The 108,454-nt window shown below is 64.6% G+C and carries 94 protein-coding genes, 2 tRNA genes and 1 pseudogene (1 of these 97 running past the window's edge); 44 read left to right on the plus strand and 53 right to left on the minus strand.

Annotation, left to right across the window (positions count from 1 at the left end; translation table 11 throughout):
* Positions 1-126, plus strand: the 3' portion of a protein-coding gene (locus J1C56_RS26745) for an SPW repeat domain-containing protein (RefSeq protein WP_246591983.1). Its footprint begins 249 nt before the window's first position; 126 of the gene's 375 nt are visible here — the last part of the coding sequence; the start codon falls outside the window, past its left edge; the stop codon is at positions 124-126.
* 100 nt (positions 127-226) lie between these two features.
* Here the strand turns inward: J1C56_RS26745 and J1C56_RS26750 are convergent, their stop codons facing one another.
* From J1C56_RS26750 to J1C56_RS26810, 13 genes are all read right to left on the minus strand, one after another.
* The gene (locus tag J1C56_RS26750; protein WP_214393041.1) at positions 227-1,870 is read right to left on the minus strand and encodes an FkbM family methyltransferase; all 1,644 of its coding nucleotides are present in this window, start codon (positions 1,868-1,870) and stop codon (positions 227-229) included.
* Positions 1,871-2,083: 213 nt separating this feature from the next.
* Positions 2,084-2,995 (minus strand): outer membrane beta-barrel protein, encoded by a 912-nt coding sequence (locus tag J1C56_RS26755; RefSeq protein WP_214393042.1) that lies wholly within the window; start codon positions 2,993-2,995, stop codon positions 2,084-2,086.
* A 313-nt stretch (positions 2,996-3,308) separates the two neighbouring features.
* The gene (locus J1C56_RS26760) at positions 3,309-3,800 is read right to left on the minus strand and encodes a YbjN domain-containing protein (protein WP_214393043.1); all 492 of its coding nucleotides are present in this window, start codon (positions 3,798-3,800) and stop codon (positions 3,309-3,311) included.
* A gap of 299 nt (positions 3,801-4,099) precedes the next feature.
* Positions 4,100-4,184 (minus strand) — tRNA-Leu (locus J1C56_RS26765).
* 229 nt (positions 4,185-4,413) lie between these two features.
* Positions 4,414-5,031: a 2,3-bisphosphoglycerate-dependent phosphoglycerate mutase gene (locus tag J1C56_RS26770; protein ID WP_214393044.1), complete on the minus strand. Its 618-nt coding sequence runs from the start codon at positions 5,029-5,031 to the stop codon at positions 4,414-4,416.
* Between the two features lie 45 nt (positions 5,032-5,076).
* Entirely contained in the window at positions 5,077-5,886 is an 810-nt protein-coding gene (gene dapB, locus J1C56_RS26775) for a 4-hydroxy-tetrahydrodipicolinate reductase (protein ID WP_214393045.1), read from the minus strand.
* Positions 5,887-5,918: 32 nt separating this feature from the next.
* Entirely contained in the window at positions 5,919-7,781 is a 1,863-nt protein-coding gene (locus J1C56_RS26780) for an ABC transporter ATP-binding protein (protein ID WP_214393046.1), read from the minus strand.
* Positions 7,782-7,832: 51 nt separating this feature from the next.
* A complete protein-coding gene (locus J1C56_RS26785; protein WP_214393047.1) occupies positions 7,833-8,855 on the minus strand; it encodes a glucokinase in 1,023 nt (340 codons plus the stop codon).
* Positions 8,856-8,881: 26 nt separating this feature from the next.
* Positions 8,882-9,265, minus strand: coding sequence for a methylglyoxal synthase (locus tag J1C56_RS26790; protein ID WP_214393048.1), 384 nt, complete (start codon positions 9,263-9,265; stop codon positions 8,882-8,884).
* A gap of 89 nt (positions 9,266-9,354) precedes the next feature.
* Positions 9,355-10,449 carry a penicillin-insensitive murein endopeptidase gene (gene mepA / locus J1C56_RS26795; RefSeq protein WP_214393049.1) on the minus strand — a complete coding sequence of 365 codons (1,095 nt, stop codon included), beginning with the start codon at positions 10,447-10,449 and terminating at the stop codon, positions 9,355-9,357.
* 95 nt (positions 10,450-10,544) lie between these two features.
* Positions 10,545-11,459: an SDR family oxidoreductase gene (locus tag J1C56_RS26800; RefSeq protein WP_214393050.1), complete on the minus strand. Its 915-nt coding sequence runs from the start codon at positions 11,457-11,459 to the stop codon at positions 10,545-10,547.
* Positions 11,456-12,613: a tRNA epoxyqueuosine(34) reductase QueG gene (queG, locus tag J1C56_RS26805; protein WP_214393051.1), complete on the minus strand. Its 1,158-nt coding sequence runs from the start codon at positions 12,611-12,613 to the stop codon at positions 11,456-11,458. Before queG ends, J1C56_RS26800 begins: the two co-directional genes overlap by 4 nt.
* Positions 12,594-13,286, minus strand: coding sequence for a glutathione S-transferase family protein (locus J1C56_RS26810; protein WP_214393052.1), 693 nt, complete (start codon positions 13,284-13,286; stop codon positions 12,594-12,596). The genes queG and J1C56_RS26810 overlap by 20 nt, the downstream gene beginning before the upstream one ends.
* Before the next feature lie 160 nt (positions 13,287-13,446).
* Here J1C56_RS26810 and J1C56_RS26815 point away from each other — a divergent pair, with 160 nt between their 5' ends.
* Positions 13,447-14,253, plus strand: a complete 807-nt coding sequence (locus J1C56_RS26815; protein WP_214393053.1) for an undecaprenyl-diphosphate phosphatase — start codon at positions 13,447-13,449, stop codon at positions 14,251-14,253.
* A gap of 173 nt (positions 14,254-14,426) precedes the next feature.
* Here J1C56_RS26815 and J1C56_RS26820 read toward each other — a convergent pair whose 3' ends face one another.
* From J1C56_RS26820 to J1C56_RS26830, 3 genes are all read right to left on the minus strand, one after another.
* Positions 14,427-15,194: a sulfite exporter TauE/SafE family protein gene (locus J1C56_RS26820; protein ID WP_214393054.1), complete on the minus strand. Its 768-nt coding sequence runs from the start codon at positions 15,192-15,194 to the stop codon at positions 14,427-14,429.
* A 14-nt stretch (positions 15,195-15,208) separates the two neighbouring features.
* Positions 15,209-16,183: a complex I NDUFA9 subunit family protein gene (locus J1C56_RS26825; RefSeq protein WP_214393055.1), complete on the minus strand. Its 975-nt coding sequence runs from the start codon at positions 16,181-16,183 to the stop codon at positions 15,209-15,211.
* Between the two features lie 190 nt (positions 16,184-16,373).
* The gene (locus J1C56_RS26830) at positions 16,374-16,832 is read right to left on the minus strand and encodes a DoxX family protein (RefSeq protein WP_214393056.1); all 459 of its coding nucleotides are present in this window, start codon (positions 16,830-16,832) and stop codon (positions 16,374-16,376) included.
* 204 nt (positions 16,833-17,036) lie between these two features.
* Between J1C56_RS26830 and J1C56_RS26835 the strand changes: the two genes are divergently transcribed.
* Entirely contained in the window at positions 17,037-17,234 is a 198-nt protein-coding gene (locus J1C56_RS26835; protein WP_184768501.1) for a CsbD family protein, read from the plus strand.
* A 226-nt stretch (positions 17,235-17,460) separates the two neighbouring features.
* Here J1C56_RS26835 and J1C56_RS26840 read toward each other — a convergent pair whose 3' ends face one another.
* From J1C56_RS26840 to J1C56_RS26865, 6 genes are all read right to left on the minus strand, one after another.
* On the minus strand, positions 17,461-17,847 hold the full coding sequence (locus J1C56_RS26840) for a hypothetical protein (protein WP_214393057.1): 387 nt from the start codon (positions 17,845-17,847) through the stop codon (positions 17,461-17,463).
* 327 nt (positions 17,848-18,174) lie between these two features.
* Positions 18,175-19,200 carry an Ldh family oxidoreductase gene (locus J1C56_RS26845; protein ID WP_214393058.1) on the minus strand — a complete coding sequence of 342 codons (1,026 nt, stop codon included), beginning with the start codon at positions 19,198-19,200 and terminating at the stop codon, positions 18,175-18,177.
* A gap of 5 nt (positions 19,201-19,205) precedes the next feature.
* Complete coding sequence (locus J1C56_RS26850) at positions 19,206-20,012, minus strand: ABC transporter permease (RefSeq protein ID WP_214393059.1); 807 nt, start codon at positions 20,010-20,012, stop codon at positions 19,206-19,208.
* Positions 20,009-20,716 (minus strand): ABC transporter permease, encoded by a 708-nt coding sequence (locus tag J1C56_RS26855; RefSeq protein ID WP_338001509.1) that lies wholly within the window; start codon positions 20,714-20,716, stop codon positions 20,009-20,011. Before J1C56_RS26855 ends, J1C56_RS26850 begins: the two co-directional genes overlap by 4 nt.
* Before the next feature lie 241 nt (positions 20,717-20,957).
* Positions 20,958-21,737 carry a transporter substrate-binding domain-containing protein gene (locus J1C56_RS26860; protein ID WP_214393060.1) on the minus strand — a complete coding sequence of 260 codons (780 nt, stop codon included), beginning with the start codon at positions 21,735-21,737 and terminating at the stop codon, positions 20,958-20,960.
* Positions 21,738-21,807: 70 nt separating this feature from the next.
* Positions 21,808-22,620 carry an ABC transporter ATP-binding protein gene (locus J1C56_RS26865; RefSeq protein ID WP_214393061.1) on the minus strand — a complete coding sequence of 271 codons (813 nt, stop codon included), beginning with the start codon at positions 22,618-22,620 and terminating at the stop codon, positions 21,808-21,810.
* A 232-nt stretch (positions 22,621-22,852) separates the two neighbouring features.
* On the opposite strand from J1C56_RS26865, the gene J1C56_RS26870 reads away from it, so the two are divergent.
* From J1C56_RS26870 to J1C56_RS26880, 3 genes are read left to right on the plus strand one after another with little or no spacing between them, the layout of a single operon-like run.
* Complete coding sequence (locus J1C56_RS26870) at positions 22,853-23,500, plus strand: TetR family transcriptional regulator C-terminal domain-containing protein (RefSeq protein ID WP_214393062.1); 648 nt, start codon at positions 22,853-22,855, stop codon at positions 23,498-23,500.
* Positions 23,497-25,074 (plus strand): 5-guanidino-2-oxopentanoate decarboxylase, encoded by a 1,578-nt coding sequence (locus J1C56_RS26875; RefSeq protein WP_214393063.1) that lies wholly within the window; start codon positions 23,497-23,499, stop codon positions 25,072-25,074. The genes J1C56_RS26870 and J1C56_RS26875 overlap by 4 nt, the downstream gene beginning before the upstream one ends.
* Before the next feature lie 32 nt (positions 25,075-25,106).
* Positions 25,107-25,814, plus strand: coding sequence for an SDR family NAD(P)-dependent oxidoreductase (locus J1C56_RS26880; RefSeq protein ID WP_214393064.1), 708 nt, complete (start codon positions 25,107-25,109; stop codon positions 25,812-25,814).
* Positions 25,815-25,864: 50 nt separating this feature from the next.
* Here J1C56_RS26880 and J1C56_RS26885 read toward each other — a convergent pair whose 3' ends face one another.
* From J1C56_RS26885 to aroA, 6 genes are all read right to left on the minus strand, one after another.
* Positions 25,865-27,007: an alpha/beta hydrolase gene (locus tag J1C56_RS26885; RefSeq protein WP_214393065.1), complete on the minus strand. Its 1,143-nt coding sequence runs from the start codon at positions 27,005-27,007 to the stop codon at positions 25,865-25,867.
* A gap of 218 nt (positions 27,008-27,225) precedes the next feature.
* Positions 27,226-28,923: a 30S ribosomal protein S1 gene (rpsA, locus tag J1C56_RS26890; RefSeq protein WP_214393066.1), complete on the minus strand. Its 1,698-nt coding sequence runs from the start codon at positions 28,921-28,923 to the stop codon at positions 27,226-27,228.
* Positions 28,924-29,094: 171 nt separating this feature from the next.
* The gene (gene cmk / locus J1C56_RS26895; RefSeq protein WP_214393067.1) at positions 29,095-29,733 is read right to left on the minus strand and encodes a (d)CMP kinase; all 639 of its coding nucleotides are present in this window, start codon (positions 29,731-29,733) and stop codon (positions 29,095-29,097) included.
* Positions 29,734-29,753: 20 nt separating this feature from the next.
* Entirely contained in the window at positions 29,754-30,455 is a 702-nt protein-coding gene (locus J1C56_RS26900) for an SDR family oxidoreductase (RefSeq protein ID WP_214393068.1), read from the minus strand.
* A gap of 17 nt (positions 30,456-30,472) precedes the next feature.
* Positions 30,473-31,504, minus strand: coding sequence for a RhuM family protein (rhuM, locus tag J1C56_RS26905; protein WP_214393069.1), 1,032 nt, complete (start codon positions 31,502-31,504; stop codon positions 30,473-30,475).
* An 87-nt stretch (positions 31,505-31,591) separates the two neighbouring features.
* Entirely contained in the window at positions 31,592-32,932 is a 1,341-nt protein-coding gene (aroA, locus tag J1C56_RS26910) for a 3-phosphoshikimate 1-carboxyvinyltransferase (protein ID WP_214393070.1), read from the minus strand.
* 174 nt (positions 32,933-33,106) lie between these two features.
* Between aroA and J1C56_RS26915 the strand changes: the two genes are divergently transcribed.
* Both J1C56_RS26915 and J1C56_RS26920 read left to right on the plus strand, forming a co-directional pair.
* Entirely contained in the window at positions 33,107-33,493 is a 387-nt protein-coding gene (locus J1C56_RS26915; protein WP_214393071.1) for a TIGR02300 family protein, read from the plus strand.
* A 146-nt stretch (positions 33,494-33,639) separates the two neighbouring features.
* A tRNA-Ala gene (locus J1C56_RS26920) sits at positions 33,640-33,715 on the plus strand.
* A gap of 111 nt (positions 33,716-33,826) precedes the next feature.
* Here J1C56_RS26920 and J1C56_RS26925 read toward each other — a convergent pair.
* Together J1C56_RS26925 and J1C56_RS26930 are read right to left on the minus strand one after the other, a co-directional pair.
* On the minus strand, positions 33,827-34,174 hold the full coding sequence (locus J1C56_RS26925) for a hypothetical protein (RefSeq protein WP_246591987.1): 348 nt from the start codon (positions 34,172-34,174) through the stop codon (positions 33,827-33,829).
* 28 nt (positions 34,175-34,202) lie between these two features.
* Positions 34,203-34,535: a hypothetical protein gene (locus J1C56_RS26930; RefSeq protein ID WP_214393072.1), complete on the minus strand. Its 333-nt coding sequence runs from the start codon at positions 34,533-34,535 to the stop codon at positions 34,203-34,205.
* Between the two features lie 21 nt (positions 34,536-34,556).
* Between J1C56_RS26930 and J1C56_RS26935 the strand changes: the two genes are divergently transcribed.
* Entirely contained in the window at positions 34,557-35,627 is a 1,071-nt protein-coding gene (locus J1C56_RS26935) for a siderophore-interacting protein (RefSeq protein ID WP_214393073.1), read from the plus strand.
* 42 nt (positions 35,628-35,669) lie between these two features.
* Here the strand turns inward: J1C56_RS26935 and J1C56_RS26940 are convergent, their stop codons facing one another.
* The 4 genes and pseudogenes from J1C56_RS26940 to J1C56_RS26960 form a co-directional block, all read right to left on the minus strand.
* Positions 35,670-36,011 (minus strand): hypothetical protein, encoded by a 342-nt coding sequence (locus tag J1C56_RS26940; protein WP_214393074.1) that lies wholly within the window; start codon positions 36,009-36,011, stop codon positions 35,670-35,672.
* Between the two features lie 150 nt (positions 36,012-36,161).
* Complete coding sequence (locus J1C56_RS26945) at positions 36,162-37,385, minus strand: alanine racemase (protein WP_214393075.1); 1,224 nt, start codon at positions 37,383-37,385, stop codon at positions 36,162-36,164.
* A gap of 48 nt (positions 37,386-37,433) precedes the next feature.
* Positions 37,434-39,310, minus strand: a pseudogene (locus J1C56_RS33745) (ABC transporter ATP-binding protein).
* Between the two features lie 274 nt (positions 39,311-39,584).
* Positions 39,585-40,538, minus strand: a complete 954-nt coding sequence (locus J1C56_RS26960; protein WP_214393077.1) for a LysR family transcriptional regulator — start codon at positions 40,536-40,538, stop codon at positions 39,585-39,587.
* Between the two features lie 167 nt (positions 40,539-40,705).
* Between J1C56_RS26960 and J1C56_RS26965 the strand changes: the two genes are divergently transcribed.
* From J1C56_RS26965 to J1C56_RS26990, 6 genes are all read left to right on the plus strand, one after another.
* Positions 40,706-42,592, plus strand: a complete 1,887-nt coding sequence (locus J1C56_RS26965) for an ABC transporter substrate-binding protein (protein ID WP_338001511.1) — start codon at positions 40,706-40,708, stop codon at positions 42,590-42,592.
* A 109-nt stretch (positions 42,593-42,701) separates the two neighbouring features.
* On the plus strand, positions 42,702-43,712 hold the full coding sequence (locus J1C56_RS26970; RefSeq protein WP_246591988.1) for an ABC transporter permease: 1,011 nt from the start codon (positions 42,702-42,704) through the stop codon (positions 43,710-43,712).
* Positions 43,709-44,581: an ABC transporter permease gene (locus J1C56_RS26975; RefSeq protein ID WP_214393078.1), complete on the plus strand. Its 873-nt coding sequence runs from the start codon at positions 43,709-43,711 to the stop codon at positions 44,579-44,581. The genes J1C56_RS26970 and J1C56_RS26975 overlap by 4 nt, the downstream gene beginning before the upstream one ends.
* Before the next feature lie 37 nt (positions 44,582-44,618).
* Positions 44,619-46,295, plus strand: coding sequence for a serine hydrolase domain-containing protein (locus J1C56_RS26980; protein WP_214393079.1), 1,677 nt, complete (start codon positions 44,619-44,621; stop codon positions 46,293-46,295).
* Positions 46,296-46,303: 8 nt separating this feature from the next.
* The gene (locus J1C56_RS26985) at positions 46,304-47,395 is read left to right on the plus strand and encodes an aminotransferase class I/II-fold pyridoxal phosphate-dependent enzyme (protein ID WP_214393080.1); all 1,092 of its coding nucleotides are present in this window, start codon (positions 46,304-46,306) and stop codon (positions 47,393-47,395) included.
* Between the two features lie 18 nt (positions 47,396-47,413).
* On the plus strand, positions 47,414-48,211 hold the full coding sequence (locus J1C56_RS26990; RefSeq protein WP_214393081.1) for a M55 family metallopeptidase: 798 nt from the start codon (positions 47,414-47,416) through the stop codon (positions 48,209-48,211).
* Positions 48,212-48,231: 20 nt separating this feature from the next.
* Here J1C56_RS26990 and J1C56_RS26995 read toward each other — a convergent pair whose 3' ends face one another.
* Positions 48,232-49,314 (minus strand): glycosyltransferase, encoded by a 1,083-nt coding sequence (locus J1C56_RS26995; RefSeq protein ID WP_214393082.1) that lies wholly within the window; start codon positions 49,312-49,314, stop codon positions 48,232-48,234.
* Positions 49,315-49,548: 234 nt separating this feature from the next.
* Between J1C56_RS26995 and J1C56_RS27000 the strand changes: the two genes are divergently transcribed.
* From J1C56_RS27000 to J1C56_RS27025, 6 genes are all read left to right on the plus strand, one after another.
* Positions 49,549-50,589, plus strand: a complete 1,041-nt coding sequence (locus tag J1C56_RS27000; RefSeq protein ID WP_214393083.1) for an ABC transporter substrate-binding protein — start codon at positions 49,549-49,551, stop codon at positions 50,587-50,589.
* A 194-nt stretch (positions 50,590-50,783) separates the two neighbouring features.
* The gene (locus tag J1C56_RS27005) at positions 50,784-51,608 is read left to right on the plus strand and encodes an ABC transporter permease (protein ID WP_214393139.1); all 825 of its coding nucleotides are present in this window, start codon (positions 50,784-50,786) and stop codon (positions 51,606-51,608) included.
* On the plus strand, positions 51,605-52,396 hold the full coding sequence (locus J1C56_RS27010; protein ID WP_214393084.1) for an ABC transporter permease: 792 nt from the start codon (positions 51,605-51,607) through the stop codon (positions 52,394-52,396). The genes J1C56_RS27005 and J1C56_RS27010 overlap by 4 nt, the downstream gene beginning before the upstream one ends.
* Positions 52,397-52,402: 6 nt before the next feature.
* A complete protein-coding gene (locus J1C56_RS27015) occupies positions 52,403-53,464 on the plus strand; it encodes an ABC transporter ATP-binding protein (RefSeq protein ID WP_214393085.1) in 1,062 nt (353 codons plus the stop codon).
* A 178-nt stretch (positions 53,465-53,642) separates the two neighbouring features.
* Positions 53,643-54,965, plus strand: a complete 1,323-nt coding sequence (locus J1C56_RS27020) for an amidohydrolase family protein (protein WP_214393086.1) — start codon at positions 53,643-53,645, stop codon at positions 54,963-54,965.
* Between the two features lie 74 nt (positions 54,966-55,039).
* Complete coding sequence (locus tag J1C56_RS27025; protein WP_214393087.1) at positions 55,040-56,449, plus strand: M20/M25/M40 family metallo-hydrolase; 1,410 nt, start codon at positions 55,040-55,042, stop codon at positions 56,447-56,449.
* A gap of 370 nt (positions 56,450-56,819) precedes the next feature.
* Here J1C56_RS27025 and J1C56_RS27030 read toward each other — a convergent pair whose 3' ends face one another.
* Positions 56,820-58,694, minus strand: a complete 1,875-nt coding sequence (locus tag J1C56_RS27030; RefSeq protein ID WP_214393088.1) for an adenine deaminase — start codon at positions 58,692-58,694, stop codon at positions 56,820-56,822.
* 157 nt (positions 58,695-58,851) lie between these two features.
* On the opposite strand from J1C56_RS27030, the gene J1C56_RS27035 reads away from it, so the two are divergent.
* Positions 58,852-59,775 (plus strand): nucleoside hydrolase, encoded by a 924-nt coding sequence (locus J1C56_RS27035; protein WP_246591989.1) that lies wholly within the window; start codon positions 58,852-58,854, stop codon positions 59,773-59,775.
* 197 nt (positions 59,776-59,972) lie between these two features.
* Here the strand turns inward: J1C56_RS27035 and J1C56_RS27040 are convergent, their stop codons facing one another.
* Complete coding sequence (locus tag J1C56_RS27040; RefSeq protein ID WP_214393090.1) at positions 59,973-61,151, minus strand: M20 aminoacylase family protein; 1,179 nt, start codon at positions 61,149-61,151, stop codon at positions 59,973-59,975.
* 90 nt (positions 61,152-61,241) lie between these two features.
* On the opposite strand from J1C56_RS27040, the gene J1C56_RS27045 reads away from it, so the two are divergent.
* Complete coding sequence (locus J1C56_RS27045; RefSeq protein ID WP_338001512.1) at positions 61,242-61,943, plus strand: phosphoribosyltransferase; 702 nt, start codon at positions 61,242-61,244, stop codon at positions 61,941-61,943.
* 81 nt (positions 61,944-62,024) lie between these two features.
* On the opposite strand, the gene msrA is transcribed toward J1C56_RS27045, so the two are convergent.
* On the minus strand, positions 62,025-62,759 hold the full coding sequence (msrA, locus tag J1C56_RS27050; protein ID WP_214393092.1) for a peptide-methionine (S)-S-oxide reductase MsrA: 735 nt from the start codon (positions 62,757-62,759) through the stop codon (positions 62,025-62,027).
* Between the two features lie 332 nt (positions 62,760-63,091).
* Between msrA and J1C56_RS27055 the strand changes: the two genes are divergently transcribed.
* From J1C56_RS27055 to J1C56_RS27080, 6 genes are read left to right on the plus strand one after another with little or no spacing between them, the layout of a single operon-like run.
* The gene (locus J1C56_RS27055) at positions 63,092-63,508 is read left to right on the plus strand and encodes a Rid family hydrolase (RefSeq protein ID WP_214393093.1); all 417 of its coding nucleotides are present in this window, start codon (positions 63,092-63,094) and stop codon (positions 63,506-63,508) included.
* Entirely contained in the window at positions 63,505-64,725 is a 1,221-nt protein-coding gene (locus J1C56_RS27060) for a pyridoxal phosphate-dependent aminotransferase (protein ID WP_214393094.1), read from the plus strand. The genes J1C56_RS27055 and J1C56_RS27060 overlap by 4 nt, the downstream gene beginning before the upstream one ends.
* Positions 64,722-65,513, plus strand: a complete 792-nt coding sequence (locus tag J1C56_RS27065) for an ABC transporter ATP-binding protein (RefSeq protein WP_214393095.1) — start codon at positions 64,722-64,724, stop codon at positions 65,511-65,513. The genes J1C56_RS27060 and J1C56_RS27065 overlap by 4 nt, the downstream gene beginning before the upstream one ends.
* A complete protein-coding gene (locus J1C56_RS27070) occupies positions 65,510-66,238 on the plus strand; it encodes an ABC transporter ATP-binding protein (RefSeq protein ID WP_214393096.1) in 729 nt (242 codons plus the stop codon). The genes J1C56_RS27065 and J1C56_RS27070 overlap by 4 nt, the downstream gene beginning before the upstream one ends.
* Positions 66,235-67,137 carry a branched-chain amino acid ABC transporter permease gene (locus J1C56_RS27075; RefSeq protein ID WP_214393097.1) on the plus strand — a complete coding sequence of 301 codons (903 nt, stop codon included), beginning with the start codon at positions 66,235-66,237 and terminating at the stop codon, positions 67,135-67,137. Before J1C56_RS27070 ends, J1C56_RS27075 begins: the two co-directional genes overlap by 4 nt.
* Positions 67,138-67,144: 7 nt before the next feature.
* On the plus strand, positions 67,145-68,089 hold the full coding sequence (locus J1C56_RS27080) for a branched-chain amino acid ABC transporter permease (RefSeq protein ID WP_214393098.1): 945 nt from the start codon (positions 67,145-67,147) through the stop codon (positions 68,087-68,089).
* Positions 68,090-68,126: 37 nt separating this feature from the next.
* Here the strand turns inward: J1C56_RS27080 and J1C56_RS27085 are convergent, their stop codons facing one another.
* The 5 genes from J1C56_RS27085 to J1C56_RS27105 form a co-directional block, all read right to left on the minus strand.
* The gene (locus tag J1C56_RS27085) at positions 68,127-68,825 is read right to left on the minus strand and encodes a GntR family transcriptional regulator (protein WP_214393099.1); all 699 of its coding nucleotides are present in this window, start codon (positions 68,823-68,825) and stop codon (positions 68,127-68,129) included.
* Positions 68,826-68,930: 105 nt separating this feature from the next.
* Complete coding sequence (locus J1C56_RS27090; RefSeq protein ID WP_214393100.1) at positions 68,931-69,896, minus strand: ornithine cyclodeaminase family protein; 966 nt, start codon at positions 69,894-69,896, stop codon at positions 68,931-68,933.
* Between the two features lie 51 nt (positions 69,897-69,947).
* On the minus strand, positions 69,948-71,252 hold the full coding sequence (locus tag J1C56_RS27095) for an NAD(P)/FAD-dependent oxidoreductase (RefSeq protein ID WP_214393101.1): 1,305 nt from the start codon (positions 71,250-71,252) through the stop codon (positions 69,948-69,950).
* Positions 71,249-73,546, minus strand: coding sequence for a molybdopterin guanine dinucleotide-containing S/N-oxide reductase (locus J1C56_RS27100; protein WP_214393102.1), 2,298 nt, complete (start codon positions 73,544-73,546; stop codon positions 71,249-71,251). The genes J1C56_RS27095 and J1C56_RS27100 overlap by 4 nt, the downstream gene beginning before the upstream one ends.
* Positions 73,547-73,572: 26 nt before the next feature.
* Positions 73,573-74,847 (minus strand): ABC transporter substrate-binding protein, encoded by a 1,275-nt coding sequence (locus tag J1C56_RS27105; RefSeq protein ID WP_214393103.1) that lies wholly within the window; start codon positions 74,845-74,847, stop codon positions 73,573-73,575.
* A gap of 568 nt (positions 74,848-75,415) precedes the next feature.
* Between J1C56_RS27105 and J1C56_RS27110 the strand changes: the two genes are divergently transcribed.
* A complete protein-coding gene (locus J1C56_RS27110) occupies positions 75,416-76,207 on the plus strand; it encodes a cyclase family protein (RefSeq protein WP_214393104.1) in 792 nt (263 codons plus the stop codon).
* A gap of 195 nt (positions 76,208-76,402) precedes the next feature.
* On the plus strand, positions 76,403-76,954 hold the full coding sequence (locus J1C56_RS27115; RefSeq protein ID WP_214393105.1) for a MarR family winged helix-turn-helix transcriptional regulator: 552 nt from the start codon (positions 76,403-76,405) through the stop codon (positions 76,952-76,954).
* A gap of 5 nt (positions 76,955-76,959) precedes the next feature.
* Here the strand turns inward: J1C56_RS27115 and J1C56_RS27120 are convergent, their stop codons facing one another.
* From J1C56_RS27120 to J1C56_RS27135, 4 genes are all read right to left on the minus strand, one after another.
* Positions 76,960-78,492 (minus strand): indolepyruvate oxidoreductase subunit beta family protein, encoded by a 1,533-nt coding sequence (locus tag J1C56_RS27120; protein WP_246591990.1) that lies wholly within the window; start codon positions 78,490-78,492, stop codon positions 76,960-76,962.
* A 17-nt stretch (positions 78,493-78,509) separates the two neighbouring features.
* The gene (locus J1C56_RS27125; RefSeq protein ID WP_214393107.1) at positions 78,510-80,663 is read right to left on the minus strand and encodes an indolepyruvate ferredoxin oxidoreductase subunit alpha; all 2,154 of its coding nucleotides are present in this window, start codon (positions 80,661-80,663) and stop codon (positions 78,510-78,512) included.
* A gap of 277 nt (positions 80,664-80,940) precedes the next feature.
* Positions 80,941-81,744 (minus strand): arginine deiminase family protein, encoded by an 804-nt coding sequence (locus J1C56_RS27130; RefSeq protein ID WP_214393108.1) that lies wholly within the window; start codon positions 81,742-81,744, stop codon positions 80,941-80,943.
* Between the two features lie 112 nt (positions 81,745-81,856).
* The gene (locus tag J1C56_RS27135) at positions 81,857-82,687 is read right to left on the minus strand and encodes a helix-turn-helix transcriptional regulator (protein WP_214393109.1); all 831 of its coding nucleotides are present in this window, start codon (positions 82,685-82,687) and stop codon (positions 81,857-81,859) included.
* A 174-nt stretch (positions 82,688-82,861) separates the two neighbouring features.
* Here J1C56_RS27135 and J1C56_RS27140 point away from each other — a divergent pair, with 174 nt between their 5' ends.
* The 3 genes from J1C56_RS27140 to J1C56_RS27150 are packed head-to-tail and all read left to right on the plus strand — an operon-like array spanning position 82,862 to position 85,467.
* A complete protein-coding gene (locus J1C56_RS27140; RefSeq protein WP_214393110.1) occupies positions 82,862-84,118 on the plus strand; it encodes a cytochrome P450 in 1,257 nt (418 codons plus the stop codon).
* Positions 84,119-84,132: 14 nt separating this feature from the next.
* The gene (locus J1C56_RS27145; RefSeq protein WP_214393111.1) at positions 84,133-84,453 is read left to right on the plus strand and encodes a 2Fe-2S iron-sulfur cluster-binding protein; all 321 of its coding nucleotides are present in this window, start codon (positions 84,133-84,135) and stop codon (positions 84,451-84,453) included.
* Between the two features lie 60 nt (positions 84,454-84,513).
* On the plus strand, positions 84,514-85,467 hold the full coding sequence (locus tag J1C56_RS27150) for a ring-cleaving dioxygenase (RefSeq protein WP_214393112.1): 954 nt from the start codon (positions 84,514-84,516) through the stop codon (positions 85,465-85,467).
* On the opposite strand, the gene J1C56_RS27155 is transcribed toward J1C56_RS27150, so the two are convergent.
* A complete protein-coding gene (locus J1C56_RS27155) occupies positions 85,451-87,016 on the minus strand; it encodes a VOC family protein (protein ID WP_214393113.1) in 1,566 nt (521 codons plus the stop codon). The two genes, J1C56_RS27150 and J1C56_RS27155, sit on opposite strands and share 17 nt — an antisense overlap.
* A gap of 127 nt (positions 87,017-87,143) precedes the next feature.
* Positions 87,144-89,321 (minus strand): malate synthase G, encoded by a 2,178-nt coding sequence (locus tag J1C56_RS27160; RefSeq protein WP_214393114.1) that lies wholly within the window; start codon positions 89,319-89,321, stop codon positions 87,144-87,146.
* 183 nt (positions 89,322-89,504) lie between these two features.
* Here J1C56_RS27160 and J1C56_RS27165 point away from each other — a divergent pair, with 183 nt between their 5' ends.
* Positions 89,505-90,437: a sugar phosphate isomerase/epimerase family protein gene (locus J1C56_RS27165; RefSeq protein WP_214393115.1), complete on the plus strand. Its 933-nt coding sequence runs from the start codon at positions 89,505-89,507 to the stop codon at positions 90,435-90,437.
* A gap of 132 nt (positions 90,438-90,569) precedes the next feature.
* Positions 90,570-91,976 (plus strand): allantoinase PuuE, encoded by a 1,407-nt coding sequence (gene puuE, locus J1C56_RS27170; RefSeq protein WP_214393116.1) that lies wholly within the window; start codon positions 90,570-90,572, stop codon positions 91,974-91,976.
* A gap of 251 nt (positions 91,977-92,227) precedes the next feature.
* Here the strand turns inward: puuE and J1C56_RS27175 are convergent, their stop codons facing one another.
* Together J1C56_RS27175 and J1C56_RS27180 are read right to left on the minus strand one after the other, a co-directional pair.
* Complete coding sequence (locus tag J1C56_RS27175; protein WP_214393117.1) at positions 92,228-92,938, minus strand: GntR family transcriptional regulator; 711 nt, start codon at positions 92,936-92,938, stop codon at positions 92,228-92,230.
* Between the two features lie 303 nt (positions 92,939-93,241).
* On the minus strand, positions 93,242-94,006 hold the full coding sequence (locus tag J1C56_RS27180) for an aspartate/glutamate racemase family protein (protein WP_214393118.1): 765 nt from the start codon (positions 94,004-94,006) through the stop codon (positions 93,242-93,244).
* 485 nt (positions 94,007-94,491) lie between these two features.
* Here J1C56_RS27180 and J1C56_RS27185 point away from each other — a divergent pair, with 485 nt between their 5' ends.
* The 6 genes from J1C56_RS27185 to J1C56_RS27210 are packed head-to-tail and all read left to right on the plus strand — an operon-like array spanning position 94,492 to position 100,927.
* Positions 94,492-96,069 carry an ABC transporter substrate-binding protein gene (locus J1C56_RS27185; RefSeq protein WP_214393119.1) on the plus strand — a complete coding sequence of 526 codons (1,578 nt, stop codon included), beginning with the start codon at positions 94,492-94,494 and terminating at the stop codon, positions 96,067-96,069.
* A 12-nt stretch (positions 96,070-96,081) separates the two neighbouring features.
* On the plus strand, positions 96,082-97,125 hold the full coding sequence (locus tag J1C56_RS27190; protein WP_214393120.1) for an ABC transporter permease: 1,044 nt from the start codon (positions 96,082-96,084) through the stop codon (positions 97,123-97,125).
* Positions 97,122-97,979 carry an ABC transporter permease gene (locus tag J1C56_RS27195; RefSeq protein WP_214393121.1) on the plus strand — a complete coding sequence of 286 codons (858 nt, stop codon included), beginning with the start codon at positions 97,122-97,124 and terminating at the stop codon, positions 97,977-97,979. The genes J1C56_RS27190 and J1C56_RS27195 overlap by 4 nt, the downstream gene beginning before the upstream one ends.
* A gap of 19 nt (positions 97,980-97,998) precedes the next feature.
* On the plus strand, positions 97,999-98,997 hold the full coding sequence (locus J1C56_RS27200) for an ABC transporter ATP-binding protein (protein WP_214393122.1): 999 nt from the start codon (positions 97,999-98,001) through the stop codon (positions 98,995-98,997).
* A gap of 2 nt (positions 98,998-98,999) precedes the next feature.
* Positions 99,000-99,818, plus strand: a complete 819-nt coding sequence (locus J1C56_RS27205) for an ATP-binding cassette domain-containing protein (RefSeq protein ID WP_214393123.1) — start codon at positions 99,000-99,002, stop codon at positions 99,816-99,818.
* Positions 99,819-99,838: 20 nt separating this feature from the next.
* Complete coding sequence (locus tag J1C56_RS27210; RefSeq protein WP_214393124.1) at positions 99,839-100,927, plus strand: sugar phosphate isomerase/epimerase family protein; 1,089 nt, start codon at positions 99,839-99,841, stop codon at positions 100,925-100,927.
* A gap of 294 nt (positions 100,928-101,221) precedes the next feature.
* On the opposite strand, the gene tdh is transcribed toward J1C56_RS27210, so the two are convergent.
* Positions 101,222-102,244, minus strand: coding sequence for an L-threonine 3-dehydrogenase (gene tdh / locus J1C56_RS27215; RefSeq protein ID WP_214393125.1), 1,023 nt, complete (start codon positions 102,242-102,244; stop codon positions 101,222-101,224).
* Positions 102,245-102,261: 17 nt separating this feature from the next.
* Entirely contained in the window at positions 102,262-103,464 is a 1,203-nt protein-coding gene (locus tag J1C56_RS27220; protein ID WP_214393126.1) for a glycine C-acetyltransferase, read from the minus strand.
* 150 nt (positions 103,465-103,614) lie between these two features.
* Here J1C56_RS27220 and J1C56_RS27225 point away from each other — a divergent pair, with 150 nt between their 5' ends.
* Both J1C56_RS27225 and J1C56_RS27230 read left to right on the plus strand, forming a co-directional pair.
* Positions 103,615-104,196 carry a helix-turn-helix domain-containing protein gene (locus J1C56_RS27225; RefSeq protein ID WP_214393127.1) on the plus strand — a complete coding sequence of 194 codons (582 nt, stop codon included), beginning with the start codon at positions 103,615-103,617 and terminating at the stop codon, positions 104,194-104,196.
* Between the two features lie 121 nt (positions 104,197-104,317).
* Positions 104,318-108,094, plus strand: a complete 3,777-nt coding sequence (locus J1C56_RS27230) for a hydantoinase B/oxoprolinase family protein (RefSeq protein ID WP_214393128.1) — start codon at positions 104,318-104,320, stop codon at positions 108,092-108,094.
* Positions 108,095-108,454: the final 360 nt, after the last annotated feature.

Raw genomic sequence — 108,454 nt, forward strand, 5'->3', positions numbered from 1 at the left:
GTGCAGCCGTTCGTCTTCGAATATGGCGGCGCGCTGCGCAACTGGCACATCGGCCTCGGCATCGCCGTTGCCGTGCTGGCAGCCCTCGAACTCTGGCAGGACCGCAACCGCAGCCTTGAGGCATAGCAGCCACGAGACATAGGAGAGGGGGATTTTTTCAGGACTGTTGTAGGCTCGGACCGACACCAGCTTTGTGATCAGCCGGACACGCCCGCCGGAGGCCGATCTATACGCGGCGACGCAAGACGGCATCCTGCGCATGGTAGCGTCCGGAACCCAGCATTTCCCCCAATTGCCGCGGCGAAGCCGTCACGAGCCCGCCGCCCGGCTCCATATCGAGCAGCGATATGTCGAAGTGGCCAGTCAGCCAGACGAGGTCGACCGGTGGGACGTGCAGGATCTCAACCAGGGCCGCGAAGTCGCCGAGGCTTGGCAGCATGCCGAGCGCGCCACGCAGTACGGCCGCCTCGTGGCCTTCAACGTCCACTTTCGCCAGAACGCGCATTGTCGAAGGATCGGCGTCGAAGTCGCGGAGGAGGACATCCAGCGTGGTTGTTCGCACTGGCAGGGTCTTGCTGTGGCCCGGTTTGAGGCGGACCGTGCCCGACCATTGTGGATCGACATGAAGCGCGGCTTCACCCGACTTGTCGGACAGCGCAGCGTCGACAACAGTCGCGGACAGTCCTGACTCGCGCAAAGTGCGTTCGAGATAGGGACGTATGGCCGGATTGGGCTCGACCGCGACGATGCTTGCTCCAGAAGGCAGGCCACCATTGACGAGCATCTCGCCATAGTTGGCGCCGACATCGATGACATGTGTCCAGGGCCGTTCCTGCAACAGCAGGTGCCAGGCAGCCAGGGTAGGCGGATTGAAGTTGCCGCCAGACTTGATCAAGTGCTGGCCGCGGCGGTCCAGAGGATCGACATGTATCCACGCGCCGCTCGGGACACGGACACGATCCGGCAGCGTGGCAACTTCCGGCTTTCGCCCGACAGCCAGCCGGCTGGGCAAGCGGAGTATCTTCTTGCCCAGCCGCCGCAAGCGGTTCTGGGGGCGGCGCGCTTCGGCTTTCGCGTTAAGCCTTGCGATCTCCGCGCGAAAAGCATGCTCCTGGGTGTTCCATTCGGCCTCCTTCTGCTCCATGTGCCGCACGCGGGCAGCCACAGGCATCAGGCTGACCGCGGGATTGCGGGGGCCCAGATGGCGATCCCGCGCCACCGTATGTGGCCAGAGATGCAGGTCGGACTCCCTGTTGTCCATGGCCCATGCCGTCGGGCGGAAATTGGCGAACCGAAACGCCATGTTCATCGAAAGCTGGTCCCGGCGCGAGTAGCGCATGACGTGCGAAGCCCAGGCCTCCAGCATCGCACGCACGCGCGCCGAGTGATGGTCTCTGACTAGGATGCCTGTCCACCACGGGCGCTCTTCCAGCACTTCGGGACAGCTCAGCGTGTAGTGGTTGAGCTGCTCGAAAATGCGGGTGGGATCGTCAAGACCCTGTCTCGCCACTTCCAGGAACTCATCCAGTACCGTCTCCCTGAAAGAGTGAGATGGGACGAGGAAGCCGACCTCGGGCTCGAACAGCTCCAGCAACCGTTCAGGCGGCTCCTTCAGGATCACCGAATTGTCGATGTAGACGGAGCAGTCGTAACCCGGCAGGTGGAGATACGGGCGGATCTTCAGGTCGCGCTGGCTGCGTATCGGGTCCTGCGGAAACAATGGCTCGACCACGCGGCAGTTCCAACTCTCGCTTCGCAGCGTGGGATCGTCGGTCAGGCAGATGAAGGGCAGGTTGGAACGGGAGGCGGCCGGCTGTTCGTTGAGGTCTTCGTAGCCCCCAAGCAGCACGGTGTAGACGCAACATTTCATTCCGTACGCCTCAACTGTTTCAAGCGGGCATCTGCGGCCCATGTCCTTTCGGCCGCCTGTCCATTGACCTGGAATGGCTGAACCCCGCGTTTCAGTCTGCGGGCAGTTCGGGCAACTCGCAAGGTGTCCGCGTAAGGCTGCGGAGTGTGAAACATCGCCGCAAAGAAAAAGGGCGCCTTGTGGCGCTCTTTTACATTCAACTGCGCCGAGCCACTACTCGACTTCGTTGGCGTTGAAGGCGACCCATTTGCCGAAGGACGGCAAATCAAGGGAGCCAGGTGCACGGTCGGCTTCGCGCAGGGTCGCGCCGGAGCGGAATTTCAGTCCGACCATCAAGGTATGGAAGTTCTCGCCGTAGCGGTATTGGTCGCTATCAAGCGCATGGTAGGAAATCTGGGTGAATTCATAGCGGGCGAACAAAGAGACCGGCCAGGTTTCCGGGCGGATTTCGCTCTCCACGTTGAAGTCGAAGATCCGGTTGGGAAGATCGTCCGTCCACTTCTTGCCGCCGGCATAGGCGCCGTCCAGCTTCACCGACCAGTTGTCGTTGAGGAAGTAGTTGATGCCAAGCCGGGCGAATGGCGCCTCGCGCGTGCCTTCGTCGTACCTGTCGTATGAATCGAGGTAACCCGCCTGGGCGAATACCGAGCCCCAGCCGGTCAGCAGCTTGCCTTCGGCGCCGGCGAACCAGTAGTTCATCTCGCGGTTGGAATCGCCGCGGTCGTCGTGAATGCCAAGGCCGCCCAGGGCACCGACGAGAAAGCTGTCCGTGCGATGGTAGAGGTGGACGGCGCCGTGGCCATAAGCGTTGGTCCTGTCGCCGTCGGCGACGTCGGGCCGGCCTAGCGCCGCCGCCTGCAGGTCGCCCTGGATGCCCCAATTGGCGGCAAAATCGTAGCCCAGCGTTCCATCAAACATCACGGTTGGGCGGGTGTCGGCAACTTTCACGCCGCCAGATGATTCTATCCCCAGTCCACCAAGCGTGTTGTGGACGCCGGCGAAGGCGAGGCCGATGCGATAGCCGATGGCCTGCTGGTCGGAAGACTGTTCGCCGGAGATTGCCGCGGACGACATGCAAAGGAGAGCCATGGCGCTGGCTGCGCCAAGATAATTTAGAGATTTCATGATGCCAACCCGGCCTGCAATTTCAAATATTATGGTTCAAGTAATTTTCAACTGAGTAATTGACGAAGAGACTATAGCAATAGGTCAGCGCGTGGACTCGCGACAATTTACGAAGTTCTTTAGGTGTGTGGCATATTTATCGCAACTTGTTTACGACACTGCAATGCACGTAAAATGACAATTCCTGGGATTGATACAACCATCAGATGTGGTTCGAGCGCGCGTCATGCGGTCCGACATTCGATTTGTCGCATTGCCCCTCCTTTCACTGGGCTCCCGTTGAAGAGCCTCCGCGCCTGCGGGGCAAGCGGGCTTAGCGCCAGCCTATATAGGTGGTGAACTCGGCCATCAGCGTGTCGAAGCGCTCGAGGTTCTGCGAAAGGTTGGCGGCCGAAACGCCGCCGCCGCAATCGATCAGGTAGTCGAAATAGGTGTTTTCCTTGTCGTTGGAGGCGCGGCCGGCGACCTTCTTGTTGTTCCATTCGAGCGCCTTGTCCTGCATCGCCTTGTCGGTCTTGAAGCTGCTCTGAAACTGCACGCGCCGGCACTTCTGCGGCTCGGCGCCCTCGCAATTGTAGAGATAGACCCAGAAGTTCATGCCGGAGGCCTTGGAATCGATGACCGGCAGATTTTCGCTGTCGACGCCCACCTTGGCCTGATACCCGGCCTTGATCATGATGTCGCCGAACTCCGCGACGGTTACGCCTTCGACGACGGCCGGCGTGGCCTGAGGCTTGTCTTCCGCCCTGGCTGCCGTGCCGGCAGCGAGGGCCAGTGCAGCGGCAAGAAGGGCAAAGCGCAGCATCGGCGTGCTCCTCAACAAGGTTGTGCATTAATATTAGCGCAACCTGATATTAGCATCGAGCATGGGCCAGCGGGAAGCTGACCATTTGGGCGATGACCGAGGGTGCAGGCGGCGGCGATGGTGAGGGTCGGGCGGCTGACGCTTGTGGCGCCAACCTCGGGCGGATGCCGGTTCAGACCGCGACGCCAGGCCGCTGGCGGCGGCGCCGGACAATGCGCAAATCAAGGCAATAAAAAAGCCCGGCGAACCGGGCTTTTTTGAATGCTTCGCGACAGTTGAAACTGTCCGAAGCAGGAAACTGGTGCCCAGAAGAGGACTCGAACCTCCACGCCTCGCGGCACACGGACCTGAACCGTGCGCGTCTACCAATTCCGCCATCTGGGCTGGTGGCGGTGATGTAAGCGGGCGAAGCGACTGTGTCAACGCGCTTTTTCAGCTTTTGCCGACGAATGCTGCGGCTGGCCGCAAATGTCGCAATCAGGCACAAAGCCTGACGTAGGGGCCGACAGGGCTTTCGAAGCCGGCGAAGGGTGGAAGCCGCGCATGCACGGCTCCCAAACGTATCTGGAATGCTCCAGCATCCCTTTGCGCGTCCAGCTGGACGCGCGGTGGCTCAGGCCAGCACGTCCTTGGAAGCGACGGTCGAATCGGCGTTGAGCTTGTAGACGATCGGAACGCCCGTTCCGAGTTCGAGCTTGACGATGTCTGGGCCCGAAATGCCTTCGAGCGCCATGATCAGCGCGCGCAGCGAATTGCCGTGCGCCGCCACCAGCACGGTGCCGCCGGAGAGCACGTGCGGCTGCATGTCGTGCATGTAGTAGGGCCAGACGCGCGCGCCGGTATCCTTCAGGCTTTCGCCGCCGGGCGGCGGGGTGTCGTAGGAACGGCGCCAGATGTGGACTTGCTCCTCGCCCCACTTGGCGCGGGCGTCGTCCTTGTTGAGGCCGTTGAGGTCGCCATAGTCACGCTCGTTGAGGGCCGCATTGCGAATGGTCTCGAGATCGCTCTGGCCGAGCGCGTCGAGGATGTGTTGGCAGGTCGTCTGCGCGCGCGACAGCGCCGAGGTGAAGGCGATGTCGAACTTCAGGCCGCGCGCCTTGAGCTTCTCGCCGGCGGACTTGGCCTCGGCATGGCCCTGCTCGGTCAGGCCGGGGTCGCGCCAGCCGGTGAACAGGTTCTTGAGGTTCCATTCGCTCTGGCCGTGACGGACGAGCACGAGAGTACCGGACATTTTTGCTCCCTTGGGTGAGGACTAGTTGGCAGGATTGGTTTGGTTCTAAAGCCCGAGCACGTCGCGCATCGAATAGAGGCCGGGCTTGCGGCCATGCGCCCACAAGGCTGCCTTGACGGCACCTCTGGCGAAGATCGTGCGATCCTCGGCCAGGTGCGACATGACGATGCGTTCGCCGGTGCCGGCGAGAATGACCGAATGCTCGCCGACGACCGAGCCGCCGCGCAGCGCGGCAAAGCCGATGGTGCCCGTCTCGCGCACGCCGGTGTGGCCGTCGCGGACGCGCACGCTCTTCTCGGCCAGCGCGATCTTGCGGCCTTCGGCGGCGGCCTCGCCAAGCAGAAGTGCGGTGCCCGACGGCGCGTCGACCTTGTGGCGGTGGTGCATCTCGACGATCTCGATGTCGAAATCGTCGGGACCGAGCGCCTGGGCGGCCTTTTCGACCAGCACCGACAGCAGGTTGACGCCGAGGCTCATATTGCCCGACTTGACGATGGTGGCGTGACGCGCGGCAGCGGCGATCCTGGCGTCGTCGTCAGGCGAACAGCCGGTCGTCCCGATGACATGGGCGATGCGGGCCTGGGCGGCATAGCCGGCGAACTCGACGGTTGCGGCCGGAACGGTGAAATCGAGCACGCCGTCGGCCTTGGCGAAGGCTGCCAGCGGGTCGTCGCTGATGGCGACATTGATGATGCCGATGCCGGCGAGTTCGCCCGCGTCCTTGCCGAGATGCGGCGAGCCGGAACGTTCGATGGCGCCGACGACGCGGACGCCTTCCATCGTGTGCACGGTGCGCAACAGCACCTGTCCCATCCGGCCGGCGGCGCCGACAACCACAAGACCCATCTCGCTCATATCAGGCTCCCTGAAGCGGCATGCGCTTGCCGCTACGCTACTATTGCAGTCTCGACGGTATCGTCCACCAGTCCAAGTGCTGCCTCATCGTGCAGATTGTGGAAGCGGGCGTAGATGCTGTTCTGGTCGGCCATGAGGCCGGCATGCGTGCCTTGTTCCACTAGGCGTCCTTGCTCCAGCACCACGATATGGTCGGCATTGATGACCGTCGAGAGGCGATGGGCGATGACGATGGTGGTGCGGCCCTTGGTGGCGCCGGCAAGGGCTGCCTGAACCCGCGCCTCGGATTCGTTGTCGAGCGCCGATGTCGCCTCGTCGAGCAGAAGGATCGGCGCGTTGCGCACCAGCGCGCGGGCAATGGAGACACGCTGGCGCTGGCCGCCGGAAAGGGTCGAGCCGCTTTCGCCGACTGGGGTGTCGTAACCCTCGGGCTGGTCCAGAATGAAGTCGTCGGCGAAGGCTTGCCTGGCTGCCTCGCGGATATCCTCGTCGGTTGCGTCAGGACGGCCGTAGCGGATGTTGTCGGCGATGGTGCCTTCGAACAAATAGGGGTGCTGCGAGACATAGGCGATGGACTGGCGCAGCGAGCGCTTGGTGACTGTCGAGATGTCCTGGCCGTCGATGACGATGCGGCCGCCGTCGAGGTCGTAGAAGCGCTGCAAAAGTGCAATCAGCGTCGACTTGCCGGCGCCCGAAGCGCCGACGATGGCAGTGGTCTTGCCGCCGGCTGCGGTGAAGCTGAGCTCGCGCAGGACCGGGATGTCGTCGCCATAGCCGAAGGAGACGTTGTCGAAGCGGATTTCGCCTTTGCCAACAGCGATCGCCCTGGCGTCCTCGCTGTCTTCCTGGCGCGGCGGCGTGTCGAGGATCTCGTAGAGCATGCGGGCGTTGACCAGCGCGGCCTCTAGCCCGACCTGGGTGCGGGCAAGGCGGCGCGCCGGATCATAGGCGAGGATGAACGAGAAGATGAACGAGATGATGTTGCCGGGCGGCTGCATGTCGACGGCCGAGCGGTAGCCGGCGTAGCCGATGATGCCGGCAAAGATCGCGCCGCCGAGCATCTCGGTGATCGGCGAAAGGCGCTCCGACACCCGTGCGATCTTGTTCGACCGCGCCTCGACGTCGCCGATCAGCCCGTCCATGCGCCTGGCGAGCTGATCCTCCATGGTGAATGCCTTGACGATGGCCATGCCCTGGACGGTTTCCTGCATCGAGCCGAACAGGCGGGCGCCGACGAGGACGGCATCGCGGTTGAGGCGGCGCAGCCGGCGCATCAGGTAGTTGACGGCAAAGACCAGCGGCGGACCGATCAGCAGGACCAGCAGCGACAGCATTGGGTCCTGGTAGATCATGACGCCAACGAGGACGATGAGCGAGACGGCATCGCGGGCGATCGAGGTGACCAGGATGTTGAGCAGGTCGCGCACGCCGGCGACATTCTGGTTGACCTGGGCGATCAGCTGGGCCGAGCGCTGCGACGAGAAGAAGTCCATGCCGAGGCTCATCAGGTGGTCGAAGATGCGGCGCTGATAGCGGGCGATGAGATTGTTGCCGACCTTGGCGAGGACGACCGCCTGGCCATAGGTGGACAGGCCACGAATGACGAAGGCAGCGAAGATCGACAGGCTGATCAGCAGGATCAGGTCGGCGCGCCGTTCGTAGAACACGAGGTTGACGACGTCGCGCATGACCCAGGCGAGAAAGCCCGTCGTGCCCGAGATGGTAAGCAGGAAAATCGCCGCGAAGGTGTAGTTCCAGACGTAGTCGCGGCCATTCTCGGCGACGATGCGCTTGATGACGCCCGCAATCTCGCTGCGCGGGGAATTGGGCGTCTGGTTCGGGTCGATGGTCAAACAGGCAGTCCTGTCGCTACTTGCGAAAACTGCGCCTCTCATAAAGCATGACGCCGCGAGGGGAAACCGCCATTTGCCGCAGTGCGGTAGTGGTTAGACGCGCCAGCGCCGGTCGCCGGTCTCGATGCCGAAGAGATCAGGATTGCGGGCATAGGCGGCAAGCCCGGCAAGGGCGGCCAGCGGGTGGGTGATGACATAGACCGGCATCGAGGCCATCAGCTCGCGATGCGGGGCCTTGTCTTCGAAGGCCTCGCGGAAATTGCCCTGTTTCAGCGCCGGCACGATCTTCTGGGCGATGCCGCCTGTCAGGAAGACGCCGCCCTTGCTCTTGAACACCAGAGCGAGATCGCCGGCGGTACGGCCAAGGCAGGTGACGAACAGCGACAGCGCTTCGACGGCCACCGGATCGCTGCCGTCAAGGGCGGCTGCGGTGACCTGTGCCGGCTGGGTGAGGGTAGGCGTCTTGCCGTCGGCCTTGGCCACGGCGCGGTAGGTGTTGACCAGCCCACGGCCACACAGGATCTGCTCGCCCGAAATGCGGCCCTCGAGCTTTTCGATATGGGGAAATACTTCGAAATCGCGCTGAGAACGCGGGCCGATGTCCATGTGGCCGCCTTCGCCGGGAACAGGGATCCAGCGTCCGAGCGCGTGGATCAGCCCGGCGACGCCAAGGCCCGTGCCGGGCCCGAGCACGACGCGGCCGGCACCCTGTTCGGGTTCGCCGCCGCCGATCTTTTCCATATGCTCGTCGCCAAGTGCCACCACGGCGAGCGCCTGGGCCTCGAAGTCGTTGAGGACGAGGATGTCGACGAGGCCGAGCGTCGCAAACATCTGCCGGGGGCGCACAACCCAGGGGCAATTGGTAAGCGCGATCTCTTCGCCCTCGACCGGGCCGGCGACTGCGAGCACCGCCGAGCGCGGACGCACCGGCGCGCCGTCGAGCACGGCCAGGATGGCGTCGTCGATGGTGGCGTAGCTGGCGGTCTGGACGATGCGCGGCTCGCCGGCATCCTTGTCGGCGCTTTCGACGATTGCGAAGCGCGCATTGGTACCGCCGATGTCGCCGATCAGGATCGGGAATGGGAGGGCCTGCGCCTGCTCGCTCTGATGTGACATGCCCGGTCTCGTCCCCACGTCGGCGTTCAGCCGTTCTCTTGGTTTTCCAGCATGATCTCGGCCGTCGCCCGATTCAACGCCATGGGAATGTCGTAGACGATGGCGAGCCGCATCAATGCCTTCACATCGACGTCATGCGGCATCGGCGTCAGCGGATCAACGAAGAAAATCAAAAGGTCGATCTTGCCCTCGCTGATCAGTGCGCCGATCTGCTGGTCGCCGCCGAGCGGACCGCTTTTCAGCCGCGTCAGGTTGAGGTCGGGGCAGGCCGCCAGGATGCGCTGGCCGGTGGTGCCGGTGGCGACGATGTGGCAGGTCATGAGGAACTCGACGTGATCCCCGGCGAAGGCGACAAGATCGTCCTTCTTCTCGTCATGGGCGATCAGGGCGAGGCGCAATGCAGGGGTCAATGGAGGGCTGCCATTACTATCTAAATCGTTTGAAATCCATAGACCGATTTCCGGCGATTTGGAAGCACCGTGGCGCACCCTCCAGTGCGTCACTTGTTGGCTGGGCGCGGACGCGGCAGCGGGATGTCGACCGAAGGCCGCGGCGCGAAGGCGTTTGCCTCAGCTGGCACGCCGGGATCGGTGATCACGGGCGTCTCAGCCACTGCCGGAGCCTGGGGTGCTGGCGTCGCCGCATATTCGCTGCCACCGGGGCCGTGGTAGGTGACGGCGGCTTCCGAAGTCGGCGAGGGCGCATCGAGCACGGCGCGGCACGCCTTGGGCAGGCTCGACATCGTCATGATGTCACGCGCCCTCGGCTTGGCCGGGCCAGTGGCCGGGCGCCAGGGTTCCTCGGTGAACCACCAGGCCAGCGACTTGTCGCAGCCGTCGCCGCGTGGCGTCGGATCCTGCTCCTTGCAGCCCACCGAACCGGCCTGGCAGCCGATGCGGACGTGGAAATGATAGTCGTGGCCCCAGAACGGGCGGACCTTGCGCAGCCACGAGCGGTCGCCGGTGACGGTGTCGCAGAGTTTCTTCTTGATGCCCGGATTGACCAGTATGCGCTCGACTTCGGGATAGCTCGCGGCGCGCTCGAGCAGGCGCGTATGCGCCGGCGTCCAGCGTTTTTCGATGACGCGATGGGTCTTTTCGTTGACCATCGACACCGCGCTCATGTTCTCGCGCTCGGTCGGCGATAGCCGGTGGTCAGGCATCGGCGTCAGCCAGATGTCGGCGTCGAGGCCGATCTGGTGCGAAGCGTGGCCGGTCAGCATCGGGCCGCCGCGCGGCTGCGAGATGTCGCCGACAAGCAGGCCGGGCCAGCCGTCGGCGGTGGCTTCGCGCGACAGCTTCTCGATCAGCGCGATCATCTTCGGATGACCCCATCGCCGGTTGCGTGACAGCCGCATCGCCTGCCACGTCGGGCCGTCGGTGGCGATCGCGACGCCGCCGGAAAAACAGCCCTTGGAATAGAAACCGTAGGAAGCAGGCGCGATGGCGGCAGGCAGCCTCTTGCCGCCGAACAGGTCCTTGGCAAGCTCAGAGGCGCTAGCTGCGTGAATGTCAGTGCCAACAAGGCCAAGTGTCGCGGCCGCCATCAGGAGCCGCCCTGCCTTGCCAAGAAATCCGCTGGAAAATGCCGTCATGGAACCCGATCCTCTCAGCCAGCTTGGGCTGCCACGGTTACCGAAAGGTAAATTTCAGCACCCGCACCCCGGTCATTTCGTCGCGCAGCCGGCGCTCAACCTTGCCTGATCGGACTGCGCCGGTCGCCTTGTCCTTCGCCGCGCCAGCTGCCGTCGGCCCACATGCTGTCCAGCGCCTTGCGATAGTCGGGCATGCCGAACTTGTAGCCGAGCGCCTTGACCGCGGTGTTGGCGACACGCTTGTTTTCGCCATAGAAGGATCGCGCCATGGGCGAAAGTTGGGCAGTCTCGAAAGGAATTTCAGGCGGCGGTGCCACGCCCATCTTTTCGGCCGCATAAGCGACCACGTCCTGCGGCGGCGCGGGCTCGTCGTCGGTGACGTTGAAGACGCCGCCATAGTCGCCCTCGGCGAGGAACCACAGCGCGCCAGCGATGTCGTCGACATGGATGCGGTTGAACACCTGGTCCTTCTTGACCAGCCGCTTGGCGGTGCCGTTTTCAAGGTTGACGAAGGCGTTGCGGCCCGGCCCATATATGCCCGACAGGCGCAGGATCGCCACCGGCCGTGCGACCGCTTCACCAAGCTCATGCCAGGCCTGCTCGGCGTCGAGCCGCATCGCGGAACGGCCCGGTTTCGGGCGGCATGTGGCGGTCTCGTCGATCCAGGCGCCACCATGGTCGCCATAGACGCCGACGGTCGAGAGATAGCCGATCCAGCGCAGCAGCGGCATGCCATGGATGATCGCTTCACGGGCGGTATTGAGCACCGGGTCGCCGTCATCTCCGGGTGCCGCGGAGACGACGAGATGCGTGGTCTTGGCCAGTTGCGCCCTGATTTCCGGGGTGAGGTGCCCATCAAAGACGAAGGGCTCGATGCCGGCGGCTTCGAGGCCTGCGACCTTGTCCGCTGACCGGGTCGTGCCCACTATGTTCACGCCTTGCGGGCGTATGCGTGCAAAGGCCTTGCCGGAATAGCCGGCGCCGAAGATGAAGAAGTTCTGCTCGGTCATGCCTGCGTCCGTGCCGGTTCGACTTGCGTGAGCTGCCATTCGGCGATCACGTCCTGTTCGGTTTCGACCTTCAGCGCCTGTTCTGCAAGAGCCGAAAACGTCGCGTCGGGCAGCAGCCGCGACAGCGCCCACACGGCGGCGCCGCGCACCAAGGGCGAGGGATCGGCAAGCAAAGCCTGGCAAGGCTCGACCAGCGCCATGTCGGCCGAGTTGCCCGATGCAATCAGGACGTTGCGGACGAAGCGGTCGCGGCCGATGCGCTTGACCGGCGAGCCTGAGAAGAAGGTACGGAAGCTCGCGTCGTCGAGCAAAAGCAACTCGGAGAGGCGCGGTTCGCGCAGGTCGTCGCGGGCGGCGAGCTTCTGCTCCGATGCGGCCTGGGCGAACTTGTTCCACGGGCAGGCGGCGAGACAGTCGTCGCAGCCGTAGATGCGGTTGCCGATCTTGTCGCGGAATTCGAGCGGGATCGGGCCTTTGTTCTCGATAGTCAGGTAGGAGATGCAGCGTCGGGCATCGAGCCTGTAGGGTGCGGGAAAGGCGTCGGTCGGGCAGGCATCGAGGCAGGCGCGGCAGGACCCGCAATGGTCGATCTCTGCTTCGTCAGGCTGAAGCTCGGCAGTGGTGAAGATGGTGCCCAAAAACAGCCAGGAGCCGAACTCGCGGCTGACCAGATTGGTGTGCTTGCCCTGCCAGCCGAGCCCGGCGGCTTCGGCCAGCGGCTTTTCCATGACGGGTGCTGTGTCGACGAACACCTTCACGTCGCCGCCGGCGCGGGCGACGATCTTGCCGGCGATCTCCTTCAGCCGGCCCTTCATGACGTCGTGATAGTCGCGGTTGCGGGCATAGACCGAGATCGCGGCGCGGTCGGGCCGGCCCTGGAGCGCGCGCGGATCGCTGTCGGGGCCATAGTTCATGGCGAGCACGACGATCGAACGCACCTCGGGCCACAGGGCGGAGGGTTCGCTGCGCCGCTCCAGCGTCTCGGCCATCCAGGCCATGGAGCCGTGCAGGCCTTCATCGACGAATTGGGCGAGGCGGGCAGGGGCCAGCGGAATGGCGTCGGGGCGTGTGACGGCGATAGCTGCGAAGCCGGCGCGTTTGGCTTCGCGCTCGATCAGCTGGCGCAGGGCCGTATCAGAAATCGAGGTCCGCATAATGCGATGCCGGGGTCAGCCCGCGCACCCTGTCGGTGAGCAGGGGCCGGAAGGACGGGCGCGACTTGACGCGTGTGTACCATTCGCGCGCCGAGGAATATTCGCGCCAGTCGATCTCGCCGAGATAGTCGAGCACCGAAAGCGACGCTGCCGCGGCAAGGTCGGCATAGGTGATGCGCGTGCCGGCGAGCCAGTGACGCGTGCCGGCGAGCCAGTTGGTGTATTTCATGTGCTGGCGAATGTTGGCGCGCGCCGCGCGGATGGCCGCCGAATCGGGCGAGCCGCCGCCGGCCGATTCCGGCATCAGCGGCTTGAGCACGCGTTCGCGCACCAGATGCCGCGTCACTTCGCTTTCGGTCTTGGTCAGGTACCAGTCGGTGAGGCGGCGGATTTCGGCGCGCTCCATCGGGTCTTCGGCAAACAGGCGCCGCTCGCGCTTCAGCACGCCGCGGGTCTCGTCGATGTATTCGGAAATGATCATCGCGCCGACGATCGGCACGTCGCCCTCGGCCAGAAGCACCGGCAAGGTACCCGCCGGGTTGAGCGACAGGAATTCCTTGCGCCGTGTCCAGGGCTTCTCCTCGATCAGCGCCAGCTCCTCGCCATATTCGCCGAACGCCAGACGGACGAAACGGCATGTGGCAAACATCGGGTGGTGGAAAAGCGTCAGCATGGTCCTGCGAAATTCGTGATCGATGGCGCTCTGGCGAATCGCCTGATGCGTCGCTAGAGCTTCTGGGCCCGGCTCGCCGGGCTTCTCGGGCGACCCGACCTATAGGGTGAGTTCCGCCCCATGACAAGCAATCGCGCATGAACGCCTCGCGGGGATGGGAATGGATAGCCAGACAATCATCAATGCACTGCTGCTCGGCCTGCTCGAGGGCCTGACAGAGTTCATCCCTGTGTCCTCGACCGGCCACATCCTGCTCGCCGGGCATTTCCTGGGTTTCCACTCGACCGGCAAGACCTTCGAGATCCTGATCCAGCTCGGCGCGATCCTTGCGATCCTGTCGGTCTACGCTACCAAGCTGTGGCGGATGCTGATCGACCTGCCCCGCGACCCTCAGACGCAGCGTTTCGTCGCGGGCATCCTGATCGCCTTCCTGCCGGCGGCGATCATCGGGGCACTTGCGCACGACTTCATCAAGACGGTGCTGTTCGAATCGCCGCGGCTGATCTGCGTCATGCTGATCCTGGGCGGTATCGTGCTGCTGTTCCTCGACAAGCTCGACCTCAAGCCGCGCTACGGCGACGTCACCAACTTCCCGCTCTCGGTCTATCTCAAGATCGGCCTGTTCCAGTGCCTGGCGATGATCCCCGGCACCTCGCGCTCGGGCGCCACCATCGTAGGTTCGCTGCTGATGGGCGTGGAAAAGCGCGCGGCGGCGGAATTCTCGTTCTTCCTCGCCATGCCGACAATGGCCGGCGCCTTTGCCTACGACCTCTACAAGAACCGCGACATTCTTTCAGCGGCGGACCTGCCGGTAATCGGCATCGGCTTCCTCGCCGCCTTCATCACCGCGCTGCTTGTCGTGCGGCACCTGCTCGACTACGTCTCGCGCAACGGCTACGCGCTGTTTGGCTGGTGGCGCCTGCTGGTCGGCGGCGTGGGATTGATCGCGCTGATGGTCTGGGGCTGAGAGCCCACTGCCAACTCTACTCTGCCGGCCATCTGACGCGGTTTTCTGCGCTTCCGGTGCTCACGTACTTCAGTACGCTCCGCTCCGGTTCTCGAAGAACCGCGCCATATGTCTCGGCAGAGCGAGTTATCAAGCGGGCTCTCGCGTCGAGCTGGCCACCCCGGACAGGCGCCTCAACCCAGTCCCATCAATCCCCTGCGCAGCAGGTCCAGCGCCAGCACGGTGATGGCGATCTTGAACCATTTGCGGAAGCTTTTTTCCGGCATGCGTTCGAGCAGCTTGGTGCCATAGACGGTGCCGAGATAGCCCGAGACGATCATCGCGCCGATCAGCGGCAGCCAGTCCCAGAAGGCGAAGCCGGCGAGGCCGAAGACGATGATCTTGAGCCCGTGCTGGGCGACCATGCCTGCGGCATGAGTGGCGACGAGCGCCTTGCGGTCATTGGCGAAGAATTGCGCGAACAGCACCGACACCAGCGGCCCGGTGGCGCCGACAAGCATGCCGATCAGCGCGACGACGACGCTGCCGATGGCAAGCCCGGTGCGGGTCAGCTTGTCGATGCCGGGGATCTTGGCCCAGGTGATGGCGATGACGAAGGCGCCGAGCACCAGCTTGAGCAGGGCATCGGGCAGCTGGATGACGACAAAGGCGCCGATGATCGCGCCGACGACGCTGCCAGCGATGAAGGGTGCCGCCACGTCCATGCGCACATTGGCGCGCTGGTGCCAGGCGCGGCCGGTGTTGGAGCCGAGCTGAACGGCGCCATGGACGGGGATGAGGGCGGCGACAGGCACGAACAGGCCCATCAGCGTCAGCATGGCGATGCCGCCGCCGACGCCGAAAGCCGCGGTCAGCGCCGAGGTGAAGGCGCTGGCGACGATGAGGATGACGGCAATGAGCGGGTCGAGCCCCTGCGGCAGGAGCGTGGCGAGGGCGTCCATGCGCCCTCAGCCGGTCAGGCTTCGGTCCGGCGGGTGAACTGGCCGGCGGCGCGGTAGCGCCAGAGGTAGCTCGGCAGGATCGATGCGGTCGACTTCGGCGCGATGCCGACGGTTGCGATGGTGCGGCCTTCATCGAGGGCCGCCTTCGACACGACATTGTCCGAACGCAGCAGCAGGACCTGGTCCTTGGTCAAAAGCGGATTGGGCAGCATGCCGAGAATCGAGGCCTGCAGTTTGGCGATCGACCACGGCACCGTCACCAGCGTGCGCTTGCGGTCGATGACCTCGAGGATCTCTTCCATGCACTGCTTGAAGCTCAGCACCTGCGGGCCGCCGAGCTCATAGATCGTGCCGCCCTTGACCTTGCCGTCGACGGCGCGCGCGACCGCCTCGGCGACGTCGCCGACATAGATCGGCTGGAACCGGGTCTCGCCGCCGCCGATCAGCGGCAGCACGGGGGAGAAACGCGCCATGTTGGCGAAGCGGTTGAAGAACTGGTCCTCGGGGCCGAAGACGATCGACGGGCGATAGATCACCGCGTCCGGCAGCGTGTCCATAACGGCCTTTTCGCCGCGCGCCTTGGTCTGGGCATAGGCCGATGGCGAGTTGGCGTCGGCACCGAGGGCCGAGACATGGGTCAGCGAGGCGCCAACGGCACGGGCCGCCTCGGCGACGGCACGGGCGCCGAATTCCTGCACCGTCGAGAAGCGCTGGCGTCCGCCTTCATGCAGGATGCCGACGAGGTTGACGACGTGCGAAGCGCCCTGGACGGCGCGGTCGACCGACCAGCGCACGCGCAGATTGGCCTGCACCGGCTGGATCTGCCCGACATTGCCGAGCGGCTGCAGGTGGAAGGCGAGGTCGGGCCGGCGGCAGGCGACGCGCACGAGATACCCGCGCTTGGCCAGCGCCCGCACGACATGGCGGCCCAGGAAGCCGGACCCGCCGAAAACGGTCACGAGTTGCGGGGTCTGCAGAATTTCAGTCATCGCTGGCTCCGGTCGCCAAAAGGGGCAGAAGATGTAGCGTTTCTTAGCCCGTTTCGCGAAAAAGGCAATCATCGAGCGACTGCACGGAGCGGCCCGCGCCGATCTGGCGCGGGCATGCGGCTTGCCTTGGGAGGCAGGGTTCAAAGCATGATTGAAATCCGGTTCCCGGAAACGATCATGCGGTCACAAACTAGAACTCGCGGCCGAGGCGCGCGTCGACAGAGTGGCGGTTGCCGCCGCGGATGACGAAGAACAGGAAGATCGCCGCCCAGATGATCGACTTCTCGGCGCCCTGGTAGCCCTGGCTCATGGTGACCCAGTGGAACCAGACGGTGACCAGCAGCACGAACATGGCGGCGAAGGCGGCCGGGCGCGTGAACAGGCCGATGGCGATCAGGATGCCGCCGAAGAACTCGGTGCAGGACAACAGCAGCGACCAGAAGGCGCCGGGGTAGAAGCCGAGGCCTTCGACCATTTCGGCGGCGCCGAAGGGGTCGGAGATCTTGCCGAGGCCGTGGATGACAAGGGCGCCGCCGGCGACGAGGCGCAGGATCGTTTCGGCGGAATCGTGGAAGTTCGAATAAAGGCCGCGAAGCGCGGGAATGAAAAGTCGGCGGCCGGAATTTTCGGTCGTCAGGGTCAAGGACATGTCTCCGTTTGCGGGGCTATGCACGGTTGAAATATTGCAATGCACCAACGCCGCGAAGCCAGGGTCACGGTCAAGTCAACAAGGATTGATATAAAGATGATTAACAAAGTCAACTTTTAAAAAAGTCGGAACCCGAGCGGCGTGGAGGCGTTCATCCCCCAGTGCGGCGCTCCTGTCGTGCCAATCCCCGAAAGGAGAAAAGCAATGAATTGGAACCAGATCGAAGGCAATTGGGAGCAGTTCAAGGGCAAGGTGCAGGCCCAGTGGGGCAAGCTGACCGACGACGATCTCGACGTCATCAAAGGCAAGCGCACCGAACTCGCGGGCCGGCTCCAGGCCCGTTACGGCAAGGCGCAGGAAGAGGCCGAGAAGGATATCGACGGCTGGCTTTCGCGCCACTGAACCGTCTGCCACTGAACCGTCTCTTGCAACGCGCCGCGGGCTGATCGCCCGCGCAAAGCCCCGCCAGCGTGCGGGGCTTTTCGTTGCCCATGCAGATCGCGCCAATGCAGAAAACCCCGCGCGAGGCGGGGTTTTCCGGATAGCAGCGATGCGGGCGACCGACGCCCAGCGAGGCCGTCGCCTTCGCGAGGGGCATGATCAGAAAGCCGGTTCCAGACTTTCGGGATCATGCCCGAGGCATCAGGAGGGTTCCCGGCAGGTCTTGCCACCCCAACCCTGCTGGCCCGACATGTTGCCACCTGCAGTCCTGGATGAACTTGGTGTTGCAATCCGGGAACTTGCTCGAGCCGTTCTTGCAGTACTTGTCTTCGGTCGCGCCGCCATTGCCCGACGAAGCCTTGCCGCTCGGGCCGGATGGCTTGTCGTTGTCAGGCGCATCGGAGATGTCGCCGGGGCCCGAAGGGCCGTTGCCGCCCGGTGCGTCGGAGATATCGCTTGGACCCGACGGACGGTCGCCGCCGCCCGGGCCAGCCGAGAAGCTGGCGGCATTGGCGCTGCCGATGGCACCGGCAAGCAGCAGGACGGCGGTCAGGATGGTGATCTTGGTCTTCATGGTCTCATTCCCTTTTCGAGGTTGTGTTTCGGGGCCGCGGAAACGCTCTGGTTTCCACGTCGGAACGATCTTTCGGTTTGGGTTCCCCCCGGTTGATCGGGCGAGCTCACCTCGCCCCGGACATGACTGGGTCGCAGCGTCAGCGGGAAAGGTTCAAAGGGGGTTCGAATTATTTTCGCGGGGGTTCGTGTGGGGGTGGGCCGTTGGACCTTGGTTCTGAAGTCACGGCATGAACACAGTTGCCATGCCGTGACGGTGAAATCGCTGATGCGGTCCAGGCTTGCTGCCTCGTTGGGCGGCGTCTCAAAGCGGAGCCGAAAGCCCGGATCAGTCTGCCTGCCGCGCCGAAAACTCGCTGATGCGGATGTGCAGGGCCATGGGGATCGTGATGCCCTCCACCTCCGACCGAGCCCGGGCAGCGGCTTTTGCCGGGCCGGGGATGTGGACGTGATACTGATCCGACAACCGGTCGAGCTGTTCGCGCATGCGGGTTTCAAAGCCGGGATCGAACAATTTCGGGTCGAGGGCGACAATGAAGAGCCCGGTGCCCGGCGTCTCGTGTCCTTGCGATATCGACGGCGCGTCGACCGACCAGTTGGCGCCTGAGACGCCGGCGGCCAGCACCTCGACCATCAGCGCGACATTCGCGCCGCGCGCGCCGCCAAAGGCGAGCAGCACGCCTTTCATCGCCTTCTTGGCGTCGGTGGTCGGCTTGCCCTTGGCGTCAAGCGCCCAGCCCTCGGGGATCGCCTCGCCTGTTTCGGCGGCCTTGCGGACATTGACGTAGGCGGTGGCGCTCGACGACTGGTCGATGACCAGAGGCGGGCCTCCGGCTGAGGGGGCCGCGAGCGAGATCGGGTTGGTGCAGAACACCGGCTTGGTCGAACCGGAGCCGGCGACAAGCGCGGGACCGTTGGTGGCGGCGAGCGCGACGAGGCCGGCTTCGGCGAGGCGGCCGGTAAAGTAGCCGAGCGCACCGCAGGTGTAGGCGTTCCTTTGCGAGAATACGGTAACGCCGAACAGCCGCGCTGCCTTGGCGATCTCCTCGAAGCTGCGGTCGAAGCCGGTGTGGGCGGCACCACCCTGGCCGTCCGAGAGGTAGATCGCCAGCGCCGGCCGGGTGACCACGGGCTCGACCTTGCCGTCGATGCGCCCGGCTTCGAGCGCTTCGAGGTAGTCGACATAATGCGACAGCCCGACGCTCGACTGGCCATCGGCTTCCGCAGCGACTGCGGCGAGAGCGATCGAGGTCGCTGTTTCCTCGGCAGCACCCGCGCCGACGGCGGCTGATATGCACAGCGCGCGTGCCTCGTCGAGGCTCAGCGTGACCGTTTCTGTCCTTGTCTGCGGCATGGGCTTCATCCCAGTCTGGACGGAATCTTCGCCTCCAGCTTGCGGAAGCCGAAGACGAGGATGCCGGTGATGATCAGATAGATGAGGGCGAGCAGCAACAGCGGCTCGTAGACGATGAAGGTGTCCTGGCGGACGCGCGAGGCCACCGCGTAGATGTCGATGACGGTGATGGTGGCGACGAGCGGCGTCGCCTTGAGCTGCAGCACGGTTTCGCCTGCGAGCGTCGGCAAGGCACGGTGGATCGCCTGCGGCAGCCAGATGCGACGGAAGCGTTTCCACGGACTCATGCCGAAGGCGCGGGCGGCTTCGAGCTGCCCCCTCGGCACGCCGGCGAAGGCGCCGCGCATCACCTCGCCTTCGTAGGCGGCGTAGGAGAGCGTCAGCGCCACCACGGCATAGGGCCAGGCTTGCCTCAGGATCGGCCACAGCTCGGACTGCCTGATCCACGGAAATTGCGGGAACAGCGAGCCGAGGCCGTAATAGAGCAGCCACAGCTGCAGCAGCAGCGGGGTGCCACGGATGACGGTGCAGAAGGCTTTCGCCGGCCATGCGAGCCAGAACGGACCGGCCGCCTGGGCAAGGCCGAGCGGTACGGCGAGCATGAAGCCGAGCGTCACCGTGACGACGAGGATCCAGATGGTGCGCCAGATGCCGAGCAGCGCCAGGTCGTAATATCTGGGCAGCCACTCCCAGCGCATGAACAGGGCGGCCGATAGCACGAGTGCCGCAGCGATGGCGATCAAGACGATGCGGTGCGGCTGCAGCCACTCCGAGCGGGCGGGGGCCGGCTGGGTCGAGGCGGCGGTGCTCATCGGCCGGTCTCAGCGATCGGCGGCATGCCGCGCCGTGCCCAGCGCTCGATGCGGCCGATGATGACGTTCGAGAACAGCGTCAGCAGCAGGTAGAGCACGCCGGCGGCGACGAAGAAGGTGAAGTAGGCCTTGGTGGTGGCGCCAGCCTGGCGTGTCTCCTGGGTCAGCTCGTTGAAGCCGACGACGGCAAGCAGGGCGGTGTCCTTGGTGGCGATGAGCCAGAGGTTGGCGAGGCCGGGAATGGCGAAGGGCAGCATCGCCGGCAGGGTGATGCGGCGCAGCATCTTGCCCGGCGGCATGCCGTAGGCACGCGCCGCCTCGATCTGGCCCTGCGGTATGGCCAGGATGGCACCGCGGATGACTTCGGTGGCGTAGGCGCCCTGGACGATGCCGAGCACGCCGATACCCGCGACGAGGCCTGAAATGTCGACCGGTGCGTAGCCGAGGCCGTCGAGTGCCCGGTTGATGAGGTCGGTGCCGGCGTAATAGAGCAGCAGGATCAGCACCAGCTCGGGCACGGCGCGCACGACGGTGGTGTAGACCTCCATCAGGTCGCGCACGATCGGGCTGCCATAAAGCTTGCCCCAGGCGCCAGCGATGCCGATGGCGAGGCCGAGCCCGAAGGCACCGACGGCGATCTGGATGGAGTTGGCGAGCCCGCGCAGCAGGTTGGCGCCCCAGCCGGGCGGGGAGATCGCCAGCAATTCGACGGCGCTTGTCTGCAGCAGCGGGGTCAGCAGGTGCTCGATATCAGTGGTCCTTTGGAGAGCTGCGCGTTGCGCATTTCCCCTCCCCCCTGTGGGGAGGGGTCAGGGTGGGGGGATGGCGCGCAGCCGGTGCCCGAAGGACCCCCACCCTTTATCCCTCCCCACAAGGGGGAGGGAGGGCGTTGGCGTCGCGACTGATCCGGTGCTGGCGCAAGGCCGGATCTGCTCGCTCAGCCCCTCACTTGCCGTAGATGTCGAAGTCGAAATACTTCTTGGCGATCTCGGCATATTTGCCGCTGTCGCGCAGCGACTTGATGGCGGCGTTGAACTTGTCCTTCAGCTCGGTGTCGCCCTGGCGCAGGCCGATGCCGACGCCCGGACCGAGAATCTCGACGTCCTCGGCGACGTCGCCCTTCATGTCGCAGCAGGCTTTGCCGGCATCGGTGCCGAGGAAGGTCGCCAGCGACAGCGAATCCGCCTGCACCGCGTCGACGCGGCCGGCGGCGAGGTCGGCCTGGGCCTCATCCTGGGTCTGGTAGATCTTGATCTCGGAGGCCACGTCGGCGAAGTGCTTCTTGGCGTAGGCCTCATGCACCGTCGAAACCTGGACGCCGATGATCTTGCCCTTCAGCCCTTCAGGGGTGGCTTCGAACTTGGCATCCTTGGCACCGATGATGCCGGCCGGTGTGTTGTAGTATTTGTCGGAGAAGTCGATCGACTTCTTGCGCTCGTCGGTGATCGACATCGAGTTGATGATGGCGTCGATCTTCTTGGAATTGAGCGCCGGGATCAGGCCGTCCCACGCGGTCATGGTGACCTCGCATTGAAGCTTGGCCTCGGCGCAGAGTGCTTCGATCATGTCCATTTCCCAGCCGCTCCATTTGCCGGAGGCGTCGGGCGAGGCGAAGGGCGGATAAGGCTCCGGCGCCATGCCGACCTTGATCGCCTGGGCGCTGGCGTTTCCGGCGCTCAAGCCAAGCACCAGGGCCAGGGCTGCGGTTGCAAGCAGTGCTTTCATGCTGTCTCTCCCGTTTTCGTTGTCTTGTCGTTCCCGTGACTTCGTCCGCTGATGTTGTTTTCGGATTGCGCTAGCCGATGCTGCGGATGAATTGCTTGAGGCGTTCCGACTTCGGCGCGCCGAATATCTGTTCGGGCGGGCCTTCCTCCTCGACCACGCCGTTCCAGAGATAGATCACATGCGTCGCCACCTCGCGGGCGAACTTCATCTCATGCGTCACCAGCACCATGGTGCGGCCCTCGCGGGCGAGGTCGCCGATGACCTTGAGCACCTCGCCGACAAGCTCGGGGTCAAGCGCCGAGGTCGGCTCGTCGAACAGCATGACGCGCGGCTGGACGGCGAGAGCGCGCGCGATCGCCGCGCGTTGCTGCTGGCCGCCGGAGAGATAGGCGGGATAGACGTCGCGCTTTTCGGCGAGGCCGACGCGGGCCAGAAGCTTCTCGGCTTCGACGATGGCGGCCGCGCGCTTGATGCCCAGCACATGCACCGGCACCTCGATGACGTTTTCCAGCAGCGTCATGTGGCTCCACAGGTTGAAGCTCTGGAACACCATGCCGAGGCGCGAGCGGATGCGCTCGATCTGGCGGCGGTCGGCGGGAATGCTGTCGCCAAAGCCATTGGGCTTGAGGCGGATCTGCTCGCCATTGACGCGGATGATGCCGCTGGTCGGGTTTTCCAGGCAGTTGATGCAGCGCAGGAGCGTCGACTTGCCCGAGCCCGAGCCGCCGATGATCGCCACCACCTCGCCGTCGCGCGCCGACAGCGACACGCCCTTCAGCACATGCAGCTGGCCGAACTTCTTGTGCAGGTTCTCGACATGGATGGCTTCGGCGGCGACGCCGTCGGTCGGGGCAGGGTGATGGGCTGCATCGACCGCAGCCATCAGCGACGGCCTCGGTGTTTGAACGTTTTCCCGTCAGCTGGCAATCGGCTGCTCATGGTCGCGTCGCGATGTTCCCCTGGGCGGTGAGGATGGACCCATCTGCCTCGCGGCGTCAACGGCACCAAGTCCCGCTCTTATGCGCCCATTACGGCACTTGCGACGTTGTTATGCAAGTGTATAAATATTGCTAAGAGCCGGCTTCGGCGTTTTTTCTCAAGATGCGAAGGTGGGCATGGCAGTCGCTGCGCGGAGAAAATTCCGCCGCGAAGGCGAGGAGCGCCGGCGGCAGGACCTGATCGAGGCGACGCTGGATTGCGTCGCCGAAAACGGGCTGCAGGGCGCGACCGTCAGAGCCATCGCGCTGCGCGCCGGTGTCACCGCCGGGCTGATCCGGCACTATTTCCCAGGCAAGGAAGAGCTGCTGCAAGCAGCTTATGCGACGATCATGGGGCGCATGACCGAACTCGCCAAGACAGCGCTTGCGACCGTCGAAGAACAGCCGAGGCTCCGGCTCGCCGCCTTCGTTGAAGCGAGCCTGGTACCGCCCGTCATCGACGTCAGGACCTTTTCCATCTGGGCGAGCTTCATCGGCCGGGCGGGATCCGATCCGGCACTGGGCGTGGCGCACCGGGCCGGCTATCTCGGCTTCCGTGACGAGGTCGAGACGCTTGTCGCCGAAGTGCTGGCCGACGCCGGCCGACAGGCGAGCGCGGGCGAGTTGCGCCGGCACGCCATCGCCATCAACGCGATCATCGACGGGCTGTGGGTCGAAGGCTGCCTCGCCGGCGACATGTTTGCAAAAGGCGAGCTGGCCGAGATCGGCATCGGCTCGGTCGAGGCGATGCTGGGTTTGAGATTGCGGCAAGGAGACGTGGCATGACGACGATCGGCGAAGCGCTCATCGACCTGCTGGAAGCCTATGGCGTCGACACGGTGTTCGGCATTCCCGGCGTGCACACGATCGAGCTCTATCGTGGGCTGGCGCGCTCGAAGATCAGGCATGTGACGCCGCGCCACGAACAGGGTGCCGGCTTCATGGCCGACGGCTACGCCCGCGCCTCGGGCCGGCCGGGCGTGGCCTTCGTCATCACCGGGCCGGGGCTGACCAACACCATCACGGCAATGGCCCAGGCGCGCGCCGATTCCGTGCCGATGCTGGTGATTTCGGGCGTCAACGCCCGCGCCACGCTCGGCAAGGGGCTTGGCTACCTGCACGAACTGCCTGACCAGCTGGGCATGATGCAGAAGGTGGCGCTGTCGTCGCGGCGGGTGACGGAAGCAGCCGAACTGCCCGGAGCCATCTCGGAGGCCTTCGAGATCTTCGCCAGCCGGCGGCCGGGGCCAGTGCATATCGAAATCCCGCTCGACGTCATGCCGCTGCCAGCCGACGGCCTCAAGGCATCGGCAAGGCGCGCCGTGCCAGATCTGGTGGATGAGGCGGTAATTGCCGAGGCATCAGCCTTAGTCGCCGCGTCGCGCCGTCCGCTGATCCTGGCCGGCGGCGGCGCTAAGCGTGCGGAAGCGCAACTCAAGGCGCTGGCCGAAGCGCTCGATGCACCCGTGGTGACCACCGCCAACGGTCGCGGGCTGATGTATCGCCACCCGCTCAACGTGCCGGCAAGCCCGAGCCTCAAGGCGGTCAGGGCGCTGATGGCCGACGCCGATCTGGTCATCGCCGCGGGCACCGAGTTCGGGCCGACCGACTACGACATGTATGGCGACGGCGGCCTGGTGGTCCCGCCGACGCTCATCCGTATCGACATCGATGACGCACAGCTGGCGCGGCGGCCCGCCACCGTATCGATCCGCTCGGATGCAGGCGCGGCCCTTGCGCGGTTGGCAGCGGCGGTGGGCGACGGGCGTGGCTCGCCGGGAGGCGCGACGCGGGCCAGGGCGACGCGGGAGCGCGCCTGGGCGGAGATCGGCGAGGCGATGCAGGCTCAGGTGAGGGCGGTGGAAGCGATCCGCGACGCGCTGCCGGGGGCGATCATCGTCGGCGATTCCACCCAGCCGGTCTATGCCGCCAATCTCTACTATGACCACGATCGCCCCGGCGGCTGGTTCAATGCGGCGACCGGCTACGGCGCGCTCGGCTTTGGGCCGCCGGCTGCGATTGGTGCTGCCTTGGCCGTACCGGATGCGCCCGTGGTTTGCCTCAGCGGCGATGGCGGATTCCAGTTCACCCTGCCCGAACTTGGCGCGGCGCTCGACGCGCGGGCGCCAGTCATCTTCGTTGTCTGGAACAACCGCGGCTATCGCGAGATCGAGACCTCGATGCTCGACGCTGGCGTCGAACCCGTCGGCGTGTCTCCGGTGCCGCCTGATTTCGTGCTGATCGCACAGGCCTATGGGCTCGCGACGGAGCGCCTGCAGGATGTTGGCGCGCTTGGCGACGCATTGAAGAAAGCGCGCTCGACGGGAAAACCCTGTCTGATAGAACTCACCGTCAAATAGGCCGCGCGTCGCGGCCAGTCGGGGAGTTGTGCATGACGAAGAGTTTCGAGGGCCGGCACGTCGTTGTGTCAGGCGCAACCGGTGCGCTGGGCGCGGCAGTTGCAAGGCACCTGCTTGGCGAGGGCGCGATCTGCCATTTGCCGATCAGCCGGACGACGGCGCCGGAAGGTTTCGAATTCTCAGGGCAAGACCGGGTGCATATCGCCACCGGCGTCGACCTAACCGACGCCAAGGCCGTCGACGCCTTCTACGATGCCATTCCCGGCCTGTGGGCCTCGATCCATTCGGCCGGTGGCTTCGACATGGGGTCGATCGACAAGGTCGATCCCGGCCAGTTCGGCCAGATGATGGACATCAACGCCAAGACTGCTTTCCTGTGCTGCCGCGCGGCGGCGCGCGGAATGATTGCTGGCAAGGCCGGCGGCCGCATCGTCAACGTCTCGGCCCGCGCCGGCATCGAGCCGCGCAAGGGCGGCGGCATGGCCGCCTATGCGGCGAGCAAGGCGGCGGTCGCGGCGCTGACCGTGGCGCTCGCCGAAGAGCTGAAGGGCGCCGACATCCTGGTCAACGCGGTGGCGCCATCGACACTCGACACCAAGGCCAACCGCAACGACATGCCCAAGGCGGATTTTTCGAAATGGGTCAGCCTAGAAGCGGCAGCCGCTTCGATCGCGCAGCTTGCCTCGCCGGCCAATCTGGTCACCAGCGGAACCGTGGCTGAGATATACGGACGCGCGTGAGGGCAGCCGTCAGGCCGTGACGGGATCGCCATTGGCAGATCCCGCCGCGCCTACTGCGTCAGCAGGCCGCCATTGGGCACGCCAAGCAGCTTGGCCGGCAGGTAGATGACCAGCGAGGCCGCGCCCTTGATGACCTGGCCGCCGTCGGCGAGGATCGTCTCGGCCGGGGCGCCCTCGCCCCTTTCGGTGACGTCGTTCATCAATCCGCCCTGGGTGGTCAGGGCCATCAGCGTCGGTGAGCTGGCGAAGACGCCATGGCTGCCGCCGTCGAGATTGGACGTGTCGAGCACGGTGATGTTTTCCGCCTGCAGGGCGGCGACATCGGCGCCGGAGCCGACGCGCGGGTGGCCGCCGGTCAGCCCGCCCGACAGGTTCAGCGCCTTGTCGCGCTTCGACACCAGGATCATGAACGGGTTGGGCAGCTTGTCGATGTCGCGCATCTGGCTCTGGAACACGTCGATGTCGATGTCGGGTGCCGCCAGCACGAGGCCGCTGATGCGGCTGATGTATTTTTCGCGGCCGCTCAGCGACAGGCTGCGCAGCGCCTCCATCACGACATAGCTGCCCATCGAGTGGCCGACGAGCACGATGCGCTTGGCCTGGCTGCGCGCGGCGATCTCGATGGTGTCGGCAAGGCCGTCGCGGCTGTAGGCGGCACTGTCGCGGTCGTAGACGTAAAGCGGCAGCGATCCGGCCGACGGCCAGGCGTAATGCAGCGCCACCGCCTTGACCTTGTAGTCATGGACGATCTGGGCATTGCGGAAGATGCTGTCGGCGAAGTTGTTGTTGTAGCCATGCACGAAGATGAAGATTTCGCGCTCGGCCTCGGGGCGCCGCATCAGGTCTGCATTGAGGGCGGCGACGAATTGCGCCTTGTCGTCATAGGGCTGGAAGGTGCGGGCGATGAAGTTGCGTTCCGGGCTCGGCGTGCGGCTCGTGCTTTCGACCTCGCCGGCAACATGCGTCCTGGGGATGCCGATCTCGAACTTGGCGAAGTTGAGATGCTTGGCGCGTTCCGCCGAATAGGGCAGCGACAGGTCGTTCGAGCGGGCGCGCATCGTCGAGACGTAGATCTGCACGACGGAGGCGGATTCGCCTTGCTTGCCGTCATTGAGGCCGAGCACGGCCCGGCCGCCGCAGCCTGACAGCACCAGCAACACAAGGACAAACGTCAGAAAACGCAAACTGGGCATGGGCAGGCTCTGAACGCGGGCAGCAGGTCCGCGATTAATGAGCAGCAATTCCCTGTCACGGCAACCTTGGACAAGCCGATCCCGCCCGGCCTGGAAGCATTCGGACGTGCCGTGAAGCATTCCGGCATCACTTCGGGCCCGCTGGTGCAAGTCGCCAAAGAAAAAACCCGCCGGATCGCTCCGGCGGGGTCTTCAGTTCACGACAATGAGCTGTTGGCTCAGTTGTTGCGGTTCTTCAGGGCTGCGCCCAGGATGTCGCCGAGCGAAGCGCCGGAGTCGGTCGAGCCGTACTGAGCGACTGCTTCCTTCTCTTCAGCGATTTCCAGCGCCTTGATCGAGACCTGCAGCTTGCGGGTCTTCTTGTCGAAGGCGATGATGCGGGCGTCTACCTTCTGGCCGACGACGAAGCGCTCGGGGCGCTGCTCGTCACGGTCACGCGACAGATCCGAACGCTTGATGAAGGTCTCGATGCCGCTCTCGACGAGACGGACTTCGAGGCCACCATCCTTGATGCCGGTGACTTCGCAGGTGACGACGGCGTTCTTGCGCAGTTCACCCGTGGTCGAAGCTTCGCCAACCGCATCCTTGCCGAGCTGCTTGATGCCGAGCGAGATGCGTTCCTTGTCGATGTCGACGTCGAGAACCTGAGCCTTGACCATGTCGCCACGGTTGTACTCTTCGATGACCTGCTCGCCCGGACGGTTCCAGTCGAGGTCGGACAGGTGCACCATGCCGTCGACGTCGCCGTCGAGACCGATGAACAGGCCGAATTCGGTCTTGTTCTTGACTTCGCCTTCGACTTCGGTGCCGACCGGGTGGTTACGGGCGAAAGCTTCCCACGGATTCTCGAGCGTCTGCTTGAGGCCGAGCGAGATGCGGCGCTTGGCCGGATCCACTTCGAGCACGACCACGTCGACCTGCTGGGTGGTCGACAGGATCTTGCCGGGGTGCACGTTCTTCTTGGTCCACGACATTTCCGAAACGTGGATGAGGCCTTCGATGCCCGGCTCGAGCTCGACGAACGCACCGTAGTCGGTGATGTTCGTGACGGTGCCGGTGATCTTCTTGCCGATCGGGAACTTGGTGCCGATGTCCGACCACGGATCCGACTCGAGCTGCTTCATGCCGAGCGAGATGCGGTGGGTTTCCTGGTTGATGCGGATGATCTGCACCTTGACCGTCTGACCGATGTTGAGGATTTCGGTCGGATGGTTGACGCGGCGCCAAGCCATGTCGGTGACGTGCAGCAGGCCGTCGATGCCGCCGAGGTCAACGAACGCACCGTAGTCGGTGATGTTCTTGACCACGCCTTCGACAACCTGGCCCTCTTCGAGGTTCTGCACGATTTCCGAACGCTGCTCAGCACGGCTCTCTTCAAGCACGGTGCGGCGCGACACGACGATGTTGCCGCGACGGCGATCCATCTTGAGGATCTCGAAGGGCTGCGGGTTGTGCATGAGCGGGGTGACGTCGCGGATCGGACGGATGTCGACCTGCGAACGCGGCAGGAAGGCAACAGCGCCGTCGAGATCGACGGTGAAGCCGCCCTTGACCTGGTTGAAGATGACGCCTTCGACGCGCTCACCCTTGGTGAACTTCTCTTCGAGCTTGACCCAGCTCTCTTCGCGGCGAGCCTTGTCGCGCGACAGCATGGCTTCGCCAAGCGCGTTTTCGATGCGCTCGACATAGACCTCGACGGTGTCGCCGACCTTGAGCTGGCCGTCCTTGGCCTTGGCGCCGAATTCCTTCAGCGGCACGCGACCTTCGACCTTCAGGCCGACGTCGATGATGGCCATGTCTTTTTCGATGGCCGTGACGATACCCTTGACGACCTGGCCTTCGCCCGAATGACCGTCCGAGAAGGACTCTTCGAGCAGGCTCGCGAAATCGTCGCGGGATGGATTAGCTTGTGACATTGGATCTCCTGGTGCGTCCCGGCTAGCGGGAGCGGCGCCGTGGGTTAGCGTTGCGTTGGCCTGCCAACATCCCGGGCAAAAAGCCCTTGGCCGCTCAAAGCGGCAAATCGGCGCAAGAAGAATGCGGACAGGTCGGTTAAGTGGCGAAACCCCGAGGCTTCAGCCGTGCCTTCAACTTCCGAGGACTCGATCGACGATATCCCTGGCTGCGGAAAACGCGGCTTCTATATCCATTTCTGACGTGTCGAGCAAGTGCGCGTCGTCGGCGGGCCGCAAAGGCGAGTCGGCGCGGCCGCTGTCGCGCTCGTCGCGGCGTACGATATCGGCGAGGATACCGGCGAAATCGGCGCTGCCGCCATTGGCCTCGATCTCGGCCAGCCGGCGCTGCGCGCGGACCTCGGCACTGGCCGTGACGTAAAACTTCACGTCGGCGTCGGGGCAGACCACGGTGCCGATGTCGCGGCCGTCGAGCACGGCACCTTGCGGCGAACGCGCAAACTGGCGCTGCTTTTCGACCAGGATTTTCCGCACCTCGGGGATCACCGCCACCTTGGATGCGGCCTCGCCGACGGCATGCGCCGACAGCACCTTGCGGTCGAGATGGTTGAGCTCGACAAGCTTTGCCGCCTCGATGGCATGGGCGACATCGTCGAGCGGCCAGCCTTTTTCGATCAGCATGTGGGCGACGGCACGGTAGGTCAGCCCTGTGTCGAGCAAAGCGAGGTGGTAGTAGTCGGCGAGCCGGCGGGCGAGCGTGCCCTTGCCGGCGCCAGCGGGGCCGTCGATGGCGATGGTGATGGAAACAGGCATGTCTTTGCGCTGGTCCCTTGTCAGACGCCGCGCATCAGGCCGCCGTCAACCTTCAGGCTCTGGCCGGTGATGTAGGCAGCACCCTCGGAGGCCAGGAACGCGATGGTCGCGGCGATCTCCTGGGACGTGCCGTATCGCTGCATCGGCACGCCGTCGCGGCGCTCGTCGGTCTGCGGCAGGCTGTCGATCCAGCCCGGCAGCACGTTGTTCATGCGGACATTGTGCGGGGCGTACTGGTCGGCGAAGAGCTTGACATAGGCGGCGAGGCCGGCGCGTGCCACGGCCGAGGTGGGGAACATCGCCGCCGGTTCGCCGACCCATGCGGTCGAGATGTTGACGATGGCGCCGCCCTTCTGGGCAACCATGATGGGTGCCACGAGGCGCGTCGCGCGCACGACGTTCATGAAATAGACGTCGATGCCGGTGTGCCATTGCTCGTCGGTGATCTCGAGCAGCGGCGCGCGCGGGCCATGGCCGGCGCCGTTGACCAGCGCGTCGATGCGGCCCCATTTTGCCATTGTCAGGTCGACGAAGCGCTTGAGGTCGTCGTTCGACTGGTTGGAGCCGGTGAAGCCGAGCCCGCCAAGCTCCTTGGCCAGCGCCTCGCCCTTGCCCGACGAGGACAGGACAGCGACGGAATAGCCGTCGGCTGCCAGTTTTCGCGCCGCCGCAGCACCCATGCCGCTGCCGCCACCGACGATCATCGCTACTTTGTTGGTCATGCTATTCTCCGTGTCCCCTAGCGCTTGGGCGTCTTCGGAAGGCCCTTCGACTGCCTCACCAGATCGGCGATGGCCCGGTCCGCCTCTTCCTGGCGTGTCAACTTCCGCATCTGGTCAAATCGTTCATATTCAGCTTCGGCGAACTGCCTGGCCGTTGCGGCTTTCACCGAGCCGCCTGTTCGCAGCACGTTTCGCCCCAGATTGGCAAGCTGCCTGTCCAACAGATTTTGTGCGTCCAGCATGACGACAAGGCGGCCGAGGTCGAGCTGATCCTCGAAGATATCGAGCAGGATCGTGGTCAGCCGGTTCAGCTCCTTGATCTCGGGATCAGCGAGATAGTTCTTCGAGACGGCTACGTCAGACTTCCGGATGTTGTCGCCTTGCCATGCTGTAAGACCCATGTTGATGGCATTGTGGTCGGCTCGTGCGGCGACAATCTCCGCTGGCGTATTGGACGTTACCGCAAATACCAGCTTGGCTTGGGTTCTCTGATAAAACTCCCGGGCAGTGTCTGTGGTGCCATCGTAATCCTGGCACATGGCGCAAATCGCACGCAGTTCACGATAGACATTGGCCTCATCGGACCGGATGTCGCGAATGATCTCGCGAAGCTCGGCGACTCGGTCCCTGGCTTCCGGCTGCTTGAGGCGAGGAGCGTCGACAACGAAGCCCTTTTTTGCAAACTGGACGAGAATCCCGGTTGCCCAACGCCGGAAGACCGTGGCCTGAGCCGAAGAGACGCGGTAGCCGACGGAAATTACCGTATCGAGGCTGTATAGTACGGCAGGCCTACCGGTAGTTGTTTGCGTTTTCCGCAAAGAACTGGGCTCGTCCAACTCCCCTTCCGCAAACACGTTCGCGATGTGTCGCGACACAGTCGATATGTCCTTGCCAAAAAGCTGCGCGATCTGGGCCTGGCTCATCCAGAGCGTTTCGCCTTCATAGCGAATGTCGAGGCGAAGGCCCTTGTCCGAGTCGTAGACAAGAAAGCGGTCGCCGGATTCCGCGTCCTCGACCAGGCGAACCGGTCCCTCAATGTCGTCGCTCATAGCCCCACCTAGCTCTTAGAATGGAACATAATGGCAACATTGCTATGGCAACTGGGACGCGAACTCAAGGGCAGACAGCGCCTTGCGCTATTCGATCTCGGCGCCCAGGTCGGCCATCAGGCCCATGAATTCCGGGAAGCTGGTGGCGATCATTGCCTGGTCGTCGATGGTGACGGGCTTTTCGGAGGCCAGGCCCATGATCAGGAAGCTCATGGCGATGCGGTGGTCGAGATGGGTCTTGACGGTGCCGCCGCCGAGGCCCTTGCCGCCAGGAGTGCCACGGACCGAAAGCGTGGTTTCGCCTTCGGTGCAGTCGGCGCCATTGGCTTCGAGACCGCGGGCGACGGCAGCGAGACGATCGGATTCCTTGACGCGCAGCTCTTCCAGGCCCTGCATCAGCGTTTCGCCCTCGGCGAAGCAGGCAGCGACCGCGAGCACCGGATATTCGTCGATCATCGACGGCGCGCGTTCGGCCGGGACCTTGACGCCCTTGAGCTCGGAACCGCGCACGCGCAGGTCGGCGACATCCTCGCCGCCGGCATTGCGGCGGTTGAGTATCTCGATCGAACCGCCCATTTCGATCAGCGTGGTGATCAGGCCGGTACGGGTCGGGTTCATCAGCACGTTTTCGATGGTGATGTCGGAGCCGGGCACGATGAGAGCTGCAACAAGCGGGAAGCCGGCCGAGGACGGATCGCCAGGAACGGCGATGACCTGGCCGGTGAGCTTGCCCTGGCCTTCGATGAAGATGTGGCGCACGCCCTGCTCGTCGGTCTGGACCTCGATGTTGGCGCCGAAACCCTTGAGCATCTTTTCGGTATGGTCGCGGGTCATTACCGGTTCGATGACGGTGGTGATGCCCGGCGTGTTGAGGCCGGCGAGCAGCACGGCCGACTTGACCTGGGCGGAGGCCATCGGCACGCGGTAGCTGATCGGGGCGGCCTGGCGCGGGCCGCGCAGCGTCAGCGGCATACGGTCGCCGGGGGATGCGTTCAATACCTGCACGCCCATCTGGCGCAGCGGATCGAGCACACGGCCCATCGGCCGGCCCGACAGCGAGGCGTCGCCGATGAAGGTGGTTTCCATGTCATAGGTGCCAACGAGGCCCATGGTCAGGCGCGAGCCGGTGCCGGCATTGCCGAAGTCGAGCGGCGCTTCTGCCTGCAGCAGCGCGCCGTTGCCGGTGCCCTTGATGATCCATTCTGGCCCGCGCTTTTCGATATGGGCGCCCATCGCCTTCATTGCGTCGCCGGTGCGCATCACGTCTTCGCCTTCGAGCAGGCCGGTGATGCGGGTTTCGCCCGAGGCGAGGCCGCCAAACATGAAGGAGCGGTGCGAAATCGACTTGTCGCCGGGCACGCGGGCGGTTCCAGACAGAGATTTCGACTTCCGGGCGACGGCCGGCTGTGGCACAGCTTGATGCGACATGGTGGTTCCTCGTGCGGGATGCCCGCGAAACGGGGCTTTCCCAATGATTGCGGCGGTGTCGTAGCATCGATTGTCGTAACGGTCATCCCCCATTGCCCCTGCCGGGGGATTTGGCTTTGACAGCGCCACAAACTGCGGCTAAGGGGACCAAAATCGAGAAAGACGAGGCCTGACGTGGCGAAATCCGAACTTGGCACAAAACGCGTCGACCCGGAGACGGGCCGAAAGTTCTATGACCTGAACAAGGACCCGATCGTTTCGCCCTATACGGGCAAGACTTATCCGCGTTCCTACTTCGACGACGGCAAGATTGCCGCCATCCTCGAGGAAGAAGAGGAAGTCGAGACCAAGGAGCTCGACGCCGAAGAGGAAGGCGCGGAAGTCGTGTCCCTCGAGGATGCCGACGACGAGGCCAAGGCCGGCGACGACCTGCCGGATCTGGACGACGACGATGTCGATCTGGGCGACGACGATGACGATACCTTCCTCGCCGACGAGGAAGAGGAAGACGACGACGTCTCCGACATGATCGGCGTCGGCGACGACGACGACGAGATCTGATACGGCTTTTCGGGCAACCGAAAAAAAGGTTTCGATCAAGGCTTGCCAAGGGTCGAATGCGGCGCTAGAAGCCGCCAACAACTGCGGCGCGGACGACAAATTCGCGCCGACCTTCGCCGGAAACGGCGCCCGGCCCAGGCCGGTGTGGGGCCATAGCTCAGCTGGGAGAGCGCCTGCATGGCATGCAGGAGGTCAGCGGTTCGATCCCGCTTGGCTCCACCAAATTCTTCACAAGGTCAGTAAGTTAGCGAATCCTGGCGGAAACGCCGCTTTGCTGTCCGTCTGCAAATCCCCTGGACATATCCAAATCATGACCGCATCGGCCATATCCGTTCAGTTGGCCGGCGTGCCGACCTCATCTGGGTAAAGCGCCTCGGCCAGGTCGCGCACTGCTTCCGCCGTGCGTGGGCCGAAGCCGATCATGTAGGCGCCGTCGAGCACGACCAGCGCGCGGTTGGCAGCGGCGGGCGTGGCGCTCCAAGCGGAAATGGAAAAGACCTGCTCCCGCGTCGGCCCACCATTGCCGTCGCTCAGGATGACGTAGGGCGCCGTTTCGACGAGCTTTTCCTCCGACGCGGCCTTGAAGCCGTTGACCTCGCGCATCGGATTGATGCCGCCGGCATGACCGATGATCGCATCGGCTGATGTGCCGGCACTGGTCCTATCCGAGGTTTCCGGCAATGATTTAACTTGACTAGCATAATCAAGTTTAATTACTCAAGTCCATGACGCAGGGTACAGATGCCCTGTCGTCGAGCCAGCTCGGTGCGTCACCTGCACATTCAGCAAGCAATTCTGTCGCGCGGACGATTTGAGGGCTTGAAGTGACGACGTTCAGAAATTTCCTTTTTGCCGGCACGGGATGTGCGGTCATTGGCAGCGTGCCGGCTTTGGCGCAGCCGGTGAAGGTTCTGCCTGCAAGCACCGATGCCGAGGCTCTGCTGAAGAAGCCCGCTGTCACCCTGGCCGACCTCTTCGCCACAACAAGGGCCAGACCTTCGAGATCGGCCTGACCGGCCGCATCGGCGGCTAATTCCTTCATGCAAACCGGACTTGAACTGCCATGACCGAACTTCAATCCCGCGCCGAACTGCAATTGCAGCTTTCACCCGACCAACTGCAAAACATCCGTGACCGGATGGAAAGCTTCGACGCGCGCTCGAGCGACGAGGGCGGGGCGGTCAATTTCCGTTTCGTCTTTGGCGAAGCCTCGCTTGTGATGCCCAAGGGTTCGCTGATCATGCGTGCCAGGTCGCCACATCCCGACGGCCTGGCTCGGCTCAAGGACCTGATGGCGACATCCGTGGAGTTCTATGCGAGCGAGAGCCGGCCGCAGATCGTGTGGCAGGGCGACCTGTCCGGTCAAGGCGAGCTGGAACAGTTTCGCGAGGCGACAGTCGTCGAGACGATGGACCTGACGCCGCATATGAAACGCGTCCGGCTCAAGGCTGCCAATCTCGAACGCTTCGCATCATTTGGCGGGTTGCACATCCGCATGCTGTTTCCGACGCTCGCCGTGCCAGATCCGGTGTGGCCGGTGCGCGGCAACAATGGCCTGGTGTCCTGGCCTGATGAGGCGCGGCGCCCGCCAGCGCGGGTCTATACCATCCGAAGGCTAGACGTGTCGGGTGGGCATTTCGACGTCGATTTCCTGATCCACGAAGGCGAAAATGTCGGCTCCAACTGGGCTTCGGCTGCGCGCAAGGGTGACAAGGTCGGCATCCTGGGGCCGGTCGGGCGTCCGCTCAGGCCGGCTGACTGGTTCGTCATGGGCGCCGACGAAACCGGCCTGCCGGCGGTCGGGCGGATGCTCGAGAGCTTGCCGGCAACGACGCGCGGCATCGCCTTCATCGAGGTTGCGGATGAGGGCGAACGCCAACCGATCGAAAATCTGACCGGGATCGAGGTGAAGTGGCTGTATCGAAACGGCGCGCCCGGCGGTGAAAGCACGGCACTTGTGGATGCCGTCATGTCGGTTGCATGGCCAGAGCAGGGAACGAGCTTCGGCTGGTTCGCGGCAGAAGCCGACGCGGCAAAGCGCGTCCGCGATCACTGGCGCAGCGACTTGGCGCTGGGGCGCGACCAGACGATTGCCTCGGCCTACTGGACACGCGGCGCTGCCGAAACGGAGTGAGGCGCGATGCGTGGCTGGGGCGCGACGACGGAACAGCCGGCATCAGCGGCATTTGCGCTTTCTGGCGGTGTCGATGGCGGCTTGCTCCTGACGCAAGCCGTCGATCTTCGCCGTCTGCCTGTCCTGGATAGCGCCGACGGCCCGGTTGCCGACTGGCGCCCAGGCCGGAACGTTCCACTGGCCGACGGTGCCGCGGCTGATGGCTGTGCGTGAAATGCCCGCGGCCGTGGTGCCCATGGCGACATCGAGTTCGCCGCAGTCGAGGGCGTCGTATTTCAGTGGGTCGATTGATCCAAGCGAACCTGTCCCGGATGCGCAGCCAGCCGCCGAGGCCAGGGCGAGGAACAGGGCAGCCCCCGTTGAAGCAAGAGCTATTGCCTTCATCAGGCAAGCCTAACAAGTCCGCGCTGCAATTGGAACAGGCGGCGTCCCAAGCGGTGGCGGTGCCTGCATGGAGCGTTCGTTTTCTGAGCCGCAGGCGAAGCTTCGCGCCTGTGGCTCATGGCCATTTCGGTCCCGCGTGAAGCGAGCTGCTCAGGTCTGGCAGTTGCGGGCGTTGACCGGCAGAGCCAGTGCTTCGCCTTCGTCGCGGCGGAGGACAAAACTGTCGAAATTGGCGATGGTGGCGCAGGAGTGGTTGGGGAAGACCCTGACGCGGCTGCCGAGCGGCAAGCTGCGGCCCGCCACCGGCACGAAGCCGTGCTCCTCCGACATGCGCTCGAGCGTCCACACGCCTGCGTCGCTGCCTGCGTCTGCGCCGATGACGATACCGAAGCCGTTGCCGCCCATGCCATGCGCACCGCGGTCGGAGCTCATGGTCTTGGATCCCGCATCGATGATGAAATGCGTGTCGTTGGAGGCGACGACACGGGCGACGACCGACAGCGCCAGGTCGTCGGCGCTGCAGATGCCGAGGCGAAGGGCGGTGCCGTCGAGGAAGACGTAGTTGCCGGGACGGATGCAGTCGACCGCCTGAAGCGGGGCGCCGCGGCAGGTCGGCGTCGCGCCGACCGACAGGCAAGGCACCGCGATGCCCAGGCTCTTCAGCGTGGCGGCGAGGCCCGCCAAGGCAGCAGCCTCGTTGCGTGCGACAGCGGCAAGGCTGTCGGCATCGGCGGCGGCATAGGAATGGCCGGCATGTGACAGCAGGCCGGCAAAGTGCAGGCCAGGTGCCGCGACGATCTTCTGGCAAACGGCGATCGCCGCCGGATCGTTCGGCTTCAAGCCGACGCGGCCGAGGCCGACATCGACCTTGAGGAAGACGCCGATTTCGATGCCGTGGCGCACGGCGGCGGCGGAGACCGCGTCGACGCCTGTCTCGCTCGCGGCGATCATGCGCAGCTCGGTGCCATGCGCCTTTACCGCCGGCAGCAGACGGTCGAGCGATGAGGCGTTGACGATCGGATAGGCAACGATGATCGACGGGATGCCGGCCTCGACGAAGACCAGTGCTTCGCTCGGCTTGGACGCGGTGATGCCACGGGCGCCAAGGGCCAGCTGCCGCTTGGCCAGGTCGATGCTCTTGTGTGTCTTGACGTGCGGGAACATGAAAAGCCCGGCGGCATCGGCGCGGGCCTGCATCGCCTGCATGTTGCGGACAAGGCGTGTTTCGTCGACCTCGACATAGGGCGTCGGACGCTCCGCCGCCGCCGGGCGCCTGAGGCCTTCGATCTTCAGCTGGGCAGGCGTTGCGACAATGTCGTGGGTTGTGCTGGCGGACGCAGTGGCGGCCGCCAACGACAGGTTTGAAGTGGTCATTTTGGGAATGCTCTGATTTGAAACGAGGAACTGTTGATAGGGCCGTCGTCAGCCCGCCGCCACCTGTCGCACGTAATGGGTGGATGAAATCTGGTGCATCGGCAGCTCGACGGGCACGAAATCGGTCGCGCGCATGGCACTCGGGATTTCGTCCGACATCGGCAGGCGTCCCTCCGGCCGGCGTGTCGGGTCGGCGACGGGAACCGTCGACAAAAGCTTGCGCGTGTAGGGATGCTGCGGGTTGTTGAACACCGAGCGGCGGTCGCCGATCTCGACGATCTCGCCGAGATACATCACCGCGACTCGGTGGGCGATGCGTTCGACGACGGCCATGTCGTGGCTGATGAACAACAGCGCGATCTGCATGTCGCGCTGCAAGTCCATCAGAAGGTTGATGACCTGGGCCTGGATCGTGACGTCGAGCGAGGCGACAGCCTCGTCGGCGACGATCAGGCGCGGGTTGAGCGCAAGCGCCCGGGCAATGCAGATGCGCTGGCGCTGGCCGCCTGAGAACGCATGCGGATAGCGTTCGAGATGTTCGGGCGACAGCTCGACCTTGGCCAGGAGCTCGGCGGCGCGGGCGCGCATGGTCTCGGTCGAGCCGACCTTGTGCACCCGCATCGGGTCCATCAGCGATTGCTCGATTGTCATGCGTGGATTGAGCGAGGAGAACGGATCCTGGAAGACCATCTGTGCCTGGCGGCGAAACCGCGCCACGATCTGGCGCGGCGCGCCGATCAGTTCGATGCCGTCGAAGCGGATCGAACCGGACCGTGGCTTGTCGAGCTGCATGAGCGAGCGGGCGACAGTGGATTTGCCGCAACCGGACTCGCCGACAAGCGCCAGTGTTTCGCCCGGGAAGATGTCGAAGGAGACGTTCTCGACGGCATGGACGCGGCCCGAGACATGGCCGAACAGGCCGGCCTTGAGGTCGAAGCGCGTCACCAGGTTGCGGACTTCGACGAGCGGCTGGCGGGTTTCCTTAAGCGGGGTGGATGCGTTCATTTGCTGACCTCGGCGAGCTGGCGCTCGGGCTCGAACACCAGCAACGGGAATTTTTCCGGTGCATCCTTGTCGGCCATGCTGCCGAGGCGGGGCACCGCCGAGATCAGGGCGCGGGTATAGGTATGCCTGGGATTGGCGAAAACGTCGTAGACGGAACCGGTCTCGACGATCTCGCCCTTCAGCATGACGCAGACCCGGTCGGCGACTTCGGCGACAACGCCCATGTCATGGGTGATGAACAGCACCGACATGCCGATCTCCTGCTGCAGCGCGCGAACGAGATCGAGGATCTGCGCCTGGATCGTCACGTCGAGGGCGGTGGTCGGCTCGTCGAGGATCATCAGCGACGGACGGCAGGCAAGTGCTATGGCGATCATCACGCGCTGGCGCATGCCGCCGGAAAGCTGGTGCGGGTACTGGTCGAGCCGGCGTTCGGCGTCGGGAACCCGGACCAGCTTGAGCGTGTTGAGCGCGATCTGGCGCGCCTGCGCCGGCGTCTTGTCCTGATGATGGATCACAGCCTCGGCGATCTGGTCGCCGATGGTGAAGACCGGGTTCAGGCTCGACATCGGGTCCTGGAAGACGATCGAGATCTCCGATCCCCGGAGTTCTTCGACACGTTTTTCGGACAGCTTGGCGAGGTCGGCGACCTTGCCGTCCTTGAAGCGCATCAGCACCCGGCCACCTGATATGGCGGCGCCATCATACTCGGTCAGCCGCATGATGGTCATCGCGGTGACCGATTTGCCGGATCCGGATTCACCGACAAGCGCCACCGTCTCGCCGCGCGAGATGGTGAAGGAGATGCCGCGGACGGCGCGCACGGGGGGCCTGGAGCGGACGGCGAAGGAGACTTCGAGATCTTCCACCGAAAGGATCACATCCGTGGGCAGTTCTGGTGTCGCGGACTTGGGAGGCATCATCGGCACATGGACCCGGTTCAACGACGGCATGTCGCGTTGGGGCATCGAACGCAACGGTGCCGGGTTCTGTCAATAGGCCGGATGGGGCCCGCCGGCCGGTGCGATGGAGGTGTCGGCGCCTCGATACGAAGGCGGCCTGTTCTGGCCCCGGCGTAAAAGCCAGCGAAATCAATGTGTCACGATTGCTGGTGCGAAAACTATGCGCATCACGCATTGCTTCGCCTGTCTTCGCATATCGTGGCCAAAGCGCAATTTGCAGCGCCCTTGGCCGTCAGGCTGCGTCCAGGGCGGCCTCGAACGTGCTCTTGTACTGGGGCAGTTCGGCGCAATCCTTGAGATGCTGCCACAGCGCGTCGCTGTCATGGCTGCCGGCCCCGGCCCGCCTGAAGATCCGGATCTCCATTTCCAGCGACATCTGCTGACCGCCGATCTGGACGAGCTGACCCTGCCTCATCGCCTCGGCGACGCAGATCTGCGGCAGCCAGGCGACGCCGCGGCCCGCGACCGCCATGTGTTTCAAGCCGTCGGCGAGTGCCGACTGGTAGACGGTGCTGAGGTTGAGCGGGCGGCGCCAGCGCGACTGGATCAGCGTCGCCAGCTTGCCGATGTAGCCGTCGCTCCAGGAATAGGCGAGGTAGGGGATTTCGGTGCTCTCCGGCACGTCGAGGTCGAACAGCGCCCTGCCGTTCTCGTCGGTTCCAGACACCAGAATGAGCCTATCCTTGCCGATAAGCAGGGTTTCGAACGGTCCACCCTCCAGAACCGGCGGGCCGTCGGGGTGGACGTAGGTGATGCAGAAGTCGCACTGCCCGGAGCACAGATGGTCGACGCTTTCGAGGAAATCCGCCGCGTGCATGCTGGTGCGCAACGGCATGCGCGAGATCAGCGGCGAGCTGATCCACTTCGGAAAGAAGTACATCGCCAGCGTATGCAGCGAGGTGAAGGTCAGCATCGCCGAGCTTTCGCCGGCGACGTTTCTGCAGTCCGTGCGCAGGCGGTAGGCCTCGCGCACCAGCCTCTGGCAGCCGGGTAAGAACATGTTGCCGGCCCGGGTCAGCTGTACCGGATAGGTGCTGCGGTCGATCAGGTCGGCGCCGATCCAGCTCTCCAGCGATTTGATGCGTCGGCTGAAGGCCGGCTGCGAAATATTCCGCGCCGTCGCCGCCGTCGAGAAATTGCGTGTCGCCGCGATTTCCAGGAAATCTTCAAGCCATTGCAGTTCCATGCCGGCCCTCATGCGTGTTTTGCATAGTCCATCCTATCTACACATTGGACAGACCGGCAAGCGCTCTTCTAGCCTTTCCGTAACGAGAAGAAGAAAACTTCCTCCGCCATCAGAAGGGAACGATGATGAAACTAGCCTTAGCGTTGGCTATGGGTATGGGGCTTGCCGTGACGGCTGCACCGGCCATGGCCGAGACAAAGAACCCCGGCACATTCGTGTTCATGTGGACCGACGACATCCAGTCGTTCGATCCCGCCTACATCGCCAACACGCCGAGTTCGTATGGCGCGCTCAACATCTACAGCCGCCTGCTGAACTTCAACGGCTCCAAGATTTCCGAGTTCGTGCCGTCGCTGTCGACCGAGGTGCCGTCGCTCGAAAACGGCCTGATCAAGCAGGGCGACGACGGTTCGGTGAGCTACACCTTCCCGATCCGCAAGGGAGTCTTCGCCCACAAGGTCGGCGTCAAGGGCGCCGACGGCAAGATCACCTGGGAATACTACGACAAGCTGACGGATGCGCAGAAGGCTGCGATCGAGCCGGGCTACGGCCAGATCACGCCCGACGACGTGCGCTACTCGCTGCTGCGCGCCATTCTCCAGGGCCAGTCATGGATGTCGAACGCGATCACCGAGGTGATCACCGCCGGAAAGTACACCGACATCGCCAAGTGGGTGGAGACAGAAGGCAAGGTCAAGTCGGTCGACGAGGCCAGCCCCGAGACGCTGCGCGCGGTTTATGACCAGCTCGCATCGCAGATCGTCGTCGACGGCGACAATGTCACGCTCAAGCTGCCCAAGTCGTTCCCGGCCACGCTCGGCGTGATCGCGCTGCCCTTCGGCACCTCGGTCCTCGACAAGGAATGGGTCGCCTCGGTCGGCGGCTGGGATGGTTCGGGCGACGACTGGAAAAAGCACTATCGCCCGGAACTCGGCGCCAACCCGCTGTTTGCCGATGAAAACGGCACCGGTCCGTTCATGCTCGAGGAGTGGGACCGCACCGACCGCCGCATCACGCTGAAGCGCTTCGATAACTATTTCATGGGCCCGGCCAAGCTCGAGCGGGTCGTCATGCGGACCGTTCCGGAATGGACGACGCGGCGTCTGCAGCTTCTGTCCGGCGACGCCGACTTCGTCGCGGCACCGGTCGAGTTCATTGACGAGCTGAGCAAGACCGAGGGCGTCAAGGTCATCGACGGCCTGCAGAAGGTGTTCTCGCGCGGCGTCTTCTTCGCCTGGCCGCTCGACGACAACGACAACCCGGCCATCGGCAGCGGCAAGCTGGACGGTGCCGGTATTCCGCCAGACTTCTTCGGCGATATCGACGTGCGCAAGGGCTTCAACTATGCCCAGAATTACGATGCGCTGATCAACCAGGTGCTGCTCGGCAAGACTGTCCAGTCGCGCGGCCCGACCGTGCGCGGCATCATGGGCTATCGCCCGGATTCGCCTGTCTACAGCTACGATCCCGCCAAGGCCGAGGAACACTTCAAGAAGGCGTTCGGCGGCAAGCTTTGGGATGTTGGCTTCACCTTCACCGCCTATGTGACTGAAGGCAACCCGCAACTGACGGCAGCCCTGTCGGCACTGCAGATGGGCCTGTCGCGCATCAATCCGAAGTTCAAGATGCAGATCCAGGCGCTGCCCTGGGCCTCTGTTTCGGACAAGCTCAACAACCGCGAAAAGCCGGCAGCTCCGCTGACTGTCATGGGCTGGGGTCCTGACTATTCCGATCCGGGCGGCCCGCTGGGTGCGGCAAGCTACTACCTCTCGCCCACCGGTCTTGTCGGCGGCATGGCTGGGAAAGGCTACCGCGACCTGATGGCGGAGAAGTTCAAGCCGCTGCTGGATGAGGCCTGGGCCTCGAACGATCCGGCCGTTCGCGAGCCGATCTACGCCAAGCTGCAGGAGATGTCGTACGACTACGCCACCACCCAGTTCCTGTGGGAGGACTTCGGCTACGTCGTCACCCGCAGCAACATCGACGGCTATGTCGACAACATGATCCTCTACGGCGCCTGGGACTTCTACCCGGTGACCAAGGCCAACGACTGATTGGTTTCAGGCACGTCGGGCGGCAACGCTTGCCCGACGTGCCCATTGCTTCATTTCCCCTGAAATCGGAACATGTGGACCCGTGCTGAATTACGCGCTCAGACGACTGATGATGTTGCCCATCGTCCTGTTCGCTCTGTCCCTGATGATCTTTGCGCTGCAGATGTCGCTCTCGCCGACGCAGCGCCTGGCGGCTTATGCGCCGTCGCCTGACTACCTCAAGGGTGGCCAGGAGAGCATCCGCAGGATGATCGAGCAGTACGGGCTGAACGATCCTTTCTACATCCAGTACGGGCGCTGGATCGGCGGTATCCTGACCGGCAATCTCGGCTGGTCGGAGACCGCCCGCCAGCCGGTCTCGACGGCGCTGATGTCGCTGTTTCCGGCGACGCTGGAACTCGTCGTTCTCGCCTTCATTCCATGCCTGCTGCTAGCGGTTTTCCTGGGCTCCCGCGCGGGCATCTACCTCAACCGCTGGCCCGACCATGTCATCCGCATCTTCACCATCCTCGGCTGGTCGTTCCCGGTCTATGTCTTCGGCCTGCTGATGCTGCTGATCTTCTATTCGGCGCTCGACTGGTTTCCGCCCGGCCGGCTCAGCCAGTGGGCGCAGACGATTGTCAGCTCCGGCGATTTCGTCCGCTACACCGGTGCCAATACCATCGATGCGATCCTCAACGGCAACTGGGCGGTCTTCATCGACTCGCTGCGTCATCTCGCGGCACCGGTCATCACCCTGACTTATGTCAACGTCGCCAGCATGACCCGCGTGATGCGCACCTCGATGCTCGAGACGCTGCGCCAGGACTATGTCCGCACCGCCCGCGCCAAGGGCCTGCCGCGCCGCGTGGTGGAGCTCAAGCACGCCCGCCGCAACGCGCTGCTGCCAGTGGCGACCATCGCCGGCATGGAACTGGCCGTCATGATGGGTGGCGTCGTCATCACCGAAACCATCTTCGACTATGCCGGTCTCGGCCAGTTTGCCGCCAAGACCGCGGCCAATCTCGATTTCCCGGCGGTCCTGGGCTTCGGCCTCTACTTCGCGGTGGTTCTCGTGGTGATGAACCTGATCGTCGACCTGATCTATCCGCTGCTCGATCCGAGGGTGAAGACGCAATGAAGGCCCTTCGCTACCTCGCGCGCAATCCGGTCTCGCTTGTGGGTGTCCTGATCCTGCTCGCTTTCGTGCTGATCGCGATCTTCGCGCCGCTTCTGGCGCCGCCGCAGAGCTTCCAGCTGTCGCCTTACGACACGCCGCGCGCCGGCTTTTTGGCAACGCCGATGCCGCCATCGCGTGATGCGATCTTCGGCACCACGCAGGGCCAGTACGACATCTTCTACGGCGTCGTCTGGGGCACCCGCACGGCCTTCAAGATCGGCCTTGGCGTCGTTGCGATCTCGGTGCTCGTCGGCACCATTATCGGGGCGGTTGCGGCCTATTATGGCGGGCTGATCGAGGAAGTGCTGATGCGCATCGTCGACGTGTTCATGGCGGTGCCGTTCCTGATCGCCGCGATGGTGCTGACGGCACTGCTCGGCAAGGGCATCTGGCCGATCACGATTGCGCTGACGACATTCGGCTGGATGAGTTACGCCCGCATCGTGCGCAGCGAAATCCTGAGGATCCGCGAGATGGACTACATCCACGCGGCCAGGAGCTATGGCGCCAGCGACCTCCGGCTGATCGTGCTGCACATCCTGCCCAATGCGATGTTCCCGGTGCTGGTGCTAGCGACAATGGCGACCGGCTCGATGGTGCTGTCGGCATCGGCCCTGAGTTTCCTCGGCGTCGGTACCGAGGAAGGCTACGCCGACTGGGGCCAGTTCATCGCCTATTCGCGCAACTGGATCGTCGGCCAGCCCGGCAACCCGTTCCAGTTCTGGTACACGCTGGCCTTCCCGGGTGCTGCCGTCTTCCTCTTCGTCTTGTCGTGGAATCTCGTCGGAGACGCGCTGCGCGACATGCTCGACCCCCGACATTCCCACTGAGACCTCCCCCATTTTTTGAGATCTAGGAGCATTTGCCATGCCTTCCCTGTCCGCCGCTTCGATCGAGCTGTTCGAGGACCTGATCCGCTACGAGGTCGAGGACAAGGCGATCCCATCGATCTCCTATGCGCTCGTCGACCGCGACGGCGTGCTGGCCCAGGGCCACATCCAGCGTAACGATCGTCACTTCGACATGCGCGAAGACACCTGCTTCCGCATCGGCTCGATCACCAAGACCTTCACCTCGCTGGCGCTGATGCAGCTGGCTGAAAAGGGGCTGGTCGACCTCGATGCTGACGTCTCGACCTACCTGCCCGGCTTCCACCCGATCAACCCGTTCGCCGGCGCCGAGGGCGGGCCCAATGGCTCGGTCATCAGCCTGCGCAAGCTTTTGACACATACGGCCGGCCTCGTGCGCGAGCCGAAGAGCGGCCATTATCTCGACGCGACCCGTCCGCCGCTCGAGGATACGGTCAACGAGCTGGCGAGCTCGACGCTGAAGCAGGACCCGAGCATCGGCATCATGCATTATTCCAATGCCGGCATCGCCGTCGTCGGCAGGGTCATCGAGGTGGTGACGGGCCAGAGCTATTCCGACTATGTCGCCGAAAACATTATGAAGCCGCTCGGCATGAACCAGTCGTCCTGCGGCATGGCATCAGGCATCCGCGAGCGCCTTGCGCCGGCCGACATGTGGACGCTGGACGGCGACACGCCGGCGCCGGTGTTCAGCCTCGGCGGCTCGCCGGCCGGCAACATCTTCTCCACCACCGGCGACATGGCACGCTATGTCCAGTGCCTGCTGCGCGGCGGCTTCGACGCCGAGGGCAACTCGATCGTCTCGCCGGCTTCGCTGCGCGAGATGTGGAGGCCCTTCGGCAAGCGCCCCGACAGCCTGGACAAGTCGATGGCCGGCTACGGGCTGTGCTTCGGCGCCGGCGAAGTCGATGGCTGGGAGTCGGTCGGCCATGGCGGCGCTGTCTACGGCTATGCCTCGCACATGCTGCTCCTGCCTGGCGCGGGCATCGGCGTGCTGGTCTTTGCGACGCTCGATTTCGCCAACCAGATCGCTTCGCGGCTGGGCATCGACGGCCTGCGCATCGCGCTTTCAGAACGCAAGATGGGCAAGGCGCTGGAGCGCACACAGCGCCCGCCGGTCATTGCCGACGAGCAGTTCAAGACCTTGCCCGGCTACTACCGCGATGACGCCACCAAGGAGGTCGTCGAGGTCAAGGCCAAGGCCGGCAAGCTCTATCTGATGGGCGATGGCGTGCCGCTGCAGATCCGCCCCGTGGCCGGCAAGGATTTCGTCATCGACGGCCGCATCTACGGGCGCGGCGCCGGATATGCCCACATGAACCTGTCCTTCCCCGAGCCGGGCAAGCTGGTCTGGAAGGACGCAAGCTGGACGCGCATCGAAGCGCCGGCCGACGAGACGGTGCCCGACGAGATCAAGCCGCATCTCGGCGAATACGGTCCGGATTTCAACATCACCTACCTGACCTACAGCCATGGCGGGCTGAAGTGCCTGATCGAGTATTTCTGCACCCACACGTGCGAGCCAGTCGAGGAAGGGCGCTTCCGCATGCATGGCAAGCTCTATGAAGACGAGATCCTGGAGCTGGATGCCATCGACGGCAATGGCAAGCGCGGCATCCGTGTCGGTCCGATGTTCCTCGAGCGCCGCGCATCCTCCCAGGCGGCAGCGGCCTGAGCAGCAGCATGACCGTCCCCTTCAAGATGGAATCGCCCATCGGCGCCCGCATGGTCATTGGCGGGCGCGAGGTCGATTATTACTGCGGCACCTCCTACTTCTGCCTGCACGGCCACCCCGAAGTGATCGAGGCCGCCTGCACTGCTACCAGGCAGTATGGCATGGGGCCGGGCACGCTGGCCCACATGCAGGTCTATGCCGACCTGCAGGAGCGGCTGCGGGAGTGGTTCGGCACCGAGGAGGTCGTATACATGATCTCGGGCTACACCAGCCCGATGGTGCTGCTGCAAGGGCTGCGCGAGGATTTCGACGTCATCTTCATCGACGCCGCGACGCATTACAGCACCCGCGATGCGATACCGACGCTTGGCAAGCCGGTGCACGAATTCCGTCACGCCGATGCCGGCGACCTTGCCGAGCAGTTGGCGCGCCACGTCACCGCAAAACAGCGGCCGGCGGTGTTGACCGATGGGGTGTTCCCGTCGTCTGGCCGCTTGGCGCCGCTGAACGACTACCGGCAGGCGATGGCTCCCTACGAGGGCGCGTTGCTGTGCATCGACGATTCCCACGGCGTCGGCGTGCTGGGCGAAACAGGGCGCGGCTCGCTGCAGCATGCCGGGCTCGAGGGCGAAGGTAACTTCCTCGCCGGCACGATGAGCAAGGCGTTTGGCGCTTTGGGCGGTGTCGTCCCGGGTGATGCCGCGCTTGCCGCAAAGATCGCGCGCAACGCGATGATCATGCGCGGCGCCTCGCCGGCACCGCCCGGACTGGCGGCTGCCGCCGCCGCTTCGTTGCGGATACTGCAGACGACGGACAGGCGTGCACGGCTGGCGCGCAATGTCGGCCACATGCGCAACGGCCTGCGCGGCCTCGGCTTCGAGGTCGCCGACACGCCGGTGCCGATCGTCACCATCAAGGGCGTCACCGACCTCGAGCTGTTGCGCGACCGTCTTGCCGAGCGCGACATCATCGTCAGGGTCCAGCAGCCGGGCGGCTATTCCGACGCGTCCGACGTGCCGAGCATGCGGCTGGCGGTGTTTTCCGAGCATTCTCCAGGCCAGATCGACAGGCTGTTGTCGTCGATGTCCGAGCTTCTGTAAAAACCGTAGGAAACGATCATGAAAGTTTTCATCAGCGCCGATATCGAAGGCACCGCCGGCATCACCGTCTGGGACGAGGCCCGCAAGGGGCATGCCGCCTATGACGAGTTCCGTGAATACATGACCGACGAGCTGGTGGCGGCGTGCGAGGGCGCGAAAGCCGCCGGTGCCAAGGAAGTGCTGGTCAAGGACGCGCATTCCACCGGGCGCAACCTGATCCTGTCGAAGCTGCCGGCCTATGTCAGCATCATCAGGGACTGGAGCGGCCACCCTGATATGATGATGTTCGGCATCGACGACAGCTTTTCGGCAACACTCTACACCGGCTACCACAACAAGGCCGGCACCGACACAAATCCACTGGCGCATACGCTGACCGGCACGGTGTCGCGGCTTTTGATCAATGGTGAGGTGGCGTCCGAATACACGCTCAATGCGCTGTGCGCCGCGCGCTATGGCGTGCCTTCGGCGTTCCTTGCGGGCGATGCCGGCATGTGCGCCGAGGCCAAGCTGCTTGTGCCGCGCATCGGCACCGTGGCGACCAGCGAGGGCTTTGGCCCGGCGACCAGGTCGCTGACGCCGAAAGCCTCGGTCGCGGCGATCCGCGCCGGCGTCGAGGAGGCGCTGTCGCGCGACCTCAAGGCCTGCCTGCCGAAGCTCGCCGACAGCTTCGAGCTGGTCGTCGAATACACCACCCCGATCGAGGCCTATCGGGGCAGCTGGTATCCCGGCGTCGAGCATCCGGCCCCGCGCACGCTGCGCTTCCGCGCCAAGGATTTCTTCGAGATCCAGCGCGCCATCCGCTTCATCGTGTAGCGGGTCGCTGGAACGACCGGCTACGGCCGGCGCTGCCTGAACGGGCGCGTCAGCCGCTTCGCCGCGGCCTCCATAGTCCGGCCCGGAGCGAGCGGCAAGCATTGTGCGTAGAGTGCAAGTTTGCTGCGCATGCCGCCCGGCGGATTGCGGAGCATGCGGGAGACGACGATCTTGCCGAGCCGGCGCCGGTCCTCGGCATCGGCGGCGCGCGCAAAGGGCTGCTCGGCCTTCAGGAACGCCTTCAGTACCGTCAACATCTTAGCATAAGCAGCAGTCCGCCGCTCTTTGGCGATATCGCCACCGTTGAGGAAGTTGGCGATCTCGAGCGCCAGCGCATCGTCATAGAGGTCGTATGTCAGACCGATCCTTGGCCACAGCGCTTCACGGATGCGATGCGTGCGGTTGCGCGGCCTGACGGCGTTGGTGGCTGTCAGGCCTTGCGAATTGATGCGGTAGCGAGTCAACGGCTCGGCGAGGTTGCGCATGCGGCAATGCGGCAGCATCTCGAACCACAGATAATGATCCTGTGAGACGAGCTCTTCCGGCCTGTAGCGTCCTGCTGACTCGTAGCAGCTGCGGCGAAAGGCGACCGTCGAATGATAGAACGGACACTGGAACAGGATCGTCCAGCGCACGTCGACATCGGTCAGCGGCATGGGGCGCACCTGCAGTGCCCGGCCGTTTTCGTCGATCAACGTCACGGCGCTGCCAACCAGCCCGAGCTCGGGATCTTCATCGAGGGCCGCCACCAAGCGCCCGATGCGATCCGGCTCGGAAATGTCGTCGGCGTCGAGCCTTACGATGATGTCGGCGCGCGAGGCTTCGATGCCGCGATTGGCCGCGGCGGCAGTGCCGATGTTGGTCGGATTGATCACCAGGCGGATGCGGGGATCGCGACGGGCGACGCTGTCGAACAGCTCCGTCTGGCCGGTACCGTCGTCGACGACGACGAGTTCAAGGTCACGAAAATCCTGGGCGAGGACGCTATCGACCGCAGCATCGAAAAAGCGCAGGTCGTTGTAGACGGTCATCACCACGGACACGCGCGGGCCGGTGTCGCTGTCCTGGGCCGATTGGTTGGCAAGGGCGTAAGGCTGGGTCATACCGCGGCACCATATCCCGGCTCTTTCACATTTCACAACCTGCGGCGGCAAGGCGGCGATGGTACGTGAATAGCCCAAGAGGTCGCGCGAAAACGCCTGTCCGCCTCAGGATGCGGCAGATTATGATGTGCGTTGCACAACATTTGGAGTTGCACCTTAGCTGTCACGAAAATAGGCTGAATTGTCCCTCCGTGCGCCCCTAGGTGCCAGGGCGTCAAACAACAGAGGCTTTCCATGACACGACTTCACACCCTTCTCGCGGCTGGCGTTGCCGGCCTCGCGACGACCCTTGTCGCCGCGCCGGCGCTCGCCCAGGGCAAGACCCTGACCATCTCCTGGTGGGGCTTCAACGGTGACAAGCTCGACGAGTACATCGTCAAGCCGTTCAAGGAGAAGTGCGGCTGCGAGATCGTGTTCGAGACCGGCAACAACGCCGACCGCCTCAACAAGATCAAGATCCGCAACGGCGAAGGCGTCGACGTCGCCTACTTCACCGACGCCTATTCGCAGATCGGCATCAAGGAAGGCCTGTTCCAGCCGATCGACAAGTCGAAGGTGCCGAACCTCGAAGGCCTCTACGATCTCGCCAAGGCACCGCAGGGCGAGTTCGGTCCGGCCTACACGATCGGCCGCGTCGGCGTGATCTATGACACCGCCAAGGTCAAGGCGCCGGTCACCTCCTGGAACGACCTGTGGAAGGAAGATTTCAAGGCGTCGCTGTCGCTGCCGGGCATCACCACCACCGCCGGCCCGATGGCCGTGATGATCGCCGGCACCCATGCCGGCGTCGATCCCTTCACCGATACCGACGGTGCCTTCAAGGCGATCGAGGCGCTGAAGCCGAATGTCGTCAAGAACTACAACACCGGCTCCGAGCTGGTGAACCTGTTCTCGACCGGCGAGATTTCGGCCTCTGTCGCCCAGGACTTCACGCTCGCCCAGATCCAGGCCGCCGTGCCGACCGCTGCCTGGGCCAACCTCTCGGACGGCGCCATCGCCACGCTGAACACCATCAACATCCCCAAGGGCGCTGCCAACGTCGAACTCGCGCACGAGTTCATCAACTTCGTACTGTCCCAGGAAGTGCAGCAGAAGACCGCCGAGAACGGCGTCGATGCGCCGGTCGTCAAGGCCGTCACACTGACGCCCGAGCAGGCCAAGCTGTGGACCTACGGCGCCGACATGATCGCCTCGCTCAAGCAGGTCGATTACGAGAAGCTCAATGCGGCCAAGACCGACTGGGTTGATCGCTGGAATGAAGTGTTCGGCATGTAACTGCGATTGGGGCGGGAAGGCATGGCTTTCCCGCCCGCCATTGTGTGCCTGGGGCCACGCCCCAGGCATTTTATTGCCGCTGTCACAGCCCTTGCGGCATTCTGCGCCTTTCGCGGCCGCCCGATGAAGGGTAGCACGCCGCAACAAGATGTCCCGGACGCCATCTGTCCGCGGAAACTGGAAGAGATTTCATGTTGAAACGCTTTGCCGGATGGTGGCTCGCAGGGCCGGCTACACTGGCCGTATTGGTGTTTTTGGTGCTGCCGGTCGCGGCCACCATCGCCACGACCTTCGGCGAGGACGGCGGCATCTTCGCGCCCTACATCGCCTTCTTCAACAGCGGCTTCCGCCGCACCGTGCTTTGGCGCACCATCGAGATATCGCTGGCGACCACCGCCATCTCGCTCGTCGTCGGCTTCCTCACCGCCTATGTCGTGTCGAAGTCGCCGGGCAAGCTGAAGAGCCTCTTGATCATTGCCGCGGTGTTTCCGCTGCTGACGGGCGTCGTCGTCCGCTCCTTCGCCTGGCTGATCATCCTCGGCAAGAACGGCATCCTCAACAACTTCCTGGTCGGCATCGGCGCCATCAGCGAGCCGCTGTCGATGCTCTACACCCAAGGCTCGGTCATCGTCGCCATGGTCTACCTGTTCGTGCCACTGATGATCCTGACGCTTGTCGGCGTGCTGGAGAACATTCCTGACGACGTCGTCCAGGCCTCGTCGTCGCTTGGCGCCACGCCGGCTGCCACGTTCCGGCAGGTCATCCTGCCGCTGGCCGTGCCCGGCCTCATCGTCGGCGCGGTGCTCGTCTTCACCGGTTCGTTCACCGCTTATGCCACGCCGCAGCTGCTCGGCGGCGAGCGCCAGATGGTGATGGGCACGCTGATGTACCAGCGCGCCATGGTGTCGTTCGACTGGGTCGGCGCATCGACAATCGCAGCAATCATGGTGGTGATCACTGTCGCCGTCGTTCTTGCCATGAGCCGCGTTGCGCGGCGTCTCAACCCGATGGCGACATGATGACCAGCCGCATCCACCCCCTGCTGATCCTGTTTACCGTCCTGGTCTATATCTTTCTGATGGGGCCGCTGATCATCGTGCTTGGCGCGTCGGTCAGCGACACCACCTACCTGACCTTCCCGCCGCAAGGCCTGACGCTGCGCTGGTTCGAGAACATCTTCGCGATCAGCGCCTTCAAGCGCACCATCATAACCTCCCTGGAGCTGGCCTTCCTGGCCACCGGACTGGCGCTGCTGATCGGCATCCCGGCGGCCTATGCCATCAACCGCTACCGCATCAAGCTGCCAACCTGGCTGTCGACGGTATTCGTGCTGCCGATCCTGGTGCCCGAGATCGTGCTCGGCTTCTCGCTGCTCAAGTCGGTGGCCGTGGGCATGGACACGCCGATCTTCTTGACGCTGCTTGTCGGCCACATGCTGCTGGTGCTGCCCTATTGCGTGCGCGTCGTCTCGGCCAGCTTGGCGTCGTTCGACTTCTCGATCGAGGAAGCCGCCGTCAGCCTGGGCAGCCCGCCGGTGAAAACCTTCTTCACCATCGTCCTGCCCAATGTCCGCTCGGGTGTGATCGCGGCCTTCATCCTGGCCTTCATCACCTCGATCAACGACGTGTCGACGTCGCTGTTCCTCACCGGTCCTGGCGTCTCGACGCTGCCGATCCAGATCCTCGCCCATGTCGAGCAGTTCTTCGATCCGACGATCGCGTCGGTCTCGGTGCTGCTGATGCTGCTGACCGTCGCAGTCATGGCCATCGTCGAGCGCACGCTCGGCCTCACCTTCCTTGCGAAGTAGAACCATATGACCCAGGCACTTACCGTCCAAAACCTCACCGCCCACTACGGCGCCACCAAGGTGCTGGAGGACCTGTCGCTGTCGGTTGGCAAAGGCGAGCTCGTCTCGCTGCTCGGCGCCTCGGGCTGCGGCAAGACAACGACGCTGCGGCTCATTGCCGGCTTCCTCGAGCCGACCTCGGGCTCGATCCGCCTCGGCGACAAGGACCTGACGCGGCTGCCGGCCTACAAGCGCGACATCGGTCTGGTGTTCCAGAACTATGCGCTGTTCCCGCATCTTTCCGTGCTCGACAATGTCGGCTTCGGCCTAAAGCAGCGCGGCATAGCCCCTGCCGAGCGTGAGAAGCGCGCGAAAGCGATGCTCGAACGCGTCGGCCTGTCGCCGCTCGCCGATCGCCTGCCGGGCGCGCTGTCGGGCGGCCAGAAGCAGCGCGTGGCGCTGGCGCGTGCACTGGTCATCGAGCCGCCGCTTTTGATGTTCGATGAGCCGCTGTCCAATCTCGACGCCAAGCTGCGCGTCGACATGCGTGTCGAGATCCGCCAGCTGCAGCGCGCCAATGGCACCACTTCGGTCTACGTCACCCATGACCAGGAAGAGGCGTTTTCGATCTCCGACCGCGTCGCCATCATGAATGCCGGCCGCATCATGCAGTTCGACACGCCCGAGATGTTGTACCAGCGCCCGGCCAACGCGTTTGTCGCCCGCTTCGTCGGCTTCGAGAACCTGGTGCCGATGAAGGTGTCGGCGCGCGACGGCGAGACCGTGACCGCAACGACGCCAGACGGGTCGCAGCTGAAGCTGTCGCAGGAGCGTTTCGGCGCGATCCCCGATGCGTTCGTGCTGGCTGCGCGTGCGGATGGCCTGGCCGTCAGCACCGATCCCAAAGCCGAAGGCATTCCGGCGACGCTCGGCCTCAGGACCTATCTCGGCCGCGCCTACCAGTACCAGAGCGATACGGCGGCAGGCATGCTGATCGCCAATGGCGCGCTGTCGAGCCCGCTCGAACCGGGCAGCGCCGCCAAGCTGATGCCGGTGCCCGACCAGTGCTGCGTGCTGCAGCCGGAGTAGTTATGCGCTCGGGTACCCCCACCCCTTACCCCTCCCCACAAGGGGCAGGGGGAGTTGCCGGCGACTGGCACCAATCGTCAACGAGCGTGGTGGCAACGGCGGTGAAACTGTTCCCCTCCCCCTTGTGGGGAGGGGCTAGGGGTGGGGGTAGAACGGGCTCGAACTTGGAGGCTGGCGCATGTCGGTAGTCATCACCAACGCCACCGTCCTGCCCTGCACCGAAGACATGCCTGTCATCGGCAAGGGCTGGATCCATGTCGAGGGCGACGTCATCAAGGCCGTAGGCTCTGGCGATGCGCCAGTAATTGACGGCGCCGAGCAGGTCGATGCCGGCGGTGATCTCGTCATGCCCGGCATGGTCAACCCGCATTGCCATATGGCAATGACTTTGTTCCGCGGCCTCGGCGAAGACGTCGACGACCGGCTCTACCGCTACATCCTTCCGCTGGAGCGCAAGTTCGTTCGGCCCGAGGCGGTGCGCGCCGGCACGGCACTTGCAGCGCTCGAACTGATCGAAGGCGGCGTCACCACGGTTGCCGACATGTATTATTTCGAAACCGAGGTGGCCCGCGTGGTTGCTCAGGCCGGCATCCGTGGCGTGCTCGGCCAAACCATCGCCGACTTCGATCCGCCGGATCATAAGAACGCCGACGAAGGTTTTGCGCTGACCGAGGCGCTGGTCGCCGAGTTCGCGGGCCATGCGCGCGTCATTCCGTCGATTGCGCCGCACGCGCCTTATTCGACCGGCATGGCAACGATGGAACGCATCGCCCGCTGGTCCGAAGATCACCCTGACGTGCCCGTGCAGATGCATCTCGCCGAGAGCGACGCCGAGATGGAGTGGGCCCAAAAAACCCACGGCATGCGTCCGGTCGAGGTTGTCGAGAAAGCCGGCCTGCTGCGCAAGGGCCTGATCTGCGCCCACTGCCTGCATGTCGACGCAACCGACATTGAGCGCATGGCCCATGCCCAGGTCTGCGTCGCCCACAATGCCCGCTCCAACGGCAAGGCCGGGCGGGGCATCGCGCCCGTAGAGGCGATGCGCAAGGCCGGCATCCCGGTCGGCATCTCGACCGATGGCGCGATGAGCGGCAACACGCTCGACTTGTTCTCGCAGTTCGCGCCGGTGTCGATGTTCGCAAAGCTGCTCGGCCACAGCCGCAAGCCGATGGCCTCGGTCGACGTCGTGCGCATGGCCACCCGCGATGGCGCCAAGGTGCTGGGACTGGACGCCAAGGTCGGCTCGCTCGAAGCGGGCAAGCAGGCCGACGTCATCCGCGTCAGCCTGTCGTCGCCGCGCCAGCAGCCGGTCTACGACATCTATTCGACGCTGGTCTTCGCCACCCTGCCGACCGACGTGCGCGACGTCATGGTGGGCGGCGACTGGCTGATGCGCGACCGCGAGGTCTTGAGCCTCGAACGCAAGAAGGTACTGCGCGACGCGCTGCAGGTGGCGCAGAGCTTCAAGGCAGAGATGGCCCGTATCGATGCTGCTGGCTAGAGCAATTCCAGGAAAACTGTGACGCGGGTTTCCGTCCGGAATTGCATCAAGATACGATAGAGAAGGACAAAGTCATGAACAGATCAGAAGCCTCGGCACGCCTCGAAGAGGTGCTTGCCAATGTCGACGCCAACATCGACGGCAGCCTGGAGCGCCTGTTCGACCTGATCCGCATTCCCTCTGTTTCCACCGATCCGGCGCATGCCGCCGACTGCAAGCGCGCCGCCGAATGGCTGACGAAGGAGCTTGGGCAGCTCGGCTTCGACGCGTCGGTGCGCCCGACCGCGCGCCACCCGATGGTGGTCGGCCATGACCGCACGGGGCAGGGGCCGCACGTTCTGTTCTACGGCCACTACGATGTCCAGCCGGTCGACCCGCTGGCGCTGTGGCACTCCGATCCGTTCGAGCCCAAGCTGGTGCCGCAGCCCGACGGCGAGACCCATATCGTTGCCCGTGGCGCCTCCGACGACAAGGGCCAGCTGCTCACCTTCGTCGAGGCGTGCCGCGCCTGGAAGGCCGTCACCGGCAGCCTGCCGATCCAGGTCTCGGTGCTGCTTGAGGGCGAGGAGGAGATTTCGAGCCCGAGCCTGCCACCCTTCCTCGACACGACGGGCGCCGAGCTCAAGGCCGACGTCGTGCTGGTCTGCGACACCGACATGTGGGATGCCGAGACGCCTGCGGTGACCACCATGCTGCGCGGCGTGCTGAAGGAGGAGATCGTCATCTCCTGCTCCAACCGCGACTTGCATTCGGGCATCTACGGCAACGCCGCGCGCAACCCGCTGCAGGTGCTGTCCGACATCGTTTCGAGCCTGCGTACGCCTGACGGCGGCGTCGCCGTCGAAGGCTTTTACGACGGCGTGCGCGAATTGCCGGAGGCGATCAAGGCGCAGTGGCAGCGCCTGCCTTTCGACGACAAGGGTTTCCTGGGCGACATTGGCCTCTCGATCCCCGCCGGCGAAAACGGCCGTTCCGTGCTCGAACAGGTCTGGGCGCGCCCGAGTTGCGAGATCCACGGCATCATCGGCGGCTACACCGAAGAGGGCTTCAAGACCGTCATCCCGGCCAAGGCGCAATCCAAGATCTCGTTCCGTCTCGTCGCCGGCCAGGATCCCCAGAAGATTCGCGAGGCCTTCCACGCCCATGTCCGCGCCCGCATTCCCGCCGATTGCTCGGTCGAGTTCATCGACCACGGCGCCAGTGCCGCGACCGTGATGCCCATCGACGGCGATTTTCTCACCAAGGCGCTCAGTGCGCTGACCGAGGAATGGCAGCGCGAGGCGGCCGTTGCCGGCAGCGGCGGCTCGATCCCGATCGTCTCCGCCTTCAAGGAAAAGCTCGGCATGGATTCGCTGCTGATCGGCTTCGCCCGCTTCGACAACCGCATCCACAGCCCGAACGAAAAGTACGACCTGACAAGCTTCCGCAAAGGCATCCGCTCCTGGGCCCGCATCCTGGCGGCGTTTGCGGAAGACAAGGGCTGAGGTGGTTGGCGGGTGCGTCCTTCGAGGCTCGCCCGCCGATGGTTTTCGCGACTGGATGGAGGTTTAGCGGGCTCGCACCTCAGGATGAGGGGCGGCGGCGCCGCCGATTTCGCGGACTTGGTTGTTCTCTAGCTTGGTTGTCCGCTGGTTCGACGGAGAGGGGGCTTTCGAGCGAAACCGTATCAGCAGCCCTCATGGTGAGCCTGTCGAACCACGAGGGCGCCAGGCACAATCTTCGGCACCGGCGCCAAGTCCCTCATGGTTCGACAGGCTCACCATGAGGGTTTTTTGGGGAGATCGCACCCACTGTCCTCATCCTGAGGTGCTCGCCCAACGGGCGAGCCTCGAAGGACGCACCTAAAGCTTCGCCCTACCAGACCACCTTGTGGCTTTCGCCCGTTTGCACGTTGACGAACCCTTGCGGCACGGCATCCGTCGGCGCCACCAGCACCCAGCGCCAGGGCGCGCAGGTCAGCGTGGCGAACTGCAGGCGCTCGGGGAAGCCGGGGAACCAGCGCGGCGAGAATGTCGGCTCGTAGAGCCAGTCGATCTTGTTGGCCTCGGCGTAGAGCTTTTCCATCTCGGCATCGAGCGCTTCGGCCGGGCGGTTGGTCATGAGACCACCGACCTCGTAATGCACGTCGGCCACCACCTTGCCCCCGGTGACCAAAGCCCAGCCGCCCTGATTTTCGGAGATGCGGTTGACCACTTCGGCCATGGCGGCGTCGGACGAGCCGACGACCCAGATGTTGTGCTGGTCGTGCGCCACCGTGCAGCCCACCGCCGTGTCGGGCGTCTTCGGGCCGCAGCCAAGCCAGAACATCTTGGCCACCCGGCCCTTGCCCGAGTAGCGGTCGACGACGGCGAACTTGGTGATGTTGCGGTCGCTGTCGCGCTGCACCTCGCCATCCGCCACCGGCAACTCGGTGGTGATGAAATTGTCGTCCCAGTGGAACGGGCGCAGCAGGGCCGCCTGCATCGTCTCGCGGCCCGGTTCGGCGGCAATCGCGAAGTCCCCGGCCGTCAGCTTGCGGCCGACATTGACCGTCTTGGTCGCCCAGTCGGGCCAGTCGATATCAGGCAGGTGACCGGTGAAAGTCTTGCCTTCGGAAACCTGCTCGCCGTCGGCCCAGACCTCCGCGATCGACACGCTCGCTGCCTTGTCGAGCAGCACCATGTCGGCGAAGCGGCCGGGCGCGATGGAACCGACGAAGGGCGTCAGCCGCATGTGCCGCGCCGGGTTGATCGACACGCACTGGTAGGCGATTTCGGGCGAAAGCCCGCTTTCGATGGCGAGCCGGACATTGTGGTCGGTCGCGCCCATCTTCAGCGTGTCGGAGGCGCTGCGGTCGTCGGTGGCGAACGCCACCTGGCTCCAGTCGCGCAGGCCGCGCTCAAGCAGGCCCTTGATGATGTCGGGCATCGAATGGGGGCGGATCTCGATGAAGATGCCGCGCCTGAGCTTGTCCCATGCTTCCTCGGGCGTCCAGGCCTCATGGTCGGAAGACAGGCCGGCGGCGGCGAAGGCATTGATCGAGGCCAGGTCGCGCAGGCCGGCGCCATGGCCTTCGACCACGCCGCGCTTCTCGAAGGTCGCCTGGATCATGCCCCAGAGCCGGCCGTAGGACGGGTTCTCGGGGTTCCAGACGGCAGGCCAGTCCATGACCTCGTCGAGGCCGGCGACCATCGTGCTTTCGCCAAGGAAGCCGACCTGCTCGGCATAGCCGAAATGGCCGCCGCCGCCTTCATAGGCCGTCGGCGGCACGGCCGAGCCGGGCAGCGGGAAGATCTTCATCGGCGAGCCGGCGCGGCGCGCCGTCAGCCAGAATTCGAGATTGTTGGGGCCGTTGACGTTGGAGAATTCGTGGCTCGCCTCGCAGGTCCAGGTGTTGCCACGCGGCATGACCAGCGCCGCCTCATGCTCTGGCGTCAGATGCGAGCTTTCGATGTGCTTGTGCACCTCGCCGAAGCCCGGCACGGCGGCCAGATGGGTGCGGTCGATTGTTTCGCGCGCGGTGCCCGGGAAGCTGCCGGCGGGGCCGACATAGGCGATGCGTCGGCCGCGGATCGCCACCTCGCAATCGTCCATCCAGGTGCCGGTGTGCACGTCGAGCACGCGGCCGAATTGGACGAGGCGATCGGCCTCGCGCTTGCCGAGTGCCGTCAGCACAAGGTCCTGCCGGATCAGGATTTCGTCGGCGGGTTCGATGAGGAGATCGGCGGGCAAGGGAGCTGTGTTGGTCATGGTGCCGCCTCTAATGCATCGTTGTCGAAATCGGAACCGGTTTTCGCTGTGCCAGCATACAGCGGTCGGGCGGCGCTGGGACAAGCATTTCGGCTTGATTCCCCCGTTGCGATGATGTGAAGCCAGTCGGACTTGATTTGGAATGAAAGGTCGCGGCATGCAGCAGAACCCCACCCGCAAGGTGATCATCGACACCGATCCCGGCATCGACGATGCGGTGGCGATCCTTTTGGCGCTGAAGTCGGCCGAGTTCGACGTCATCGGCATCACCACCGTCGCCGGCAACATCGGCATCGCAACGACGACGCGCAATGCCGGCCGCATCCTGGCGCTCGAAGGCCGTGTCGACGTGCCGGTGGTCGCCGGCGCCGCCGGTCCCCTGTCGCGAAAAGGCTTCGACACCGCCGACATCCACGGCAATGACGGCCTCGGCGGCGTCGCCTTCCCCGACCCGCTGGCGAAGCCCGTGGCCGGTGATGCCGTGACCTGGTTGCGCGATACGCTGCAGGCAGCGGAAGCCGGCACCATCGACATCCTGGCGCTGGGCCCGCTCACCAACATCGCCCGGCTTGTCACCGAACATCCCGGGGCTGCCCGACGCATCGGCCGTGTCATCGCCATGGGCGGTGCGGTTTACGAGCCGGGCAACATCGGCCCGCGCGCCGAGTTCAACATCGCCGCCGATCCGGAGGCAGCCGAGATCGTATTCGCTGCCGGGCTCGACTTCACGCTGATCCCGCTCGACGTCACCCGCAAGGTGCGCGCCACGCGCTACGACACCGCGATGTTGCAGAACTCCGGCGTGCCGGCGGCTGTGGCTTCGGGTTCGCTGATCGAGGCCTATTTCCAGTCGACCACAGGTGGCGAGAGCCGGCCGCTGCACGACCCCTGCGTCATGCTGCTGGCGCTGGACGAGGGACTGTTCACTTGTGAGACGCTGAAGCTTGCGGTCGACACCGGCACCACCCGCGACGCCGGGGCGCTGACAGTTGCCGAAGACGGCGCGTCGGTTTCGGTGGCGCTTAAGGTCGAGAGCGCCGCGGTGCTGAAGCTGCTCTATGACAGGCTGAAGGCGGAGTAGAACCCTCATAGCAGAAGGGAAGGCCCCTCCGTCACGGCTTTGCCGTGCCACCTCGCCCCCACTTTGTGGGGGCGAGGAACCCAAATCCTGAGAGGCCGCGCCCTGCGAGATGAGCGTTTCCTCGCCCCACGAAGTGGGGAGAGGTGGTTCGCGTACCGAACCGGAGAGGGGCTTTCAGCGCACCGGTTGACGAGCCTCTACGCCGCCAGCTCCTGCTCGACCAGCGTCGTCCAGAATTTCACCCCACTCGCCAGTGCATCGTCGTTGAAGTCGTAGCGGCTGTTGTGGTGCAGGGCGCCGTCGACGGCGGGGCCGTTGCCGAGCCAGACATAGGCGCCTGGCACCTCCTGGGAGAACATGGCGAAGTCGTCGCCGGCGGTCGAGGGCGGGAACTCGGTCATGACCTTGTCGACACCGAGTGCCGCCTGTGCCGCCGCCAGCGCCCGGCGCGTGGCGTCGCGGTCGTTCACGACGGGCGGCATCTGCCTGAAATAGCGGTACTCCGCCTCGATGCCGTAGAGCCGCGCCGAGCCCTCGGCCAGCGCGCCGATCTCTTCTTCCAACTGGTCGCGCACGGCGGCCGAATAGGCGCGCGACGTGCCGCCGATCTTGACCAGGTCGGGAATGACGTTGAGCGCCTCGAAGCTGCCGGCTTCCATGGCGCAGGCGCTGACCACCGCCGGCTGCAGCGGGTCGACCCGGCGCGCGACGATGGTGTGAAGTGCCGTCAGGAACTGGCCGGCCGCAGTCATGGCGTCGCGGCCGAGATGCGGCTTGGCGCCATGGGTGCCGATACCCTTGAAGGTGACGGTCCAGCGGTCGGACGACGCGAGCTGCGGACCGGCGACCACCGCCATGCTGTCGGGCGCGATGCCAGGCATGTTGTGCAACCCATAGACCGCATCGACCGGGAACTGCTTGAAGAAGCCGTCGGCGATCATTGCTTTTGCGCCGCCGCGACCTTCCTCGGCCGGCTGGAAGATGAAGTGCACCGTGCCGGAAAAATTCTTGCGGCGGGCGAGCTCGCGCGCCGCGCCCAGCAGCATGACGGTGTGGCCGTCATGGCCGCAGGCATGCATCTTGCCCTCGATGGTTGACTTGTAGGCGCGATCCTCGGCCATTTCGGGCATGGCGAGCGCATCCATGTCGGCGCGCAGGGCGATCCGCCGTGAGCCGTCGCCAATCTTGAGCGTTCCGACGACGCCGGTCTTGCCGAGACCCGTCTGCATGGCAATCCCGGCCTCGGCCAGCATCTTTTGCACGATTGCAGAGGTGCGCACCTCCTCGAAGCCGAGCTCGGGATGGGCGTGGATGTCGCGGCGCAAGGCCGTCAGCAATGCGATTTCGCCCTTGTCGTGCCCGGCCGTCGATGTCATCACGCAAACTCCGTTCGGCCCGGTTCCGCAATCTCAGGCGCCCAGGACCATCGGCGCCGCATGTCCCCTTCTGCAACAGAAAGGCCCGTTGTGCCACTCGCTCCGCATCAATTCTGGCAGACAGTCTATCCCGAGGGCACGTTCGATACGGCGCCTGCCGAGGGCTTCCGCGACCTCTATCCGGCGGTGCTGCCGGATGGACGCCAGATTGCGCTGCCTGTTCGGATCCTGCCTGGCGACGGCAGCCGGGCGGTGGCCTCGATGATCGTCAACCAGGCGAGCTTCACTGTGGAGGATGCGCTGTCGGACGCGATGGCCGCGCATGCTCGGGCCTACGCCCCCGACGTCGTCATCGGCGTGCCGACGCTCGGCCTGCCGCTTGCCAATGGCGTCGCGCGGCGTCTGGGCCATGAGCGCATGGTGGCGCTCGGGACGTCGAAAAAGTTCTGGTACAGCGAGGATCTGTCCGAGCCAATGAGCTCGATCACCAGCCCGGATCACGCAAAGCGGCTCTATCTCGATCCGCGCATGCTGCCGCTGCTTCAGGGCAAGCGGGTGCTGGTCGTCGATGATGTCATAAGCTCCGGCACTTCGATGCTGGCGGTGTTGCGCCTGCTGCGCACGGCCGGCATCGAGCCCGTCGCGGCCGTCTTCGCCATGCTGCAGGGCGACAACTGGCGCGCAGTCATCGGCGGCCATGACGCGTCGCTCGTTTCACGCATCCACGGCGCGATTGCGTCGCCACGTCTCAGCCACGGCGGCTCTGGCGCCTGGTTCCCGGCCCAGGCCTGAGATTTGCCGGCAGGCCCCGCTCAAGCGGGAGCCATTTGGGATTTCTCGGTGCTGCCGCGTCGCGGGCCAGCGCTGACGCGATCAGTTGGACGCCCTGGCCTCCGAGACCAGCACCGGGTCGCTGCGGTAGCGTTCCGGGAACAGGCGCTTGAGGTTCTCGATCTTCGGCAGGTCGTTGTAGACGATGTAGGGGTAAGTCGGGTTCAGGGTCAGGAAATCCTGGTGATAGTCCTCGGCCTTGTAGAAGGCATGGCCAGGTTCGATCGTCGTCGCGATGGCGGCGTCAAAGACCTTGGCATTGTCGAGCTGGGCAACGTAGGCCTTGGCGACCTTTGCCTGTTCGGCGTCGACCGGGAAGATCGTCGAGCGGTATTGGGGGCCGGTGTCGGGACCCTGGCGGTTGAGCTCCGTCGGATCATGCGCGACGGAGAAGTAGATCTGCAGGATCCGGCCATAGCTGATCTTGTGCGGGTCGAAGGTGATCCTGACCGATTCCGCATGACCGGTCGAGCCGCTGCCGACGACGCTATATTGCGCCGTCTGCTTGTCGCCGCCGGCATAGCCTGACACGGCGTTCGCGACGCCCTCGACGTGCTGGAACACACCCTGCACGCCCCAGAAGCAGCCGCCGGCCAGCACCGCCACTTCCGAGTTGCCTTGCGCCGGCGCGTCGAGCGCGGGAGCCGGAATCTTTATCCCCTCCTGCGCCGCACTCGGTGTCGCCAGGGCCCAGGCGCCAAATGCGGCGACCGCGGCTGACAGCCAGAATACCGGCCTAACGGCTATCTTTCTTGCTCTCGAAATGTCCCGTGTCATCCAACTGCTCCAGTTCGTTCCTGGCCGCGTCCCTTGAGACACGTCTAGGCCCGCTCGGCCAAGCCGAACGATGCCCGCCAGCACAGGATACGGAGATGGATGTGGTTTTGTTACGCGGAATCGGCGTGGGTCACGCGCAAGTGACTGCTGTGGCGGTTCATGTTGGCCTGCGATCCGATCGACCCGGCGTCCAGTCCCTGACTGTTCACGCATTATGCCTTCCGTCCATCGACCCAAAATTCCCACGCCGTCTAGAGGCGGTTGATCTCACCGCGAACTTGCGTTATCACGCTGATGGTTTGATCAAATGAGCGTATATTGCAGAGGCGCCGATGACAAGAAAAGCGATCTACTCCGGCTCTCCATTCGAGGAGCTCGCGGGCTATTCCCGGGCGCTTGTCGACGGCGACTGGATCTTCGTTTCAGGCACGGCCGGCCATGATCCGGCCATTGGCGGCTTCGCGCCCGAGGCTGAAGCCCAGGCGCGGCGCGCGCTCGACATCATCGCAGCGGCATTGGCGGAAGCAGGCTCCGGCTTGCGCGACATCGTTTCGGTGCGCGTCTACCTCGCCAGCCGCGACGACGTCATGGCCGTCTCGCGCGTGCTCGGCGCGACCTTCGCCGACCCGCGCCCGACCAACACGACCATCATCTGCGGTTTCCCCGTCGAGGAGATCAAGGTCGAGATCGAAGTGATCGCGCGCCGCCAGGCCGGCGCTGCGGCAAACATCAGCCAGGTGGAACAATGAAGCGGGTCGCGCGGCGTATCTCCGAGACGCCACAGAAATCATTCGGCATGTACCAGAAGGCGGCGGCACTTGCCGGCAGCGGGCGTGACCTCATCCATCTCGAGCTTGGCCGCCCGGCCGCCGATACGCCCGAGCACATCAAGCAAGCGACGATCACGGCGATCCTGGCCGGCGACGTCCACTACAGCGACCTCAAGGGCACGGCGAGCTTCCGCGCCGCGCTGGCCGAAAAGCTGCGCAACCAGAACCGCATGGATGTGACCCCGGCGGACATCCTGGTCACCAACGGGCTGACGCACGCCTCGTTCGCGGCGTTCCTGGCCTTGCTCGATCCGGGCGACGAGGCGATCCTGCTCGACCCGTTCTACCCCCAGCATATCGGCAAGATCGAGCTGGCCGGCGCCAAGCCGGTGTTCGTGACGCTGGATGCCGCCGACGATTTCGCGCTCAAGCCAGAACTGATCGAGGCCGCCATCACCGAGCGCACCCGGATGATCGTGCTGGTCAATCCGGTCAACCCGACCGGCCGCGTCTACTCGCGCACCGAGCTCGAAGGTCTTGCCGAACTGGCGATCCGGCGCGACCTGCTCCTCATTTCCGACGAGGTCTATGAAGACATGGTCTATGACGGCCGCGAGCATATCTCCATTGGCGCACTGCCCGGCATGGCCGAGCGCACCATCACAGCATTTGCATTCACCAAATCCTTTGCCATGGATGGGTGGCGTCTCGGCTACATGGTCGCACCCGCCTGGGCGATGCCCGGGCTGCTCAAGATCACCGCCAACGACGCCACCCACGTCAATACATTTATCCAGGCCGGTGGTCGTGCTGCGATCACCGGCCCTTCCGAAGTGCTTGCCGAACTTGTCGACCATGACCGCCAGAAGCGCGATCTCGTCGTCCGCCGCCTGAACCAGATGCCGGGCGTGAAATGCCCGTCACCGCAAGGCGCGATCTACGCCTTTCCCGACATCTCGGCCTTCGGCATTCCGTCTCAGGCGCTTGCGGAAAGGATCCTCGACGAGGCAGATGTGGTCGTCGAGGCCGGCAGCTTCTACGGTCAATCGGGCGAAGGCCATCTTCGCGTCTGCTTCGGCTCCGAGAGCCTGGAGCGGCTGGACGAAGGCATGGACCGGCTGTCCAGGTTCTTCAACAATCTCTGGGACGGGCGCGACGGAGCGCCGGCCAGCGAAGCAAAGCGGGGCAGTGCATGACACAGACCGGCGATGTCATCCTGCAGACCCGGGGCCTCTCCAGGAGCTTTGGCGCGCTCAAGGCGGTGGACGGTGTCGACATAGCGGTCAAGGCGGGCCAGATCACTGGCCTGATCGGCCCCAACGGCGCGGGCAAGAGCACGCTGTTCGGCCTCATCGCCGGCGAAGTCCAGCCGAGTGCCGGCGAGGTGATCTTCGGCGGCCAACGCATTTCATGCCTCAGGCCCGACAAGATCTTCCGCGCCGGCCTGGCGCGGACCTTCCAGATCCCGCGGCCGTTTCCCGAGATGTCGGTGCTCGAAAACGTCATGCTGTCGGCAACCGACCAGTCGGGCGAGAAATTCTGGAACAACTGGTTCCGCGGCGGGCTGGTGGCCAGCGAGGAACGCCGCGCCCGTGAACGGGCGATGGAGGTGCTTGCCTTCACCGGTCTCGCCGATAAGGCGCGCGACCTTGCCGGCGTGCTTTCGGGCGGCCAGCAGAAACTGCTCGAGCTTGCCCGCGTCATGATGGTCGACCCGCCGCTCATCCTGCTCGACGAACCGACGGCGGGCGTCAACCCGACACTCATCGAAACGCTGATCGACAAGATCGTGGCGCTCAACGAGCGCGGTGTCGCCTTCCTCATCGTCGAGCACAACATGGACATGGTGATGCGCATCTGCCGCCACATCGTGGTGATGGCGCAGGGACGGGTGATCTTCGAAGGCGACCCGGCCGGCGTGATGAAGGAGCAGCGCGTCGTCGACGCCTATCTCGGTGACGTAACGGTGGGAGAACTGGCATGAGCGCGCCCGTCTGCGAAGCGCGCAACCTGCGCGCCAGCTACATCCCCGGCATGCCGATCGTCTTCGACATCTCGGTCACCATCGATGCTGGCGAACTTGTCACGCTGATCGGCCCGAACGGTGCTGGCAAGTCGACCTTCCTCAAGGCGCTCGCCGGCCTGGTGCTGGTCGAGGGTGGCGAGGTCAAGCTTGGCGGCAAGCGTATCTCGGGCCTGCCGACCCATGAGATCATCGCCGCGGGCGTCGGTTTCGTGCCGCAGACCAGCAACGTCTTTTCCTCGCTGTCGATCGAGGACAATCTGATCAGCGGCGGCCACACCTTGCCGCGTTCGGTGCTGCGCGAACGCGTGCAGCGCGCCTTCGAGCATTTTCCGGCGCTGGCCGACCGTCGTCGCGCCGCAGCCAACGTGCTCTCCGGCGGCCAGCGCCAGATGCTCGCGGTGGCGCGCGCTCTGATGACCGATCCGCGCGTCATCATGCTCGACGAGCCGACGGCGGGCCTGGCCCCCAAGATCGTCCACGAGGTGCTCGACGACCTGCGCCGCCTCGCCAAGAGCGGCGTCGCGGTGCTGATGGTGGAGCAGAACGCCAAGGCGGCACTTCGGGTTTCCGACCGTGCCTATGTCCTGGTCGAAGGCCGCAACCACATGACGGGGACGGCGACCGACCTGCTCGACAACGACGCCATTGCCGAAGCATTCCTGGGCTTCCGGAGGAAATCATGATCGGACAAGCCATCGCCGACGGTCTCTTGACCGGCGGTATCCTCGCGCTCGGGGCAATCGGCTATTCGCTGTGCGCGCATATGCTGAAATTCGCCAATTTCGCCCATGCCGAAATGCTGACCTGGGGCGCCTACCTGGCATTTGCGGTGGTGGCGTTCCTGCCTGCCGGCCCCGCAATCGGTCCCTTCTCCTTTGGCTGGCCGCTGCTCGTTGCCATCGTCGTCTCCTGCGTCGGTACCGGGCTGATCGCCGTTGCCGCCGACGCGCTCGTTTTCTCCAAGCTCAGGAAGCGTCGCGCCAGCAGCTTGACGCTGGTTTTCGCCAGCTTCGGCATTGCGCTGATCCTGCGCAATCTTGTGCTCTTCGTCTGGGGTGCGGATGCGCATTACTACAGCCAGGAACTGCAGATCTCGCTCGAGGTCTTGCCCAATGTCAGGCTGATGCCCGACCAGGTGCTCGTCCTGGTGCTGACGGTGGCGCTGGTGGTGGCGCTGCACCTGTTCCTGAAGTTCAGCCGCATCGGCGTCGCCATGCGTTCGATGGCCGAGAACCCGGCCCTGTCGCAGGTCTGCGGCATCGACATCGCCAAGGTGGTGCGCTGGACCTGGATGCTGAGCGGAGCGCTTGCCGCCATTGCCGGCGTGTTTGCCGGGCTGACGGTGCAGATTCGTCCGGAGATGGGCTTCAACATGCTTTTGGCGCTGTTCACGGCGGCGATCCTCGGCGGCACCGGCAGCCTGTTCGGCGCGGTCGCCGGCGGCCTGATCGTCGGCCTCGCCGAAAGCCTGTCGGCGCTGGTCATCCCGACCGGCTACAAGGCGGCGGTGCCCTTCGGCCTGCTGCTCATCATCCTCTACCTCAGGCCGCAGGGTCTGTTCTCCAGGTCGGCACGCGTGTGAGGCTCAGATGATCGGATTTGTTTCGTATCTCGTATTCTTCCTCACCGTTGCGCTGATCCTCGGCATCGCGACGCTTGGGCTCAACCTGCAATGGGGCGGCACCGGCCTGTTCAATGCCGGTATCGTCGGCTTCTATGCCATCGGCGCCTACACCTTCGCGATCCTGACAGCGCCGGCGCGTCCGGAACTGCTCGGCAATTTCGAACTGCCCTGGATCGTTGGCCTGGTCGGCGCGATGGCCGCCGCAGCACTTGCGGCGCTCATCACCGGTCTGGCGACGGTCCGGCTGCGCGGCGACTACCTTGCCGTCGCCACCTTCGGCATCGCCGTCACCATCCAGTTGGTGGCGACCAACTTCGAAGCCTTGACCGGCGGCACGATGGGCATCGCCTCGATCCCCAATCCGTTCCGCGGGCTGTTTGCGGCGCCGCTCGCCAACAATTTCGGCTACCTGGCCGTCGTCGTGGTGATCCTCGCTATCGCTTATGTCGCCCTCGAGCGCATCGCGCGTTCGCCATGGGGACGCGTGCTCAAGGCCATCCGCGAGGACGAGGTTGCCGCCGAAACGCTGGGCAAGAACACCCGCAGCTTCCGCCTGCAGGCGTTCGTCATCGGCTCGACGCTGATGGGGCTTGCCGGTGCGCTCTATGCCAGCTTCATCGGCTTCGTTAGCCCGTTCGACTTCCTGCCGATCCTGACCTTCCAGATCTGGACGATGCTGATCATCGGCGGCAGCGGCAACAATCGTGGCGCCATCCTCGGCGCGATCGTTGTCTGGGGCATCTGGAGCGCCATCGGTGCGGCGTCGTCGAAGATGTTGCCGGAGCAGCTCCAGATCTATGGCGGCGCGGCCCAAGCGATGATCATCGGCCTGGCGCTGGTGCTGGTGCTGCTGCTGCGGCCGCGCGGCCTGATCGGCGAGCAGCCGGTCACCTCGCGTCACGCCGCCTGAGAGTCAGGCTTGAAAGGCCGGCACTAGCGCCGGCCTGTCAGTTCGTCTCGACGGCTTCCTTGCACAGGCGGCGCAGCAGGGCTTGCGTCGTCTCGATGTCGCCCTTGATCGCCTTGGCGGCGGCACGGGCGTCGCCTGCATCCATCGCCTCGATCAGGTCGCGGTGATGCGAGCTCGGCTGGTACTTGCCGGAGACCAGCACCGGCTCGATGTGGCCCGACAGCATGCGCATATACGGGCCGAACCGGAGCCACAGGCTCTGGATGAACTGGGTGATGACGGGCGAGCCGCAGCAGTCGTAGACGGCGAAATGCAGCTCCTGGTTCCGCGCCAGCATCAATTCGAGATTTCTGTCGTTGGCGGCGGCCTCATGCTCCTCGACGAGATGCCGGAAGGTCTTTCGGTCGGCCGGCGTCGAGCGTTCGGTGGCGAGCTTGGCCGCAAGCGTTTCCAGCGCGATGCGCGTCAGGCAAAGGTCGTCCAGAGCCGCCAGGCTGACGGTCGGCACCTGCGCCGATCCGGTGGTCAGCACCACCAGCGCGTTCTCGGCGATCAGGCGACGCAGCGCCTCGCGCACCGGCATGTGGCTGGTCTTGAACGTGTCGGACAGCATGGCGATTGTCAGCGTCTGGCCGGGGTCGAAATGGCCCGACATCAGCGCCTTGCGCAGCTGGCGATAGATACCGTCCTGAATCGTCGAGCGCGACGAAACAGGCTCCAGGAAATCGACGCTCATCCAGCTTCCTCTTTTGATCAAACGATGGATCTGCCCATAGCATAGAAATCGCGCCGCGCGGTATCAAGCCGGCACGACGCGTGTGAACTGTTTGCTGCAGGGGCCCTACCAGGCGACCCTTTGGCCAAGGCCCTTGTCGATCGCGTTCTTCACGGCTCGAATTGCTGCCGCAGCGTCCTCCACGGCGATGCCGAGCGACTTGAACACCGTGAGTTCCTGGGCTGACGACCGCCCGGGACGCAGGCCGGCCAGAACCTCGCCGAGTTCGGCGCGGGCATGATCGGGGCCGATCACGCCGCGTTCGAGCGGCTGCAGCAGTTCGCCACACTCGACCGCGGCCTGGCTGCGCGAATCGACAAAGAACGCCGAAGCGGCAACGATGTCGTCGCCAAGCTCGCGCGCCATGCGGTTGCTGGAACCGACGGCGTTGATGTGACAGCCCGGCTTCAGCCAGTGGAGCTCGACGATAGGTTCCTTCGAGCCGGTCAGCGTGCAGATCACGTCAGCGTCGGCGACCGCAGCCCGAGCGCTGTCGGCCGTCTCGGCGCCACTTTTGCCGGCAAGCTCCACGACCTTGTCGCGTGAGCGGCCCCAGAGCACGAAGGCAGCATCTGGGATGACATGGCGCAGCGCTTCGATATGCGTCTCGGCCTGCGTTCCCGTGCCGAGGATGGCGACGGTCCTCGCGTCGGGCCGGGCCAGTGCCGCCGTTGCCACGGCTGAAGTCGCGGCGGTGCGGCGGGCGGTGATTTCGGTGGCGTCGAGCACGGCTCGAAGCTGGCCGGTCTCGCCGTCGTTGAGCAGCACAGCGCCCTGGTGATTGTCGAGGCCGCGCGCCGCGTTGTCGTGGGCGACGAGCACATCCTTCAGGCACCAGAGCTTTTCGCCGCCAGCCTGCGAGAATGTCGGCATCAGCCCCATCAACACCTCTCCGGGGCCGGCATTGAGCTGCTGGCGCGGAAACAGCTTGTAGCCACCGGTGGCGAAATCAGCGAGTGCGATGCGCATCGCGTCGATGCAGTCGGCCATGGGCAAGGCGGCGGCGACGGCCTGCCGGTTGAGGATCAGCATTGAAAACGGCTCCTTTGCGAGGCCAGACAGATATGCCGCCGTATCTGGCGATCACAATCCCTGGCGCCGGTCCTGCCATCTGGCCTGGGCGATGGCGACCGACGGGGCCGCCGCGGCAATGCTGCGAAACGGCAAGGCGCGCGGCGATGCCTGCGGGATTGGCAATGCGTCGCGCGGCGTGTCGGACGCGGCGTCGGCCAGCACCTCGCCGAGCATTGCCGTCAAGGCGATGCCACGGCCGTTGCAGCCGATGCCGCCGATGAAGCGCGGACCGAATTCATAGACATGCGGCAGGAAGTCGGTGGTCATGGCGGCGGTGCCGCGCCAGATGCTTTCGACTACGGGCAGGCGCGGCAGGCCCAATTCGGCCTGCAGGCGGCCGGCGACCATCGCAGCCATGCGGGGTTGGGCGCCGAGCGGAAGCATCGACATGCCGCCGCTGATCAGCCGGTTGTCGCGGTCGAGCCTGAAGGTGAAGAGGTTGGCGCGCGTGTCGGCAACGGGGTTCCGCTCCGGCGAAATGCGCCGCATCGTTGCCTCGTCGAGCGGGGCGGTGGCGATCTGGTAGACGCGCAGCGGCACGACGATGCGGCCGAGGCGGCGGGCGGCACCCTGCTCCGAGGCATTGGTGCACAGCAGGACCGTGTCGGCGTTGACCGTGCTTTTTCCGCTGGTCAGCCGCCAGCCATTGCCCGACCGCTCTACGGCCCGGACAGGCGCGTGCTCGTGGATGAAGGCACCGGCCTTGATGGCAGCGCTTGCCAGTCCATAGGCATAGTTGAGCGGATGCAGCGTGCCGCCGCTCTCGTCGATGAGGGCTCCGGCGTTATGCCTGAGGCTGGCGCGGCGGCGCGCCTCGGCGGCGTCGAGCATGCGCACCGGACGGCCCATCGCCTGCCAGGCTTCCGCCCGGCGTTCGAGGATGCCGAGCATCTTTTCCGAATGCGCGACATGCATCCAGCCGACCTGCTCGGCATCGCAGGCGATGCCGTTTTCGCGGATGGTCGCGTAGACGCGGTCGGCGCCACCGCCGATCATCTGGAGCAACTTGTGGCCGCGTTCAGCGCCAAGCTTGGCGATCACCGCCGCCGGGTCGGCCTTGGCGAAATTCGGCACGACGAAACCGGCGTTGAGGCCGCTCGCGCCGCTGCCGATCGTTTCGGCCTCGAGCACGGCGACTCGCGCGCCACGCCGTGCGAGGTGGAGTGCCGCGGTCAGGCCGGTGAAGCCGGCGCCGATGATCGCGACGTCGACCTTGCTTGTGCCCGATAAGGGTTGGGTCAAAGGTGCCGGATTGGCGGTTTGCCACCACACCGTTCGCATGTGCTGGTGCGGCGCGTTCTGTGCGGTGGTCATGATGTCGCAAATTCCGGCAGGCAAAAGGCGGTGACAGGTGGAACCGGACCGGCAAAGGCGGCGATCTCGACCAGGCAGGTCTGGGCGCTGCAGCCTTGCGACAGGCTAGACGCCGGCACATCGAGCGTCAGCACGTTCGGGTTGCCGTGCTTTTCAAGCCCGGTCTCAGGGTCTGGGTCGAACCATGCGCCGGTGTTGAGCCGCGCCACGCCGGGCATGATGTCGCTGCTGATCGTCACCGCTGCCAGGCAGCGGCCACGATCGTTGAAAAGTTCGACGATCTGGCCTTCGCCGAGCCCGCGCTGCGTGGCATCCCCCGGGTTCATGTAGACAAGCTCGCGGCCATTAGACTTGCCACCGGCGCTGTAGGGACTGGCGTCGAGCTGGCTGTGCAGCCGGCGCGCCGGCTGGTCGGTCAGAAGGTGCAGTGGAAACTTGGCCGTGAGTTCGTCGCCCAGCCACTCCGCCGGTTCCATCCATGTGGCATGGCCGGGGCAGTCATCCAGGCCGAAGCCGGCGATACGCTGCGAGAAGATCTCGATCTTGCCCGACGGTGTGCCAAGCGGCTTGCTGTCCGGATCGGCGACGAAGTCGGCGAGCATGGTGACGGGGCGGTCGAGCGGGGTGAGGTCGATCAGCCCGTCGCGCCAGAAGGTCTCGAAGTCGGGCAGGTCGAGCCCGCGCGCGCGGTTGAGCGGCCGGCATTCTTCATAGAGCCGCGTCAGCCAGCCGGCGGCGTCGAGCCCTTCGGAGAAGGTTTCGCCGCAGCCGAGCCGCTCGGCCAGTTCGGCGAAGATCGCATAGTCGTCGCGGGCTTCTCCGGCCGGTGGCACCGCCTGCTTCATCGCAACGATGAAGGCTTCCAGCGTTGCCGAGCCGATATCGTCGCGTTCGAGCGAGATCGTAGCCGGCAAAACGATGTCGGCGCGCTTGGCCGTCGGCGTCCAGTACTGCTCGTTGACGATGACCGTTTCCGGCTTCTGCCAGGCAGTGAGCAGGCGGTTGAGGTCCTGGTGATGGTGAAACGGGTTGCCGCCGGCCCAATAGATCAGGTGGATGTCGGGATAGTTCTGCGTCTTGCCATTGTAGGTGAAGGGCGCGCCGGGATTGAGCAGCATGTCGGCGATGCGGGCGACGGGGATGAAATCGGGAATGCCCGGCTTGAGCTGCGACAGCGTCGGGCCCTTGATGCGGGTGTGGGCGCTGCCGACAAGATTTGCCGCGCCGTAGCCGACGCCGAAGCCGCCGCCCGGCGTGCCGATCTGGCCGAGCATCGCCGCCAGCGTCACCACCATCCAGTAGGGCTGCTCGCCATGGCTGGCGCGCTGCATCGACCATGACACATTGAGCATCGTGCGCGACGATGCCATGCGACGCGCGAGATCGACGATGGTTCCGGCAGGCACGCCGCTGATCGCTGCGGCCCATTCAGGTGTCTTGGGCGTGCCGTCGATCGCGCCGGTGAGGTAGGGGACGAAGTTGTCGAAGCCCGTGCAGCAGCGTTCGAGGAATGCCTGGTCGTGCAGGCCTTCGCTTAGAAGCACCCATGCCAGCGCCAGCATCAAGGCTGTGTCGGTGTTGGGCCGGCAGGCGATCCATTCCGCCGCATCGGCGACCGCGCCGAAATTGTCGCGTACCGGGCCGATATTGACGAAGCGGGTGCCGGCTGCGCGCATGCCGGCAAGACCCGCCGGCACGCCGTGCAGGGCGACGCCGCCGGCGTTGATCTGGGAGTTCTTGACGGGCACGCCGCCGAAGCTGACGAACAGCTCGCAATGCGCGGCCAGCGTATCCCATGAGGAATGGCCGGCCATCAGTTCGTCCATGCTCGCCACGATGTGCGGCAGCACGACGTTTGCCGCGCCCAGGCTGTAGGAATCGACATGCCGGACATAGCCGCCGGCGGCATTCAGGAAGCGATGGACCTGGCTTTGCGCGTGGTGGAAGCGGCCGGCACTCGACCAGCCATAGGAGCCGCCGAAGATCGACGAATTGCCATGGGCGGTGCGGACCCGGTCGATCTCGGCTGCGGCAAGATCAAGGGCGCGATCCCATTCCACTTCGACGAAGGGATCGATACCGCGCCGCTCTGGTGCTGCTCCCGGGCCATGATCGAGCCAGCTCTTGCGTATGGCCGGGCGCCGGACCCGGAGCCTGTCGAGCGCCGGGTCGAGCTGGTAGAGGCCGATCGGGCTCGGGTCCCGATCGCGCCTGAACGGCTTCAGGGCGGGCAAACCGTTCCCACGGGGTTCGACCTCGTAGGTGCCCCAATGGGAAAGGGTGTAGTTCGTCATGCCCAGTGGTCCAACCCGCCCGAGGATCAGCCCTCGATTTCCGCGAACAGCTTCTTCATATCCTCGTTCGAATAGGTCTTGTCGATGATCAGTTCGTCGCCCTGGATATGCCAGGACAGGGCTGGACCGCTGATGTCGCCATAAGCATCGAATTCAATCTCGCCGAGCGAGCCGACGAACTTGATCGGCTTGCCGGCCTTGATCAGCTCGAGCGCCTTCTTGAACTCGGCCGGACCAGTGCCGATAACTTCGCCCTCGGCGGCCTGCGTCTTGCGGACCGCGTCGCGGATGGAGGCGCCGGAAAGGTCGGGTGCGATGTTCATGGCGAGGCCGAGGATCATGACGGCGTCGTATTCGCTGTAGATGCCGGGGCCGTCTGAGCTGATCCCGTAGGCGGCGTTGAAAGCCTGCTTGAAGGCTTCGATCTCGGGACCGGCTACCGACGCGTTGTCGGTGCCGAAGGCCTTGGTCAGGTACTTGGCGCCCACAGCCTTGACGAAGTCGGGGCTGCGCAGCGCGTTGTTGAGGATCAGGTCCTGCGTTCCGCCGAGCGAAATCCACTCGCGGGTGATGGTCGCGCCGTCCTGCGGGAAGGCGACGAGGAACATCGCGTCAGGCTTTTCCGCGAGAGCGGCCGAAACCTCGGCGCGATAGGAAGCCTGGTTCTCGTTGAAGGCAACGGATTTCACGACTTCGCCGCCAAGCTTCTCCGTCGCCTTCCTGAAATCCTTCTCCAGGCTCGTGCCGTAGTCGTTGTTGAGGTAGATGACCGCGATGCGCTTGAAGCCGCGCTCGGCGGCGATCTTGGCCGGCGGATAGGCGAGGTTCTTGACCGTTGGCTGTGTGCGGAAGAAGAAGCCGCCGGTCTTGCCTTCCTGCGCGAGCGTGGTGAGAACGGGGGCGGAGGCGCAGCAGGCGATCTGCGGAATTTGCGAAGGGGCGGTCACCGAGGTCAGGATCGGGATGGTGACGCCACTGCCGATGCTGGCCGTCAGCGCCTTGACTCCCTCGACATCGACGAGAAACTTGGCCGCGTCGACGCCGACATTGGGCTGGCCCTGATCGTCGCGCAGCACGAATTCGACCTGGCAGCCCTTGACGCCGCCGCCCTCATTGATGTTTGCGATGGCGAGTTGCGCGCTGCTGGCGATGTTCTTGCCGACGGCACCCATCGAGCCGGTCAGTGACAGCACGCCGCCGATCTTGACCGGGCATGCGGCGTCCTCGGCCATTGCCGACGAGGTGGAAAATGCGGTGGCCGCGAGCAGGCTGGCCAGCATCAGGCCCTTGGTTTTGTTCATCACAGTTCGTTCCCCTTGTTTGGATGATGGCGGCCGCTTGCTCGTCTCAGGCCTTGGTGCCCGTTGGTCAAGTCGTCGCGGGATGGTGGTTCCTTATCTCCATCATTTGATCATAAGCGCACAAAATTTTTCGGTTGTAAAGCGAGGTCGAAAGGCGCGAAATTTCGGGGGGTTGGCGGGTATAGAAGAGAAATAAATGTTTTTAGTCAGATGGTTGGGTGATTTAGCGACGCCTTGCGTAGCTGTCGGTGGCGGCGTGAAATTGCAGTCTCCGGAATTCGGATTCTTGTCGAATTTGCTCCGGATCGGGAGGTTTTCACCTGCCTGGCGGGCTGAAAGAAGTTACTATGCGATGGTTGGCTGGGGCTGAGCTTGGCCCGCTGGCATCGCCATAGCTGCCCCTTGGCCAGCCAAAACCGACCAGAACCATGCATGCGGGGATATTCGAGCTTCAAGGATACCGGTGCCGTTGGCATTCTCGCGAAAATAATATTTGCAAATGCATATGACTTGATTAGGCTGAAGCAAACCTGGCCTTCCGGACCGGGCAAAGAGGAGGAGAGCCAAGATGACAGCCAACCAGACGCTGGCGGATTTCGCGTCGGCAATCGCCACGGGTGCGGTCCAGATCGTCGACCTTACCGCGCCGCTGGGGCCTGATACGCCGGTTCTGTACCTGCCGCCGGATTTCGCCAAGAACACGCCGAAGTTCAAGATGCACGAGATCTCGCGCTACGACGCCAACGGCCCGTGGTGGGCATGGGGCTGGATGGAACTGGGCGAGCACACCGGTACGCATTTTGATGCCCCGGCGCACTGGATTTCCGGCAAGGATGTCGCCCAGGGCACGACGGATACCGTGTCGCCGCAGTCCTTTGTCGCGCCTTGCGTGGTCATCGACTGCTCCAAGGAAGTTGCGGCCAATCCGGATTACCTGCTGACCGCCGATGGCGTGAAGGCATGGGAGGCAGTGCACGGCCAGATTCCGCGGGGCGCCTGGGTGCTGATGCGCTCGGACTGGTATCCGCGTAACACCTCGACCGAAGCCTTCCTGAATGCCGACGAAAATGGCCCGCACACGCCTGGACCAAGCGTCGATTGCGTTCGCCTGCTGGTCGAGCGCGGCGTGCTCGGCTTCGGCAACGAATGCGTCGGCACCGATGCCGGCAGCGCGGTCGCGATGGATCCGCCGTTCCCCACCCACAGCCTCCTGCTTGAAGTCGGCAGCTACGGCCTCGCCAGCCTGTGCAACCTCGACAAGCTGCCGGCCACCGGTGCCGTGCTGGTCGTCGCCCCGCTCAAGATCGTCGGTGGCACCGGCAGCCCGGTACGTGCCTTCGCGCTCGCGCCGCGCGCCTGATCGAGCACCTTGAGGACTGCGGCGGCTCCCACCGCCGCCGTCGCCGCAAGACGGGTGGGTACCAGCCGTCGCGGCGTAGGGCCGGGTTGCCTTCTGGCGCCCGGCCTTTTCGTGCAATGCTATGGACGGTTGTCGGATAATCGGCTTCATGGCAATTCGAACAGCGTCGAACTCCATCGAGCCAAACAGGTAACAATGGTCACGAAATACTTCCTCGGGTCTCTCAGGGAAGCCGGCGACGGCAACCGCCTGCCCAGCCTTGGCGAAATCGGGCTCAACCGCTTCGCGCCGCACCTCATCAACCGGCTGTCGGCGAGCTATAACGCCAATCTGCAGGAGTTGTTGCGCCCGCTCGACCTGACCACGCCGAAGATGCGGGCCATCGCGCTTTTGACGATCTCGCCCGGGCTGACGGTCAATGAGCTGTCGTTCCTTGCGGTTGTCGAGCAGTCGACGATGAGCCGCACGCTCGATGCGCTGGAAGAGCAGGGCTTTGTCCGCCGCCAGTCGCGCGCCGACGACATGCGCGTACGCGAAGTGCACATCACCGACGCCGGCCGCGATGTCTTCCAGCAGTTCTGGCCGGTGCTGTTCGGCATCTTCTCGCAGCTGTTCGAAGGCATCGAGCCCGACGAATACGATGCCTTCATCGTCACGCTGCACAAGGTCCTGCGCAACATGGACAAGTTCAGCGTCGATGAAGTTGCGGCCAAGCCCAGCGACGCAAAGACCGACGCCGAGGCCTAGGCTTCTCAGCTAAAGCTTCGGACCGTCGCCAATGCGCCGTCGAGCGACTTGCCGGCTTCGTCCTGCAGTGCTGCCTGGACGAGGCGCTTGAGCCAGGTCCCGCCATCCTCGCGCCCCTTGAGCAGGGGCACGGCCGAAAGCACCTTGTCGAACTTGCCCTGGCCGCGGCTGTGCGTGTCGGAATAGCCTTTCACCAGCCGGCGGCTGCCGATCACTGCGGCAGCCAAATCATAGTTGGCAGGCAGCATGGCGGTGGCCGTATCCAGCCAATTCTTGATATGCGCCATCTCGCGCTTGTGACGCAGCATGGTGCGGCGCATCGGCTTCAGGCTGGAGAGCGCATAGAGCGCCACAAACCAGCCGACGGTGCCGGTGCGCACGCGCCGGCCCTTGCTGAACAGGCGTTCGAGCAGCTTGAGCAGCGCCGGGCGGTTCTCGATGAACTGGCCTAGCAATGCCGGCATGGTGCCGACAACCTCCTCGGCGCGCGGATGCATGTATTCGGTGGTGTAGACGAGCTGCTCGCCGGTGGCGCCGATCTCCTTGCGGACGCGTTCAAAGCGCGTCGAGCGGGTCTTGAGGTCGGCGACCCGCACGACGTCGTCATAGGCCATGGCAACCGCGAGATATTTGGCGATCTCCTGGCTGAAGGCAAAGCCTCTGGCTTCGCCGCCGGCATCGCGGTCGAGGGTTAGCAGGCGCGAGGCGGTGTCGAGATACTCCTCGGCGTATCGCGGGTCCTGGAAGTCGACGAGCCTCTTTGCACCAGCATAGAGCATCGGCGCCAGCACGGGCGGGAACTCGGAGTGGATGCGGTCGAGCAGCCGATCGAGCTTCGGGTGGCCGACGGAGAGGGGTGCGTCCGGCAGCAGCTTTTCAGGCTTCCTGGCCACTTTGTCAGGCTTGCCGTCGCGAGCGCGGTCGAAGGCGGCGCCAAAGGCCCGCAAACTGGCCTCGACGCCCTTGCCGCCGGCTCGCACGGCGGCCTCGAAGGCGTCGCGCGTGAAGGGCAGAACATTGGCGCCCGCAAGTGCACCGAACATTGCGGAAGAGATGACGCTGCCATTCTTCTCGGCCAGCGTCTGCATGTCGAAGATGATCGTCTTCCTGGCCGCGACACCGAAGGCGTCGACGACGGCGAGCGGGTCGCCCGTGCCGTCGCCCGGCACTTCCTTTTCGCCCACGGCATAGGAGCGATGGGTCGAAGCTATGAGCGTCGTCCTGTCCGGCGTCACCAGCCCGCGCAGCATCGAGCGGCCGGCTTCCATGAACTCCGCTGCCAGCACGACATCGACGTCGCCGGGCGTCGGCATCAGCGACAGCACCGGCATCTGGCCGCCCTTGGGCTTGAGCATTTCGACGTAATAGATCGTGGCGCCGGTGCGCTGGGCGACGCCCGGCACCGAGGTCGACTGCGCCACCCAGCCTTCGGCCTCGGCGAGCGCCACCACCCAGTCGGCGAGCACGCCGCCGCCCTGGCCGCCCATGGCAAGGATGGCGATCGAGATCGGCTTTTCGTCGACGGATATCTGGGTCATTGGCCTGCTCATGTCGTTCACCCGAACACCACGCGCCGGGCTTCGCGGCGGCGCTGCAGGAAGCCGATGACGGCGTTGCGCAGTTTCGCTGCGAAGCGGTCGCGCCGGGTCGGGTTGTAGATGATGTCGGCGCGGTAGAAGGACGGGCACAGCACCGCCGCTTCCGAGACCTCACCGCAATTGCCGCAGCCAACGCAAGTGTTGTCGATCGCCACCACCGGGTCGTCGCGCAGCGGATCGTCGGTGTGTTTCAGCGACAGCGACGGGCAACCGGACAGGCGGATGCAGGCATGGTCGCCGGTGCAGGTGTCCTCGTCGACGCCGAAGCGTTCGCGCACCATGCGCTGGCCGGATTTCACCGCCTTGGAGAACAGGGGCTTTTCGCGGCGCTGGCGGTTGAGCATGCATTCGGAGGAGGCGACGATGATCTTGGGGCCTTCCTCCTTCGAGGTCAGCGCTTCCTTCAGCGTGTCGCGCATCTTCGCCACGTCATAGGTGTGGTCGATCTGGCGCACCCATTTGGCGCCAATGCCCTTGACGGCGTTGACGATCGAATTGTTGGTCGAACGATCCGGATTGTCGGCGCGCGACGACAGGATGTCCTGCCCGCCGGTCGCCGACGAGTAGTAGTTGTCGACGACCATGATGACGCCGTCATGCTTGTTGTAGACGGCGTTGCCGACCGAGGTGGTGAGCCCGTTGTGCCAGAAGCCGCCGTCGCCCATCACCGAGATCGCGCGCTTGCCGGCGTCGACGTTGAAGGCCGACGCGGACGCCGGCCCGAGACCATAGCCCATGGTCGAGCCGCCGATGTTGAAGGGCGGCAGGATGGAAAAAAGGTGGCAGCCGATATCGGCAGAGACGTGATGTTCGCCGAGTTCCTGCTCGACGAGCTTCATGGCGGCGAAGATCGGCCGTTCCGGGCAGCCGGTGCAGAAGCCGGCTGGGCGGGCGGGCACGACGGCATTGAGCGCCTTGACCTTCGGATCGGCGAGCACCGCATCGGCGCTCGGCAGCGGCGGACGGTTGCCGAGCAGGGCCACTGCGTGTTCTTCGAGGAACGCCTGGATGCCGTTCATCAGGACGGCGGCAGTGTAGTCGCCCCGGATCGGCAGGATACCCTTGCCGGCGAGCCTGGTGTTGATGTCACGCCGGCGCAGGATGGAGTTGACCGCCTGCTCGAGATAGTCGGGGTGGCCCTCCTCGACCATCAGCACGGCGCGCTTGCCGGCGCAGAATGCCGTCACCTCGTCGTCGATCAGCGGATAGGTGACGTTGAGCACATAGAGCGGAATGACCGAATTGCCGTAGGAATCGGCGAGGCCCAGAAGCTGCAGGCCGCGCATGACCGAATTGTACATGCCGCCTTGCAGGATGATGCCGACGTCGCCCTCGTCGGGACCGAACCATTCGTTCAGCTTGCGGCTCTTGATGAACTCGATCGCCGCCGGCCAGCGCTTTTCGATCTTCTCGCGGTCATGCACGGTGATCGAAACCGGCGGCAGCACGATGCGGTCGAGGTCGCGCACCGGGTTTTCCAGTGCCTCCTTGATGGTGAAGGCCGGGCGCTTGTTGTCCTTGGCGATGAACTGGCCATGCACGTGGCAGGCGCGGATGCGCACCTGCATCATCACAGGCGTGTTGGAGGCCTCCGACAATTCGAAGCCGTCCTCGACCGACTTGACGATCGATTCGAGATTGGGGCGCGGGTCGAGCAGCCACATCTGCGATTTCATCGCGAAAGCATGGCTGCGCTCCTGCGGGATCGACGAGCCCTCGCCATAGTCCTCACCGAGGATGATCAGGGCGCCGCCCTTGACGCCGCTCGACGCCAGGTTGGTCAGCGCATCGCTGGCGACATTGGTGCCGGCGGTCGATTTCCAGGTCACCGCGCCGCGCAGCGGATACATCACGGAAGCCGAGAGCATGGCGGCGGCAGCGGCTTCCGAAGCGGAAGATTCGAAATGCACGCCGAGTTCATCGAGCACCGGCTTGGCGTCGGCGAGAACGTCCATCAGATGCGAGATCGGCGAGCCCTGATAACCGCCGACATAGGACACGCCCGACTGCAGCAGCGCCTTGGTGATGGCGAGGATTCCCTCGCCACGAAAAAGATCGCCCTCGCCAAGCTTGAGGTCCTCGACCTCGCGCGCAAAAGACCGTTCCGCCATATCGACCCTCCCAGGCGTGGCCAGACTGCGCCACCATGGCTCGACGCCCCTCTGGGCCGCCAGGCTCCCGGGCGTCGAGCTGCATATCTATGAAAATGCATATTCATGAAAATGCATGGACCTGTCAATCGCCCGGGGAGCAGTCACGTCCTGCGAAGGAAAAATAAGAGGAGAGGCAAGTGTCGGCCAACACTTGCCGATGCTTCAGATGCATGTCTGTGCATATATAAAAATCACGGCGAGGATCATGGCACCCGCCGCGACGCCAGAGACCCGCTCAGTTGGCCCGGCGATGCCAGCGCAGCGACATGCAGGACAGGCCGGCGTCGATCTTGCCGATCTCGGTCGTCTTGAGCGCCACTACCTTGTAGCCGAGCCGGTCGAGCATCTCGATGGTGCGTGGGTAATCGGCACCGACCATCACCACGTCGTTGACGCGCAGCGCGTTGGCGGCGGGCTCTTCGCCTTCAGGGATGAGCACCTCGCGAAAATCCTTGAACACGCCCGAGCGCGCGAGCCGTTTTGTCGACAGCATCGTCTCGCTGTCCAGTAGCGAGCAATCGCTCTTGAAATGCAGCACGCCCTCGGGCGTCTGCACGATCTCGCCCTTGCGCCCGAGCCGGTCGAGGCTGGTAATGAGGCCCTCGGCGCCGGCGCGGTCGGTGCGGGCCGACAGGCCGATCATCACGCTTTTGGGCGCCGTCAGCACGTCGCCACCGTCGGCGAAGCCGGGCGAGGGCAGGTCGAGCACGGTGCCGAACATCGCCTTAAGTGTCGGTGCGATCTCGGCGGTTTCCCTGACCCGGGTCTCGGCGCCGGGCCGGAGCAGGATCGCACCCTCGGGGAAGACGAGCGCAGGGTCCTCGACGAAGATCGAATCCGGAAAGCTTTCCAGCGCCGGCAGCACGGTCACCTCGACGCCCGCCGCGCGCACGGCGGCGATATATGCGGTGTGCTCGGCCTTCACGCCGTCAAAGGTCGGGTTGCCGCGATCGTCGGCGCGCAGGCCGTTGACCACAGACCGCGCCGGCTCGCGCACGATCGCCGCATTGAATTCATAGACCTCTGGCCTGGATGTCATGTCGCTGTGCTCGTGCTCTGGCGTTCCCTGGGTACGTCAGCGTGCCCGAATTGGCGGAGCCTGTCGACGGGCGGCAGATAGGCCAGGGTTTGCCGTCGCGAAAGACGGCGATCTATTGTCCTTGCGCGCGCCTGAATTCGCTCGGCGACTGACCGGCGATGCGGCGGAAGTCGCGGCTGAAATGATAGGGATCGCCATAACCACAGCTCAGCGCTACCGCCGATATCTTGGCGTCCGACTCCGTCAGCAGCCGCTTGGCGAGGTTCATGCGTTCGTGGCGCATCCAGTCCATCGGCGTGGTGCCGGTCTTCTGCCGGAACTGGCGGTGCAGCTGCGAGGCGCTGAGGCTGGAGATATCTGCCATGTCCTCGATCTGCCAGTTGCGGGCGATGTCGGCCCTGAGTGCCCGCATCAGCCGCTGGATGCGCTCGCCGCTGTCTTCTTCCTGCTCGCCACGCTCGGCGACCAGAAGCGCAATCGCCTGGCTGACGACGGTGCTCGACAGCGCGTCGGTGGTCTGGCTGCGATGGCCCAGCATGTCGAGTGCCTGTTCGAAAAGTGGCTCGGCTCCGCCCGACCCGGCGAAGACCGGCGACTGGCCGACGCGCAGGAAGGCGAACACGGCGTCGAGCCCGTGGCCGTCGATGCTCATCCAGAGATAAAGCCAGTGGTCGGCGTCCGCGTGGCAGCCATGGGCATATTGCATCGCCGTGTCGAGCCAGACGACGCTGCCGGCGCCAGCGGCGAAACGCTGGCCGGCGACCTCGATCAACCCGCGGCCGGAAATCGTCAGGATCAGCGTGTGGTGGTGGAAGCGCCGCGTCACCAGCCCATCCCTGGCGGTGAAGCGCGTGCGCCCGGCGACCAGGATCTTGTAGGGATAAGCCTCCGCATGCCGCCCCGGCGTGTGGAACAGGATCTCGTCGCGGTGGGTTTCGGTCATTTTTGCACAGGCCGTTCAGATAATCCGTTGCCAGCGTTGTAGCCGCACTCGGATCGTGATGCGAGTTTTATCCATCAAGGCGCGATTTCGGTGCATTCATATCGGCGCCACAGGCGCTAGCCTAGCGGAGGCTGCCGCGTTTTGGCGGCGATCCATATCCATCGGAGCGACCAGATGGCGACCGCTACCCCAAAGGCAAGCGAACACGGCACGGCATTCGAACCTTTGTCGGCAACCTTCGCCCAGAACCCCTACCCCGCCTATGCGGCGCTGCGCGACAAGGGCGAGCCACAGTTCTTCCCCGATTTCGGCATGTGGCTGGTCGCCCGCTTCGACGATGTCGCCGGCATCGCCCGCGACAATTCCATGGTGCGTTCGCCGGAGTTCTTCATGTCGCATGAGGAGATCGAGGCCGAAAAGCGCGCCCAGAACTGGCACGACATGCCGCACCATTCCCGCTTCGTGCAGTTCTCCATGCTCGACAGCGACGGCGAGGTGCACGACCGGCTCCGCAAGCAGGTGTTCCGCGAGTTCACCCCCGCCTTCATCGCCCGCCAGCGTGGCATGATCCAGAGCTTCGTCGACAAGCTTGTCGATGGCCTGATCGACAAGGGCGAGATCGATTTCGTCGAGGACCTCGCCGCCCAGGTGCCGGGCCACATCATCGGCCGCGTGCTCGGCGTGCCGGACGAGGATTGCCCGCAGCTGCGCGTCTGGTCGGAAAACGTCGTCAAGTTCTTCGACATCGACCGCAACGACGAGCGCAAGGCGACCGCCGAGAAGGCGACGACCGAATTCTACCACTATCTGCTCAGTTTGATGGCCGAGCGCCGCGCGGCCCCGCAGGAAGACCTGATCACCCGACTGATCGCGGCGCAGGATGCCGGCCACCTCAACGAGGACGAACTGGTCTCGACCTGCATGCTGATCCTGATGGCCGGGCACGGTTCGACCATCGATGTGCTGGGGTCGGGCATGCATGCGCTGCTGCGCTTTCCCGATCAGATGCAGCGCCTGCGCCAGGACCAGGGACTGATCCACACGGCGATCCAGGAGATGTTCCGCTTTGAGTCACCGCTGCCCTTCTTCCATCGCTACGCGACCACCGATTGCGTGGTCGGCGGCAAGGCGTTTGCGCGCGGCACCAAGTTCGGCTTGCTCTATGGCGCTGCCAACCGCGACCCCGCGGCCTTCGGCGACGATGCTGGCAGCTTCGATGTCGGTCGTAACCCCAACCGGCACCTCGCCTTTGGCGGCGGCGCCCATTTCTGCCTCGGCAACCATCTGGCGCGCCTCGACATGGAGGTGATCTTCACGACGCTGATCAAGCGGCTGAAGTCGATCACGCTCGCGGAAGCCGAGCCGCACTACAAGCCCGGCCTGTCCGTGCGCGGCCCCAAGGCGCTGCGCCTGACGCTGACGCCGACCTGATCAAGGAGACTTCCATGTACAGCGTAACCTTCGTCGACGCCGACGGTCTGGCCAGACAGCTCACCGCCAGCGAAGGCCAGAGTGTCATGTCAGTGGCCGTGGCCAACGGCATTGACCAGATTCTCGCCGAATGCGGCGGCTCCTGTGCCTGCGGCACCTGCCATTGCTACGTTGACGAGAGCTGGACCGAGCGGCTGCCTGCGCCCGACGATTCCGAGCAGGGCATGATCGAGTGCCTGATGAACCCGACCGAGCGCAGCCGCCTGACCTGCCAGCTCAAGATGTCGCAAGCGCTCGACGGCCTCGTCGTCCACTTGCCGCGCGAGCAATATTGAGCTTGGCCGCCCCGGCATAAAGGCGCTATCTCTAGGCTTCCCGGTAACAGGAGGCTCCTGATGACGCTGCAACTGACGGGTATTCACCATCTCACCGCGATTACCGCCGACGCGCCCGGCAACCTGCGCTTTTATACGCGGACGCTCGGTTTGCGGCTGGTCAAGAAGACGGTCAACCAGGACGACACCAGCGCCTATCACCTGTTTTACGCCGATGGCAAAGCAAGTCCCGGCTCGGACCTGACGTTTTTCGACTGGCCGGTCGGGCGCGAGCAGCGCGGCACCCACAGCATTGCCCGTACCGGTCTCAGGGTGGCGGACGAGGCGTCGCTGTCATGGTGGCGCGATCATCTCAAGGCCGAGGGCGTCGATACGTCGGAGATCAGCGACGTCGGCGGCCACAAAGCGATCGATTTCGAAGATCCGGAAGGCCAGCGTTTCCGGCTGATCGACGATGGCGGCCGGGGTGGTTTCAATCCCTGGATGGCCAGCGTGATTCCCGTGGAACACCAGATCAGGGGCCTCGGCCCGATCACCATCAGCGTGCCCGACCTGGCAAGCACCGAGACGGTACTGATCAAGGTCATGAACATGCACAAGGTGCGCGACTACGCTTCGCCCGACGGCGTGGGGCAAGTCCATGTCTTTGCCATGGGCGAGGGTGGCCCGACCGCCGAGCTGCATGTCGCGGTCCAACCCAGACTCGGGGCGGCCATGCAAGGGGCCGGCGGGGTCCACCACGTCGCTTTCCGCACGCCGGATGTCGAGCAGATCCATCAATGGGCGGCGCGGCTGCAGGAATTTCGGTTGCCGTCGAGCGGCGAGGTCGAGCGCTACTACTTCCGTTCGCTCTATTTCCGCGAGCCCAACGGCATCCTGTTCGAGATCGCCACCGACGGCCCCGGCTTCACCGTCGACGAGCCGCTGGAGAGCCTCGGCGAGCGCCTGTCGCTGCCGCCTTTCCTCGAAGGCAAACGGGCGTCGATCGAGGCCAAGCTCAAGCCGCTGACGTAATTCGAACGGCGATCCATTCGCGCAGGACGGCGATGTCGGCGTCGTCGAACCCGTGACCTGACGGGATGGTGCGGGCGTCGACTTTGGCGCCGGCATCGCGCAGCAGGCCCTCGAGTTCGGGGCCGAAATTGCTGAACACGTCGACGTCGCCCGCGATCAACAGCACCTCGGCGTCCGAGAGATCGGCTGCCGGCGGCTGCTCCAGCACCATCGCTGCCCGCAGCAGAGCTGCGCGCCGGATGACTTCAGGGTGCAACAGCATGGTGGCCGCCAGCATGTTGGCGCCGTTGGAATGGCCGAGGAAGACAAGCCTTTCCGGGTCAAGCCGGTAGGCCTCGATGGCCCCGTCGATGAAGGCAGCAAGTGCCGCGGCCTCCGACCTGATGTCGGCCTGGTCGAACCTGTTGGCAGACAGCCGGCGGAACCAGCGCGGCGTGCCCTCGTCGGTGGCGCGGCCGCGCAACGCAAGCAGCGTCGCGCGCGGAGCCGCCTTGGCGGCGAAGGGCAACAGGGAGGTCTCGTTGCCGCCGGAGCCGTGCAGCAGCACGATCGTCGTGCCGTCGGGATTCTCGGGGGTGTAGAAGCGATGGACGAAGGGCAGGTCGCGATAGATCACGCGCTCTTCGCCGGGCCAGGAAAACTGCGGCAACATCGTCCTCAACTCGTCGATCTTGTCGGCCCTGTCTGGCGGCACGAACAGGTGTGTGCCGAGTTCCGACGGGGCCTCGTCCACCGCCATGCCGGGGCCGTCGGTGGCCAGTTCGAACAGCGAGCCGCCCGGCTCGCGCACATAGAGCGAATAGAAATACTTGCGGTCGTGCACATTGGTGATGGTCGAATTGCTGGAAGCGAGTTCGCCATGCACCCGCTCGACCTCGTTGGTGTCTTTTGCCCGGAAGGCGATGTGGTCGATGGTGCCGGTGCCTGGGGCGCTGGTCCAGAAACCCTTGGCGTCCCTGATGTCGATGATGTCGCCGGTATCAGAGACGAGGCGCCGGATGAACTCGGTGCTTTGTTGCGGCCGATAGCCGAAATGGCGCGTAAGGAAGCTTTCGGTGAGTTCGGGCACTTCGCTGAGGATGGTCGCGCCACGGATGCAGCGGATCGCCTGTTTTGCCGGTACGTCGCTGTGTTCCCAGACGACAGGTTCCGGAAAACCACCGACGCCCACGAGCTTGACGATGACGCCGTCGGGATCCTTGAGCCGCAGCGTTGGCTCGCCAAACTCCTCCGAAGGGCCCGATATCTCGATATGATGCGACAGCGCCCGCGTCAGCCAGAAGCCGATGCTTGACGGATCGATGGCAAGCGCAACCTCGCTTGGCTGGCCATGGCCGACACGCCCCTGGGCGCCGTCCTCCCAGACCAGGAAGGTGATCAGCGAACCCGGATTGGCCGCGCCGTCGCCATAAAACAGGTGAAGCTGGGTCGCGTCCTCGTAGCCGCCGGTCTGCTTCACCAGCCGCAGCCCGAGGAAGCCGACATAGAAGTCGACATTGGCCTGCACCTTGCGGGTGATGAGCGTGATGTGATGAATCCCGGCGCCCATGACGCACCTCCGGCCGATTTGCTTCGGCCCGACATTCCATCAGCCGGGCGGGGCACGCAACCGATGATCGGTCCGCCAAAAAGAAAGGCCCCGACAAGCGGGGCCTTTCGATGCCGTCTTGGGAGTCTCAGGCCGAAAGCGCCTTTGCCTCGCGGCGCCTGAAATGCAGCACGTGCTCGGTGTAGCCATTGGGCTGGGTCCGGCCAGTGAACACCAGATCCTCGGCCGCCTTGAAGGCCGGGCTGTCGAAGTTTGGCGCCAGTGGCTTGTAGCCTTCGGTCCCGGCATTCTGCCGGTCGACGACGGCCGCCATGCGCCGCATCGTCTCGCGCACCTGCTCCTCGCTGACGATGCCATGGCGCAGCCAGTTGGCGACATGCTGGCTCGAAATGCGCAGCGTGGCGCGGTCTTCCATCAGCCTGACATCGTCGAGGTTGGGCACCGTCGAGACGCCGACGCCCTGTCCGACCCAGCGCACGACATAGCCGAGCAGGCCCTGCAGGTTGTTTTCGAGCTCGGCCTTGATCTCGTCGGCGCTGTAGCTGCGGGTCGCCAAAGGAATGGTCAGCAGGTCGGTGAGCGAGGCGTGCTCCCTGTCGCGCAGGTCGTCCTGCACGGCTGCCACGTCGACAAGGTGATAGTGCATGGCGTGGAGTACCGCAGCCGTCGGCGTCGGCACCCAGGCCGTGCTGGCGCCGGCGAGTGGATGGGCGATCTTCTTGTCGAGCAGGCCGGCCATCTGGTCGGGTGCCGCCCACATGCCCTTGCCGATCTGGGCCCGGCCGGGCAGGTTGCGGGCAATGCCGACATCGACATTGTTTGCTTCATAGGCCTTGAGGAAGGTGGCATCGGCCATCTCGGCCTTGCGCAGCATCGGGCCGGCTTCCATCGAGGTGTGGATCTCGTCGCCGGTGCGATCGAGGAAGCCGGTGTTGATGAACACGGTGCGGTCGCGGACCTTGGACATGCAGGCAGCGAGATTTGCCGAGGTGCGGCGCTCCTCGTCCATGACACCGATCTTCATCGTGTATTTGGGCAGCCCGACGAGCTCCTCGATGCGCTTGAACAGAAGGTCGGAGAGGCCGACCTCGTCTGGTCCGTGCATCTTGGGCTTGACGACATAGACCGAGCCGGTGCGGCTGTTGCGCACCGCATTCTCGCCACGGATGTCCTGCGCTGCACTTGCAACGGTGATGGCTGCGTCGAGGATCGCCTCGGGCACCGGCTTGCCGGCCTCGTCGAGCACGGCGTCGGTGAACATGTGGTGGCCGACATTGCGCACCAGCATGGTCGAGCGGCCATGCAGCACAAGCGTGCCGCCGCAAGGCGCGGTGAAGACCCGGTCTTCGACCAGCTTGCGGGTGACGGTCTTGCCGTCCTTGGTGAATTCCGAGCTCAGGCTGCCATCCATCAGGCGCTGCCAGTTGCGGTAGACCGTAACCTTGTCCTCGGCATCGACTGCCGAAACCGCGTCCTCGAGATCCATGATGATCGAGATCGCCGCTTCGATCACGACGTCGGCGATGCCTGCGGAGTCGAGCTGGCCGACCTGATGCTCGCGGTCGATCACCAGTTCCAAGTGCAGGCCATTGTTGACGAGCAGCACGCTCTTCGGCTCGTGGCGCGGTCCGGTGAAGCCGGCAAACTGGGCGACCGATTTGAGCCCGGTCTTCGAACCGTCGGCCAAAGTCACCTGCAGCCTGCCGCGCTCGACGACATAGCCGACAGCGTTGGCATGGCTGCCCTTGGTCAGCGGCACGGCCTGGTCGAGGAATTCGCGGACGCGGGCGATGACCAGCCGAGCGCGGGCCGGGTTGAACGCCTGGCCCTTCTCGGCGCCGTCGGTCGCGGGGATGGCGTCGGCGGCGTAGAACGCATCATAGAGCGAACCCCAGCGCGCATTGGCGGCATTCAGCGCATAGCGGGCATTGGACAGCGGCACGACCAGCTGGGGGCCGGCAATGGTGCCGATCTCGGCGTCGACGTTCTTGGTCGCCACCTGGTAAGCGTCGGCGGCAGGTGCGGGCACCAGGTAGCCGATGTCGCGCAGGAACTGCTCATAGGCCGCGGTGTCATGCGGCTGGCCCTTGTGCTCCAGATGCCAGCCGTTGATCTTCGTCTGAAGTTCGCCGCGTATGGCGAGCAACTCGTGATGCCTGGGCGCGAGGTCGCGGATGATCTCCGAGAGGCCGCTCCAGAACGCCGTCGGCTCGAGGCGAGCATTGGGCAGCACTTCCTGCTCGACGAACGCGCGCAGCACAGGATGGACTGAAAGGCCGGCGACGCTTTCATAAGACTTGGTCATGGGAGGCTCCTTCGATACGCGCGAGGCGCGGCAGTTCCGTAGGATGCTGATGACAGCGATTGTATCCATTGACAAGCAGTTTTTGATACAAGATAGTATCCAGATACTTGGCCCGCCAAGCTGGTCGCCATCCGACGCGTCCAGATGGCTGCCGCGCACCATTCTCTCCGGCGAGGCGTCAGCATGATCGGCATCATCAAGAGTTCATTGCCGGACGGCCGAAGCCTCACCCCGGCCGAGGCGCTGCAGGCTGCAGCGACATTGGGACTGCAGGGCCTGCTGTTCAACTCGCTGTTCGACATCAGCCCGACGCTCGATCCTGAGGAACTGGCGGATGCCCGCGCAGCGGCCGACGGGCTGGGCCTGGAAATTACATCGATGCTCGGCATCGTCAATCCAGCACTGCCCGCCCGCAGCCAGCCGATCGTCGATGCCGGCGGTGGCGACATGCAGACCGGCATCGAAAGGCTGGTCGAGCTCGCCGCTGGTATCGGTATCCACGACATGTTCTTCATCATCGGCATGATCGAGGACCGCTTCGAGGCCGATGTGAGCTGGCAGGCCCAGCTCGACGGCGTAGCTGAATTGCTCTCGCGTTGCGCTCCCGCCCTGCGCCGGCATGGCTCGAAGTTGCTGCTCAAGACTCATGAGGAGATCGCGACATCAGAGATCGTCGCACTTGTCGAGCGAGTCGGACGCGATGTGCTCGGCGTTGCCTTCGACCCGGTCAATGTTCTCTGCCGGCTGGAAAATCCCGTCGCCGCGGCCCGGCGGGTCGCGCCTTATGCCGCCCAGCTCTATGTCGACGATGCGGTGATGCGCTTCCAGGAAAACGGCGTCCGCCGCTTCCTCGCGCCGCTCGGCGAAGGCTTTGTCGACTGGGACGCGATCAGGCCGCTGTTGCCTGGTGCGAAAGTCTGGATCGAGATGCATGCCGGCCAGTTCGCCATGCCGGTGTTCGACCCGGTTTGGCTCAAGCGGCAGCCACCGGTTGCCGTCGAAGAATTTGCTTCCGTGCTTGCCATGGCGGCGAAGTTTGGAACGCGCGAGGTGCCGTGGGATCAGACAGCGCCTGTCGCGCGGCTGACACAGGCATTGCGTAGATGCCTGCCATAGCCTTCTCGCCGAATTATTGGATACGATTTTTACACTAGGTAGCATTTGAGGCGTCGGGCTTTTTGCCGCGACGTCGGGCGTCAACACACAGTCATTCGCGCGGGAAGCGGCCGCGCACCCAAGGAGGCCTTGATGCGATACCCTCGCGATATGCGCGGCTACGGCGAGAACCCGCCCCACGCCAACTGGCCGGGCGGCGCCAATGTCGCCGTGCAGTTCGTGCTGAACTACGAAGAGGGCGGAGAAAACAACATCCTGCATGGCGATGCCGCAAGCGAGGCCTTCCTGTCGGAGATTCCCGGCGCCGCGCAATGGCCTGGCCTGCGCCACTGGAACATGGAGTCGGTCTATGAATACGGCGCCCGCGCCGGCTTCTGGCGGCTGCATCGCCTGTTCACCGACCTCGACGTGCCGGTTACCGTCTATGGTGTCGCCACTGCCTTGATGCGTGCGCCCGAACAGCTGCGCGCCATGCAGCGGGCCGATTGGGAGATCGCCAGCCACGGCTACAAATGGGTCGAGCACAAGGACATGCCTGCTGACGAGGAACGCGCCCAGATCAAGGATGCGATCCGTCTGCATACACTAGCCACAGGCGAGCGCCCGACCGGCTGGTACACCGGGCGTTGCTCGGTCAACACCGTCGACCTGGTCTCCGAGGAGGGCGGCTTCGCCTACGTCTCCGACACCTATGACGACGACCTGCCTTACTGGCGCGAGCACCAGGGCAAGGAGCAGCTGATTATCCCTTACACGCTCGAAGCCAACGACATGCGCTTCGGTACGCCCAATGGCTTCAACTCGGGCGACCAGTTCTTCTCCTATCTCAAGGACACGTTCGACTATCTCTATGCCGAAGGTGCCGCCGGTCGGCCGAAGATGTTTTCAATCGGCCTGCATTGCCGCCTCGTCGGCCGCGCTGGTCGTGTCGCCGCGCTCAAGCGCTTCATCGAATACGTGCAAAGCCACGACAAGGTCTGGATCGCGCGCCGCATCGACATCGCCCGTCACTGGGCCAAGGAACACCCCTATGTGAAGCCGAAGCTGGTTCCGTCGAAGATGGACAGGGCGGACTTTGTCGAGACATTCGGCCAGTGCTTCCGCAACGGAGCGCTGCTGGCCGAACGCGCCTTTGACGGCGAACTGGCCCCGGTCAACGACAGCCCATATGGCCTGTTCTTTGCGCTGCGCACCCAGTTCCGCGCCGCGAGCGAGGCCGAGAGGTTCGAGGTGCAGAATGGCTACACGCCGCTCGATCCGCGCATCAAGGCGGCAAGGATCGTCACCGATGAGAAAGACGCGGACAGCCTCGATGCCATGACCGCCGACCAGCAGCAGCGGTTGCTGGAGTTGCTCGGCGCCTATGAGGAAAAATTCGGCTTCGGTGCCATCTTTGTCGTGCGCAACTACACCACCGCGTCGCTGCTGGCGTCGCTGGGCACGCGGATCAAGACGGACCGCGACACCGAACTTGCCGTTACCTATGGCGAGGTCGAGCGGCTGGCGGAGATCCAGGTCGAGGCACGGTTCGCCGCGTAGGTCGGCGCTGGATGGCAAGTGCGTCCTTCGAGGCTCGCCCGGTGGGCGAGCTCCTCAGGATGAGGACCGGTGTGCCTCGCCGCCCATTCCGAGCAACATCCGGGCCGGACAGTTGCAAGATTGGCCCACCGAGGCAATTGCTAGATTGGCAGCGGGGCGGCTTCCAGATGGCGCAGCAGGGCGTGGCCGTACCAACGGTCCTCATCCTGAGGAGCCCGCGAAGCGGGCCTCGAAGGACGCACCGACCCAACTCAGGCGTAGCGGGAAAGAATCTCGCTGAGATTGCGCTTGGTGCGCTTGGTCTGGCCGATATTGGCCTGCTCGAACACTTGCTGCAGATGCTCGATGATCGCGTCGGCGCTGGCCTTGGGATCGCGGGCCCTGAGCGCCTGCAGGATTGCCGCATGTTCATCGACGCTGCAGTCGGTTTCCTGATGCGTGCTGTGCTGGGCCAGGATCAGCGACGTCCGCGAGATCAGCGACTTGAGGAAGCCGGCGAGCACCTCGTTGCCGGCCATCTGGGCGGCAAGCAGGTGGAACTCGCCCGAGGCCACGATCGCCGCTGTGTGGTCGCCGGCGTGGCGGATGGCGTGCTCATGCTGCAGGTGCTGCTCCAGAGCCGCAATCTGCTTGTCGGTGACGACGGTTGCCAGCTTGGAAAAGATCTCGCGTTCGATGGCGTTGCGCGCCTCGAACACCTGTCGTGCCTCGTCGGGCGTCGTGCTGGCGACGAAGGCGCCGCGATTCTGCCGGAACTCGACGAGCGATTCGGTGTGCAGGCGGTTGAGCGCGGCGCGCACGATGGTGCGGCTGACTGAAAACAGCGCGCCGATCGATTCTTCGCTGAGTTTTGTGCCGGGCGTCAGTTCGCGCGCCAGAATGGCCCTGAACAGAGCCTGGTAGATTGCATCGATCTTCGATCCGGCTTTCTCGTCGAGATCAGTATTCGCAGCTTTCGCCATTCCCTCACCAGCCAGTGTTGTACAGGCAGCGCGTAACAATGCTACGTCTCAGATGCATCGGCGCACGGCGGAAGACAAGTGGAATGCAAGCCTTGCTTCGTTGTTCGTTTTATATTAGCCGGTGTCGTACGATGCAGCCGGCGTGCCATAGCCGCCGTTTTCCTCCGCTGCAAGCCGGCGCGGGCGCCTTGTTTGCATTGCGGTCACTCTAGCACATGTTTTCTAATACAATAGCGAAAACTATTGCGCGCAATCGCAAGGTCTTTTGAATACGATTTGAAAATGAGCCGGTTTCCGCTCGATTTAAGATCGATCAGCGCCCGCCGCCGTGGTGTTGGAGCTGGCGCTCAACGCCTGCGCCAGGAAGGGCGACAGGCCAAGGGTCTCGGTCGTGGCAGCGGGTGCGACCGTGGTCGCCGGCTGCGGATTTGCTGCCAGGCGCAGCGCTTTGCCGATGCCGATGCGGTGCGGATCGAGAATTGGAACTCCAGCAGCTGCGATGACCGCGGGCAGGATCGGGATCAAGCCGGCTCCGCCCAGGACGACGCGTTCAGCCCCGAGTGCCTTGGCCTCTTTCGCCAGGAAGCTGGCGATGGATTGCGCATCGTCGGCCACCGCTTCGATGGACCTGATGCCCGCAATCCTGTCGCCGATGCCGAGCTTCAGCGCCAGTTCGCGGAGCATCTCGCACCAGACCGTGCCATTGGTCGAAACGAGCGAGGTTCCCGGTAGCGCGGCGGCGGCCAGGAGACCGGCTTCGGCAAAGCCGATGACCGGCAGCCCCGTCATTTCGGCGAGCGCTTCGCGGCCGGGGTCGCCAAAACAGGCAAGCACGATCACGTCGGGCTTGGCCCCTTCGGCAAGTGCCTTGGCTGCAGCGTCCAGCACTGCGTGTGCGGCGATCGTCACTGCGGCACGGGTCGAGATGTAGCTGAAGCCGAAGTCCGCCGTGACGGTTTGCACCTGCGCGGCGTCCGCCACCTCCTCGCGCACAAGTGCGTCGATGACCTGGCTGACGCCGGTCGAGGTGTTGGGGTTGATGACGAGCAGGCGAGGCAGGCGGCGCATCGAATTCCTCTGATATGACGGAATTTGCTTCCGCCCCTCGCGCAACTGCACGCTGGCTTGGAGCTTTAGGACGTACGCCCTCATCGAAGTGGGCGGTCCGCCGGCATCTCGGCCTTCATATCATTGTATCAGATATGATGTAAAGTTTGTATCCATAAATTGGATGCAGTTCTGCCCAAGGGATGCGCAGATTGCCTTCGAAATTGCCACCTGACGTTACGGAAGCGACAGGCTCGATGTCGCGCTGTACCGGCCCTTATGGATGGTGCTCCGATCACTTTTTTCCCCAGAAGGGCGCTCCGATTTTCCAATCCGTTTTCTAACATATTGTTTTTACTAAATATTTATTGGGCGCGCGCAACCGCCTGGCGTGTACACTCATCACGCAACATTTATGTATCCACTGGAGGAAAAATCGGATACAAAAGTGGCGGGAGCGCCTTTGCGAAAAGGCAGAGTTAATTCAGCATATGGGAGCGACAATCATGCATGCTTTCTTCTCGGCCTTTTCCGCGCTGTCGCGCAGCCGGCGCCAGTTTCTGGCGACTGTCGGGGGTGCGGCCCTTGCCGTAGCGGTCGGTTTCGGCGGCTCGGCAGCATTTGCCGCGGACCGCGAGCACACGATCATCGTGGGCCTCGGCGGCCAGATCAACACGCTCGATCCGCTGCGCGCCGACTACAACCAGACCAACACCATCATCAGCGCCGTCTACGATACGCTGGTGACCTATGACGAGACCAAGCTCGTCGGCTCGCTCGCCACCGAATACGCCTATTCCGACGACGCCAAGTCGATCACGTTTACGCTGCGTCCCGATGTGAAGTTCCATGACGGCACGGCGGTGACCGCCAAGGACGTTGCCTACACGCTCGACCGCCTGAAGCGGATCGGCACCGGCGTTGCCTCGCTGATCGACAGCTACGACTCGACCACGGTCACCGACGACACCCACCTGACCATCAACCTGTCCAAGCCGAACACGCTGTTTTTGCCGTCGCTGAGCAAGGTCTACATCCTGAATTCCGCGCTGGTCGAAGCCAACAAGGGCGCCGATGACGGCCAGGGCTGGCTGCAGGGCCATGACGCCGGCTCTGGCGCCTATGTGCTGGGCGACCAGTCGCAGGCCGTGGTCATCGACCTGTTCCCCGGCTACTGGGCCGCCGAAGCGGGCCGTCCCGAATCCATCGTCTTCCGCCGCATCGACGAAAGCTCGACGCGCCGCGACGAACTCCGCGCCGGCAATATCGACGTCGCCTTCGGCTTCGCCGACCGTGACGCCGCCGCCATGGCCACCGACCCGGCGCTGAAGGTCGTGCCGATCAACACCAGCTACCAGACCGAGGTTTTGTTCAACACCAAGGTTGGCCCGACCGCCGATCCCAAGGTGCGCAAGGCGTTGCGCATGGTCTATGACTATGCTGGCGGCTTGCGTGGCATCCGCGGCGGCAACGGCAAGATCGCCAATGGCCCACTGCCGGCCCGCCTCGACTGCCGTCCCGAACTGCCGGAGGTGAAGCGCGATCTCGAAGCTGCCAAGGCGATGCTCGCCGAAGCGGGTGCCGCCAATCTGAAGCTCAAGATGAACTTCCAGCCGGTGTTCGAGCTGCAAAAGCAGGAAGCGACGCTGTTCCAGTCCAACCTGCGCGAGATCGGCGTCGAGCTCGAGCTCGAGCCCATCGCCTTCCCGAACTACCTCGCCAGCCTGAAGGATCCGAACTCGATCCCGCAGATGATGCTGCTCGAAGACTTCGCCCAGTTCCCGGAAGCCGGCATCATGCTGGTCAAGGGCTACAAGTCGGACGCCGTCGGCACCAACAGGACCGGCTATGCCAATCCTGAGGTCGACAAGCTGCTCGACACAGCCCTTGCCACCGCCGACGACGCCAAGCGTTGCGACATCTACAAGCAGGTCCAGACCATTCTCGACAATGACTCCGTCATGGTCGACATGTATGGTGTCTACAAGCCAGCCGCCTACCGTGTCGGCACGCTTGCAGACCTCAAGGCCAGCATGCTCGCCACGCCCGCCGAGCCGGCGGACTTCCGGCTCGCAAAGCCGTAAGCGAGGTCTGAGATGCTCGCGTTCCGCGCCTATTCCTGGTTCCTGTCCCGACGCCTGGGCCTGACACTTTTGACCCTTTGGGGACTGGCCTCGCTGGTCTTCCTGATGATCAAGCTGATGCCCGGCGACGAGGCCCAGATGGCCGCTGGCGCGGACGCTTCCGCCGCACAGATCGAGGCGGTGCGTGAAAGGCTGGGGCTCGATGCCCCGGTCATAATGCAATATTTAGGCTTTCTGGGCCGCCTCCTGCGCGGCGACCTGGGCACCTCGATCGTCACCCTCCAGCCTGTCCTGGCCGACCTCGAAAAGGTCCTGCCAAGCACGCTCGAACTCGTCGTCATCGCCATGCTGCTCAATCTGGCAGTCGCCATCCCGGCCGGCATCGTTGCCGCCTATCGCCAGGGCGGCGTCTTCGACACGACCAGCCGCATCACCGCCGTCATGCTCGGCGGCATGCCTGCCTTCTGGCTGGCGCTGGTGCTGCAATATGTCCTCGGCAGTGTCTGGCGCGTGGTGCCGATCTCGGGCCAGCAGGGCTATGGCATGAACTCGCCCGTCGTCACTGGCGCGCCGACGCTCGATGCGCTGATAGCCGGCAATTTTGCAGGCTTCTTCGACACGCTGCATCACATCGTCTTGCCGGCAGCGGTGCTTGCGGCACTGTTCGCCACCCAGATCTTCCGCACGCTGCGGGCTGCCTTGCTCGGCGTGCTGCGCTCGGACTTCATCATGGCCGTGCGCGCCAAGGGCGCGACCGCCCGCCACATGCTGGTGCGCCACGCCTTGCCGAACAGCCTCAATCCGGTGCTGACGCTTTCGGGCGCCCAGGCCGGCGCCATGATCGGCTCCGCCGTGCTGGTCGAAACCGTCTTCGCCCGCCAGGGCATCGGCGCCTACATGTTCAATGCCGTCGCCCAGAAGGACGCCTTCGCGGTGCTGGGATCGGTGATGTTCATCGGCACCGTCGTCTGCCTCGTCAACCTGATCGTCGACATCCTCCAGCTTCTGGTCGACCCGCGCATCCGCGCCGCACAACTGGGGAGCCAAGGCCAATGACCGCCCCTGCCATCGCCCAGCCGGCAACTGCCCGCCGCAAGGAAGGCTTCAGCACCTTCGAGATCTTCGTCTTCACGCTTGTCATCGCCCTTCTGACGATCGCCGTCTTCGGGCCTTTCCTTGCGCCCGACAGCATCTACAACTCCGACATCGCCAATTCGCTGATGCCGCCGAGCGCAACGAACTGGTTCGGTACCGACGACCAGGGCCGCGACGTGTTCTGGCGCCTCATCGTCGGCGCCCAGACGACGCTGCTCTCGGCCTTCCTGGTGGTGACGCTTTATTCGCTGATCGGCGTCACCCTCGCCACGGTGGCCGCTGCCGGTCCGCGCTGGCTCGACGAGGGGCTGATGCGCATCACCGACATTGGCCTGGCACTGCCTGGCATGATCGTGGCGCTCGGCTTCGCTGCCGCCATGGGCGCCAGCCTGCGCTCGGCGATCATCGCCATGGCCATCACTGGCTGGCCGATCACCGCCCGGATGCTGCGCGGTATCATGCGCCAGACCATGGAACAGCCTTTCGTTGCCGGCGCGCAGGTGCTGGGCGTGTCGAAATGGCGGCTGATGACCAAGCATGTGCTGCCCAATTCGCTTGACGTCTTGATCGTCAAATGGGCCGGCGACATCGGCACAACGGTTCTGGTGCTGGCGAGCCTGTCCTTCATCGGCGTCGGCGCACAGCCGCCGAGTGCTGAATGGGGCGCCACCATCGCTGCCGCCCGCGGCTACGTCTCGACCGCCTGGTGGACCGTCGTCGCTCCTGGGGCCGCCGTTGCCATCACCTCGATCGCCTTCGGCCTGCTCGGCGACATCATTCAGGTCCGCCGCGACCCGTCCTTGAGGGGCAACTGAGATGAGGATCGTGCACCCCATGCCCGACGAATCCACTGCTACCCCCGTCCGCGCTCCTCTCGTTACCGTCGATAGGCTGACAGTCGACATGCCGCTCGGCCGCAGCGGCTCGAGCGTCCGCATCGTCGATGGCGTCGATTTCACCATCGGCGTCGGCGAGCGTGTGGCGCTTGTCGGCGAGTCCGGCTCGGGCAAGTCGCTGACGGCACGTGCGCTGATGCGGCTCGACCGCCTGGCCAAACTGTCCGGCCGGGTCGACTTCGACGGCATCGACCTGCTCAAGCTCTCCGACCGCGACATGGGCAAGCTGCGCGGCAGCTCCATCGCCATGGTCTTCCAGGACCCGATGAGCTTCCTCGATCCGCTGATGACCATCGGCGACCAGGTCGCCGAGACGCTGCGCATCCGCGGCATCGGCAAGGCCGAAGCGCGCAAGCGGGCGCTTGCCGTGCTCGACGAACTCGGCGTCGACCGTGCCGCTGAACGCCTCGATGCCTATCCGCATGAGTTCTCCGGCGGTATGCGCCAGCGCGTCGTACTCGCCATGGCGCTGGTCGGCGAACCGCGCCTGCTGATCGCAGACGAACCGACGACCGCGCTCGACGTGCGCGTCCAGGACCAGGTGCTCGACCTGCTCGATGACGTCTCGACGCGGCGCGGGCTGGCGGTGCTGTTCATCACCCACGACCTTGGCGTGGTCGCCGGCTTCGCCGAGCGCGTCATGGTCATGTATTCGGGCCGCATCGTCGAGGACGGAGACGTCGCCAGCGTCTTTGCCAAGCCGAACCATCCCTATACGCAAGGACTGATCAAGGCGGTGCCGCGCATCGACCAGGATCTCAACACGCTCTACGCCATCCCCGGCGCGCCGCCACCGCCCTTGGCGCGGCCGAGCGGCTGCCCGTTCCACCCGCGCTGCGACCAGCGTTTCGATCGGTGCGGCAAGGACCTGCCCGCGCTGCTACCGGTCGGTCTGTCGCGCGTCGCCTGCCACTTGCTCGACGGGAAGGGTGCCTGATCATGCTCATGTCCATCGACAGCATCAGCAAGTCGTACAACGCCTTCCCGAACCCGCCGGCCAAGGTGCTGCACGACGTGACGCTCAATGTCGACACCGGCGAGGCGATCGGCCTTGTCGGCGAATCCGGCTCCGGCAAGTCGACGATCGCCAAATGCATGCTCGCGCTGATCAAGCCGGAAGAGGGCGCGATCACCTATGACGGCATCGACGTCATCCACGCCAAGGGCGAGGACCTCAGGCGCTTCCGCCGCGAAGTGCAGATGGTGTTCCAGGATCCCTATGGCAGCCTCAACCCGCGCATGACGGTGGAAGAGCTGATTGGCGAGGGCATCCTGATCCACAAGCTCGAGCCGACTGCCGCTGCACGCCGCGCCCGCGTTGCCGAGATGATGGAGATGGTCGGCCTCAACCCCAACGACATGGATCGCTACACGCGCTCCTTCTCCGGCGGCCAGCGCCAGCGCATCGCCATTGCCCGTGCGCTCGTCATCCGCCCGCGCATCCTGGTCTGCGACGAGCCGGTGGCGGCACTCGACGTCTCGGTGCAGGCGCAGGTCATCAACCTGCTGCAGGACATGCAGAAGAAGCTCAACCTCGCTATCGTCTTCGTCGCGCACGACCTCGCCGTTGTCCGCCATCTCTGCGAAAAGATCGTCGTGCTGCACAAGGGCAAGGTCGTCGAGCAGGGAACCCGCGAGCAGATCTTCGACAAGCCGCAGATGCCCTACACCCAGTCGCTGCTGGCGGCGGTGCCGGTGCCCGATCCCGTTGTCGGCCGCGCCCGCCGCGCGGCGCGCCGCCTCGAAACCGCAAACTGACATCACTAAGGAGACTGCCGATGCGTATCGGTGTCGATGGCCGCAAGATCCCCGAAGCCGCCAAGCGCGGCCCGGTGGCCAGCTTCGATCATGCCAAGGAACTGGGCATGGAAGGCCTGTTCTTCCGCACCGTGCTCGACATGAGCCCGACGCTCGATGCTGGCTATCTCGGCGAAATCAAGCAGCGCGCCGACGAGCTCGGCATGTATCTCGAAACCGGCCTCGGCAAGGTCAATCCCTATGCCACGCCTGAGGCGCCCGAACTGCGCCTAATCGGCGACGGCGACATCGTGCTCGGATTCCGCCGCATGATGGAAGCGTGCGCCGCCATCGACTGCCGGGAACTGTGGGTGGCGACCGCCAACTACAAGCCGGCCTATACCGGCCGCTTCGCCTATGACCGCTTCCGCACCGACGTGACATGGCAAGAGCAGCTCGACGCGACCGCGCGCTTCCTCAAGAAGCTCGCGCCGATCGCCCGAGACCTCGGCATCCACATGAATCTCGAGACGCACGAGGAGATCACCTCCTTCGAGCTGGTGCGGCTGGTCGAGGAAGTTGGCCCTGATACGACAGGCATCGTCTTCGATACGGCGAACGTCTTGCAGCGCGCCGAGCACCCGGTCTGGGCGGCGAAGCGCGTGGCGCCCTATGTGCGCCAGTCCCACATCAAGGACGCGCTGATCGCCTATGACGGCGAGGTGCTCGATTTCCAGATGCGCCCCTGCGGCGGCGGCGTCGTCGATTTCCGCGCCATCATGCCGATCCTGGCCAAGGCCAATCCCGACCTCAACCTGTCGATCGAGAACTACGAATCCTTCTCCGACCGGCCGCGCAACCCGCCCAAGATGATCATCGAGATCGCCGACCCGAAATGGCTCGAAGGCCACCCCGACCTCGGCGTCGAGGAATATGCCGACTACATGAAGATGGTGCAGGACTACGCCGCCCGCATCGCCAGCGGCGAGGTCATGGACCGCGAGAGCTTCGCTGCCTGGGCGGCGAAGAACTACCACTATGACGAGACGGTCGCCTACATCAAGCAAAGCGCAGCCCATGTCAGGGGCATCTGCGAAGAGCTCGGCCTGCCGCTGAAAAAGGCGGCGTAAGCCGGCTCATCAAGTGCGAACAACAAACCCGCGGAAGGCAGCTTCCGCGGGTTTTTGTTTGCCGTCGGCATCCGCACCAACTTCCCCTCTCCGGCCTTCGGGCCACCTCTCCCCAAAGGGGCGAGGAAATCCGCTGCCGCTATGGCGGCGCTCATCCGGTTGGCTTCCTCGCCCCTTTGGGGAGAGGTGCCGAGCGAAGCGAGGCGGAGAGGGGGCCTTTGTGAAAGCCAGGAACCTAACAAAAAGGGCCGCGCACTGGGCGCGGCCTTTCTCGTCTTCAGCAGGTGCGAACCCCTACCACTCGAGCACGATCTTGCCGGCTTCGCCGTTGGCGGCGTTATGGAAGGCGGCCTGGTAGTCGTCGGCCTTCATGCGGCTGGTGATGACCTTGCGGATGTCGAGCCCGCTTTCCAGCATCGCCAGCATCTTGTGCCAGGTTTCGAACATCTCGCGGCCATAGATGCCCTTCAGCGTGATCATCTTGAACACGACCTTGGCGAGATCGATCGGGAAGGGCTTGGCCGGCACGCCGAGCAGTGCGATGCGGCCGCCCATCAGCGTGTGGTCGAGCAACTGCTCGAAGGCGGCGGGCGAGCCGCTCATCTCGAAACCGACGTCGAAGCCTTCGCGCATGCCGAGCCGCGCCATGGCGTCGCGCAGGTCTTCTTCGGCGACGTTGACGGGGGTGACGTCGGCCACCTGTGTGGCGAGTTCGAGGCGCTTCGGATTGACGTCGGTGATGACGACATGGCGCGCGCCGCAATGGCGAGCGACTGCCGCACCCATGATGCCGATCGGGCCGGCGCCGGTGATCAGCACGTCCTCGCCGGCGACGTCGAAGGACAGCGCGGTGTGCACGGCGTTGCCGAGCGGGTCGAGGATGGCGCCAAGTTCGTCGTCGATCGAATCGGGCAGCGGCACCACGTTGAAGGCGGGGATGCGGACATATTCGGCGAAGGCGCCGGGCAGGTTGACGCCGATTCCTTGAGTCTCCGGATCGAGATGGTAGCGGCCGGCACGGCTGGCGCGGCTGCGCATGCCGATGACATGGCCTTCGCCCGAAACGCGCTGGCCGACCTTGAAGCCGCGCACATGCGAGCCGAGCTCGACGATCTCGCCGGCATATTCGTGGCCGGTGATCATCGGCACCGGCACGGTCTTGGCCGCCCATTCGTCCCACTTGTAGATGTGGATGTCGGTGCCGCAGATGCCGGTCTTGTTGACCTTGATCAGCACGTCGTCGGGGCCGACCTCAGGTACGGGCCGGTCTTCCATCCAGATGCCGGGTTCAGCCTTGGCCTTGACCAGTGCGCGCATGGGAAAACTCCTGAAAATCAAATGATGCCGAGCGACTTGCCGGCGTCGGCAAAGGCGTCGATGGCAAAGGTGATATCGGCATCGTCGAGTGCGGCCGACATCTGGGTGCGGATGCGCGCCTTGCCCTGCGGCACGACGGGATAGAAGAAGCCGGCGACATAGACGCCGCGCTCGTCGAGCGCCTTGGCCATGCGCTGCGCCAGTACCGCATCGCCCAGCATGACCGGGATGATCGGCGTCTCGCCCGGCAGCAGCGTGAAGCCGGCCTGGGTCAGGCCGTCGCGGAAACGCGTGGTGTGGCGGCCGAGCTTGGCGCGCAAATCGTCGGCAGCGCGGGCAATCTCGATCGCCTTCAGCGAGCCGGCGGCAACGGCGGGTGCCAGGGAGTTGGAGAACAGGTAGGGGCGCGCGCGCTGGCGCAACAGGTCGATGATCGGTTGCGATGCGGCGATGAAGCCGCCCATGGCGCCGCCCAGTGTCTTGCCCAGCGTGCCGGTGACGATGTCGACGCGATCGCCAGCACCCGTCAGAGCGGGTGTGCCACGGCCCTGCTCCCCGATATGGCCTGTGGCATGGCAGTCGTCGACGGCGACGATCGCACCGTAACGCTCGGCGAGATCGCAGATCTCCTTGAGCTTGGCGATGTGTCCGTCCATCGAGAACACGCCGTCGGTGACGACAAGCTTGAAGCGGGCGCCGTCGGCGGCGGCCTGCTTGAGCTGCGCTTCGAGGTCATTCATGTCGCCCTGCGCATAGCGGAAGCGCTTGGCCTTGGAGAGCCGCACGCCGTCGATGATCGAGGCGTGGTTGAGGCTGTCGGAGATGATGGCGTCCTCGGCACCGAGCAGCGGCTCGAACAGCGCGCCATTGGCGTCGAAGCAGGCGGCAAACAGGATGGCGTCGTCCTTGCCGAGATAGTCGGCAACGGCATGCTCCAACTCGCGGTGCAGGGTCTGGGTGCCGCAGATGAAGCGCACCGAGGCCATGCCGAAACCAAACTCGTCGAGCGCCGCCGCTGCCGCCTTGCGGATATCGGCATTGTCGGCGAGGCCGAGATAGTTGTTGGCGCAGAGATTGACCATCTGGCGTTCGCCGCCCGGACCCTTCACCTTGATGCGGCCCGACTGCGGGCCGGTGATCTCGCGCTCGCGCTTGTAGAGACCGTCGGCCTCGATGCCCTGGAGAACGTTCGAGATGTGGGAAAGGAAATCCTGGTTCATCGGTCTCTCCATCCGTTAAGATGGAAATTCCGATATAATGGATACGATGCCAAGTCTAGTGGAATCCCGTTGGGCCAGCAGGCCAGACGCAAATGCCTCGCAGGACGGCCAAGCCAGTGCTATCAGTGTGCCGCTTTTGGGGGAGGCGACATGGAAGTGAACGACGCGCCGAAGATCGGCCCGGTGATCCAGAAGGAACGCAAGGAGCGCCATCTGACGCTCGACCGGCTTGCGGCGATCTCGGGCGTCTCGCGCTCGATGCTGTCACAGATCGAGCGCGGCGAGGCCAACCCGACATTCGCGGTTCTGTGGTCGCTGACCCAGGCGCTCGGCATCGATTTTTCCCAGCTCATCGCCGGCGGCATCACCCACCAGCGCAAGGCCGAGGCCATCGAACTGGTGACGCTGGCGCTGACGCCGGAGATCAAGAGCCCCGACGGCGCCTGGCGGCTGCGCATCCTGAGTTCGCCGGCTCTCGCCGGCCGCATCGAATGGTACGAGGTCGAGATCGCGCCCGGCTGCAAGTTGCAGAGCGCACCGCATGCGCCCGGCACCTTCGAGCACCTGACTGCCCATAGCGACGGTCTTCTGGTGGAAACCGAACAAGGGCGCCAGGCGCTGAAGACAGGCGAGACCGCGCGCTATCGCGCCGATGTCGGCCACGAAATCGCCAATTCGGGTGAAAACCTGGCCAAGGCGCTGATGGTGGTTCTCTACGACCAGGATAACTAATCCCATCGGCCATGGATGGCGCAGGCTTTCTGCTCTTGACGGGGCAGTCGGCCTGCCGCTTCCTCCCAAGCCAAGCGGCAACGTTTCTCGGCGCGCCGCGACCGCGATCAGGGAGTGCGTCATGTCGGGCAAGTGGGATTTCTGGGTCGACCGTGGCGGCACCTTCACCGACGTCATCGGCCGCGACCCTGACGGTGGCCTCCACCCGCGCAAGCTCCTGTCGGAGAATCCCGAGGCCTACAGCGATGCCGCGATCCAGGGCATCCGCGACCTGCTCGGCCTGGCACCCGGTGTAGCGATTCCCGCCGGCAGCATCGGCGACATCAGAATGGGCACCACCGTCGCCACCAATGCGCTTTTGGAGCGCAAGGGCGACCGCGTCCTCCTTGTTATCACCAAGGGCTTCCGGGATTCCCTGCGCATCGCCTACCAGGCACGACCCGACATCTTCGCCAAGGAAATCATCCTGCCCGAGCAGCTCTATGAGCATGTCCTAGAGGTCGACGAGCGGGTGCGGGTCGATGGCACCGTCGAGCGCCTGCTCGACATAGCAGAGATCAAGCCGCAACTGTTGCAGGCCAGGGCCGACGGCATCGATGCGGTGGCCATCGTCTTCATGCATGCCTGGAAATTCCCCGAGCACGAACGCGCCGTCGCCGCCGTCTGCCGCAATTGCGGGTTCAGCCAGGTCTCCGTCAGCCACGAGGTCTCGCCGCTGATCAAGCTCGTTGGGCGTGGCGATACCACTGTCGTCGACGCGTATCTCTCGCCGATCTTGTCGCGCTATATGAGCCAGGTGGCGGGGGAGCTGGGTGCAACGCCAATCTCCCCCCTTGTGGGGGAGATGTTGGCGGAGCCGACAGAGGGGGGCGCTGTCCCGCAGGCCTCTCCTCAGGATGGCGGCGAAAGTCAGCTCTCCACGTTGCCCCCCTCTGCCCTGCCGGGCATCTCCCCCACGAGGGGGGAGATTGGCCAATCGGACGGGCCCCGCCTCATGTTCATGATGTCCTCCGGCGGCCTCACCGCCGCCGACCTGTTCCAGGGCAAGGACGCGCTTTTGTCCGGTCCCGCCGGCGGCGTCGTTGGCATGGTCGAGACGGCAAAACTCGCCGGTTTCGACAAGGTCATTGGCTTCGACATGGGCGGTACCTCGACCGACGTCGCCCATTATGACGGCGAATATGAGCGCAGCTTCGACACCGAGGTCGCGGGTGTTCGTGTCCGCGCGCCGATGATGCGCATCCACACCGTTGCCGCCGGCGGCGGATCGGTGCTGCATTTCGAGGCCGGCCGCTTCCGTGCCGGCCCCGATTCCGCCGGCGCCAATCCCGGTCCCGCCTGCTACCGCCGCGGCGGCCCGCTCGCCGTCACCGACGCCAATGTCATGCTCGGCAAGCTCCAGCCCGATTTCTTCCCGGCAATCTTCGGGCCCGGCCAGGATCAGACGCTCGACGCCGACGTCGTGCGCGAGAAATTCGCGGCACTTGCAGGCGAAATCGGCGACGGAAGAACGCCTGAAGCAGTCGCCGAAGGCTTCGTCACCATCGCCGTCGAGAACATGGCCAACGCCATCAAGAAGATCTCTGTCCAGCGCGGCTACGATGTCACCGAATATCTGCTCAACTGCTTCGGCGGCGCCGGTGGCCAGCATGCCTGCCTGGTGGCCGACGCGCTCGGCATGGAGGCGGTTCTGATCCATCCCTTCTCCGGCTTGCTGTCGGCCTATGGCATCGGGTTGGCGTCAGTTTTTGCCTCACGCCAGCAGGCGCTGCTCAAGCCGCTTGTCGAAGCTTCGTTGCAGGAGATCGATGGCCTGGTTGCCGAACTTCGGATCCAGGTGCTGGCCGAACTCGCAGGCCAGGCGATCGACGAAGCCGAAATTATCGTCCGGCCGATCCTGCACATCCGCTACGACGGAACCGACACCGCTTTGCCTGTCGGTTTCGAGCATGGTTCGATCGTGGACGCGAAAGCCGCTTTCGAGGCGGCGCACAAGGCACAATTCGGCTTCATATATAAAGACAAGCCAATCGTGGTCGAAGCGGTGGTGCTCGAAGGCCGCGACGGCAGCGCCCGCGGGCTTTCCGAAGGCGAGGCCGATCTGGATGACGAGCCGGCGATTTCTTCGCAGGCGAGACAGGTCTTCACCGAAGGCGCCTGGCACGATGCCGGCATCTTCCGCCGCGCCGACATGAAGCCTGGGCACAAGGTTGCAGGTCCCGCTCTTATCATAGAGAGCCACCAGACAATTGTGGTCGAACCGGGCTGGCTGGCCGAGATCACCGCCCGCGACCACGTGCTGATGCGGCGTATGGAGAAGAAGCAGCGCCGCGCCGCCATCGGCACCGCCGCCGACCCGGTCATGCTCGAGGTGTTCAACAATTTGTTCATGTCGATCGCCGAGCAGATGGGCGTGACGCTGCAGAACACCGCCTATTCGGTCAACATCAAGGAGCGCCTCGATTTCTCCTGCGCCGTCTTCGACAGCACCGGCGCACTCGTCGCCAATGCCCCGCACATGCCGGTGCATCTCGGCTCGATGGACCGCTCGGTCGAGACCATCATCCGGCTCAACGAAGGCGACATCCATCCCGGCGACGTCTTTGCGCTCAACGCTCCTTATAATGGCGGCACGCACCTGCCCGACATAACAGTCGTCACGCCGGTGTTCGATGACGCAGCTAAAGACATCCTGTTTTACGTCGCCGCGCGCGGCCACCACGCCGATGTTGGCGGCACCGCTCCCGGCTCGATGACGCCGCTGGCGACGACTGTCGACGAGGAAGGCGTTTTGTTCGACAATTTCCGCCTCGTCGAGCGCGGCAGCTTCCGCGAAAAGGAGCTCCACCGGCTGTTGACCGACCATCCCTATCCGGCGCGCAACCCGCAGCAGAACATCGCCGACCTCAAGGCCCAGATCGCCGCCAATGAAAAGGGCGTGGCGGAACTGAGGAAGATGATCGGGCATTTCGGGCTCGATGTCGTCGAGGCCTATATGGGCCACGTCCAGGACAATGCCGCCGAAAGCGTGCGCCGCGTGCTCGAACGCCTGCCGGACCATTCCGAATATGAATATCCGACCGACACCGGCCAGGTGATCAAGGTGAAGATCACGGTCGATCGCGACAGGCGCGAGGCAACTGTCGATTTCACCGGAACGTCCCCTGTGATGAAAAACAACTTCAATGCGCCGGAGCCTGTGGCGCGCGCCGCCGTGCTTTATGCCTTCCGTGTCATGGTCGAAGACAACATCCCGATGAATGCCGGCTGCCTCAGGCCGATCAATATCATCATCCCGGAGGGGTCGATGCTGAAGCCGACCTATCCTGCGGCTGTCGTCGCCGGCAATGTCGAGACCTCGCAGCACGTCACCAACGCCATCTTCGGCGCCATGGGGGCGCTCGCCAACGCGCAAGGCACGATGAACAACCTCACCTTCGGCAACGCCACCTATCAATATTATGAGACCATCTGCTCGGGTTCATCAGCAGGTCGCATGAACGATGGCAGGGGTTTTGCCGGCACATCTGGTGTCCACACCCATATGACCAATTCGCGTCTCACCGACCCAGAGATTCTCGAACTGCGCTTCCCCGTTCTGCTCGAGGACTTTCACATTCGCGAGGGTTCGGGCGGCAAGGGCCGTTGGCCCGGCGGCGACGGCACCAAGCGCATGATTCGATTCCTCGAGAAGATGGAGTGCTCGATCCTGTCCTCGCACCGCGCGCGTCCGCCACTTGGACTGGATGGCGGCGGCGAAGGTCAGAAGGGCGCGACCAAGATCCGCCGCAACGATGGCACTGTCGATGTGCTCAGGGCCTGCGACCAGACGGTGCTCGAAGCGGGCGAGGCTGTGGTGGTGATCACGCCGACGCCTGGCGGATTCGGCGCCGAATGAACCTTCGGCGGCTTCTTTTCCGGGTTCCGTCGCTGTGAATCGGCCCTGAATCGCTTTTCTGGCGGGCGGGACAGAGATTTTCTCGCTCCGGCTAAGCTTTTTGGGTCTTCGGATTCGGGGTTCGCCGGCGCGTTTCGCGCCTTGGGATGAATCAAGTCATTGATTTCGCGCAGGGATTGCGGGCGGTCTTGGGCTGTGAGCGATGCGGCGGAGGTTTGTGGTTTGGGTTACGCAGGGTTTTGTTGGCTTCCGAGCTTTCTGTCTTAAAAAATTCGCAAAAGCTGGAAAATTGCGTTGACAGTCTGGAGGGGCGGCGACTATATACGCCTCAACAACGAGGGCGGCGCGCCGCTGGCGGCC

The sequence above is a fragment of the Aminobacter anthyllidis genome (assembly GCF_018555685.1).
GTDB classification, from domain to species: Bacteria; Pseudomonadota; Alphaproteobacteria; order Rhizobiales; family Rhizobiaceae; genus Aminobacter; species Aminobacter anthyllidis.

Bases quoted from the DNA above. Each gene is read 5' to 3' on its own strand.
- J1C56_RS26750 (WP_214393041.1), bottom strand. From the start codon at position 1,870: ATGAAATGTTGCGTCTACACCGTGCTGCTTGGGGGCTACGAAGACCTC.
- J1C56_RS26755 (WP_214393042.1), bottom strand. From the start codon at position 2,995: ATGAAATCTCTAAATTATCTTGGCGCAGCCAGCGCCATGGCTCTCCTT.
- J1C56_RS26760 (WP_214393043.1), bottom strand. From the start codon at position 3,800: ATGCTGCGCTTTGCCCTTCTTGCCGCTGCACTGGCCCTCGCTGCCGGC.
- J1C56_RS26770 (WP_214393044.1), bottom strand. From the start codon at position 5,031: ATGTCCGGTACTCTCGTGCTCGTCCGTCACGGCCAGAGCGAATGGAAC.
- dapB (WP_214393045.1), bottom strand. From the start codon at position 5,886: ATGAGCGAGATGGGTCTTGTGGTTGTCGGCGCCGCCGGCCGGATGGGA.
- J1C56_RS26780 (WP_214393046.1), bottom strand. From the start codon at position 7,781: ATGAGAGGCGCAGTTTTCGCAAGTAGCGACAGGACTGCCTGTTTGACC.
- J1C56_RS26785 (WP_214393047.1), bottom strand. From the start codon at position 8,855: ATGTCACATCAGAGCGAGCAGGCGCAGGCCCTCCCATTCCCGATCCTG.
- mepA (WP_214393049.1), bottom strand. From the start codon at position 10,449: ATGACGGCATTTTCCAGCGGATTTCTTGGCAAGGCAGGGCGGCTCCTG.
- J1C56_RS26800 (WP_214393050.1), bottom strand. From the start codon at position 11,459: ATGACCGAGCAGAACTTCTTCATCTTCGGCGCCGGCTATTCCGGCAAG.
- queG (WP_214393051.1), bottom strand. From the start codon at position 12,613: ATGCGGACCTCGATTTCTGATACGGCCCTGCGCCAGCTGATCGAGCGC.
- J1C56_RS26810 (WP_214393052.1), bottom strand. From the start codon at position 13,286: ATGCTGACGCTTTTCCACCACCCGATGTTTGCCACATGCCGTTTCGTC.
- J1C56_RS26815 (WP_214393053.1), top strand. From the start codon at position 13,447: ATGGATAGCCAGACAATCATCAATGCACTGCTGCTCGGCCTGCTCGAG.
- J1C56_RS26820 (WP_214393054.1), bottom strand. From the start codon at position 15,194: ATGGACGCCCTCGCCACGCTCCTGCCGCAGGGGCTCGACCCGCTCATT.
- J1C56_RS26825 (WP_214393055.1), bottom strand. From the start codon at position 16,183: ATGACTGAAATTCTGCAGACCCCGCAACTCGTGACCGTTTTCGGCGGG.
- J1C56_RS26830 (WP_214393056.1), bottom strand. From the start codon at position 16,832: ATGTCCTTGACCCTGACGACCGAAAATTCCGGCCGCCGACTTTTCATT.
- J1C56_RS26835 (WP_184768501.1), top strand. From the start codon at position 17,037: ATGAATTGGAACCAGATCGAAGGCAATTGGGAGCAGTTCAAGGGCAAG.
- J1C56_RS26840 (WP_214393057.1), bottom strand. From the start codon at position 17,847: ATGAAGACCAAGATCACCATCCTGACCGCCGTCCTGCTGCTTGCCGGT.
- J1C56_RS26845 (WP_214393058.1), bottom strand. From the start codon at position 19,200: ATGCCGCAGACAAGGACAGAAACGGTCACGCTGAGCCTCGACGAGGCA.
- J1C56_RS26850 (WP_214393059.1), bottom strand. From the start codon at position 20,012: ATGAGCACCGCCGCCTCGACCCAGCCGGCCCCCGCCCGCTCGGAGTGG.
- J1C56_RS26860 (WP_214393060.1), bottom strand. From the start codon at position 21,737: ATGAAAGCACTGCTTGCAACCGCAGCCCTGGCCCTGGTGCTTGGCTTG.
- J1C56_RS26865 (WP_214393061.1), bottom strand. From the start codon at position 22,620: ATGGCTGCGGTCGATGCAGCCCATCACCCTGCCCCGACCGACGGCGTC.
- J1C56_RS26870 (WP_214393062.1), top strand. From the start codon at position 22,853: ATGGCAGTCGCTGCGCGGAGAAAATTCCGCCGCGAAGGCGAGGAGCGC.
- J1C56_RS26875 (WP_214393063.1), top strand. From the start codon at position 23,497: ATGACGACGATCGGCGAAGCGCTCATCGACCTGCTGGAAGCCTATGGC.
- J1C56_RS26880 (WP_214393064.1), top strand. From the start codon at position 25,107: ATGACGAAGAGTTTCGAGGGCCGGCACGTCGTTGTGTCAGGCGCAACC.
- J1C56_RS26885 (WP_214393065.1), bottom strand. From the start codon at position 27,007: ATGCCCAGTTTGCGTTTTCTGACGTTTGTCCTTGTGTTGCTGGTGCTG.
- rpsA (WP_214393066.1), bottom strand. From the start codon at position 28,923: ATGTCACAAGCTAATCCATCCCGCGACGATTTCGCGAGCCTGCTCGAA.
- cmk (WP_214393067.1), bottom strand. From the start codon at position 29,733: ATGCCTGTTTCCATCACCATCGCCATCGACGGCCCCGCTGGCGCCGGC.
- J1C56_RS26900 (WP_214393068.1), bottom strand. From the start codon at position 30,455: ATGACCAACAAAGTAGCGATGATCGTCGGTGGCGGCAGCGGCATGGGT.
- rhuM (WP_214393069.1), bottom strand. From the start codon at position 31,504: ATGAGCGACGACATTGAGGGACCGGTTCGCCTGGTCGAGGACGCGGAA.
- aroA (WP_214393070.1), bottom strand. From the start codon at position 32,932: ATGTCGCATCAAGCTGTGCCACAGCCGGCCGTCGCCCGGAAGTCGAAA.
- J1C56_RS26930 (WP_214393072.1), bottom strand. From the start codon at position 34,535: ATGAAGGAATTAGCCGCCGATGCGGCCGGTCAGGCCGATCTCGAAGGT.
- J1C56_RS26935 (WP_214393073.1), top strand. From the start codon at position 34,557: ATGACCGAACTTCAATCCCGCGCCGAACTGCAATTGCAGCTTTCACCC.
- J1C56_RS26940 (WP_214393074.1), bottom strand. From the start codon at position 36,011: ATGAAGGCAATAGCTCTTGCTTCAACGGGGGCTGCCCTGTTCCTCGCC.
- J1C56_RS26945 (WP_214393075.1), bottom strand. From the start codon at position 37,385: ATGACCACTTCAAACCTGTCGTTGGCGGCCGCCACTGCGTCCGCCAGC.
- J1C56_RS26960 (WP_214393077.1), bottom strand. From the start codon at position 40,538: ATGGAACTGCAATGGCTTGAAGATTTCCTGGAAATCGCGGCGACACGC.
- J1C56_RS26970 (WP_246591988.1), top strand. From the start codon at position 42,702: ATGATGTTGCCCATCGTCCTGTTCGCTCTGTCCCTGATGATCTTTGCG.
- J1C56_RS26975 (WP_214393078.1), top strand. From the start codon at position 43,709: ATGAAGGCCCTTCGCTACCTCGCGCGCAATCCGGTCTCGCTTGTGGGT.
- J1C56_RS26980 (WP_214393079.1), top strand. From the start codon at position 44,619: ATGCCTTCCCTGTCCGCCGCTTCGATCGAGCTGTTCGAGGACCTGATC.
- J1C56_RS26985 (WP_214393080.1), top strand. From the start codon at position 46,304: ATGACCGTCCCCTTCAAGATGGAATCGCCCATCGGCGCCCGCATGGTC.
- J1C56_RS26990 (WP_214393081.1), top strand. From the start codon at position 47,414: ATGAAAGTTTTCATCAGCGCCGATATCGAAGGCACCGCCGGCATCACC.
- J1C56_RS26995 (WP_214393082.1), bottom strand. From the start codon at position 49,314: ATGACCCAGCCTTACGCCCTTGCCAACCAATCGGCCCAGGACAGCGAC.
- J1C56_RS27000 (WP_214393083.1), top strand. From the start codon at position 49,549: ATGACACGACTTCACACCCTTCTCGCGGCTGGCGTTGCCGGCCTCGCG.
- J1C56_RS27010 (WP_214393084.1), top strand. From the start codon at position 51,605: ATGATGACCAGCCGCATCCACCCCCTGCTGATCCTGTTTACCGTCCTG.
- J1C56_RS27015 (WP_214393085.1), top strand. From the start codon at position 52,403: ATGACCCAGGCACTTACCGTCCAAAACCTCACCGCCCACTACGGCGCC.
- J1C56_RS27020 (WP_214393086.1), top strand. From the start codon at position 53,643: ATGTCGGTAGTCATCACCAACGCCACCGTCCTGCCCTGCACCGAAGAC.
- J1C56_RS27025 (WP_214393087.1), top strand. From the start codon at position 55,040: ATGAACAGATCAGAAGCCTCGGCACGCCTCGAAGAGGTGCTTGCCAAT.
- J1C56_RS27030 (WP_214393088.1), bottom strand. From the start codon at position 58,694: ATGACCAACACAGCTCCCTTGCCCGCCGATCTCCTCATCGAACCCGCC.
- J1C56_RS27035 (WP_246591989.1), top strand. From the start codon at position 58,852: ATGCAGCAGAACCCCACCCGCAAGGTGATCATCGACACCGATCCCGGC.
- J1C56_RS27040 (WP_214393090.1), bottom strand. From the start codon at position 61,151: ATGACATCGACGGCCGGGCACGACAAGGGCGAAATCGCATTGCTGACG.
- msrA (WP_214393092.1), bottom strand. From the start codon at position 62,759: ATGACACGGGACATTTCGAGAGCAAGAAAGATAGCCGTTAGGCCGGTA.
- J1C56_RS27055 (WP_214393093.1), top strand. From the start codon at position 63,092: ATGACAAGAAAAGCGATCTACTCCGGCTCTCCATTCGAGGAGCTCGCG.
- J1C56_RS27060 (WP_214393094.1), top strand. From the start codon at position 63,505: ATGAAGCGGGTCGCGCGGCGTATCTCCGAGACGCCACAGAAATCATTC.
- J1C56_RS27065 (WP_214393095.1), top strand. From the start codon at position 64,722: ATGACACAGACCGGCGATGTCATCCTGCAGACCCGGGGCCTCTCCAGG.
- J1C56_RS27070 (WP_214393096.1), top strand. From the start codon at position 65,510: ATGAGCGCGCCCGTCTGCGAAGCGCGCAACCTGCGCGCCAGCTACATC.
- J1C56_RS27075 (WP_214393097.1), top strand. From the start codon at position 66,235: ATGATCGGACAAGCCATCGCCGACGGTCTCTTGACCGGCGGTATCCTC.
- J1C56_RS27080 (WP_214393098.1), top strand. From the start codon at position 67,145: ATGATCGGATTTGTTTCGTATCTCGTATTCTTCCTCACCGTTGCGCTG.
- J1C56_RS27085 (WP_214393099.1), bottom strand. From the start codon at position 68,825: ATGAGCGTCGATTTCCTGGAGCCTGTTTCGTCGCGCTCGACGATTCAG.
- J1C56_RS27090 (WP_214393100.1), bottom strand. From the start codon at position 69,896: ATGCTGATCCTCAACCGGCAGGCCGTCGCCGCCGCCTTGCCCATGGCC.
- J1C56_RS27095 (WP_214393101.1), bottom strand. From the start codon at position 71,252: ATGACCACCGCACAGAACGCGCCGCACCAGCACATGCGAACGGTGTGG.
- J1C56_RS27100 (WP_214393102.1), bottom strand. From the start codon at position 73,546: ATGACGAACTACACCCTTTCCCATTGGGGCACCTACGAGGTCGAACCC.
- J1C56_RS27105 (WP_214393103.1), bottom strand. From the start codon at position 74,847: ATGAACAAAACCAAGGGCCTGATGCTGGCCAGCCTGCTCGCGGCCACC.
- J1C56_RS27110 (WP_214393104.1), top strand. From the start codon at position 75,416: ATGACAGCCAACCAGACGCTGGCGGATTTCGCGTCGGCAATCGCCACG.
- J1C56_RS27115 (WP_214393105.1), top strand. From the start codon at position 76,403: ATGGTCACGAAATACTTCCTCGGGTCTCTCAGGGAAGCCGGCGACGGC.
- J1C56_RS27120 (WP_246591990.1), bottom strand. From the start codon at position 78,492: ATGACCCAGATATCCGTCGACGAAAAGCCGATCTCGATCGCCATCCTT.
- J1C56_RS27125 (WP_214393107.1), bottom strand. From the start codon at position 80,663: ATGGCGGAACGGTCTTTTGCGCGCGAGGTCGAGGACCTCAAGCTTGGC.
- J1C56_RS27130 (WP_214393108.1), bottom strand. From the start codon at position 81,744: ATGACATCCAGGCCAGAGGTCTATGAATTCAATGCGGCGATCGTGCGC.
- J1C56_RS27135 (WP_214393109.1), bottom strand. From the start codon at position 82,687: ATGACCGAAACCCACCGCGACGAGATCCTGTTCCACACGCCGGGGCGG.
- J1C56_RS27140 (WP_214393110.1), top strand. From the start codon at position 82,862: ATGGCGACCGCTACCCCAAAGGCAAGCGAACACGGCACGGCATTCGAA.
- J1C56_RS27145 (WP_214393111.1), top strand. From the start codon at position 84,133: ATGTACAGCGTAACCTTCGTCGACGCCGACGGTCTGGCCAGACAGCTC.
- J1C56_RS27150 (WP_214393112.1), top strand. From the start codon at position 84,514: ATGACGCTGCAACTGACGGGTATTCACCATCTCACCGCGATTACCGCC.
- J1C56_RS27155 (WP_214393113.1), bottom strand. From the start codon at position 87,016: ATGGGCGCCGGGATTCATCACATCACGCTCATCACCCGCAAGGTGCAG.
- J1C56_RS27160 (WP_214393114.1), bottom strand. From the start codon at position 89,321: ATGACCAAGTCTTATGAAAGCGTCGCCGGCCTTTCAGTCCATCCTGTG.
- J1C56_RS27165 (WP_214393115.1), top strand. From the start codon at position 89,505: ATGATCGGCATCATCAAGAGTTCATTGCCGGACGGCCGAAGCCTCACC.
- puuE (WP_214393116.1), top strand. From the start codon at position 90,570: ATGCGATACCCTCGCGATATGCGCGGCTACGGCGAGAACCCGCCCCAC.
- J1C56_RS27175 (WP_214393117.1), bottom strand. From the start codon at position 92,938: ATGGCGAAAGCTGCGAATACTGATCTCGACGAGAAAGCCGGATCGAAG.
- J1C56_RS27180 (WP_214393118.1), bottom strand. From the start codon at position 94,006: ATGCGCCGCCTGCCTCGCCTGCTCGTCATCAACCCCAACACCTCGACC.
- J1C56_RS27185 (WP_214393119.1), top strand. From the start codon at position 94,492: ATGCATGCTTTCTTCTCGGCCTTTTCCGCGCTGTCGCGCAGCCGGCGC.
- J1C56_RS27190 (WP_214393120.1), top strand. From the start codon at position 96,082: ATGCTCGCGTTCCGCGCCTATTCCTGGTTCCTGTCCCGACGCCTGGGC.
- J1C56_RS27195 (WP_214393121.1), top strand. From the start codon at position 97,122: ATGACCGCCCCTGCCATCGCCCAGCCGGCAACTGCCCGCCGCAAGGAA.
- J1C56_RS27200 (WP_214393122.1), top strand. From the start codon at position 97,999: ATGCCCGACGAATCCACTGCTACCCCCGTCCGCGCTCCTCTCGTTACC.
- J1C56_RS27205 (WP_214393123.1), top strand. From the start codon at position 99,000: ATGCTCATGTCCATCGACAGCATCAGCAAGTCGTACAACGCCTTCCCG.
- J1C56_RS27210 (WP_214393124.1), top strand. From the start codon at position 99,839: ATGCGTATCGGTGTCGATGGCCGCAAGATCCCCGAAGCCGCCAAGCGC.
- tdh (WP_214393125.1), bottom strand. From the start codon at position 102,244: ATGCGCGCACTGGTCAAGGCCAAGGCTGAACCCGGCATCTGGATGGAA.
- J1C56_RS27220 (WP_214393126.1), bottom strand. From the start codon at position 103,464: ATGAACCAGGATTTCCTTTCCCACATCTCGAACGTTCTCCAGGGCATC.
- J1C56_RS27225 (WP_214393127.1), top strand. From the start codon at position 103,615: ATGGAAGTGAACGACGCGCCGAAGATCGGCCCGGTGATCCAGAAGGAA.
- J1C56_RS27230 (WP_214393128.1), top strand. From the start codon at position 104,318: ATGTCGGGCAAGTGGGATTTCTGGGTCGACCGTGGCGGCACCTTCACC.